Source organism: Geodermatophilus sp. SYSU D00684 (assembly GCF_054050455.1).
On sequence record NZ_JBJGZI010000021.1, the window covers coordinates 1 to 101,769 of the forward strand.

The 101,769-nt window shown below is 75.1% G+C and carries 90 protein-coding genes, 1 tRNA gene and 1 pseudogene; 45 read left to right on the top strand and 47 right to left on the bottom strand.

Going from position 1 to position 101,769, the window contains the following annotated elements:
* Window positions 1-149: 149 nt before the first annotated feature.
* Window positions 150-1,742: an ABC transporter substrate-binding protein gene (locus tag ACI79L_RS15910; RefSeq protein ID WP_456937723.1), complete on the bottom strand. Its 1,593-nt coding sequence runs from the start codon at window positions 1,740-1,742 to the stop codon at window positions 150-152.
* Window positions 1,743-1,928: 186 nt separating this feature from the next.
* Between ACI79L_RS15910 and ACI79L_RS15915 the strand changes: the two genes are divergently transcribed.
* On the top strand, window positions 1,929-2,807 hold the full coding sequence (locus ACI79L_RS15915) for an IclR family transcriptional regulator (RefSeq protein WP_456937724.1): 879 nt from the start codon (window positions 1,929-1,931) through the stop codon (window positions 2,805-2,807).
* Between the two features lie 34 nt (window positions 2,808-2,841).
* Here ACI79L_RS15915 and ACI79L_RS15920 read toward each other — a convergent pair whose 3' ends face one another.
* The gene (locus tag ACI79L_RS15920; RefSeq protein WP_456937725.1) at window positions 2,842-4,017 is read right to left on the bottom strand and encodes a DUF222 domain-containing protein; all 1,176 of its coding nucleotides are present in this window, start codon (window positions 4,015-4,017) and stop codon (window positions 2,842-2,844) included.
* A gap of 192 nt (window positions 4,018-4,209) precedes the next feature.
* On the opposite strand from ACI79L_RS15920, the gene ACI79L_RS15925 reads away from it, so the two are divergent.
* The 7 genes from ACI79L_RS15925 to ACI79L_RS15955 all read left to right on the top strand — a co-directional run bounded on the left by ACI79L_RS15925 (window position 4,210) and on the right by ACI79L_RS15955 (window position 11,891).
* Window positions 4,210-5,181 (top strand): alpha/beta hydrolase, encoded by a 972-nt coding sequence (locus ACI79L_RS15925; protein WP_456937726.1) that lies wholly within the window; start codon window positions 4,210-4,212, stop codon window positions 5,179-5,181.
* 52 nt (window positions 5,182-5,233) lie between these two features.
* Window positions 5,234-5,791 carry a quercetin 2,3-dioxygenase gene (locus ACI79L_RS15930; protein WP_456937727.1) on the top strand — a complete coding sequence of 186 codons (558 nt, stop codon included), beginning with the start codon at window positions 5,234-5,236 and terminating at the stop codon, window positions 5,789-5,791.
* Between the two features lie 71 nt (window positions 5,792-5,862).
* A complete protein-coding gene (locus tag ACI79L_RS15935; RefSeq protein ID WP_456937728.1) occupies window positions 5,863-6,768 on the top strand; it encodes an alpha/beta hydrolase fold domain-containing protein in 906 nt (301 codons plus the stop codon).
* Window positions 6,769-6,955: 187 nt separating this feature from the next.
* Window positions 6,956-8,599, top strand: coding sequence for an FAD-dependent monooxygenase (locus tag ACI79L_RS15940; RefSeq protein ID WP_456937729.1), 1,644 nt, complete (start codon window positions 6,956-6,958; stop codon window positions 8,597-8,599).
* Window positions 8,600-8,624: 25 nt separating this feature from the next.
* The gene (locus ACI79L_RS15945) at window positions 8,625-9,800 is read left to right on the top strand and encodes a glycoside hydrolase family 1 protein (RefSeq protein WP_456937730.1); all 1,176 of its coding nucleotides are present in this window, start codon (window positions 8,625-8,627) and stop codon (window positions 9,798-9,800) included.
* Entirely contained in the window at window positions 9,800-10,651 is an 852-nt protein-coding gene (locus tag ACI79L_RS15950; RefSeq protein ID WP_456937731.1) for a fumarylacetoacetate hydrolase family protein, read from the top strand. The genes ACI79L_RS15945 and ACI79L_RS15950 overlap by 1 nt, the downstream gene beginning before the upstream one ends.
* Window positions 10,641-11,891 (top strand): DUF3500 domain-containing protein, encoded by a 1,251-nt coding sequence (locus ACI79L_RS15955; protein ID WP_456937732.1) that lies wholly within the window; start codon window positions 10,641-10,643, stop codon window positions 11,889-11,891. The genes ACI79L_RS15950 and ACI79L_RS15955 overlap by 11 nt, the downstream gene beginning before the upstream one ends.
* 6 nt (window positions 11,892-11,897) lie before the next feature.
* On the opposite strand, the gene ACI79L_RS15960 is transcribed toward ACI79L_RS15955, so the two are convergent.
* The 10 genes from ACI79L_RS15960 to ACI79L_RS16005 all read right to left on the bottom strand — a co-directional run bounded on the left by ACI79L_RS15960 (window position 11,898) and on the right by ACI79L_RS16005 (window position 23,365).
* Complete coding sequence (locus ACI79L_RS15960) at window positions 11,898-13,067, bottom strand: hypothetical protein (protein ID WP_456937733.1); 1,170 nt, start codon at window positions 13,065-13,067, stop codon at window positions 11,898-11,900.
* A 137-nt stretch (window positions 13,068-13,204) separates the two neighbouring features.
* Window positions 13,205-13,378: a hypothetical protein gene (locus ACI79L_RS15965; RefSeq protein WP_456937734.1), complete on the bottom strand. Its 174-nt coding sequence runs from the start codon at window positions 13,376-13,378 to the stop codon at window positions 13,205-13,207.
* Between the two features lie 80 nt (window positions 13,379-13,458).
* Window positions 13,459-14,928 carry a rhamnulokinase gene (locus ACI79L_RS15970; RefSeq protein WP_456937735.1) on the bottom strand — a complete coding sequence of 490 codons (1,470 nt, stop codon included), beginning with the start codon at window positions 14,926-14,928 and terminating at the stop codon, window positions 13,459-13,461.
* A complete protein-coding gene (locus ACI79L_RS15975) occupies window positions 14,925-16,961 on the bottom strand; it encodes a bifunctional aldolase/short-chain dehydrogenase (protein ID WP_456937736.1) in 2,037 nt (678 codons plus the stop codon). Before ACI79L_RS15975 ends, ACI79L_RS15970 begins: the two co-directional genes overlap by 4 nt.
* A gap of 72 nt (window positions 16,962-17,033) precedes the next feature.
* Window positions 17,034-18,215 carry an L-rhamnose isomerase gene (gene rhaI, locus ACI79L_RS15980; RefSeq protein ID WP_456937737.1) on the bottom strand — a complete coding sequence of 394 codons (1,182 nt, stop codon included), beginning with the start codon at window positions 18,213-18,215 and terminating at the stop codon, window positions 17,034-17,036.
* On the bottom strand, window positions 18,212-18,574 hold the full coding sequence (locus ACI79L_RS15985) for an L-rhamnose mutarotase (protein WP_456937738.1): 363 nt from the start codon (window positions 18,572-18,574) through the stop codon (window positions 18,212-18,214). Before ACI79L_RS15985 ends, rhaI begins: the two co-directional genes overlap by 4 nt.
* Before the next feature lie 67 nt (window positions 18,575-18,641).
* Entirely contained in the window at window positions 18,642-19,730 is a 1,089-nt protein-coding gene (gene rhaS / locus ACI79L_RS15990) for a rhamnose ABC transporter substrate-binding protein (protein WP_456937739.1), read from the bottom strand.
* A 59-nt stretch (window positions 19,731-19,789) separates the two neighbouring features.
* Window positions 19,790-20,794: an ABC transporter permease gene (locus ACI79L_RS15995; protein ID WP_456937740.1), complete on the bottom strand. Its 1,005-nt coding sequence runs from the start codon at window positions 20,792-20,794 to the stop codon at window positions 19,790-19,792.
* Window positions 20,784-21,863, bottom strand: a complete 1,080-nt coding sequence (locus tag ACI79L_RS16000; protein ID WP_456937741.1) for an ABC transporter permease — start codon at window positions 21,861-21,863, stop codon at window positions 20,784-20,786. The genes ACI79L_RS15995 and ACI79L_RS16000 overlap by 11 nt, the downstream gene beginning before the upstream one ends.
* The gene (locus ACI79L_RS16005) at window positions 21,860-23,365 is read right to left on the bottom strand and encodes a sugar ABC transporter ATP-binding protein (protein ID WP_456937742.1); all 1,506 of its coding nucleotides are present in this window, start codon (window positions 23,363-23,365) and stop codon (window positions 21,860-21,862) included. Before ACI79L_RS16005 ends, ACI79L_RS16000 begins: the two co-directional genes overlap by 4 nt.
* A gap of 246 nt (window positions 23,366-23,611) precedes the next feature.
* Here ACI79L_RS16005 and ACI79L_RS16010 point away from each other — a divergent pair, with 246 nt between their 5' ends.
* The 5 genes from ACI79L_RS16010 (at window position 23,612) to ACI79L_RS16030 (ending at window position 28,601) form a co-directional block, all read left to right on the top strand.
* Window positions 23,612-24,643, top strand: a complete 1,032-nt coding sequence (locus tag ACI79L_RS16010) for a LacI family DNA-binding transcriptional regulator (RefSeq protein ID WP_456937743.1) — start codon at window positions 23,612-23,614, stop codon at window positions 24,641-24,643.
* Complete coding sequence (locus ACI79L_RS16015) at window positions 24,640-25,413, top strand: (Fe-S)-binding protein (protein ID WP_456937744.1); 774 nt, start codon at window positions 24,640-24,642, stop codon at window positions 25,411-25,413. The genes ACI79L_RS16010 and ACI79L_RS16015 overlap by 4 nt, the downstream gene beginning before the upstream one ends.
* A gap of 11 nt (window positions 25,414-25,424) precedes the next feature.
* On the top strand, window positions 25,425-26,942 hold the full coding sequence (locus ACI79L_RS16020; RefSeq protein WP_456937745.1) for a LutB/LldF family L-lactate oxidation iron-sulfur protein: 1,518 nt from the start codon (window positions 25,425-25,427) through the stop codon (window positions 26,940-26,942).
* The gene (locus ACI79L_RS16025; RefSeq protein ID WP_456937746.1) at window positions 26,939-27,559 is read left to right on the top strand and encodes a LutC/YkgG family protein; all 621 of its coding nucleotides are present in this window, start codon (window positions 26,939-26,941) and stop codon (window positions 27,557-27,559) included. The genes ACI79L_RS16020 and ACI79L_RS16025 overlap by 4 nt, the downstream gene beginning before the upstream one ends.
* Before the next feature lie 157 nt (window positions 27,560-27,716).
* Window positions 27,717-28,601, top strand: coding sequence for an FkbM family methyltransferase (locus tag ACI79L_RS16030; RefSeq protein ID WP_456937747.1), 885 nt, complete (start codon window positions 27,717-27,719; stop codon window positions 28,599-28,601).
* Between the two features lie 111 nt (window positions 28,602-28,712).
* Here the strand turns inward: ACI79L_RS16030 and ACI79L_RS16035 are convergent, their stop codons facing one another.
* Window positions 28,713-29,075: a thioredoxin family protein gene (locus tag ACI79L_RS16035; protein WP_456937748.1), complete on the bottom strand. Its 363-nt coding sequence runs from the start codon at window positions 29,073-29,075 to the stop codon at window positions 28,713-28,715.
* 138 nt (window positions 29,076-29,213) lie between these two features.
* On the opposite strand from ACI79L_RS16035, the gene ACI79L_RS16040 reads away from it, so the two are divergent.
* Entirely contained in the window at window positions 29,214-30,497 is a 1,284-nt protein-coding gene (locus ACI79L_RS16040; RefSeq protein WP_456937749.1) for a PP2C family protein-serine/threonine phosphatase, read from the top strand.
* A 141-nt stretch (window positions 30,498-30,638) separates the two neighbouring features.
* Here ACI79L_RS16040 and ACI79L_RS16045 read toward each other — a convergent pair whose 3' ends face one another.
* On the bottom strand, window positions 30,639-31,496 hold the full coding sequence (locus tag ACI79L_RS16045) for a patatin-like phospholipase family protein (protein WP_456937750.1): 858 nt from the start codon (window positions 31,494-31,496) through the stop codon (window positions 30,639-30,641).
* A gap of 176 nt (window positions 31,497-31,672) precedes the next feature.
* Here ACI79L_RS16045 and ACI79L_RS16050 point away from each other — a divergent pair, with 176 nt between their 5' ends.
* The gene (locus ACI79L_RS16050) at window positions 31,673-33,646 is read left to right on the top strand and encodes an alpha-amylase family protein (protein ID WP_456937751.1); all 1,974 of its coding nucleotides are present in this window, start codon (window positions 31,673-31,675) and stop codon (window positions 33,644-33,646) included.
* Between the two features lie 15 nt (window positions 33,647-33,661).
* Here the strand turns inward: ACI79L_RS16050 and ACI79L_RS16055 are convergent, their stop codons facing one another.
* Window positions 33,662-34,459, bottom strand: coding sequence for an alpha/beta fold hydrolase (locus tag ACI79L_RS16055; protein ID WP_456937752.1), 798 nt, complete (start codon window positions 34,457-34,459; stop codon window positions 33,662-33,664).
* Between the two features lie 78 nt (window positions 34,460-34,537).
* Between ACI79L_RS16055 and ACI79L_RS16060 the strand changes: the two genes are divergently transcribed.
* The 3 genes from ACI79L_RS16060 (at window position 34,538) to ACI79L_RS16070 (ending at window position 38,677) form a co-directional block, all read left to right on the top strand.
* Window positions 34,538-35,476: an alpha/beta hydrolase gene (locus ACI79L_RS16060; RefSeq protein ID WP_456937812.1), complete on the top strand. Its 939-nt coding sequence runs from the start codon at window positions 34,538-34,540 to the stop codon at window positions 35,474-35,476.
* Window positions 35,477-35,560: 84 nt separating this feature from the next.
* Complete coding sequence (locus ACI79L_RS16065; protein WP_456937753.1) at window positions 35,561-37,063, top strand: diguanylate cyclase domain-containing protein; 1,503 nt, start codon at window positions 35,561-35,563, stop codon at window positions 37,061-37,063.
* Window positions 37,064-37,258: 195 nt separating this feature from the next.
* Window positions 37,259-38,677 carry an NAD(P)/FAD-dependent oxidoreductase gene (locus ACI79L_RS16070; RefSeq protein WP_456937754.1) on the top strand — a complete coding sequence of 473 codons (1,419 nt, stop codon included), beginning with the start codon at window positions 37,259-37,261 and terminating at the stop codon, window positions 38,675-38,677.
* Window positions 38,678-38,735: 58 nt separating this feature from the next.
* On the opposite strand, the gene ACI79L_RS16075 is transcribed toward ACI79L_RS16070, so the two are convergent.
* Both ACI79L_RS16075 and ACI79L_RS16080 read right to left on the bottom strand, forming a co-directional pair.
* On the bottom strand, window positions 38,736-39,200 hold the full coding sequence (locus tag ACI79L_RS16075; protein ID WP_456937755.1) for a hypothetical protein: 465 nt from the start codon (window positions 39,198-39,200) through the stop codon (window positions 38,736-38,738).
* On the bottom strand, window positions 39,193-40,869 hold the full coding sequence (locus ACI79L_RS16080) for a PHP domain-containing protein (protein ID WP_456937756.1): 1,677 nt from the start codon (window positions 40,867-40,869) through the stop codon (window positions 39,193-39,195). The genes ACI79L_RS16075 and ACI79L_RS16080 overlap by 8 nt, the downstream gene beginning before the upstream one ends.
* 173 nt (window positions 40,870-41,042) lie before the next feature.
* Between ACI79L_RS16080 and ACI79L_RS16085 the strand changes: the two genes are divergently transcribed.
* The 4 genes from ACI79L_RS16085 (at window position 41,043) to ACI79L_RS16100 (ending at window position 44,540) form a co-directional block, all read left to right on the top strand.
* Window positions 41,043-41,750, top strand: coding sequence for a class I SAM-dependent methyltransferase (locus ACI79L_RS16085; protein ID WP_456937757.1), 708 nt, complete (start codon window positions 41,043-41,045; stop codon window positions 41,748-41,750).
* A gap of 100 nt (window positions 41,751-41,850) precedes the next feature.
* Window positions 41,851-42,837 (top strand): asparaginase, encoded by a 987-nt coding sequence (locus tag ACI79L_RS16090; protein WP_456937758.1) that lies wholly within the window; start codon window positions 41,851-41,853, stop codon window positions 42,835-42,837.
* A 66-nt stretch (window positions 42,838-42,903) separates the two neighbouring features.
* Window positions 42,904-43,785, top strand: coding sequence for a polysaccharide deacetylase family protein (locus ACI79L_RS16095; RefSeq protein ID WP_456937759.1), 882 nt, complete (start codon window positions 42,904-42,906; stop codon window positions 43,783-43,785).
* 65 nt (window positions 43,786-43,850) lie between these two features.
* Window positions 43,851-44,540 carry a hypothetical protein gene (locus ACI79L_RS16100; protein ID WP_456937760.1) on the top strand — a complete coding sequence of 230 codons (690 nt, stop codon included), beginning with the start codon at window positions 43,851-43,853 and terminating at the stop codon, window positions 44,538-44,540.
* 33 nt (window positions 44,541-44,573) lie between these two features.
* On the opposite strand, the gene amaB is transcribed toward ACI79L_RS16100, so the two are convergent.
* The 3 genes from amaB to ACI79L_RS16115 form a co-directional block, all read right to left on the bottom strand.
* Entirely contained in the window at window positions 44,574-46,103 is a 1,530-nt protein-coding gene (amaB, locus tag ACI79L_RS16105) for an L-piperidine-6-carboxylate dehydrogenase (RefSeq protein WP_456937761.1), read from the bottom strand.
* Between the two features lie 91 nt (window positions 46,104-46,194).
* The gene (locus ACI79L_RS16110; RefSeq protein ID WP_456937762.1) at window positions 46,195-47,352 is read right to left on the bottom strand and encodes an NAD(P)/FAD-dependent oxidoreductase; all 1,158 of its coding nucleotides are present in this window, start codon (window positions 47,350-47,352) and stop codon (window positions 46,195-46,197) included.
* A gap of 86 nt (window positions 47,353-47,438) precedes the next feature.
* Entirely contained in the window at window positions 47,439-48,275 is an 837-nt protein-coding gene (locus tag ACI79L_RS16115) for an HpcH/HpaI aldolase/citrate lyase family protein (protein WP_456937763.1), read from the bottom strand.
* Window positions 48,276-48,408: 133 nt separating this feature from the next.
* On the opposite strand from ACI79L_RS16115, the gene ACI79L_RS16120 reads away from it, so the two are divergent.
* The 3 genes from ACI79L_RS16120 to ACI79L_RS16130 are packed head-to-tail and all read left to right on the top strand — an operon-like array spanning window position 48,409 to window position 52,121.
* A complete protein-coding gene (locus ACI79L_RS16120) occupies window positions 48,409-49,008 on the top strand; it encodes a TetR/AcrR family transcriptional regulator (RefSeq protein ID WP_456937764.1) in 600 nt (199 codons plus the stop codon).
* 6 nt (window positions 49,009-49,014) lie between these two features.
* The gene (locus ACI79L_RS16125) at window positions 49,015-51,198 is read left to right on the top strand and encodes an MMPL family transporter (RefSeq protein ID WP_456937765.1); all 2,184 of its coding nucleotides are present in this window, start codon (window positions 49,015-49,017) and stop codon (window positions 51,196-51,198) included.
* A gap of 44 nt (window positions 51,199-51,242) precedes the next feature.
* Entirely contained in the window at window positions 51,243-52,121 is an 879-nt protein-coding gene (locus ACI79L_RS16130; protein ID WP_456937766.1) for a PhzF family phenazine biosynthesis isomerase, read from the top strand.
* 6 nt (window positions 52,122-52,127) lie between these two features.
* On the opposite strand, the gene ACI79L_RS16135 is transcribed toward ACI79L_RS16130, so the two are convergent.
* From ACI79L_RS16135 to ACI79L_RS16145, 3 genes are all read right to left on the bottom strand, one after another.
* Complete coding sequence (locus tag ACI79L_RS16135) at window positions 52,128-52,523, bottom strand: VOC family protein (protein WP_456937767.1); 396 nt, start codon at window positions 52,521-52,523, stop codon at window positions 52,128-52,130.
* Between the two features lie 111 nt (window positions 52,524-52,634).
* Complete coding sequence (gene gdhA, locus ACI79L_RS16140) at window positions 52,635-53,984, bottom strand: NADP-specific glutamate dehydrogenase (RefSeq protein ID WP_456937768.1); 1,350 nt, start codon at window positions 53,982-53,984, stop codon at window positions 52,635-52,637.
* 49 nt (window positions 53,985-54,033) lie between these two features.
* Entirely contained in the window at window positions 54,034-55,218 is a 1,185-nt protein-coding gene (locus ACI79L_RS16145) for a trans-sulfuration enzyme family protein (protein ID WP_456937769.1), read from the bottom strand.
* 59 nt (window positions 55,219-55,277) lie between these two features.
* Between ACI79L_RS16145 and ACI79L_RS16150 the strand changes: the two genes are divergently transcribed.
* Together ACI79L_RS16150 and ACI79L_RS16155 are read left to right on the top strand one after the other, a co-directional pair.
* Complete coding sequence (locus ACI79L_RS16150; RefSeq protein ID WP_456937770.1) at window positions 55,278-55,868, top strand: helix-turn-helix domain-containing protein; 591 nt, start codon at window positions 55,278-55,280, stop codon at window positions 55,866-55,868.
* Window positions 55,865-56,593, top strand: a complete 729-nt coding sequence (locus ACI79L_RS16155; RefSeq protein ID WP_456937771.1) for a B3/B4 domain-containing protein — start codon at window positions 55,865-55,867, stop codon at window positions 56,591-56,593. Before ACI79L_RS16150 ends, ACI79L_RS16155 begins: the two co-directional genes overlap by 4 nt.
* Here ACI79L_RS16155 and ACI79L_RS16160 read toward each other — a convergent pair.
* On the bottom strand, window positions 56,572-57,765 hold the full coding sequence (locus tag ACI79L_RS16160; RefSeq protein ID WP_456937772.1) for an NAD(P)/FAD-dependent oxidoreductase: 1,194 nt from the start codon (window positions 57,763-57,765) through the stop codon (window positions 56,572-56,574). The genes ACI79L_RS16155 and ACI79L_RS16160 overlap by 22 nt on opposite strands.
* 111 nt (window positions 57,766-57,876) lie before the next feature.
* Between ACI79L_RS16160 and ACI79L_RS16165 the strand changes: the two genes are divergently transcribed.
* Window positions 57,877-58,326: a hypothetical protein gene (locus ACI79L_RS16165; RefSeq protein WP_456937773.1), complete on the top strand. Its 450-nt coding sequence runs from the start codon at window positions 57,877-57,879 to the stop codon at window positions 58,324-58,326.
* A 220-nt stretch (window positions 58,327-58,546) separates the two neighbouring features.
* Complete coding sequence (locus tag ACI79L_RS16170; protein ID WP_456937774.1) at window positions 58,547-60,460, top strand: alpha/beta-hydrolase family protein; 1,914 nt, start codon at window positions 58,547-58,549, stop codon at window positions 60,458-60,460.
* 49 nt (window positions 60,461-60,509) lie between these two features.
* Here the strand turns inward: ACI79L_RS16170 and ctaD are convergent, their stop codons facing one another.
* Window positions 60,510-62,267 (bottom strand): aa3-type cytochrome oxidase subunit I, encoded by a 1,758-nt coding sequence (gene ctaD, locus ACI79L_RS16175; RefSeq protein WP_456937775.1) that lies wholly within the window; start codon window positions 62,265-62,267, stop codon window positions 60,510-60,512.
* Between the two features lie 244 nt (window positions 62,268-62,511).
* On the opposite strand from ctaD, the gene ACI79L_RS16180 reads away from it, so the two are divergent.
* Window positions 62,512-63,525, top strand: a complete 1,014-nt coding sequence (locus tag ACI79L_RS16180) for an SGNH/GDSL hydrolase family protein (RefSeq protein WP_456937776.1) — start codon at window positions 62,512-62,514, stop codon at window positions 63,523-63,525.
* Between the two features lie 72 nt (window positions 63,526-63,597).
* On the opposite strand, the gene ACI79L_RS16185 is transcribed toward ACI79L_RS16180, so the two are convergent.
* The 3 genes from ACI79L_RS16185 to ACI79L_RS16195 all read right to left on the bottom strand — a co-directional run bounded on the left by ACI79L_RS16185 (window position 63,598) and on the right by ACI79L_RS16195 (window position 66,040).
* Window positions 63,598-64,314 carry a cache domain-containing protein gene (locus ACI79L_RS16185; RefSeq protein ID WP_456937777.1) on the bottom strand — a complete coding sequence of 239 codons (717 nt, stop codon included), beginning with the start codon at window positions 64,312-64,314 and terminating at the stop codon, window positions 63,598-63,600.
* The gene (locus ACI79L_RS16190; RefSeq protein ID WP_456937778.1) at window positions 64,314-65,063 is read right to left on the bottom strand and encodes a FadR/GntR family transcriptional regulator; all 750 of its coding nucleotides are present in this window, start codon (window positions 65,061-65,063) and stop codon (window positions 64,314-64,316) included. Before ACI79L_RS16190 ends, ACI79L_RS16185 begins: the two co-directional genes overlap by 1 nt.
* A 77-nt stretch (window positions 65,064-65,140) precedes the next feature.
* On the bottom strand, window positions 65,141-66,040 hold the full coding sequence (locus ACI79L_RS16195; RefSeq protein WP_456937779.1) for an MBL fold metallo-hydrolase: 900 nt from the start codon (window positions 66,038-66,040) through the stop codon (window positions 65,141-65,143).
* 250 nt (window positions 66,041-66,290) lie between these two features.
* Between ACI79L_RS16195 and ACI79L_RS16200 the strand changes: the two genes are divergently transcribed.
* From ACI79L_RS16200 to ACI79L_RS16230, 7 genes are all read left to right on the top strand, one after another.
* Entirely contained in the window at window positions 66,291-67,469 is a 1,179-nt protein-coding gene (locus ACI79L_RS16200) for an NAD(P)/FAD-dependent oxidoreductase (protein ID WP_456937780.1), read from the top strand.
* 38 nt (window positions 67,470-67,507) lie between these two features.
* Entirely contained in the window at window positions 67,508-69,043 is a 1,536-nt protein-coding gene (locus ACI79L_RS16205) for an aldehyde dehydrogenase family protein (RefSeq protein ID WP_456937781.1), read from the top strand.
* A gap of 32 nt (window positions 69,044-69,075) precedes the next feature.
* Window positions 69,076-70,236, top strand: coding sequence for an aminotransferase class III-fold pyridoxal phosphate-dependent enzyme (locus ACI79L_RS16210; protein ID WP_456937782.1), 1,161 nt, complete (start codon window positions 69,076-69,078; stop codon window positions 70,234-70,236).
* Entirely contained in the window at window positions 70,233-70,997 is a 765-nt protein-coding gene (locus tag ACI79L_RS16215; RefSeq protein ID WP_456937783.1) for an amino acid ABC transporter ATP-binding protein, read from the top strand. Before ACI79L_RS16210 ends, ACI79L_RS16215 begins: the two co-directional genes overlap by 4 nt.
* The gene (locus ACI79L_RS16220; RefSeq protein WP_456937784.1) at window positions 70,997-71,635 is read left to right on the top strand and encodes an amino acid ABC transporter permease; all 639 of its coding nucleotides are present in this window, start codon (window positions 70,997-70,999) and stop codon (window positions 71,633-71,635) included. Before ACI79L_RS16215 ends, ACI79L_RS16220 begins: the two co-directional genes overlap by 1 nt.
* Window positions 71,632-72,288: an amino acid ABC transporter permease gene (locus tag ACI79L_RS16225; RefSeq protein WP_456937785.1), complete on the top strand. Its 657-nt coding sequence runs from the start codon at window positions 71,632-71,634 to the stop codon at window positions 72,286-72,288. The genes ACI79L_RS16220 and ACI79L_RS16225 overlap by 4 nt, the downstream gene beginning before the upstream one ends.
* Window positions 72,289-72,368: 80 nt before the next feature.
* Complete coding sequence (locus tag ACI79L_RS16230; RefSeq protein ID WP_456937786.1) at window positions 72,369-73,205, top strand: substrate-binding periplasmic protein; 837 nt, start codon at window positions 72,369-72,371, stop codon at window positions 73,203-73,205.
* A gap of 143 nt (window positions 73,206-73,348) precedes the next feature.
* On the opposite strand, the gene ACI79L_RS16235 is transcribed toward ACI79L_RS16230, so the two are convergent.
* The 5 genes and pseudogenes from ACI79L_RS16235 to ACI79L_RS16255 all read right to left on the bottom strand — a co-directional run bounded on the left by ACI79L_RS16235 (window position 73,349) and on the right by ACI79L_RS16255 (window position 77,942).
* Window positions 73,349-73,786: an ATP-binding protein gene (locus tag ACI79L_RS16235; protein ID WP_456937787.1), complete on the bottom strand. Its 438-nt coding sequence runs from the start codon at window positions 73,784-73,786 to the stop codon at window positions 73,349-73,351.
* Window positions 73,787-74,131: 345 nt separating this feature from the next.
* Window positions 74,132-75,394 (bottom strand): DUF4032 domain-containing protein, encoded by a 1,263-nt coding sequence (locus ACI79L_RS16240; protein ID WP_456937788.1) that lies wholly within the window; start codon window positions 75,392-75,394, stop codon window positions 74,132-74,134.
* Between the two features lie 120 nt (window positions 75,395-75,514).
* Window positions 75,515-76,717 (bottom strand): NAD(P)/FAD-dependent oxidoreductase, encoded by a 1,203-nt coding sequence (locus tag ACI79L_RS16245; protein WP_456937789.1) that lies wholly within the window; start codon window positions 76,715-76,717, stop codon window positions 75,515-75,517.
* 145 nt (window positions 76,718-76,862) lie between these two features.
* Window positions 76,863-77,156 (bottom strand): annotated as a pseudogene (locus tag ACI79L_RS16250) (response regulator); the annotation flags it as partial.
* Window positions 77,157-77,765: 609 nt separating this feature from the next.
* Complete coding sequence (locus ACI79L_RS16255) at window positions 77,766-77,942, bottom strand: hypothetical protein (protein WP_456937790.1); 177 nt, start codon at window positions 77,940-77,942, stop codon at window positions 77,766-77,768.
* An 890-nt stretch (window positions 77,943-78,832) separates the two neighbouring features.
* On the opposite strand from ACI79L_RS16255, the gene ACI79L_RS16260 reads away from it, so the two are divergent.
* The 4 genes from ACI79L_RS16260 (at window position 78,833) to ACI79L_RS16275 (ending at window position 82,373) form a co-directional block, all read left to right on the top strand.
* On the top strand, window positions 78,833-79,417 hold the full coding sequence (locus ACI79L_RS16260; protein WP_456937791.1) for a DUF5994 family protein: 585 nt from the start codon (window positions 78,833-78,835) through the stop codon (window positions 79,415-79,417).
* Window positions 79,418-80,335: 918 nt separating this feature from the next.
* Window positions 80,336-80,689: a hypothetical protein gene (locus tag ACI79L_RS16265; RefSeq protein WP_456937792.1), complete on the top strand. Its 354-nt coding sequence runs from the start codon at window positions 80,336-80,338 to the stop codon at window positions 80,687-80,689.
* A 163-nt stretch (window positions 80,690-80,852) separates the two neighbouring features.
* Window positions 80,853-81,116: a hypothetical protein gene (locus tag ACI79L_RS16270; protein WP_456937793.1), complete on the top strand. Its 264-nt coding sequence runs from the start codon at window positions 80,853-80,855 to the stop codon at window positions 81,114-81,116.
* A gap of 888 nt (window positions 81,117-82,004) precedes the next feature.
* A complete protein-coding gene (locus ACI79L_RS16275; RefSeq protein ID WP_456937794.1) occupies window positions 82,005-82,373 on the top strand; it encodes a hypothetical protein in 369 nt (122 codons plus the stop codon).
* 182 nt (window positions 82,374-82,555) lie between these two features.
* Here ACI79L_RS16275 and ACI79L_RS16280 read toward each other — a convergent pair whose 3' ends face one another.
* A complete protein-coding gene (locus ACI79L_RS16280) occupies window positions 82,556-82,723 on the bottom strand; it encodes a hypothetical protein (protein WP_456937795.1) in 168 nt (55 codons plus the stop codon).
* Window positions 82,724-83,073: 350 nt separating this feature from the next.
* On the opposite strand from ACI79L_RS16280, the gene ACI79L_RS16285 reads away from it, so the two are divergent.
* Together ACI79L_RS16285 and ACI79L_RS16290 are read left to right on the top strand one after the other, a co-directional pair.
* Window positions 83,074-83,439, top strand: a complete 366-nt coding sequence (locus ACI79L_RS16285) for a hypothetical protein (RefSeq protein ID WP_456937796.1) — start codon at window positions 83,074-83,076, stop codon at window positions 83,437-83,439.
* Between the two features lie 1,623 nt (window positions 83,440-85,062).
* Window positions 85,063-85,308, top strand: coding sequence for a helix-turn-helix domain-containing protein (locus ACI79L_RS16290; RefSeq protein WP_456937797.1), 246 nt, complete (start codon window positions 85,063-85,065; stop codon window positions 85,306-85,308).
* Window positions 85,309-85,394: 86 nt separating this feature from the next.
* Here ACI79L_RS16290 and ACI79L_RS16295 read toward each other — a convergent pair.
* A tRNA-Asn gene (locus tag ACI79L_RS16295) sits at window positions 85,395-85,467 on the bottom strand.
* A gap of 141 nt (window positions 85,468-85,608) precedes the next feature.
* Here ACI79L_RS16295 and ACI79L_RS16300 point away from each other — a divergent pair.
* On the top strand, window positions 85,609-85,923 hold the full coding sequence (locus ACI79L_RS16300; protein WP_456937798.1) for a hypothetical protein: 315 nt from the start codon (window positions 85,609-85,611) through the stop codon (window positions 85,921-85,923).
* Between the two features lie 20 nt (window positions 85,924-85,943).
* On the opposite strand, the gene ACI79L_RS16305 is transcribed toward ACI79L_RS16300, so the two are convergent.
* From ACI79L_RS16305 to ACI79L_RS16360, 12 genes are all read right to left on the bottom strand, one after another.
* Window positions 85,944-86,525 (bottom strand): hypothetical protein, encoded by a 582-nt coding sequence (locus ACI79L_RS16305; protein ID WP_456937799.1) that lies wholly within the window; start codon window positions 86,523-86,525, stop codon window positions 85,944-85,946.
* On the bottom strand, window positions 86,522-89,347 hold the full coding sequence (gene dnaG, locus ACI79L_RS16310) for a DNA primase (protein WP_456937800.1): 2,826 nt from the start codon (window positions 89,345-89,347) through the stop codon (window positions 86,522-86,524). The genes ACI79L_RS16305 and dnaG overlap by 4 nt, the downstream gene beginning before the upstream one ends.
* Window positions 89,348-89,449: 102 nt before the next feature.
* Window positions 89,450-89,800: a hypothetical protein gene (locus ACI79L_RS16315; RefSeq protein WP_456937801.1), complete on the bottom strand. Its 351-nt coding sequence runs from the start codon at window positions 89,798-89,800 to the stop codon at window positions 89,450-89,452.
* A gap of 178 nt (window positions 89,801-89,978) precedes the next feature.
* Window positions 89,979-90,605 (bottom strand): YdcF family protein, encoded by a 627-nt coding sequence (locus ACI79L_RS16320; protein ID WP_456937802.1) that lies wholly within the window; start codon window positions 90,603-90,605, stop codon window positions 89,979-89,981.
* Window positions 90,606-90,669: 64 nt separating this feature from the next.
* On the bottom strand, window positions 90,670-93,381 hold the full coding sequence (gene ppdK, locus ACI79L_RS16325; RefSeq protein ID WP_456937803.1) for a pyruvate, phosphate dikinase: 2,712 nt from the start codon (window positions 93,379-93,381) through the stop codon (window positions 90,670-90,672).
* 266 nt (window positions 93,382-93,647) lie between these two features.
* Window positions 93,648-94,028 carry a hypothetical protein gene (locus ACI79L_RS16330; protein ID WP_456937804.1) on the bottom strand — a complete coding sequence of 127 codons (381 nt, stop codon included), beginning with the start codon at window positions 94,026-94,028 and terminating at the stop codon, window positions 93,648-93,650.
* Between the two features lie 104 nt (window positions 94,029-94,132).
* Window positions 94,133-94,573, bottom strand: a complete 441-nt coding sequence (locus ACI79L_RS16335) for a hypothetical protein (protein WP_456937805.1) — start codon at window positions 94,571-94,573, stop codon at window positions 94,133-94,135.
* The gene (dusB, locus tag ACI79L_RS16340) at window positions 94,570-95,724 is read right to left on the bottom strand and encodes a tRNA dihydrouridine synthase DusB (protein WP_456937806.1); all 1,155 of its coding nucleotides are present in this window, start codon (window positions 95,722-95,724) and stop codon (window positions 94,570-94,572) included. The genes ACI79L_RS16335 and dusB overlap by 4 nt, the downstream gene beginning before the upstream one ends.
* Window positions 95,725-95,859: 135 nt before the next feature.
* Window positions 95,860-97,263, bottom strand: coding sequence for a glycine--tRNA ligase (locus tag ACI79L_RS16345; protein WP_456937807.1), 1,404 nt, complete (start codon window positions 97,261-97,263; stop codon window positions 95,860-95,862).
* A gap of 94 nt (window positions 97,264-97,357) precedes the next feature.
* On the bottom strand, window positions 97,358-98,311 hold the full coding sequence (locus ACI79L_RS16350) for a hypothetical protein (protein WP_456937808.1): 954 nt from the start codon (window positions 98,309-98,311) through the stop codon (window positions 97,358-97,360).
* A gap of 39 nt (window positions 98,312-98,350) precedes the next feature.
* Window positions 98,351-98,668 (bottom strand): antibiotic biosynthesis monooxygenase family protein, encoded by a 318-nt coding sequence (locus tag ACI79L_RS16355; RefSeq protein WP_456937809.1) that lies wholly within the window; start codon window positions 98,666-98,668, stop codon window positions 98,351-98,353.
* Between the two features lie 83 nt (window positions 98,669-98,751).
* Window positions 98,752-99,603: a hypothetical protein gene (locus ACI79L_RS16360; RefSeq protein WP_456937810.1), complete on the bottom strand. Its 852-nt coding sequence runs from the start codon at window positions 99,601-99,603 to the stop codon at window positions 98,752-98,754.
* Window positions 99,604-99,882: 279 nt separating this feature from the next.
* Here ACI79L_RS16360 and ACI79L_RS16365 point away from each other — a divergent pair, with 279 nt between their 5' ends.
* Entirely contained in the window at window positions 99,883-101,712 is a 1,830-nt protein-coding gene (locus ACI79L_RS16365; protein ID WP_456937811.1) for a serine/threonine-protein kinase, read from the top strand.
* The last annotated feature ends 57 nt before the right edge of the window (window positions 101,713-101,769 follow it).

Here is a 101,769-nt window from a genome sequence, read left to right on the forward strand (position 1 = left end):
CGTCCCGCTGCTCGCGGGCACCACCTTCCTCGGCGTGGTCACCGCCAGCTGGGCCGACGGCGAGGTCAGCCAGGCCCTCGACGCCGACGTCCTCGCCCGGCTGGGGGGGGGGGGGGGGCCCCCCCCCCCCCCGGGCCGGGCGGGAGCGGTCAGCTCGCCGGCTGGATGTCCGACAGGACCAGGTAGGCGTTGGTCCCGGCGAAGGACGGCTCGGCGACCGACTCCGCGTTGTAGCCGGCGTAGACGAAGTCCTCGTAGACCGGGATGAACCAGCCGTTGGCGGTGATGGCCCGGTTGAGGTCGGTCAGGGCCTGCGCCTGGGCGTCGCCGGTGGCGCCGAGGGCGGCACCGAGCGGGGCCTCGATCTCCGGCTCCGTGGCGCCCTGCATGTTCATGAAGCCGCCGTAGAGGACGCCGGCCACGAAGCCCGCGGGGTTCGCGCCGACCGTGAAGGGCCCGAAGACGACCGGGTCCGTGCGCACCGCGGCGAACACCTGGTCCGTCGAGGTCGCGGCGGTGAAGTTCAGCCGGATGCCGACCTCGGCCCACTGGCTCTGGATGGCCACCGCGTCCTCGTCGGGCTGGCCGAGGTAGGTCAGGTTGACGTCGACGCCGTCGGCGAAGCCGGCCTCGGCCAGCAGCTGCCGGGCACGGTCGGGGTCGTAGGCGAACTCCTCGTCCAGGGCCGGGTCGAAGCCCGGGGCCTCCTCCGGGAAGAGCTGGGAGGTGGGCCGGGAGCCGTCGTGCAGGTCGTCGACCAGCGCCTGGCGGTCGGTGGCGTAGGTCATGGCCAGCCGCACCTGCTCGCTGGCGAAGGCGGGGTTGGTCGCGCCGGTCTTGTCGGTCACCGGGAAGCCGACGATGGTGCCGCCGACGCTGACCGTGCTCTGCCGCTCCTCGACCAGGTCGATCGTCGTCGGGTCCAGGACCGTGGCGACGTCGGCCTGACCCGAGACGACCGCGTTGGCCAGGGCCTGCGGGTCGGTGATGACGTCGAAGACGATGGTGTCGTAGGCCCACTCGTCGGCGGCCCACGCCTCGTCGTTCTTGTCGAGGGTGTACGTGCTCGCCCGCGTGGTCTCGCCGGTGTTCAGCGTGTAGGCGCCCGAGCCGTTCGGCGCCGTCTCCAGGGTGGCCGGGTCGGCGACGCCGTCACGGCCGACGATGACGCCGGCGGTGTCGACCAGGTTGTTCTCCGGCGCGGCCTGGGGCTGCGCCCAGGTGATGACCACCGTCCGCGGGTCCTGCACCGTCACGTCGGTGATCTCGGACGCCTGCCCGGGGGCCAGCGCGCCGTAGGCCTCGAGGTCGGGGTCGGTGCGCCGGTCGAGGTTGGCCTTGACCAGCTCGGCGTCGAGGGTCGAGCCGTCGGTGAAGGTCACGCCCTCGCGCAGGGTCAGCGTGGTCTGCGTGTTCTCCGCGTTGTTCGAGAACTCGGTGACCAGGCTCGGCTCCACCGTGCCGTCCGAGGTGGTGATGAACAGCGTGTCGTACAGCGCGCTGAAGAAGGTGAACTGGCCCTGCGAGTACCGCAGCGGGTCGTACCCGGTGGGGGCGGCGTCGGCGTCGTAGGCGAAGGTCAGCGTGCCCTCCTCGCTGGCGCTGGCGGCCCCGCCACCGCCGCCGTTGCCGCCGCAGGCGGCCAGCGTGGCGGCCGTGGCGAGGGCGAGCGTCGCCGCGCCGAGGCGGACGGTCGTGGGCCGCGTGCCCGCGGCGCGGGACCGGAGGGTGAATCGATTCATGGTGTCCTGGCTCCTCATCCCCGACGGACGCGAGGGGTCTGGACGGCCGACCGGCGGCCGTGCGGGCTGCTCCGCCCGACTGCCCAAGACGATGAGGACGACTGCGGTGTGGCGTCAGGCACAATGCCGGTCAATGGAAAACGAGTGTGGTGCGGGCCTCATCGGCAACGGGCGGACGTCCTCCCGGTGAACGACGACCCGATGGACGACCCGGTGGACGACGACCCGGTGGACGCCCCTGCGGCCGACGGACCCGCGGCCGACGGACCCGGCCCCGAGACGCGGATCCGCGGCAAGCGGCCGCCCCAGGGCGACCCGGTGGTCGACCGCGCCCTCGCCCTGCTCGCCGCCTTCGACGCCACGCGTCCGTCGCTGACGCTGGGCGAGCTGGCCCGCCGCAGCGGCATCCCGACCAGCTCGACGCTCCGGCTGGCCGGCCGGCTGGTCGCGTGGGGCGCGCTCGAGCGCGACGCCGAGGGCCGGTTCACCGTGGGGCTGCGGCTGTGGGAGGTCGCCTCGCTCGCGCCCCGCGCCCGCGGCCTGCGCCAGGTGGCGATGCCCTTCCTCGGCGACCTCGAGGAGGTCACCCGCCAGCACGTGCTGCTCGCCGTCCGGGAGGGCGGGGACGCCGTGCTGCTCGAGCGGCTCTCGGCGCACGCGGCGATCCCGGTGCTGTACCAGGTGGGCGGGCGGCTGCCACTGCACTCCACCGGCGTCGGCCTGGTGCTGCTCGCCTACGCCGACCCCGACGTGCAGGAGGAGTACCTGGCCCGGCCGCTGGTGCACGAGCCCGAGCGCACGCCGGTGTCGGAGGCGGCGCTCCGCCGGACGCTGGCCGAGGTCCGCCGCGAGGGCCTCGCCCACTTCCGCCGCCGCGTCCCCCGGCCGATCGTCTCGGTGGCCGCCCCGGTCTTCGACGCCACCGACCGGCTGGCCGCCGCGGTCTCCGTCGTCGTGCCGCAGGAGGGCGCCGACGCCCGCGTGCTCGGCCCCGCGGTCCGCACCGCCGCGCGCGCCGTCTCCCGGGGCCTCGGCGCCCGCCGTCCCCTCGGCCCCGGCCGCTGAGGCTGCCCCCGCGGGCGTGGGCGTGCAGGAGCGCTCAGGCGGCGGGAGCGAGCAGGGGCGCCGGGGTGGTGATCTCCGATCCGTCCGGTCGGTAGGTGCGCCATCGGCCGGTGGGTTGTCGTTCGACGCGGAAGCCGTGGTGGACCTTCGTGTGGTGGCGTTCGCAGAGCAGGGCGGAGTTGTCGAGGCTGGTGTCGCCGCCGTCGATCCAGTGGATCAGATGGTGGACGTCGCACCACCACGTCGGCGCCCCGCACCCGGCGAACACGCAGCCGCCGTCCCGCAGCTCGGCCGCCTTGCGGATGTGCCGGCTCATCAGCCGCTGCTCCCGGCCCAGGTCCAGCGGGGCGCCGTCGGGGCCGAACACCACCCGGGACACCGCCCCGTCGCAGGCCAGCCAGCGCGCCCGCGCGGCGGAGATGGTCGCGCCGAACCCCATCCGCCCGGCGTCGGGGCTCCCGGCCGGGTCCACCAGATCGTCCAGGTCGACCACCACGGCGATCTGCGGCTTGTGCCCGCGCAGCTGAGGCAGCGTTCCGGCGGCCAGCACGTTGTCGGCCACCTGCACCAGCGCATCCCCCAGCCGCTGGGCGCGGGTGCGGTCGTCGCCGGCCGGGCGGTCGGCCTGCACGTGCGCCTCCAGGGCGGTCTGCAGCCGCTCCCCACCCACGACGTCGAGGTGGCCGCGGATGCTCAGCGACCCGTCGGCGTGCTTGACCAGCGTCAGCGACCGGCCCTCGGTGGGGTCCGGCTCGGGCCCGTCGGGATCGAGGTCGGTGCAGTAGTGCTGCACCAGCTGGACGAGGTCGGCGTGCTCTCGCTCGATCGCCACACCGGTGAGGACCGCGTCGATGACGGCCAGGTCCACGCCTTGCTCGAGAGCCGAGGCCAGCCGCTCGGGGGTCACGGCGCGGGCGGCCACCGCCACCTGCTCGGCCGACACCAGACCGGCGGCGTGTGCCTCGGCCAGTGCCGGCAGGCGCTCCAGCGCCCGGCCGTTGCGCACCAGCCGGGAGGCCTCCGCGGTCGACAGCCGGCAGTGCCCGCGCAGCCAGGAGGCCATCGACCTCTGCCCGTCCCGCTCGGGCGCCTGCTGGTTCTCCGCATCACGGACCGCGCGGGCCAACCGGGCGTCGATCCGGTTGCGCTCGGCGACCAGCGCGGCGACGTCGTCGAGGACGTCGTCGCTTCCCAGCTCACTCGAACACATGATCGAAGTCTAGCGGAGCGGGTACCCACCCCTGACCCGAATCCGCAGGTCAGCGGCTCGTCCACAGGTTCCCGGCAGTCGTTGACAGGGATCCCGCGACGAGTCGGCCTGCCGGCCAATGGCACGGGGATGGCCGGACCGGCACCGCGCTGACGAAGGTGTCGCGGACCACCGTCGAGCCCCGGAGGACCCGTGCCGATCCACCCCGCCATCGCCGCGAACCTGCACCTGCTGGAGGGCATCGAGTCCTTCGAGCGGGGGCTCGCCGACCCGCAGCAGCGCGCCCGCCTCGACGCGTTCATGTCGATCGAGGGCGCGCCCCCGCCGCCCGCCGTCGCCACCCGGCCGGCGGTCGCGCCCGGTCCGCACGGCGACGTCCCGGTCCGGGTGTACGAGCCCGACGGCGGCGGCACCGACCGGCCCTGCCTCGTGTGGCTGCACGGCGGCGCGTTCCGGATGGGTGACCTCGACATGCCCGAGGCCGACTGGACCGCCCGGCAGGTCTGCGAGCGGGCCGGCGCGGTCGTGGTGAGCGTCGACTACCGGCTCTGCGTCGGCGGGGTCACCTACCCCGTGCCGCACGACGACGTCGTCGCCGCCGTCCGCTGGGTGCGCGACTCCGCCGCGGTCCTGGGCGTCGACCCCGTGCGCATCTCCGTCGGCGGCGCGAGCGCCGGCGGCAACCTGGCCACCGGGGCCGTGCTGCGGCTGCGCGACGACGACGGCTGGGTCCCCGCGGCGCTGGTCCTCGCCTACACGACCCTGCACGCGGTCGTCCCCGCGCCGTCGGCCGCGCTCGCGGCGCTCATGGCCGAGGTCCCCCGGCTGCTGCGCTTCCTGCCGGAGGACCGCGCGTCGATCACCCGGAACTACCTCGGCGGGCCGGAGAGCCGGGCCGACGGGTACGCGATGCCGGCGAACGCCGTCCTCGACGGGCTCTGCCCCGTGCTGCTGCTGAACTCCGAGTACGACGACCTGCGCGCCTCCGCCGAGGCGTTCGCGGCCGCCCTGGCCGTGGCCGGCGTCGACGTCCGGCAGGTGCTCGTCCCCGGGATGCTGCACGGCTTCCTGAACGTGCCCGCGGCCGACGTCGAGCCGGTCGACCGGGCACTGGACCTGATGGCCGAGGTGTGCCGCTCAATGGCACGGGCGTTGGTCGGGTGACCCGGGTCACGGATGCTCGGTCGGTCACCGCCGACCCGACCCGGGAGTGCAGATGAGCTTCGAGTACCTGATCGACCCGGAGAAGGGCCCGCACTGGAAGGGGCTGCTTCCCGGCAAGCCGGTCCCCTACGTGCTGCGCCGCGGCGAGGGCGAGCACGCGATGCTCTTCGGCGACCTGTTCAGCGTGCTGCTGTCCGGCGACGAGACCGAGGGCCAGTTCGGGATCATCGTCAGCGACTCCCCCGCCGGCGACGTCATCCCCACGCACTCGCACAACGCCACCCACGAGACGTTCTTCGTGCTCGACGGGAAGGTGCGGCTGTTCTTCGAGGACGCCGAGGGCGGCAAGCAGTCGCAGCTGCTCACCCCCGGCGACTTCGGCTTCGTGCCGGCCGGGTTCGCGCACGCGTACCAGATCGTCGAGGACGCCCGGATGATGGGCACCCTCTCCGGTGGCTTCGAGCGGTTCTTCCAGCACATGGGCACGCCGACCGACCACCCGACCAAGGACCAGCCGCCGTTCGTCCCGGACTTCCCGCGCATGCAGGCGGCCGCGCAGCGGCACGACATGCAGTTCCTGCGCGACGTCGAGTGGCCCGAGCAGGCCTGAGCCCCGCACTCCCCGGCCGGGCGCGGTCCCTGTCCAGGGGTCGCGCCCGGCGTCCGTTCCGAGGAGGCCCCGTGCCCACGCCCGCCCTGCCGCTGCCCCCGCCGGCGCACGCCGCTCCCCTGCCCGCGCCCGCGCCGGGCCCGGACGGCACCCGGGTCCTGTCCGGGGTCGCGTACGCGGCGCTCCCCGGCGTCCGGCCGCTGGAGCTCGACCTGTACCTGCCGCCCGGCGACGGCCCGCACCCGGTCGCTCTGTTCCTGCACGGCGGGGGCTGGCGGCTGGGCAGCCGGCACTCCGGCGGCCCCGCCTTCCCCGGTCGCACGCTGTTCGAGCGGGTCGCGGCCGCCGGGATCGCCGTGGCCAGCGCCGACTACCGGCTCTCCGGCGAGGCGCGCTGGCCGGCGCAGCTGTCCGACGCGAAGGCCGCCGTCCGGTGGCTGCGGGCCCGGGCGGACGAGCTCGGCGTCGACCCGGACCGGGTGGCCGCGTGGGGCGAGTCCGCCGGCGGGCACCTCGCCGAGCTGCTCGGCCTGGTCACCGACCCGGCCCTGGAGGGCGACGTCGGCGTGACCGGCCCGTCGAGCGCCGTCGTCGCGGTCGCCGCCTGGTACGCGCCGGCCGACCTCGCCGGCTTCGCGGGGGACGCCGGCGCCGACCCCGCCGACGCCACCACCCGGGAGGCCCAGCTGCTCGGCGCCCCGCCGGCGAGCGTCCCCGACGCCGCGCGTCAGGCGAGCCCGGTCACCCACGTCCGGGCGGACGCGCCGCCGTTCCTGCTCCTGCACGGCACCGGCGACCGGTTCGTGCCGTGCGTGCAGAGCGAGCGGCTGGCGGAGGGCCTGCGGGACGTCGGGGCCGACGTCGAGCTGCACACCCACGACGGCGCCGATCACATGTGGCTGGGCGCCCCGGACGCGGCCGCGGACGCGCTCGCCCGCACGACCGCCTTCCTGCGCGCCCGGCTGCTCGCCACCTGATCCGGAACCGTCCGGGACCGCTTGCCGGTCAATGGAATCGACCCTCGGCAGAGTGACCGCGGCCACCCATCCTCGACGTGTCCGGGCGCGGCCCCCAAGCCCACCGGCCCCCGATCTCCGCTCCTCCCCCGCCTTTCGCGCGCGAAAGGCGACCGAGAGCGGCACCGCAGTCCGACAGGAGTCCCCCGTGACCGAAGCGCACGTCCCGTCCCGGGTCCCGGTCCTCGTCGCCGGCGGCGGCCCCAGCGGGCTGGCCGCCGCGATCGAGCTGGGCCGGCGCGGCGTCGAGGTGCTCGTCGTCGAGCCGCGCACCGAACTGGACCCGCTGCGCCCGCGCGCCAAGACCACCAGCGTCCGCACGATGGAGCACCTGCGCCGCTGGGGGCTGGCCGGCCGGCTGCGCGCCGCCGCCCCGCTCCCGGTGTCCTGGGCGCAGGACGTCGTCTTCTGCACCGGGCTGTTCGGGCACGAGATCACCCGCTTCCCCGAGGCGTTCGGGTTGTGGACCGAGCCCCGGCAGGTCGCCGCCGAGGCCGGTCAGCAGGCGCCCCAGTCGGCGGTCGAGCTCCTGCTGCGCGAGGCGGCCGCGGCGCTGCCGGCCGTCACCCTGCTGGTCGGCGGGCGGGTCACCGCGATCGCCGACGGGCCGGACGAGGTCCGCGCCACCGTCGAGGGCCCGGACGGGACGCGCACCGACGTCGTCGCCGAGTACCTGCTCGGCTGCGACGGCAGCGGCGGCATCTCGCGCCGCGCGATCGGCGCCCGCTACGAGGGCTCCTCGGGCGCGCTGCCCAACCTCAGCGTCACCTTCCGCTCCCGGACGCTGGAGGAGCGGCCGCTGTGCGCGCTCGGCGTCCACCACTGGGTGATCGGCACCGAGCGCGGCGGCCTCATGGGCCGGCTCGACCTCGACGGCACCTGGTGGGCCATCGTGCAAGGGGTCGACACGCTGGCCGAGGACGCCGACCCGGCCGCGCTGGTCCGCGCACTCGTCGGCCGGACCCCCGACGACGAGGACATCGACGTCGAGGTGCTGGCCACCGACCCGTGGCAGGCCCGGATGCTGCTGGCCGACCGCTACCGCGGCGAGCGGGTGTTCCTCGTCGGCGACGCCGCGCACCTCAACCCGCCGTGGGGCGGGCACGGGTTCAACACCTGCGTCGGCGACGCCGTGAACGTCGGCTGGAAGCTCGCCGCCGTGCTGCAGGGCTGGGCGCCGGCCGCGCTGCTCGACAGCTACGAGCCCGAGCGGCGCCCGGTCGCGCGGCGAACCATAGACGCCGCCGGCAGCCAGGAGGCGTTCCTCGCCCCCGCGTTCAGCGGCCGCGACCTCGACGACGACGGTCCCACCGGCGTCGAGCTCCGCGCGGCGCTGGCCGAGGCGCTGCAGGTGAAGGACCCGGAGTTCCACAGCCTCGGGCTGGTGCTCGGCTACGACTACCCGGACTCCCCGGTCGTCGTCCCGGACGGGAGGGCGGTGCCCGCGCCGGCGCTGGCCGCCTTCACCCCCTCGGCGCACCCCGGCGCCCGGCTGCCGCACGCCTGGCTCGGCGACGGCGACTCGCTGTTCGACCGCCTCGGCGACGGCTTCACCGTGCTGCGGCTGGACCCGGCCGCCGACGCCGGGCCGCTGGCCGTCGCCGCGACCGCCCGCGGGGTGCCGCTGACCGTCGCCTACCTGTCCGGCGTGCCGGGGCTGCGCGACCTGCTCGGCGCCGACCTCGTCCTCGTCCGCCCCGACCAGCACGTGGCCTGGCGCGGGGACGCGGTGCCCGACGCCGACGCCCTGCTCGCCCGCGTCCTCGGCGCGGCCGTCCCCGCCCTCCGCTGACCCCGGATCCGAGGAGATGCACCCGATGACCGCCGCCCCGTTCCCGGAGGGTTTCCTCTGGGGCGCCGCCACCGCCGCCCACCAGGTCGAGGGCGGCAACGTGAACAACGACCACTGGGAGATGGAGCACGCCGAGCACTCCCCGTTCGCCGAGCCCAGCGGCGACGCCTGCGACTCCTTCCACCGCTGGCCCGAGGACCTCGACCTCGTCGCCGGCGCCGGCCTGAACGCCTACCGGTTCAGCCTGGAGTGGAGCCGGATCGAGCCCGAGGAGGGCGAGGTCTCCCGCGCCGCGCTCGACCACTACCGGCGGATCGTCGACGGCTGCCGCGACCGCGGGCTGGCGCCGGTGGTCACGCTCGTGCACTTCACCCAGCCCCGCTGGCTGTCCCACGACGGCGGCTGGACCGGCCCGAAGGCCGGCGACCGGATCGCCCGCTACACGGAGACCGTGCTGCCGGTGCTGGCCGATGCCGAGTACGTGTGCACGGTCAACGAGCCCAACCTGATGGCCGCCCAGCCGGTGATGGGCGCGATGGCGAGGCGCGGCGAGCCGATCAGAGGGCTGCCCCGCCCCGACCAGGAGGTCGCCGAGGCGCTGCTCGGCCTGCACGCCCGCTCGATGGACGTGCTCTGCGGCAACGTCGCCCGCGCGGGCATGACGCTGGTCGGCCGCGAGCACCTCGCCGAGCCCGGCGGGGAGGAGCGGATGCGCGCCGAGCGCGCCGCCTTCGAGGACCAGTTCCTCGAGGCCGCCCGCGGCGACGACTTCGTCGGCCTGCAGGTCTACACCTGCGCCCGCTTCGACGCCGACGGCCTGGTGGCGCCCGCACCGGAGCTGCAGACGCTCGCGCACGGCATGGAGCGCCGGCCGCAGGCCCTCGGCGCCGCCGTCGCGCGGGCCGCCGAGGTGCTGCCCGGCACGCCGCTGGTGGTCACCGAGAACGGCATCGCCACCGCCGACGACGCCGACCGCATCGCCTTCACCCGCGACGCGCTCACGTCCCTCGCGGCAGCGGTCGTCGGCGGTGCGGACGTGCGCGGCTACGTGCATTGGTCGCTGCTGGACAACTTCGAGTGGATGCTCGGCTACCGCCCGACCTTCGGCCTCGTCGCCGTCGACCGGCGGACCTTCGCCCGCACGCCCAAGCCGAGTCTCGCCTGGCTCGGCGAGGTCGCCCGCCGGAACGGGGTCGCGTGATGCGCGTCGTGGGGATCCGCCGGGACGGCGGGCCGGTCGAGGTGGCCGCGCTGGCCGACGACGGCGCGACGGTGACCGTGCTGGCGCCGCTGGAGGAGTTCTGGGCCGACGCGGCCCGGTTCCTGGCCGCCGAGCCGGCCGGGGCCCCGGTCCCGGTCGCCGACGTCGAGGTGGTGCCGCCGGTGCCGCCCGGCGCCCGGGTGGTCTGCATCGGGCTGAACTACCTCAAGCACGTCGCCGAGGGCTCGTTCGCCGGCGAGGGCGTGCCGCCGCACCCGACGCTGTTCGCCCGCTGGACGCAGTCGCTGACCGTCGACGGGGCGGAGATCCCGGTGCCAGCCGACGAGGACGGCCTCGACTGGGAGGGCGAGGTCGTCGCCTACGTCGGGGCGACGCTGGTCGACGCGGGCCCGGACGAGGCGCTGGCCGCCGTCGTCGGCTACTCGACGTTCAACGACGTCACCTCGCGGCGGGCGCAGAAGCTCACCAGCCAGTGGATCCTCGGCAAGAACGGCGACCGCTCCGGGCCGCTGGGGCCGATCGTCCCCGCCGCCGAGGTCGGCGACCTGCGCGACGGGCTGCGCGTGCGGACCCGGGTCAACGGCGAGACCGTCCAGGACGGCCGCACCGACGAGATGGTCTATCCCGTCGGCGACACGCTCGCCCTGATCAGCCGCACGTTCACCCTCCGCCCCGGGGACCTGCTGGCCACCGGCACCCCCTCCGGGGTCGGCTACGCCCGCACGCCCCCGTGGCTCATGCAGCCCGGCGACGTCGTCGAGGTCGAGGTCGAGCGGCTGGGCGTGCTGACCAACCGCATCGTGGCGAGCGAGGCCCGCCGTGGCCGGTGAGTTCCGCCGCTACCTGTTCCCGCACGACCACCCGCGGCTGGCCGGGGTGCGCGGGCTGGACCCGTACGCCTACGGCGAGGTCGCGCGGACGCCCGGCACGTTCACCGGCGGGCTGGTCGAGGGGTGGACGCCGCTGTACCTGGCGCCGTTCCGCGGGGTGACCGAGGACGGCACGCTGCGGCCGGAGGTGCACCACTGGGAGCCCGCGCGTCCCGGCGAGGAGGCGCCGGTCGCGGCGATGGTCGAGGCCGCGGAGGCGCTGCTGGGCCTGCTGTCCGACGACGACCGCGCGCGGGTGTCGTACGCCGTCGACGCGCCGGAGTGGCAGACCTGGGCCAACCCCGAGTTCCTGCAGTTCGACACCGGCCTGCGGCTGGAGTTCCAGCCGCCGGAGGTGCGCGCGGCGGCGCTGGCGCTGGTCCGCGCGTCGCTGTCCCCGGAGGGCGCCAACCTGGTGCACGCGGCGATGCTGGTCAACGGCTTCCTCGGCGACGTCGTCGACCTGCCCGCGCTGCTCGGCGAGTGGAGCTACAACCTCGCCCTCTACGGCACCCCGGACCCGCGCGCGCCGTGGGGCTGGCAGCTCTACGGCCACCACTGCGCGGTGAACGTGCTCGTGGTCGAGGGCCGGATGGTGGTCTCGCCGGTGTTCGTGGGCGCCGAGCCCGACGAGATCGACGACGGCCCGCACGCCGGCGTCTCCGGCCTGTTCGCCGACCGGATCGCCGCCGGGCTCGCCGTCATGGCCGTGCTGACCGGCGAGCAGCGGGCCGCCGCCACCGTCTACGAGCGGATGGTCGACCCGGCGATGCCGCCCGGCCGGGTGCACCCCGGCGACGAGCGGCACCTGGCCGGCGCGTTCCAGGACAACCGGGTCATCCCGGTCGAGGGGGTCCGGGTCGCCGATCTGCCCGGGGACGCCCGGCAGCGGGTGCTCGACGTCGTCGCCACCTTCGTCGCGCTGCTGCCCGCCGGCCCCCGGGCCGCGCGGCTGCGCGAGGTCGAGGCGCACCTGGACGAGACCTGGTTCAGCTGGATCGGCGGGCACGGGCCCGGCGACGTCTTCTACTACCGGGTGCAGTCGCCGGTGGTCGTCGCCGAGCTCGACCACCACTGCGGTGTCTTCCTCGACCACGCCACCCCGCAGCCGTTCCACGTGCACACGGTGCTGCGCACCCCGCACGGCAACGACTACGGCCGCGCCTGGGTGCGGCAGTGGCGGGAGCGCGCCGGCGGCTGAGCCGCCTCAGCCGGCCGCTTCCTCCTCGTCCTCGTCGTCCTCGTCCTGCTGGTCCTCGTCCTCGTCGTCGCCCTGCTGGTCGTCCTGCGCCGGCTCGTCGTCCTGCTGCCCGTCGTCGTCCTCCTCCTCCTCCTCGCCCGTCTCGTGCTCGCCCGCCTCGTCCTCGTACTCGTCCGCCGGGCCGGCCATGACGGCGTAGAGGTCCTCGAGGACGTCGAGCGCGGTGTCGATGTCCTCCGGCGCACGGTCGGCCAGCGCCCCGAGGGACTCCACGCGCTCCTCGGTGAGCAGGTCGGGCAGCCGCTCGAGCAGCGTGGCGACCGCCTGCGGCCCCTGGCCGGTGAGCGCCCGGCCGACGCGCAGCAGCGCCCGGACCGCGGCCGCGCCGCGCCCGTTGCCGAGCAGCTCGCCGGCCTGGTCGAGGTTCTCCTCGGCCAGCACCCGGTCCAGACCGGCCGCCACCCGCTCCACCCGCACGTCGTCGAGGACCTCGCCGGCGCGGTCGACGACGTGCGGCAGGCGGTCGTCGGCGAGCAGCAGGTCGAGCCGGGCGAGCAGCCGGCCGAAGCGCTCGTCGGCGGGGAGGTCCAGCAGCCGGCCGATCCGCTCGTCGGCCGCCAGGTCCAGCAGCCGCCCGATCCGCTCGTCGTTGGCCAGGTCCAGCGCCTTGGCGACCCGGTCGCCGGTGACGAGCTCGAGCAGCGCGTCGAGCCGGTCGACCCGGTCCGGGGCGGCGAGGCGGTCGATCCCGGCGCCCAGCCGCTGCAGCCGGCCGGAGGAGAGCAGCCCGTCGAGCGCATCGAGGGCCCGCGGCACGACGTCGGCCCGCGCCCGGACCGAGTCGGCCACGCGGGACATCCCCGCGATCCGGTCGGGGGTGAGGACGGCGACCAGCCGGTCGGTCAGCGCGGCCACCGCGGCGGTCCGCTCGGGGGTCAGGACGCCGGAGAGCCGCTGCACGACGCCGGTGGCCGTGTCGACCACGTCGGGCGCCGCGGCCGCGGCCCGCGCCACCGCGGGGCCGACGCCGTCGAGCAGGGCCCGGGTGCTCCGGAGCACGTCGTCGGCCATCGGCAGCAGGTTCTCCGCGCGCGGCAGGGCGGCGCCGAGCGTGCGGACCGACTCGACGAGGGTCCGGGGGAGGTCGAACAGGTCCGCGGGGTCGGGCAGGCGCATTGGCCCCCACTACCCGCGCGGGAGCGCGACTCACTCGCGGGACACGCCGGCGTCCGGTGCCACCCGGTCAGGTGACCCGCGGACGCTCGTGCTCTGCCCCGCCGGTGGGGGCAGAGCACGAGCGTCCGCGACGGACCTCAGGAGCTGTGCACCTCGTCGTAGCCGTAGTCGCCGCCGGGGTCGTCGTGCCCGGTCCGGTCGGCCGGCTCCGCGCCCACCGGGGGCGCCGGCGCGCGCGCCGCCCCGGCAGCGGCCTCGTGGGCCATGTCGTAGCCGTAGTCGCCGTCGGAACGCTCAGCCGGCTGGGTCACGGCCCCTCCTCCACGCCGTCGGGCACGTGCGGCCGATGGTCCGCGCCCGGCCGGGACGCGGGCAAGGGCCGCCGCCGCGGTCAGCGGGTGAGGCGCGCCTCGGCGGCCGCCCACCCGGCGTCCGACCCCGACGGCCGGTACTCCACCAACGCCTGCGTGGTGCGCAGCAGCCGGCGCATCTCGCCCAGCCCGCCCTCGAAGGCACCGAGCGCGCGGGCCTGCACCAGCGCGTTGCCCAGCGCCGCGGCCTCCACCGGGCCGGCGAGCACCGGCCGCTGGCAGGCGTCGGCGGTGAGCTGGCACAGCAGCGCGTTGCGCGCTCCCCCGCCGACCAGGTGGACGACGTCGACGTCGCGGCCGGACAGCCCGACCGCCGCCCGGACCGTGCGCCGGTAGGCCAGGGCGAGGCTGTCGACGACGCAGCGCACCGTCTCGGCCTGGCTCTGCGGCGGCGTCTGCCCCGTCTCGGTGCACGCCTGCGCGATGCGCGCCGGCACGTCACCTGGGGGGAGGAACCGCGGGTCGTCGACGTCGACCACCGCCGTGAACGCCGGCACCCGCGCGGCCGCGGCGAGCAGCTCGGGCAGGTCGGCCGGCAGCCCGGCCGCGGCCCAGGTGCGCAGCGACTCCTGCAGCAGCCACAGCCCCATGACGTTGTGCAGGTACCGCACGGTGCCGTCGACGCCGAGCTCGTTGGTGAAGCCCGCCGCCCGGCCGGCCTCGGTGAGCACCGGCTCCTCCAGCTCCACCCCGACCAGCGACCACGTGCCGCAGGAGACGTAGGCGAACCGGTCGCCGCGCGCCGGGACCCCGGCCACCGCGGACGCGGTGTCGTGCGACCCGACGGCGAGCACCGGCACCTCGCCGAGGCCGGTCTCGGCGCGCACGTCGGCGGTGAGCCGGCCGATCTCGTCGCCGGGCTGGACGAGGTCCGCGAGCAGGTCCCGCGGCAGCTCCAGCCGGTCGAGCAGGCCGGTCGCCCACTGCCGCGTCGTCGCGTCGAGCAGCCCGGTCGTGGAGGCGTTGGTGACCTCCGCGACCCGCGCCCCGGTCAGCCAGTACGCGAGCAGGTCCGGGACGAGCAGCGCCTGCCGGGCGGCGGCGAACCGCGCCGTCCCGCGCATCGCGGCGAGCTGGAACACCGTGTTGAACGGCAGGTGCTGCAGGCCGTTGACCCGGTACAGCCCGTCGGGCGGGACGACGGCGTGCACCGCCGGCACCGCGGTCTCGTGCCGGGTGTCCCGGTAGTGCACCGGGTTGCCCAGCAGCGCGCCGTCGGCGTCGAGCAGGCCGACGTCGACCGCCCAGCTGTCGATGCCGATGCCGTCCAGACCGTCGGCCTCGCGGCCGGCCGCGCGCAGCCCGTCGAGCACGCCGGCGTACAGGCCGAGGACGTCCCAGTGCAGCGTGCCCGCCGTGCGCACCGGCCGGTTGGGGAACCGGTGCAGCTCGGTGAGGTCCAGCCGCCCCGGGCCGACCCTCGCGGCCATGACCCGGCCGCTGGAGGCGCCCAGGTCGACGGCCGCGAGGGACAGCTCGCGGGAGGTCATCGCAGGAAGGCGGCGGCGACGCCCGAGTCGACCGGGACGTGCAGGCCGGTGGTGCGGGTGAGCTCCCCGCCGGTGAGGGCGAAGACGGCGTCGGCGACGTGCTCGGGCAGCACCTCGCGCTTGAGCAGCGTGCGCTGGGCGTAGAACTGCCCGAGCTCCTCCTCCGGCACGCCGTAGACCGCGGCGCGCTGGGCGCCCCAGCCGCCGGCGAAGATGCCCGACCCGCGGACGACGCCGTCGGGGTTGATGCCGTTGACCCGGATCTGGTGCTCGCCGAGCTCGGCGGCCAGCAGCCGGACCTGGTGGGCCTGGTCGGCCTTGGTCGAGGAGTAGGCGATGTTGCTCGGGCCGGCGAACACGGCGTTCTTCGAGGAGATGTAGACGACGTCGCCGCCCATCCCCTGCTCGATCATGATCCGGGCCGCCTCGCGGGAGACGAGGAAGCTGCCCTTGGCCATGACGTCGTGCTGCAGGTCCCAGTCGCGCTCGGTGGTCTCCAGCAGCGGCTTGGAGATCGACAGGCCGGCGTTGTTGACCACCAGGTCCACGCCGCCGAAGGCGAGCACCGCCTCGCGGAACGCGGCGGCCACGGCCCCGGCGTCGGACACGTCGGCGGCCACGCCGATCGCGACGTCGGGGCCGCCGATCCCGGCCGCGGCGTCGGTGGCCTTCTGCAGGTCGAGGTCCGCGACGACGACGCAGGCGCCCTCGGCGGCCAGCCGCACGGCGATCGCCCTGCCGATGCCGCTCGCGGCGCCGGTGACCAGCGCGACCCGGGTGGCCAGCGGCTTGGGCTTCGGCATCCGCTGGAGTTTGGCCTCCTCCAGCGCCCAGTACTCGATGCGGAACTTCTCGCTCTCGTCGATCGGCGCGTAGGTGGAGACCGACTCGGCGCCGCGCATGACGTTGATGGCGTTGACGTAGAACTCGCCGGCCACGCGGGCGGTCTGCTTGTCGGCGCCGAAGCTGAACATGCCGACGCCGGGCACCAGCACGATCGCCGGGTCGGCGCCGCGCATCGCCGGCGAGTCCGGCGTCGCGTGCCGCTGGTAGTAGGCCGCGTACTCGGCGCGGTACTCCTCGTGCAGTTCCTCCAGGCGCGCGACGACGTCCTCCACCGGCGCGGTGGCCGGCAGGTCGACGGCCATCGGCCGCACCTTGGTGCGCAGGAAGTGGTCGGGGCAGGAGGTGCCCAGCGCGGCGAGGGGCTGCAGCTTCTCCCGGGACAGGAACTCCAGCACGACGTCGGAGTCGGTGAAGTGGCCGACCTGCGGCCGGTCGGTGCTCGCGAGCCCGCGGATCACCGGCGCCAGCGCGGCCGCCCTCGCCCGGCGCTCGTCCTGCGGCAGCGGCTCGAAGCCGGGGACGACGGCGCCGAAGGGCTCGGCCTTCCCGCGCTCGGCGAGGAACCGCTCGGCGGTCCGGATGACGTCCAGCGAGTTGGCCTCGGCCTCCGCGGCGGTGGCGCCCCACGCGGTGATGCCGTGGCCGCCCAGGATGCAGCCGATCGCCTGCGGGTTCTTCTCCTTGATCGCGGCGATGTCCAGGCCGAGCTGGAAGCCGGGACGGCGCCACGGCACCCAGACGACGCGGTCGCCGAAGCACTCGCGGGTCAGCGCCTCGCCGTCGGCCGCGGTGGCCAGGGCGATGCCGGAGTCGGGGTGCAGGTGGTCGACGTGCGCGGCGTCGACCAGGCCGTGCATGGCGGTGTCGATGGAGGGGGCGGCACCGCCGCGGCCGTGCAGGCAGAAGTCGAACGCGGCGACCATCTCGTCCTCGCGCTCGACGCCCGGGTAGACGTCGACCAGCGAGCGCAGCCGGTCCAGCCGGAGCACGGCCAGGCCCGACTCCTTGAGCGTGCCGAGGTCGCCGCCGGAGCCCTTGACCCACAGCAGCTCGACCGGCTGCCCGGTCACCGGGTCGGTCTCGGTGCCCTTGGCGGAGGTGTTGCCGCCGGCGTAGTTGGTGTTGCGCGGGTCGGCGCCCAGCCGGTTGCTGCGCTCGAGCAGCTCACGGACGACGGGGTTGGTCACGGCGGTGCTTCCTTCCGGGGATGGCAGAAATGGCCATTTCTGCCGGGGAGGTGAGGGGCGGGAGGTCCTGGATCAGGCGCCCCAGGAGGCCTGGGTGCCGCCGATGCGCTCGCGGGCGATGCGCTCCTGGTGGCCGGAGCGGGCGTAGGCGGCGTAGGGGTCGGCGTCGAGGCCCTTCGACTCGCGGAGTTCGGCGAGCAGCGGGCGGACGTCGGTGGAGAAGGCGTCGTTCAGCGCGCCGTGCGCGGCGAGCACGTCACCGGAGGACTGCGCGGCGGCCAGCGCCTCGCGGTCGACCAGCAGCGCCTTCGCCGTGGCCTCCTGCACGTTCATCACCGAGCGGATCTGGCCGGGGATCTTCGGCTCGATGTTGTGGCACTGGTCGAGCATGAAGTTCACGCCGGCGCCCGAGAGCGCGTCGGCGGCCACGATCTCGTTCATGATCCGGAACAGCTGGAACGGGTCGGCGGAGCCGACGATCAGGTCGTCGTCGCCGTAGTAGCGGGAGTTGAAGTCGAAGGCGCCGAGCCGGCCCACCCGCAGCAGCTGCATGACGATGAACTCGATGTTGGTGCCCGGCGCGTGGTGGCCGGTGTCGAGCACGACGGTCGCCCGGTCGCCGAGGGCCAGGCAGTGCAGCAGCGAGGTGCCCCAGTCGGGGACGTCCATCGCGTAGAAGTACGGCTCGTAGAACTTGTACTCGAGCAGCAGCCGGTGACCCGGGTCGAGCAGCGCGTAGATCTGCTGCAGGGAGTCGGCGAGCCGGTCCTGCCGGCCGCGCAGGTCGTCCTGGCCGGCGTAGTTGGTGCCGTCGGGCAGCCACAGCTTCAGGTCGGTCGAGCCGGTGGCGCGCATGACGTCGACGCACTGCGCGTGGTGCGCGATCGCCTTGTCCCGCACCGCCTTGTCCGGGTGGGTGAGCGACCCGAGCCGGTAGTCGTCGTCCTGGAACAGGTTGGAGTTGATCGCGCCGATCGAGACGCCGAGGTCGGCGGCGTGCGCGGCGAGCTTGGAGAAGTCGTCGACGAGGTCCCACGGGACGTGCAGCGACACCCGCGGCGCGGCGCCGGTCCAGCGGTGCACCTGGGCGGCGTCCTCGATCTTCTCGAACGGGTCGCGGGCGACGCCCGGCTGGCCGAAGACCTTGAACCGGGTGCCGGAGTTGCCGAACGCCCAGGAGGGCAGCTCGATGGTCTGCTCGGCCAGCGCGGCGAGGGCGCGGGCTCTGCGATCGGGGGTGCCGGGGTCGGTCACGAGGGGTCTCCGTTCGGGGCGGGAGCGGTCGACGGGAGCTCCGCGAGCTGGGCGTCGAGGTCGAAGACGAGGTCGAGCGAGGCCTTGCCGCGGCCGTCGCCGGTGGCGAAGAAGGGGGCCATCTCGGCCTCCCACCGGGCGCTCACCTCGGTGGCGTCCACGGCGGCCTGCGCGGCGGTGAGGTCGTCGGTCTCCACGATCCCGACGAGCAGGCCGTCCTCGCGCAGGTAGAGCTGGTAGGCGCCCCAGCCGGCGTCGCGCAGGGCGTGCAGCATCTCCGGCCAGACGGCGGCGTGCCGCTCGCGGTACTCGGCGAGCCGGTCCGGGCGGACCTGGAGGGTGAAGCAGGCGCGGGGCACGAGGGTCTCCTTGCGGGGGTCCCGGTCCCGCCGCCGGGGAGCCGGCGGCGGGACCGGGCGCGACGACTCAGAAGTCGAAGTCGTCGATGTTGTCGGCGTTGAACACGGTGGGCTCGCCGAGCACGACGACCCCGTCGGCGCCGACCTCGTACTCGCCGAGGTCACCGGCCTCGAAGGTCTCGCCCTCCTCGCCGGTGATCTGGCCGGCGGCCAGCGCGGCGCCGGCGTAGGCGGCCAGGTAGCCCAGGTCCTCCGGGTTCCACAGCGCGAAGGCGGTCACCGTGCCGTCCTGCACGAACTCGCGCATCTGGTTCGGGGTGCCCAGGCCGGTCAGCGCGACCCGGCCCTTGTACTCCGAGCCCGACAGGTAGCGCGCCGCCGCGGAGATGCCCACGGTGGTCGGCGAGATAATTCCCTTGAGGTCCGGGTAGGTCTGCAGCAGACCCTGGGTCTCCTGGAAGGACTTCTCGTCCTCGTCGTCGCCGTAGACCGTCGTCACGATCTCCATGTCCGGGTACTCCTGCGCGGCGTACTCGGTCATGAGCTCGATCCAGGTGTTCTGGTTCGTGGCGTTCGCCGTCGCCGACAGGATCGCGACCTGGCCGGCGCCGCCGATCTGCTCGGCCATGAGGTCGATCTGCGTCTGCGCGATGCCCTCGGCCGTGGCCTGGTTGATGAACAGGTCGCGGCACTCGGGGTCGGTGTCCGAGTCGAAGGTGACGACGCTGGCGCCGCCGCTGCGGGCCTGGTCCAGGGCGCTGCAGATGGCGTTCGGGTCGTTGGCCGAGGTGAGGATGACGTCGGCGCCCTGCTGGGTCAGCGTGTTGATGTAGCTGACCTGTGAGGAGGCGCTGGCCTCGGACGGGCCGACCTGGCTGAACTCGCCCTCGACCTCGCCGACGGCGCGCTCGGAGCCGGTGGCCGCGACGTCGAAGTAGGGGTTGTTCAGCTGCTTGGGCAGGAAGGCGATCGCGAGGTCGGCGGGGATCTCGGCGTCCGGGTTGGCCGAGGCGCCGGCGGCGTCGTTGCCGCCGCTGCTCCCCTCGTCCTCGCCGCGGGTGGTCCCGCCGCAGGCGGCGGTGGTGAGCACGACGGCGGCCACCGCCACGCCGGTCAGGCCACCGCGCAGGCGGCGGCTGGTCAGGAACAGCGACATCGGGTCCCTCTCTTCGGGTGGGTGGGGTCTGGTGGTGCGGCGGTGCGGATCAGGGGGAGTCAGGTCGCGGCCGGGCGTCGTCGCCGGCCCTTGACCCGGGCGGCGACCTGCGGCGCGACGACGGCGGTGATCAGCAGGACGCCGGTGACGATGTTGAGGACGTCCGAGGGCACGTTGACCAGCTGCAGCGCGTTGCGGACCGAGGCCAGCAGCAGGGCGCCGGCCATGACGCCGAGCAGGCCGCCGCTGCCGCCGAAGATCGACACGCCGCCCAGCAGGATCGCCGCGATGACCTGCAGCTCCAGGCCGGTGGCGTTGTCGGCGCGGGCGCTGCCGTAGCGGAGGGTCCAGTAGACGCCGCCGAGCGCGCTGACCACGCCGGTGGCGACGAACAGCCACAGCTTGGTGCGGGCGACGTCGATGCCGCTGAACCGGGCGGCGTCCTCGCTGTTGCCCATCGCGTACAGCGAGCGGCCGACAGGGGTGGCGTGCAGGACGACCGCGGTGATCGCGACGAGCACCAGCAGCGGGAGGACGACGGTGGGGATGCCGGTCGAGCCGATCGAGCTGATCGCCCACGTCGTCCAGGCGCGCGGGAAGTCGGCCACCGCCTGGTCGCCCAGGACGACGAACGCGAGCCCGCGGTAGAGCGCCAGCGTGCCGATGGTGACCGCCAGCGAGGGCAGCCCCAGCCGGGTCACGAGGAACCCGTTGACCGCGCCGAGCACCGCGCCCAGCACGAGCACCAGCGGGATGATCGCCTCCAGCGGCAGCCCGGCCACCCACAGCTGGCCCATGACCGCGCTGGACAGGCCGACGACGCTGGCCACCGACAGGTCGATCTCGCCGGTGACCACGACCAGCGTCAGCGGCAGCGCGATGAGCGCGATGACGACGACGTCGAGCAGCAGGAAGCCGGCGTTGCGGGTGCTGGCGAAGCCCTCGACCGCCACCGAGGCGATGACCAGGAACAGCACGAGGAACGTGGTGATGACGCTGCCGCTGGGCAGGGTCAGCCCGCGGCGGGCCGGCGCGGCCGGGGCGGGGGCGGTCTCAACGGTCACGGCGGGCGTTCCTCCCCCGGAGGCGGGCGGCCAGGCGCAGCTGCAGCGCCCGGTCCAGAGCGATGGCGGCGAGGATCAGCGCGCCGACGGCGGCGTCCCGCCAGAACGGGTCCAGGCCCAGCTGCGGGAGCGCGGTGCCGATCGTGGTGAGCAGCAGCGCGCCGAGCGCGGCGCCGTAGACCGAGCCGCTGCCGCCGAAGATGGCGACCCCGCCGACGACGCAGGCCGCGACGACGAACAGCTCCTGGCCGCTGCCGGCGGTGGTGTCCAGCGTCTGGAACCGCGCGGCGTAGAGGACGCCGGCGAGCCCGGCGAGCGCCCCGTTGACGACGAACGCGGTGAGGACCCGCCGGCCGACCGGGATGCCCGACAGCCGCGCGGCCTCGGGCGCCGAGCCGATGCCGTACAGCTCGCGGCCGCTGCGGAAGGTCCGCAGGTAGTAGCCGACGACCAGGACGACGGCGACGGCGATGAGGAACAGCACCGGGATGCCGAGCACCCGGGCGCCGCCCAGGGACTTGAACCCGGCGGGCAGGTCGGCGGCGTTGATCTGCAACCGGTCGGCGCTCGACGCCCACAGCGAGTCCAGCCCGCGGAAGGCGTAGAGCGTGCCGAGGGTGACGACCAGGGAGGGCACCCCGGCGGCCGCCACGATCAGGCCGTTGAGCAGGCCGCACACCGCGCCGACGGCCATACCGGCGAGGATCGCGACCACCACCGGCGTGCCGGGGGCGACCACCAGCAGCGTGCCGGTGGCGTAGGCCGACAGGCCCAGCACCGAGCCGACCGACAGGTCGACGTTGCGCGTGATGATCACCATCGTCTGGCCGGCGGCCAGGACGGTGAGGATCGCCGCGGACAGCAGCAGGTCGCGGACGTTCTGCCCCGACAGGAACCGCGGGTTGGCGATGACCGTCACGACGACGAGCAGCACGAGCGCGGCGAGGATGCCGAGCTCGCGGACCACGAACAGCCGGTGGACCAGCGCCGACCCGCGGCGGCCGGTGCGCTCGGGCGCGGCCAGCTCCTCCGGCAGCTCCGCGGGCGTCTTCGTCAGGGGCGCGCTCACCGGGCGGCCCCCGCGGCCGAGGAGCCCTGGCCGGTGGCGGCCAGCATCACGCTGTCCTCGTCGGCGCGGGCGCGGGGGATGTCGTCGACGAGGCGACCCTCGGAGACGACGAGGACGCGGTCGGCCATGCCGAGCACCTCCGGCAGTTCGCTGGACACCATGACCACGGCCAGCCCCTCGGTGGCCAGCTCCGACAGCAGCCGGTGCACCTCGGCCTTGGTGCCGACGTCGATGCCGCGGGTGGGCTCGTCGACGATCAGCACGCGCGGCTCGGTCGACAGCCACTTGGCCAGGACGACCTTCTGCTGGTTGCCGCCCGACAGCGTGGACACCGGGTCGCTGAGCCTCCCGGCCTTGACCTGCAGCTTCCTCGACCACTCGGCGGCCTGCGCGCGCTCGGCGCGGGAGCTGAGCAGGCCGGCCCTCGCCAGCTTCCAGCGGCGGGTGAGGGTGGCGTTCTTCTCCACCGAGAGCTCCATGACCAGGCCCTGCTGGCGGCGGTCCTCGGGGACCAGCGCGATGCCGGCGGCCATCGCCGCGGCCGGGTCGCCCTTCCTCAGCGCCTTGCCGGAGACCCGGACCGAGCCGGCGTCGTAGGTGTCCACGCCGAAGACCGCGCGCACGATCTCGCTCCGGCCGGCGCCGACCAGGCCGGCCAGGGCGACGATCTCCCCGGCCCGCACGTCGAAGGAGACGTCGGAGAACACGCCGCGGGTGGTCAGGCCGCGCACCTCGAGCACGACGTCACCCGGCTCGACGTCGACCTTCGGGAACAGCGAGGAGACCTCGCGGCCGACCATCCGGCGGACCACCTGGTCGACGGTGAGGTCGCGGGCGAGGTCGGTGGAGACCCACTGCCCGTCGCGCATGACGGTGATCCGGTCGCAGAGGTCGAACACCTCGTCGAACCGGTGGGAGATGAACAGCACCGCGGCGCCGGAGTCGCGCAGCGACCGGGCGACGGCGAACAGCCGCTCCACCTCGACGCCGGACAGCGCGGCGGTCGGCTCGTCCATGACCAGCACCCGCGCGTCGAACGACAGCGCCTTGGCGATCTCGACCATCTGCTGGTCGGCGATCGACAGGCCGCGCGCCGGGCGGTCGGGGTCGAGAGCGACGCCGAGGCGGTCGAACAGCGCCCGGCAGCGGCGGCCGAGCTCGCGGCGGTCGATGCGGCGGCCCGGCAGCAGCGGCTGGCGGCCCATGAAGATGTTCTCCGCGACCGACAGGTCGGGGAACAGCGTGGGCTCCTGGTAGATGACCGCGATCCCGGCGGCCCGCGCGGCGGCGGGGTCGGCGAGGGTCACCGGCCGGCCGTCGAGCAGCACGCGGCCGGTGTCCGGGCCGTGCACGCCGGCGAGGATCTTCACCAGCGTCGACTTGCCGGCACCGTTCTCGCCGACGAGCGCGTGGGCCTCCCCCGCGCGCAGCTCCAGCTGTGCGCCGCGCAGCGCGGCGACCGCGCCGAAGCTCTTGCCCACGTCCTCGAGGGCCAGGACCACGGCGCCGTCCTGAGCCCGACCGGCCGCCGGCGGCGCGGGTGGCGCCGAGGCGTGGTCCACGACGACCACCTCCGTTGTGAAACGATTCAGACGTGCTGTGGCGCAGACCATAGGGAGCCGTTTCGAGACGTGTCAACACCGCGCGTCCGGTCCGTGACCGGTGTTTGACACGTTTCAGTCAAGGGGTGACGATCGCTGCTGGACGGTGTCCCCCGTCACCCACCCCGACCCCCGCGAGGAGACGCCGTGCCGGTGAGCATCCGCGACGTCGCCGAGCACGCCGGCGTCTCGGTCGGGACGGTGAGCAACGTCCTCAACCGCCCCGAGGTGGTGAGCGGGCCGACCCGCGAGCGGGTGCTCGACGCGATCGCTGCGCTCGGGTTCGTGCGCAACGAGTCCGCCCGCCAGCTGCGCGCCGGGCACAGCCGCACGATCGGCCTGGTCGTCCTCGACATCGCCAACCCGTTCTTCACCGACCTCGCGCGTGGCGTCGACGACGTCGTCGACCCGGCCGGCCTCGCGGTGATCCTGTGCAACTCCGACGACCGCCCGGAGAAGGAGGCCGCCCACCTCGACGTGCTCGCCGAGCAGCGGGTGCAGGGCGTCCTCATCACCCCGACCGCCGAGCTGTCGCCGCACCTGGACTCGCTGCGCCGCCGCGGGGTGCCGGTCGTGCTGGTCGACCGGCGCGCGCCCGGTCCCGACCAGTGCGCGGTCGCCGTCGACGACGTCCTCGGGGGCCGGCTGGCCGCCGAGCACCTGCTCGAGCGCGGGCACCGGCGGATCGCCTTCATCGGCGGCGCGTCCGGGCTGCCGCAGGTGCAGGAGCGGCACGCCGGCGTCGTGGCCGCCGTCCGGGAGGCCACCGGCGACGACGACGCGCTGCTGGTCCTCTCCCCCGAGCACCTCACCGTCCAGGGCGGCCGCGAGGCCGCGGCGCGGATCGTCGGCCTGCCCGCCGCCCGCCGGCCCACCGCCGCGGTCTGCGCCAACGACCTGCTCGCCCTCGGGGTGCTGCAGGAGATGGTCCGCCAGGGCGTGCGGGTGCCCGACGACTTCGCGATCGTCGGCTACGACGACATCGACTTCGCCGCGGCCGCCGCGGTGCCGCTGACCTCGGTGCGCAAGCCGCGGGCGGCGCTCGGGTCGCGGGCCGCCGAGCTGCTGCTGGACGAGGCGCGCGGCGAGGGGCACGTGCACGTGCAGGAGGTCTTCGAGCCGACGCTCGTGGTCCGCGAGTCGAGCATGGTCTTCCGCGACAGAGAGGGGACCCCGTGAGGGTCGCGCTGTTCGCCACCTGCCTGGTGGACACGGTGGTGCCGCAGGTCGCCCTGGCCACCGCGCGGCTGCTGGAGCGGCTGGGCCACGAGGTGGTCGTGCCGCCGACGCAGGCCTGCTGCGGGCAGATGCACGTCAACACCGGCTACCGGCGCGAGGCGGTGCCGATCGTGGCCAACCACGTGCGGGCGTTCGCCGGCGCGGAGGCGGTCGTGGCGCCGTCGGGGTCGTGCGTGGCCTCGATCCACCACCAGCAGGCGGCCGTCGCCCGCCGCGCCGGCGAGGAGGGGCTGGCCGCCGAGGCCGAGGCGCTGGCCGCGCGCACGTACGAGCTGTCGCAGTTCCTCGTCGACGTGCTCGGCGTGACCGACGTCGGCGCCTACTACCCGCACCGGGTCACCTACCACCCGACCTGCCACTCGCTGCGCCTGCTGCGGGTGGGCGACCGGCCGCTGCGGCTGCTGCGCGCGGTCCGCGGGCTGGAGCTGGTGGAGCTGCCGGGCGCGGAGTCCTGCTGCGGGTTCGGCGGCACGTTCGCGGTGAAGAACGCCGACACCTCGACGGCGATGCTCACCGACAAGATGGCCGCCGTGCTCTCCACGCACGCCGAGGTGTGCACCGCCGGGGACGCGTCCTGCCTGATGCACATCGGCGGCGGGCTGTCCCGGCTGCGCTCGGGCACGCGGACGGTGCACCTGGCCGAGATCCTCGCCTCGACGGAGGAGAGCGTGAACCCGAACCAGTCCACCGCCCCCGCGGTCCCGGCCTGAGGACGGCAGAAATGGCCATTTCTGCCGCTTCCCCGGAGCCGACCCCGCTCGCGCCGGGCGCCCCCCGCTCCGGGACGACGTTCCTCGGCCTGCCGACGGCGCCGCGCGGCGTCGGCCACCTGCGCGGCACGCAGCCCTTCCCCGAGGCCGCCCGCACGGCCCTGCGCGACGGGCAGCTGCGCGCCAACCTCGGCCGCGCCACGACGACGATCCGCGGCAAGCGCGCCGCCGTCGTCTCCGAGGTGCCGCACTGGGAGCAGCTGCGCCAGGCCGGGAAGGCGCTCAAGGCCGCCACCATGGCCCGGCTCGACGAGCACCTCGAGGAGCTCGAGCGGCAGGTCACCGCGCGCGGCGGCACCGTGCACTGGGCCCGGGACGCCGCCGAGGCCAACCGCATCGTCACCGACCTGGTGCGGGCCACCGGCAGCGACGAGGTGGTCAAGGTCAAGTCGATGGCCACCCAGGAGATCGGCCTCAACGAGGCGCTGGGAGGCGCCGGCATCGAGGCGATCGAGACCGACCTGGCCGAGCTGATCGTGCAGCTCGGCGAGGACACTCCGAGCCACATCCTCGTGCCGGCGATCCACAAGAACCGCTCGGAGATCCGCGAGATCTTCAGCCGCACCATCCCCGGCGTCGACCCCGGCCTGACCGACGAGCCGCGGCAGCTGGCCATGGCCGCCCGCGCCCACCTGCGCGAGCGGTTCCTGCGGGCGCGGGTCGCGGTCAGCGGGGCCAACTTCGCCGTCGCGGAGACCGGCACGCTCGCCGTCGTCGAGAGCGAGGGCAACGGCCGGATGTGCCTGACGCTGCCGCGGACGCTGATCACCGTCATGGGCATCGAGAAGGTCGTGCCGCGCTGGGAGGACCTCGGCGTCTTCCTGCAGCTGCTGCCCCGCTCCTCCACCGGCGAGCGGATGAACCCCTACACCTCGCTGTGGGCCGGCGTGACCCCCGGCGACGGGCCGCAGGAGTTCCACCTCGTGCTGCTCGACAACGGCCGGACGGCGGTGCTCGCCGACGAGGTGGGCCGCGAGGCGCTGCACTGCATCCGCTGCTCGGCCTGCCTCAACGTCTGCCCGGTCTACGAGCGCACCGGCGGGCACGCCTACGGCTCGGTCTACCCCGGCCCGATCGGCGCGGTGCTGTCCCCGCAGCTGACCGGCGTCGAGGACAACGCCTCGCTGCCGTACGCGTCCTCGCTGTGCGGCGCCTGCTACGACGTGTGCCCGGTGGCGATCGACATCCCCTCGATCCTCGTGCACCTGCGCGCCGAGCACGTCGAGGCGCAGGAGCGGCCCACCGCCGAGGCGGTCGCCTTCCGCGGGCTGGCGCGGGTGATGAGCAACCCGCGGCTGTGGCACCTCGCCCAGCGCGCGGCCGGGCTCGGGCGGCTGCTCGCCCGGGGGAAGCCGACGCTGCCGGCCGCGCTGCCGCCCCCGGCGAGCGCCTGGACCCGCACCCGCGACCTGCCCACCCCGCCGGGGAGGACGTTCGTGCAGCAGTGGAACGAGGAGCACGGCCGGTGAGCGCGCGCGAGGAGGTGCTCGGCCGGATCCGGACGGCGCTCGGCCCGGAGCGGCCGCCGGTCGCCGTCCCGCCGGTGCCGGCGCCGCGCGAGCTGCCGGTGGCCGAGCTGCTGGACCTGCTCGCCGAGCGGGTGGAGGACTACCGCGCCACGGTGCTCCGGTGCGCGCCGGCCGACGTCCCGGCGACCGTCGTCCGCGGCCTGGACGCAGCGCTCGGCGCCGGCTGGGACCCGGCCGGTGTCGTCGTCGCCCCCGGGGTGCCGGCCGCGTGGCGGCCCGCCGGCGCGGCCGAGGACGACGGCCGGCCGGCGGTGGAGCTCGCCGCGTTCGCCGCGACGCTGACCGGCGTGGCGGCGGCGGTCGCCGAGACCGGCACGCTGGTGCTCGACGGGTCGCCGCTGTCGGGGCGGCGGGCGCTGTCGCTGCTGCCCGACGTCCTGGTCTGCGTGGTCGAGGCCGCGCAGGTGGTGCCCGACGTGCCCGACGCCCTGGCCCGGCTGGACCCGGTCGCCCCGCTGACGATGGTCAGCGGCCCGTCGGCGACCAGCGACATCGAGCTGCAGCGGGTCGAGGGCGTGCACGGACCGCGCACCCTGGTCGTCGTCCTCGCCGGCTGACCCGCCGCCCGGTCCCGTGCCCGTCCCGCGGATCGGAGGCGCCGCGACCGCTGCGGGTCCCTGAGCGGCTCACCCGGGGGCACTCCAGGCCTGGCTGCGCCACGGCGGGATCGCTAGATTGACGGCCCGTCTTCCGGCGGGAAGCGAGGTGGTCGGCGTGTTCACCGCCCGACAGGCGCAAGGCGCCGTCAGGCGGTTCGCGCCGCCGACGATCCACCGGCTCGCCTTCACCTTCATGCACCCGGCGAACCGCGGCCACCGCCTGGCGGCTGTCGGCCGGGTCGCCCGCTACGAGGTGAGGACACGGCTGCTGCGGCGTCCGTCGATCGTGCCGCTCGGTGAGCGGTCGAGGATCATCGCCTACACCGGCGAGACCAACCCGCCGCACGCCGTCCACACCAACCCGCCGAACTGGCGCGAGACGCGCACGTGGCAGCGCGTGCTCGGACCCGGGGACCTGTTCGTCGACGTCGGCGGCAACGTCGGCATCTACACGATCCTCGCGCACGACCTGGGGGCGGAGACGATCACCTTCGAGCCGGACCGGCACAACTGCGAGCGCATCCGCGAGAACCTGTCCCTCAACGACTACACCGGGGAAGTGCTGGACAAGGCTGCCGCCGACGCACCCGGCACGGTCCGCCTGACCGAGGGGCTCGACTCCTACAACCACCTGCTCGGCGACGGGGAGCCGGGTGGGGTCGAGGTGGAGGCGGTCACCGTGGACAGCGTGATCGGCGACCGCCACGTGGCCGGGCTCAAGGTCGACGTCGAGGGCGCGGAGCGCCTCGTCCTCGAAGGCGCCCGCCGCGCGCTGTCCGAGGGCCGGATCAGGCTCATCCAGGTGGAGTGGAGCGGCGACGAGGTGCAGCGCACCCTCGGGGAGTCCCGGCAGCCGCTCGAGGAGCTGCTGCGCAGCTACGGCTACCTGCTCTACCGGCCGGACGAGCTGGGCCGCCTGCACCGGATCGAGGGCGAGGTCCCGCCCGGCCGCGACGTCTTCGCCTCGCTGGTCCCACTGGAGGAAGCGGCTGCGCCGTAGCGCGGTCGCGGGCCCGCCACACGCCGGCCCTGGTCGTGCCGGACGCGCCGACGTGGCCGCGCTCGTCGCCGGCCCCGTCCTCCGACTGCGGGGAGACCCGCAGGACGGGTCCTAGTCGAGCGGCGGCGGGTAGGTCGCCCGCACCGCCTGCATGTCCAGGGCGCGGACGGTGTCCACGAGCAGGTCGACCGAGTCCGCGGGGATCCACCCGGGCTCGGCGAAGACCAGCACGCCGTCGCGGTAGACCCGCAGCGTCGGCGCCGACCGCACGCCCAGCTCGGCCGCCAGCGCGGCCTCGGCCTCGGTGTCGACGGCGGTGAAGCGCAGGTCCGGGTGCCGCGCCGCGGCCTGGTCGAACACCGCGGTGAACGCCCGGCTGGTGCCCGACCGCGACGTCCGGAAGTCGACCAGCACGATGCCCGGCGCGGACACCGTCGTCGCGAAGTCCGCCGCGCCGATGCTCGCCGTCGCCATGTCCGCCTCCCGTCCCCTCCCCCAGTGTGGCCCGGGGTCCACCGCCGCACAGCGGGTGCGACCTGCGGGTCCGCGGGTGACGGCTGCCGTACGCTCCGTACTCGGCACCCTCGCACAGGGAGCCGGGACGGAGCCGGGGTGAGCACTCACGACGGGACCGGGGACGTCGAGCGCTACCGCTACCTCGCCGAGGTCACCGAGTCCCTGACCCAGAGCCTGGACGCCGGCACCGCCGCCGACCGGCTCGCCCGCCTGGTCGTGCCCGTCCTCGCCGACTGGGCCACCGTCACCCTGCTCGCCGGCGACGGCGCCCCCGGCAGCTCCGCCCGCGCGCACCGGGACCGCGAGCGCCTCGACGACGTCGACACCTACCTCGCCGGCCGGGTCACCGCCCCGCGCGACCAGGCCGCGCTCGCCTCGGCCCTCTCGTCCGGCGAGCCCGTACAACTGGAGCGCATCGAGGCGGACCTGGGTCCGGAGTCGATGCCCGAGGGCCCGGTGCGGGCGGCCTGGGAGCGGCTGGACCCCCGGTCGAGCCTGTTCGTGCCGCTGCAGGCGCGCGGGACGGGGTTCGGCGTCCTGTCCCTCGTCCGGTGCGGCGACCGGCCGCCGGCCGGGCCCGCCGACGTCGCGCTCGCCGTCGAGGTCGCCCGCCGCGGGGCGCTCGCGCTGGACAACGCCCGGCTCTACGGCCGCCAGCTGCGGGTGGCCGAGACGCTGCAGCACAGCCTGCTCACCCCGCCGCCGCAGCCGCCCGGCCTCGAGGTCGCCGTCCGCTACCGGCCCGCGGTGTCGCAGCACCTGGTCGGCGGCGACTGGTACGACGCGTTCCCCCGTCCCGACGGGACCACGGTGCTGGTCATCGGCGACGTGGCCGGGCACGGCGTCGAGGCCGCCGCGGCGATGGCGCAGCTGCGCAGCGCGGTGCGGACCCTCGCCTACGACTCCCCCGACGGGCCGGCGCGGACGCTCGACCGCGTCGACCGGGTGCTGGCCGGCCTGCACGTCGGCACGCTGGCCACCGCGCTGGTCGCCCACCTGGCGCCCGCGCCCGGCGGCTCCGGCCGGCTGCTGCGCTGGTCGTCGGCCGGTCACCTGCCGCCGCTGGTGCTCGGTGCCGACGACGCGGTGCGGCAGCTCGACACCCCGCCCGAACGGCTGCTCGGCACCGACGAGCCGGGCCTGCGCCGCGACCACGAGGCGGCGATCGCGCCCGGCGAGACGCTGCTGCTGCTCACCGACGGGCTGGTCGAGGTCGGCCGGCAGGGCATCGACGAGGGGCTCGCCGCCGCCGCCGAGGCGCTGTCCGGGCTGTCCGGGCTGACCGCGGACGCCCTCTGCGACCGGCTGCTCACCCGCGCCCTGCCCGGCCGCTCCGACGACGACGTCGCCGTGCTCGCCGTCCGCGTCCTGCCGGACTGACGCCGCCCGACGTCCCTCGGGTGGTCGGCGGTCGGGGTCACCGGCCCGCGGTGTCCCCGGCAGCCGACCACCCGACGCCGGATGTCGACCTGGTGTCGCCTCGCGCCGCGGGAGACGACACCAGGTCGACGTCGGGCGGCGTCAGCCCCAGAACGCGCGGACCTCGTCGGCGACCCGCGCGGCCTGGGCGCGGCCGGCGCGGGCGCAGGGCTCCCGGGTGGCGGGGTCGAGCGGGTTGGTGCCGAAGGCGCGCACCGCGTCCTCGTCGGCGAGCACCAGGCACGCCTTCCCCTCGCGGCGCAGCGCCGCCAGCTCGTCGTCCAGCGACGGGCCCAGCGGGCTGCCGGCGATCCCCGCCATCGGCGCGACGACGAGCACCGTGGCGCAGCCGGCGGCGAGGTCGGCGTTGGTGGCCGAGCGCATCCCGCCGTCCATGAACCGCCGCTCCCCGATCGTGATCGGCGGGTAGACGCCCGGAACCGCGCAGGACGCGGCGACGGCGTCGAGCAGCGGGAACCCGGTGTCGCGGTCGACGGCGAGGAACTCCCCGTCCGCGGTGTCGACGGCGGTCACCACCAGCCGCTGCGCGGGCCACTCCGGGGACCCGATCCGCGCGCCGATGACCGCGCGCCGCTCGGACTCGGGCATGGTCTGCGCGCGCAGCGCGAGCCCGCCGATCCGGGCGCGCGCGTCCTGCTCGCCGGTCGCACCGGCCAGCGCGGCGGCGAACGAGGCGAGGAAGGCCGCGCCGTCGAACTCCACCGCCCGCTCGGTCGCCGGTACCGGCCCGAGCTGCGCGGCGTAGAGCTCCTCGAGGTCGTGACCGGTGCGCAGCAGCGTGCCGACGATCGAGCCGGCCGAGGTGCCCACCACCAGGTCGGCGTCCCGGACGTCGACCCCGGCGTCGGCCAGCCCGGACAGCAGCCCGATCTCCCAGGCGATCCCGGCGATGCCACCGCCGCCGAGGACCAGTGCCCTGCTGACCGTGGAACCGCCCACCTCAGGACTCCGGGGCGAGGAACGGGAGGACGTCGGCGACGTCCCCGGGCCAGGTGGACTGCACGGACAGCGGGGTGGCGGACATGGGCGCCAGTCTGCGGGACCCGGCGACGCCGTCGGGGTGCGGGCCGCCCCACCGAGGTGCACGCGGGGCCTGGACGCGATACGCAGGGCACATGAGCGCGGGGGCCGAACAGCTGCGGGCGGGGGCCCGGCGGGCGTGGGCGGCGCTGCGGCCGGTCCTCGCGGACGAGGCGGTCGCCGTCCTGGGCGAGGCGGAGGCCGACGCCTTCCTCGCCCGCGCCGACCTGGCGCTGTACGACGTCCACGAGCCGCTGGCGATCCTCTACGGGGACGCCGCCGACGACCTGTTCGCCCGCGGGCTGCGCGCCGCGCTCGCCGCGGCGGCCGAGCGGCCGGAGCCGCTGCGGCGGATCGACCGGCGGCGGGAGATCGACCCGGCGTGGTTCCAGCGGGCCCGGGTGCAGGGCTACGTCTGCTACGTCGACCGGTTCTGCGGCACGCTCGCCGAGCTGCCCGGCCGGCTCGGCCACCTCGCCGAACTGGGCACCACCTACCTGCACCTCATGCCGCTGCTGCGACCGCGCGAGGGCGAGAACGACGGCGGCTACGCGGTGGCCGACTACCGCGCCGTCGACCCGCGGCTGGGCACCATGGCCGACCTCGAGGCGGTGGCCGCGGCGCTGCACGAGCGGGAGATGGCGCTGTGCATCGACCTCGTGCTCAACCACACCGCCCGCGAGCACCCCTGGGCGCAGGGCTGGCTGGCCGGCGACCCCGCGTACGCCGGCTTCTACACCGCCTTCCCCGACCGGGAGGTGCCCGACGCCTACGACGCGACGATCCCGGAGGTCTTCCCCGACCGGGCGCCGGGCTCGTTCAGCTGGGTGCCCGAGGCGCGCGGCGGCGCCGGCGGCTGGGTGTGGACGACGTTCTGGCCGTACCAGTGGGACCTCGACTACACCAACCCCGAGGTGACGCTGGCGATGGCCGGCGAGATCGCCTGGCTGGCCAACCGCGGCGTCGACGTCTTCCGCATGGACGCCGTCCCGTTCATGTGGAAGCGGCTGGGCACCAGCTGCCAGAACCAGCCCGAGGGGCACACCCTCCTGCAGCTGCTGCACGCGCTGACCCGGCTGGCCGCGCCGGGCGTGGTGTTCAAGGCCGAGGCGATCGTCTCCCCCGATGACCTGGTCGCCTACCTCGGCGGCCACGACCGCTACCGGCCCGAGTGCGAGCTGGCCTACCACAACTCCCTCATGGTGCTGCTGTGGAGCAGCCTGGCCACCCAGGACGTCCGGCTGGCCCGGCAGGCCCTGCGCCGGATGCGGCCGATCCCGCCCACCGCCACCTGGTGCACCTACGTCCGCGGCCACGACGACATCGGCTGGGCGGTCACCGACGAGGACGCCGCCGCGGTCGGGCTCGACGGGTTCGCCCACCGCCGGTTCCTCAACGACTTCTACGCCGGCCGCTTCCCCGGCTCGTTCGCCCGCGGCGCGCTGTTCCAGGAGAACGAGGCCACCGGCGACGCACGGATCTCGGGGTCGGCGGCGTCCCTGTGCGGCATCGAGGACGCCCTCGACCGCGACGACCCGGTCGCCCTCGACGCCGGGGTGCGCCGGCTGCTGCTGCTCTACTCGGTCGCCTACGCCTTCGGCGGCGTCCCGCTGCTCTACATGGGCGACGAGCTCGCGCAGCGCAACGACGCCTCCTACCTGGCCGAGCCCGAGCGGGCGCCGGACAACCGCTGGATGCACCGCCCGCCCATGGACTGGGCGGCCGCGGCCCGCCGCGGCGACCCCACCACGGTGGAGGGCCGGGTGTGGGCCGGGATCCGCCGGCTCGGGGAGGTGCGCCGGTCGCTGCTCGCGCTGCGCGGCGGGGTGGAGTCGACGGTGGTCGACGTCGGCAACGACGCGGTGCTGGTCTGGCGGCGCAAGCACCCGCGCAGCGGCGCGTTCGTCGGGGTCGCCAACTTCTCGCCGCACCCGCAGCGGGTCGACGCCGACACCGTCACCGGGTTCGGCGCGTTCGCGCAGGTGCACGGCAGCGACGGTCCCCTGCCGGTCCGGGACGGCCTGCTGCTGGTCCCCGGCCTCGGCCACGCCTGGTTCGCCGAGCCGTGACCGGTGCGGACGACGTCAGCCGCGGAGGAACTCCCCGACCAGCGGCGCCAGGACCTCCGGCGCGACGACGTGGCCGGAGCCGGGGAGCACCCGCAGCGTGCCCGCCGGGAGGAGGTCCGCCACCTGCCGGGCCACCTCCTGCATGAACGGCGGGCTGTCGCCGCCGACCAGCACGAGGCCGGGCCGCGCCGCGCGGCGGGCGACGTCCTCGGGCACCGCGCCGCCGGTCTCGACGGAGCCGAGCACCGCGATCTCGTACGCCAGTGTCGGGGCGAGCGCGACCAGCTCCGCCCACCGCGGCGTCGCCCGCACCGCGTCGACCACCTCCCCGGGCATGCCGGTGCCGCGGCACCACCGGTCCACCGCCTCGTCCCGCTCTCCGTCGGCCAGCAGGTCCAGGATCCCGGCCGCGAAGGCGCGGCTCTCGTCCCGGAAGGCGGGATCGTCGGGGGCGAACGGCGGGTCGTGGAGGACGAACCGGTCCACCGGCAGGCCCGCGGCGACGGCGCGCAGCACCAAGGCGGCGCCGGAGGAGTGCCCGTACAGGGACGCGCGCCCGCCGACCGCGTCGAGCAGCGCGGCGAGGTCCTCGACCTCCCGCTCGACCGCGTACGGCAGGGTGTCCCCGCTGTCGCCGCGGCCGCGCCGGTCGTAGGTCACGGCCGTGGCGTGCTCGCCCAGCGCCCGGGCGGTGGGGCGCATCAGCGCGCGGTCGCAGGTGGCGCCGCACACCGTCACCAGCGGCGGCCCGGAGCCCCACACCTCGTAGGCGACGGGCGTCCCGTCCGCCGAGCGGACCGTCTCGTACGTCATGCCGGGGAGACCGGCCGACGGCGCACCACTCATCGGCACCGCTGACCGGCACGACACGGAGGAGGACACGTGGCACGGATGGACCTGAGGGTGCGGCTGCTCGGCCGGCTGGCCGCGCGGGCGTCGATCACGCGGATGGACGACGAGCGGCTGCGGAAGGCGCAGCAGCGGCGCGTGCCGCACAACCGGGTCACCGACCTGCTGCTCGGCGGCGTCGCCCCGGGGGTGCGGCTCGCCGACGGGACCGCGCGCGGCGAGGTCGGCAAGGTGCCGGTGCGCACGTACCGGCCGGAGTGGGCGACCGGCCCGCTGCCGCTGGTCGTCAACTTCCACGGCGGCGGCTGGGCGCTCGGGAACCTCGACTCCGCGGACTGGCTCTGCAGCTCGGTGTCGGCCACCGTCGGCGCCGTCGTCGTCTCGGTGGAGTACCGGCTCGCCCCGGGGCACCGCTGGCCGGCCGCGGCCGAGGACTGCCACGCCGCCCTGGCCGACGTCGTGGAGCGGGCCGCCGAGTTCGGCGCCGACCCCGAGCGGGTCGCGGTCATGGGCGACAGCGCCGGCGGCAACCTGGCCGCCGTCGTCTGCCTGATGGCCCGCGAGCGCTCCGGCCCGCGGATCGCCCACCAGGGGCTGGTCTACCCCTCGGTCGACCTGACGATGAGCAGCCCGTCGATCGACGAGAACGCGCACGCGCCGATCCTCACCAGGGCCGACTGCCTCGCCTTCCGCGACCACTACCTCGGCGACCGCGACCCGCACCACCCGCACGCCTCGCCGCTGCACGCCACCGACCACGCGGGCCTCCCGCCGGCGCTGGTGCAGGTGGCCGAGCACGACCCCATCCGCGACGACGGCGTGCGCTACGCCGCGGCGCTCCGGGACGCGGGCGTGCCCGTCCGGCTGACCGAGTACGTCGGCATGCCGCACGGGTTCCTCGCCTTCCCGCGGCTGTGCCGGTCGGCGCCGCAGGCGCTGGCGGAGCTGTGCGCGGAGCAGGCGGCGGTGTTCAGCCGCTGACCACCCCCTCCGGGTGATGGACCCGCGGGCCGGACCGGTCGATGCAGTGGAGGAGAACCCCTTCCCGAGCACGAGGGCGGCAGCATGGTCCGGTCGACGGCGCACCCGCGCCTGGCGGCGCTCGTCGTCGTCCTCGCCGCCGCCGGGACGCTGGCCACCACGCTCCTCGGGCCGTCCGGCGCCGCACTCGCCTCCGACCTGACCCAGACGCTGGCCGCCCTCGCCGCCGGCGCCGCGGCCGCGCGGTTCGCCGTCCGCAGCACCGGGTTGCGGCTGCGGCTGGCCTGGGCGCTGCTGGCCCTGGCCTGCACCTCGTGGGGCGCGGGCCAGGCGTACTGGACCGTCCTCGCCGCCCGCGGCGAGTCGCCGTTCCCGTCGCTGGCCGACGTCGGCTTCCTCGGCTTCTGCCTGTTCGCCGTGCCGGCGCTGGTCGTGCACCCGGCCGGCGGCGGGCGGACCGGCCGCCTGCAGCGGCTCCTCGACGCGGTGATGACCACCGGCGCGGTCGGCCTGGTCAGCTGGCAGACGGCACTGGGCGCGGTGCTGCGCGACGACGCCGGCCACCCCGTCGGCGCCCGGCTGCTGCTGGCCGCCTACCCGGTCACCGACGTCGTCCTGGTCGTGCTGGCCGTCCTGCTGGTCACCCGCACCCGCGGCGACCGCCGCCCGCTGAACCTGGTCGCGGCCGGCGTCAGCGCCCTGGCCGTCGCCGACAGCGCCTTCACCTACCTGTCGGCCACCGGCACCTACGACGGCGGGACCGCCGACGTCGGCTGGACGGCCGCGTTCGCCCTGCTCGCCGTGGCCGGGCTGTGCCGCACCGGCGGCGCGGGCGCCGGGCCCGACGGCCGCACCGGCGGCGTCCGCGGCACCGGCACCGCGGCGTCGCTGCTGCCGTACGTCCCGGTCGTGGCCGCGCTGGCCACCGCCCTGCTGCGCAGCCTCGCCGGCACGCCGCTGTCCCCCGGCGAGATGCTGGCCGCCACCGTGGTGATCGCCGCGCTCATGGTCCGGCAGTACGTGACCGTGCGGGAGAACGCGCGGCTCGCGGCCGACCTCGCCGCCCGCGAGGCGCAGCTGCGGCACCTGGCCTTCTCCGACCCGCTGACTGGGCTGGCGAACCGGTCGCTGTTCCTCGACCGGCTCGGGCACGCCCTGGCCCTGCACGCCCGGGACATGCGGCCGGTCGCCGTCGTCTTCCTCGACCTCGACGACTTCAAGGCGGTCAACGACACCCTCGGCCACGCCGCCGGTGACGAGCTGCTGCTGCGGGTCGCCGAGCGGCTCACCGGCGCGCTGCGCGGCGGCGACACGGTGGCCCGGCTCGGCGGCGACGAGTTCGCCGCGCTGCTCGAGGACGGCGGCGACCCGCTGGAGGCCGCCGCCCGCCTCACGGCGGCGATGGCCGTGCCGTTCGCCGTCGCCGGCCGCACCCGCGCCGTCGGCGCCAGCACCGGCGTGGTGGCGCTGGCTGCCGGCGACGCCGCGGTGGGCGCCGACGAGCTCATGGCCCGCGCCGACGCGGCGATGTACGCCGCCAAGCGCGCGGGCAAGGGCCGCGTCGTCCACCACGGCGCCCCGGCCTAGGCCCGCCCTCCCGGCTGCGGCTCCGCCACTGCCGTCAGGGTCCCCCGGCGGCTGCTCGGATCGTCGCGCGCTCCGAGAGCCCATGGCCCCTGTCGGTCCCCGGCCCCCGGGAGGACCGTCGCGTCGGGCGGCACGACCCAGGGGGCGATCGCTGTGCCACGGAGAGACGGACGAGCGGTCGTCATCGGGGCGAGCATGAGCGGGCTCCTGACCGCCAGGGTGCTCACCGAGGCGTTCGACCGGGTGACGGTGGTCGACCGGGACGTGCTGCCCGGCGAGCCTGCCGCACGGCGCGGCGTACCCCAGGGACGGCATCCCCACGGGCTGCTCGCCCGCGGCCGGGAGGTGCTGGAGGAGTTCTTCCCCGGCCTCACCCAGGACCTGGTGCGGCACGGAGCCGAGATCGGCGACATGCAGCGCGACGCCCGCTGGTACAACGACGGGCACCTGCTGTGCCGGTCCCCGATCGGGATGCAGGGCCTCGCCATGAGCCGACCGCTGGTGGAGGACCGGGTCCGGGCCCGCGTCCTGGACCTCCCCGGGGTCGAGGTGCTCGCACCGGCGCAACTCCTCGACCTGACAGCGGTCGACGGGCGGGTGTCCGGGGTGCGGGTGCGTCGCTCCGATCCCGTCGCCAGGAGCACGGAGGAGGAGTCACTCCCCGCTGACCTGGTGGTCGATGCGACCGGGCGCGGATCGCACACCCCGTCCTGGCTCGAGTCGCACGGCTTCGGCCGGCCGCCGGAGTCCCGGATCGACGTGGACGTCCGCTACACGACCTGGGTGGTCCCCCGGTACGACGACGACCTCGACGGCGACCGCGTCTGCCTCATCGGGGCCACCACCGCAGTCCCCCGGTTCGGCGCCGCCCTGGCGGTGGAGGGGGGACGCTGGATCGTCAGCGCGGGTGCCTACCGACCCGACGCCGCGCCGACGGACCTGGCGGGTTTCCGGACCTTCGCGGCCCGCCTGCCCGCACCGGAGGTCGCCCAGCTCATGGCGGACCGGGAACCGATCGAGGGCCCGCACGTGTACCACTTCGTCGGGAGCACGCGACGGCACTACGAGCGGTTGACCCGGTTCCCGGAGGGCCTGCTGGTCACCGGTGACGCCTTGAGCAGCTTCAACCCGGTCTACGGCCAGGGCATGACGGTGGCGGCCATGGAGGCCCTCGCCCTGCGGCAGCTGCTCGCTGCCGGCGTCGACGACCTCGCCCGGCAGTTCTTCCGTCGCGCCGCGCGTCTCGTCGACGTTCCGTGGGACATCGCCGCCGGCAGTGACCTGCGGCAGCCCTCGGTCCTCGGACGGCGTTCGGCGCGAGTGCGCGTGGTCAACGCCTACGTCGCACGGGTCCAGGCCGCTGCTGCGGTCGACGCCGGGGTGGGCTCGGCGTTCCTCCGGGTGGCCAACCTGATCGACCGGCCCGAGTCGTTGCTGCGACCGCGGCTCGCGGCCAGGGTGCTCCTGGCGCAGCGGCGCGCCGTCCAGGGCGCTGCACCCGTCGCCGACCGGCCGAGACCCGTCGTCGAGGTGCCCCGGCCACGTGAGGTGCCGGCGGGCGGGTCCGCCGAGGCCGGGGACGGAACCGCGCGTCCTGTCCGCGGCCAGGCCTGATCCCGGCGGCGAGCTCCCTGTCCCGTCGATCGCGGGCCCGCCCCGGGCCACCCGTCCCTCAGTGGTCGCTGCAGCAGGCCCGCGGGGTCGGCGACTCGAACGGGCAGACCTCGCGGTCGTCCCACGCGTTCACGGTCAGCACGAGGACGCCGTCGCGGTACTCCGGGCGCACGTGCCCGCGGGTGCGCAGCACCAGGCCCGGGGCGTCGGCCACGCCGAGCAGGTCGACCGCCTCGATCGCGCACCGCGCGGTCAGCTCGGCCAGCGGGAACCGGTCGGGCAGGTCCTCCTGGCCGGGGAAGCGGACCAGCCGCCCGGAGGCCCGGTCCCGGTGCGCCCGGGCGACACCGGCCGCGTGGTGACCGCCCTCGGCCGACCGGACGACGTGCGTGGCGACCTCCGTGGCGCCGACCCGCCGGCCGAGGTCGAGCAGCCGGTGCTCCAGCTCGGCCGGCGGGCTCCACGAGCTGCCGGTGTCGCCGCAGAGCGCGACCCAGCAGTCGCCGGAGGAGGACTCAGCCAACGGTGACGAACACCGGGTTCGAGTAGAACCACAGGTCGGTCCACGGGTCGCTGTTGCCGACCGGGTCCTGCCGCGGCTCGATGCTGCCGGGGGCGCTCACGTTGCCGTCGGTCCCCCGCAGCCGCAGGTAGAACGACCGGTCGACGCGGCGGATCACGTGGTTGATGACGACCTGGCCGTTGCCGCGGACCTCGAAGGACTCCGCGACGCGGGTCTCCGGGGCCGCCTGGGTGTCCCGGTCGGCGGCCGGGCCGGTGACCGGCCCGGTGATCAGGTCGACGCGGCGCAGCTGCGGCACGTCGCCGTGGGCGTTGGGCTGCCGCCGCTGGGTGATGCGGATCTGCACGTGCACGTTCTCGCCGCGGCCCACCCGCACCTGCTCGCCGAGGGTCCCCGGCGCGTTGCCGCCGCCGTCGCCCCGGACGGTGACCTCCAGGCCGTCGATCAGGTCGCCGTGGACGACGAACGCCCGCCCGGCCCGCAGGCCGTCCATGACGGCGCCGTAGTCGCGGGCGGTCGAGCCCACCCAGGTGCGCGAGTAGTAGCCGGGGAAGTAGTCGCCGCGGTCGACCTGCGGGGTGCCGCTGTCGACCGGGTCGCCGTACCGGCCGTTGGCGGTGAACCAGGCGCTGCTGTCCTGGCCGGCGGGCCGGACCAGCCGGTCGAGGTGGACGGAGTGCGAGTCGGAGTTGGCGGTGATCCACCACGGCCGGCCCTCGGCCAGCAGCGAGTCCCAGACCCCGCCGACCTTCGCCGTCATCCAGTCGAACCCGCCGAACGTCCGGTAGGACTCGGGCGGGTAGCCCGGCCAGCTGTTGGCGTTCGGGGAGTTGCCGTAGAAGCCGCGCGCGTCACCCGGGCCCTGCGGGGTGGGGATGCCGGCGGCCTGGTGCCCGGGCGCGCCCTCGAAGCCGATCGCCACCCGCGGGTCGGCGTCGCGCCAGGCGCGGATCTCGTGCGGCGAGTCCAGGCCGTTGCGGGCCGGGTGGTTGGCGAGGAACAGCGCGTTCGGGGTGCGGCCGGCGAGCATCTGCTGCCCCAGCCACCGGATGCCGGCGACGGCCTGCGCCTCGTTGGCCGGCGAGCTGGCGGAGGTGCCCCGGACCGCGCCGTCGAACTGGCTCTCGAACTCCTTGAGCACGGTGACCTCGTGGTCGCCCGGGGCGACGAAGACGGTGCCGTGCTCGGCGGCCGGGATGTTCCACTCCAGGCCCTGGAACACCAGCACGTCCCGGTAGGCCGTCCGGGCGGCGCGGACGTCGGGGTTGACCAGGTCGACGCCCAGGCGCGCGTGGGTGGCGGACCCGTGGTCGGTGATGACCAGCCAGTTCACGCCGTTGCGGCGGGCCTGCTCCACCTGGTCCCGCACGGTGTAGAGGCCGTCGGAGCTGTACTGCGTGTGGATGTGGTGGTCGCCGTTGAGCCAGGTGTACCCGCCGGCACTGCCGCTGCCCGCGCGGGGGGCGGCCTGCGCGGTCCGCGGCGCACCGGCCACCGTCGCGCCGACCGCCAGGCCGAGGACCCCGGCCGCCTGCAGGAACCGCCGGCGCGAGAGGTCGCCGGGCGAGAGGTCCTGGTCGGGGACCGAGACGTCGCTGTAGGGCGTCCAGGCGGCGGGCTCGTGCTCGTGGTCGTGGCCGTGGTCGTGGTGGTGGTGCGGACCGGACACGTCTCTCCTCGGGGAGCGGCGACAGGAGGGCCGGCCGCGGGGAGCGGTCCGGCCCCGACCCATACTCAGGACCGAGGTGACCGACGGGTGGCCTGCCGGTGACACACCGTGGTGTCCGGCGTGACGTCTGCGCGCCGTCTGCGGGACGTGCGCGGGGATGCCAGGGTGGACGGGTGACCGACGTCCAGCACCGCGACGGCCGCCGCACGGCCGCCGTCCGCACCTACCAGGGGCACGGCATCCACGCGGCCCCCGGCGTGCACGAGTACGCCGCGGGCCTGGCCCGGACGCTGCTCCCCGACGGCGGGCGGGTGCTCGAGGTCGGCTCCGGCTGCGGCGCGCTGGCGCTGCGGCTGCGCGACGCGGGCGTCGACGTCGTCCCCACCGACCTCGACCCGCCGCACGACTGGATCGCCCGGCTCGACCTCGACGACCCGGACTGGACCGAGGAGACCCGCGGCCCGTTCGACCTGGTCGTGTGCGTGGAGACGCTCGAGCACGTGGAGAACCCGCGGCAGGTGCTGCGCTCGATCCGGGCCCTGCTGCGCCCCGGCGGCCGGCTGCTGGTGAGCACGCCGAACGTCACGCACCCGCACTCCCGGCTGCTCACCCTGCTGCGCGGGGCGCCGTACATCTTCGGCCCGAGCCACTACCACTCCCCCGGCCACATCACCCTGCTGCCGGACTGGATACTCACCGAGCACGTGCGGCTGGCCGGGTTCGACCGGATCGAGGTCACCACCGCCGGCGACACCCTCTACACCGGGCCGATGCGGCTGGCCTACCGCGTGGAGATGGCGGTGCTGCGGCTGCTCGGCATCCGGCAGCGGGCCACCTCCGGCGACGGCGTCTGCACCTTCGTCACCGCCACCGCCGTCTAGCGGCCGGGAGCGTGTGCGCCGACGCCGCGTCCCGGCGCACGGAACACGGCGTCAGCGCACCCTGTCCCGGTCCCCGACACCCGCGCCCCGGAGGTCTCCCGTGTCCCTGGTGACGGTGCTGGCGACCGGCGGCACGATCGCGACCCGGGCCGACGCGAGCGGGGTGTCGACGGCACAGGACAGCGGGGCGGACCTGGTCGCCCGGCTGGCCGGGGACCTCGGCACCCGCCTGCGCGTCCGGGACGTGCTGCGGGTCGGCAGCTACCTCATGACGCTCGAGCGCATGCACGCCGTCGCGTCCGCGGTGGCCGGCGAGCTGGCCGACCCGGAGGTCGACGGGGTCGTCGTCACGCACGGCACGGACACGACCGAGGAGACGGCGTTCTTCCTCGACCTCGTCCACCGCGATCCCCGGCCGGTCGTGCTCACCGGCGCCCAGCGGCCGGCGGACGCTCCTGACAGCGACGGGCCGCGCAACCTCGCCGACGCGGTCACCGTCGCCGCGAGCCCGGCCGCCCGGGACCAGGGCGCCCTGATCGCCTTCGGCGGGCGGGTGTTCCCGGCACGGGGCACGCGCAAGGGCCACACGCTGGCGGCCGACACCTTCACCGCGCCGGACGCGGGTCCGCTGGGATGGGTCCGGGACGGCGCCCTCCTCCTCGAGCGCTCGGCCCGCCGCCCCGCTCCCCTCGACCTCGCCCGCGTCGACCCGGCGGGTGTCCGCGTCGACGTCGTCGCCTGCCACCCGGACGCCGACGCCACGGCGCTGCACGCGTTCGCGGCGGCCGGCGCCCGGGGGATCGTCCTGGAGGCCACCGGCGCCGGCAACGCCAACCCCGTCGTCTGCCGGGCCGTCCGCGAGCTCACCGACGCCGGCGTCGTCGTGGTCACCTCGACCCGGGTGGCGGCCGGCCCGGTCGCCGCCCTCTACGGCGACGGCGGCGGCACCGACCTGCTCGCCGCCGGGGCGCTCCCCGCAGGCCTGCTGCGCCCCTCCCAGGCGAGGGTGCTGCTGGCCGTCCTGCTGGGGCTGGACCGGGACCCGGACGCCGTCCGCGCCGGCTGGCGGGCCCGGACCGGCGGCTGACCGGCACCGGCCGGCAGGAACGACCCGGCCGCAGGTGGCGGCCCGGGGGACCCGAGAGGAGAGGTCATGCCCAAGGAGATCCTCTGCGCGTTCGGCGTCGACGTCGACGCGGTGGGCGGCTGGCTGGGTTCCTACGGCGGCGAGGACTCGCCGGACGACATCTCGCGCGGCGTCTTCGCCGGCGAGGTCGGCGTCCCGCGCATGCTCGAGCTGTTCCGCCGCAACGGGATGCCGAGCACGTGGTTCTGGCCGGGGCACTCCATCGAGACGTTCCCCGAGCAGTTCGACGCCTGCGTGGCCGCCGGGCACGAGATCGGCGTCCACGGCTACAGCCACGAGAACCCCATCGCCATGAGCCGCGAGCAGGAGTCCGCGGTGCTCGACCGCTGCATCGAGCTGATCGAGGAACGGGCCGGCCGCCGTCCCACCGGCTACGTCGCCCCGTGGTGGGAGTTCTCCCCCGTCACCAACGAGCTGCTGCTCGAGCGCGGCATCAAGTACGACCACTCGCTGATGCACCGGGACTTCGAGCCCTACTACGTCCGGGTCGGCGACAGCTGGACGAAGATCGACTACTCGCAGCCGGCCGACACCTGGATGAAGCCGCTCGTCCGGGGCCGGGAGACCGACCTCGTCGAGATCCCGGCGAACTGGTACCTCGACGACCTCCCGCCGATGATGTTCGTCAAGGCCAGCCCGAACAGCCACGGGTTCGTCAGCCCCCGCCACCTCGGGGAGATGTGGCAGGACCAGTTCGACTGGGTCCACCGGGAGATGGACTACGCGGTGGTCACCTTCACCGTGCACCCCGACGTGTCCGGCCGGCCGCAGGTGCTCCTCATGCTCGAGCGCCTCATCGAGCACGTCAACGGCCACGAGGGCGTCCGCTGGACGACCTTCGACCAGATCGCCGACGACTTCGTGGCGCGCCGACCCCGCCCGGCCTGACGGCCGGCTCCCCCACCCGCCGCCGGCGGGCGCCGAGCGCCCGCCGGCCGACCGGAGGTCCCCAGGTGTGCGGTGCGTGCGGTGCCGGCCCGGCCGAGGACTGGGCCTCCCCCGTCCTCGGCTCCTCCGCGGCGCGGTCGGCGGTGGCCGCGGTGGTCGGGGCCGCCGCTCCCCGCGGCGTCCGCGTGCGGCCGGTCCCCGGTGGGTGGACGGTCGCCCGTCCCACCGGCGGGACCACCGTGGCCGGCACGGTCACCCGGCTGGTCGAGGCCGTCGCGGCCGATCCCGGCGCGGAGGTCGACCTGCCGCCCGCGCCCGGCGACCACCTGCCGACGCACGGGCGCCGTCCGGTGACTCTGGTGCACGGCGACACCGTCCCCGGCGCGGTCGACACCGCGGACGCGGACTGGCCGCACCGGGTGACCGGAGCCGGGACCGCGGTCGTGCTGACCGCCCGCGAGCGACCGGAGGAGGTGCTGGACCTGCTCCTGGCCGACCCCCTCCGCCGCTCCGTCCGGGTCACCCGCCTGGTGAGCGCCACGCTCCCGGGGTGGCGCGGCCCGGCCGCCCGGCTCCCCGGGATCCCCGCGGCGGTCCCCCGCGACCGGGTGCCCGCGCTCACCGCCCTGGTCGCCGTGCGGCTGGCCGGCCGCGGGCCGCACGAGCGGACCCGCACCCGGGTGGCGGTCGACGGGACACGACTGACCCTCGACGCCCTCGGCCCGCGGGTGCTCGCCCTCCACGGCGAGGGGTGACCGGGGCGGCCGGCCCGGGTCACCCCGCCGCCGTCAGATGGGGAACTCGACCCCCTGGGCGAGCGGCAGCTCACCGGAGAAGTTGATCGTGTTGGTGGCGCGGCGCATGTAGCCCTTCCACGCGTCCGAGCCGGACTCGCGGCCGCCGCCGGTGTGCTTCTCCCCGCCGAACGCGCCGCCGATCTCCGCACCGGAGGTGCCGATGTTGACGTTGGCGATGCCGCAGTCGGAGCCGTCGGCGGCGAGGAAGCGCTCGGCCTCGGCCTGGTCGGAGGTGAAGATGCTCGACGACAGCCCCTGCGGGACGTCGTTGTTGAGCGCCACCGCCTCCTCCAGCGTGCGGTAGGGCAGCACGTAGAGGATCGGCGCGAACGTCTCCTGCCGGACGATGTCGGTCTGCCCGGGCATCCGGACCAGCGCGGGCTCGGCGTAGTACGCGTCCGGTGCCTCGTCGGCCAGCCGCCGTCCCCCGCCGGCCAGCACCTCCCCGCCCTGCTGCCGGGCGGCCTCGAGCGCGTCCTGCATCGCCTTGAACGCGGCGTCGTGGATCAGCGGCCCGACCAGCGTGCCCGGCTCCAGCGGCGACCCGATCGGCAGCCGGCGGTAGGCGGCCGCGACCCGCTCGGTGAGGGCGTCGACCACGTCGACGTGCGCGATCAGCCGGCGCATCGTGGTGCAGCGCTGCCCGGCGGTGCCGGCGGCGGAGAAGACGATCCCGCGGGTGGCGAGGTCGAGGTCGGCCGACGGCGTGACGATCGCGGCGTTGTTGCCGCCGAGCTCCAGCAGCGACCGGCCGAAGCGGTCGGCCACCCGCGGCCCGACCAGCCGGCCCATCCGCGTCGACCCGGTCGCCGACAGCAGCGCCACCCCCGGCGACTCGACGAGCGCCTCGCCGACGTCGGCACCGCCGAGCACGACCTGGCTCAGGCCCTCCGGCGCGCCGGTCTCCGCGATCGCCCGGTCCAGCAGCGCCGCGGAGGCCAGCGCGGACAGCGGCGCGAGCTCCGAGGGCTTCCAGACGACGGGGTCGCCGCAGACCAGCGCGAGCGCGGTGTTCCACGACCAGACGGCGACCGGGAAGTTGAACGCGCTGATGACGCCGACGACGCCGAGCGGGTGCCAGGTCTCCATCAGCCGGTGGCCGGGGCGCTCGGAGCTGATCGTGCGGCCGTACAGCTGCCGGGAGAGGCCGACGGCGAACTCGCAGATGTCGATCATCTCCTGGACCTCGCCGGCCGCCTCGGAGGTGATCTTCCCGACCTCGACGCCGACCAGCGTGGCGAGGTCGGCCTTGTGCTCGCGCAGCAGCTCGCCGAACCGGCGGACCAGCGCGCCGCGCACCGGCGCCGGGACCGTCCGCCAGGTGCGGAACGCCTCGCTCGCGCGCTCGACGGCGGCCGCGACGTCGGCCGCGGTGTCCCGGCGCAGCGCGGCGACCCGCTGCCCGTTCACCGGGGAGGTCACCGGGAAGTCGCCCGCGATCGCGTCGAGGTCGACGCCGCAGCGGCCGGCGGCGTCGGCCGCCAGGCGCGCGAGGTCCTCGGCGGTGGGCAGGGTGGTCACAGGGGGCACTCCTCGGGTCGAAGGACGGTGTTCGAGTTGGTCCGGCCCCTCTGCAGGGTCCCGCCGCGAGCGGTGGGGGGCAGAGGGGCCCTTACACGATGTTCAGTTCGGGGCGGACGCCGGCGCCGGCGAACCGGCGGACGTCGAACCCGGAGACGTCGACGAACGGCTGCGCGCCGACGTACAGGTCACGCACCACCTCCCCGACCGCCGGCCCCATGAGGAAGCCGTGGCCGGAGAAGCCGGTGGCGTACAGGAACCCCTCGATGTCGGCGGCGCGGCCGATGAGGGCGTTGTGGTCCGGCGTCATCTCGTACAGGCCCGCCCAGCCGCTGGCGACGCCGACGCCGGCCAGCGCGGGCGCCCGCCGCTCGATCGCCGCGCCCAGCCGCGGCAGCCAGGCGTCGGAGCGGGTGAGCCGGAAACCGGGGGTCTCGTCGGGGTCGGACATGCCCAGGAGCAGGCCCTCGCCCTCCCGGTGGAAGTAGAACGAGGTGCCGAAGTCGATGGTGAACGGCGTGTGCGGGTCCAGACCGGGCACCGGCTCGGTGACCAGGATCTGCCGGCGCAGCGGGCTCACCGGCAGGTCGACGCCGGCCCACGCGCCGACCTGCGCCGACCACGGGCCGGCCGCGCAGACCACGGCCTTGGTCTCGATCGTGCCCGCCGCCGTGGCGACCGCGGCGACCCGCCCGTCGCGGACGTCGATCCCGGTCGCCGGGCAGTGCGGCAGCACGGTGACCCCGGCCCGCCGCGCGGCGGAGGCGTAGCCGAGCACGACCGACTCGGGCGTGCAGTGCCCGTCGGTGGGCGACCACGCGGCGGCCAGCAGCCCGTCCGGGTCGACCATCGGGGACAGCCGCACCGCCTCGGCGACGTCGACCATCCGGCTGGGCACGCCGAGGTCGTTCTGCAGCGCGACCGCCGCCTCGAAGTCCGCGACGGCCGCGGCGTCGTCCAGGAGGAACAGGTAGCCGACGGGGGCGAAGTCGATCTCCTGGCCGAAGCGGGCCGGGAAGTCGCGGAAGGTCTCCAGGCTCCGGGCGCCGAGGGCGACGTTCACCGGGTCGGAGAACATCGCCCGCACGCCCCCGGCGGCCCGGCAGGTGGAGCCCGACCCGAGGGCGTCCCGCTCGAGCAGGACGACGTCGGGCACCCCGGCCAGGGCGAGCTCGTAGGCCGTGGCCAGCCCGACGACCCCGCCGCCGACGACGACGACCGAGGCCGAGCGGGGCAGCTGCCGGGTCATGGGACCTCCTGCTCAGGACGGGACGGGATCCCCATCCTGGGCCCTGGACGCCCCCGGCACCACGACCCGGCCGCCGCGTGGCCCGATCAGGCGGGCCGCACCCCGAACGTCTCGGCCAGCCGCTGGATCTTGCGGGCCCGGCCCAGCCGGGGCAGGTCGCTGCCGTCGCGGATGACCTGGCCGCGGGCCTCGAAGTCGGCGAGGAAGTCCAGCGCCCACGCGACGTCGGACGGCGCGGGGCTGATCACCTCGTTGATGACCGGTGCCTGCTCGGGGTCCAGGCACAGCTTGCCGGTGAGGCCGAGGGTCACGGTGACCGCCGACTGCTCGCGCAGCACCGGGTGGCTGGTGCTCACCGTGGGGCCGTCGATCGGGCCGGGCAGGCCGCCGATCCGGCTGGCCACGACCAGCCGGGAGCGCGGGTAGGCCATCGCCAGGTCGTCGGCGCTGGTGCCGGTGTCGCGGCGGTAGTCGCCGCTGCCGAAGGCGAGCCGGAAGGCGCCGCGGGCGCGGGCGATGCCCACCGCCTCCTCGATGCCCAGTGCCGACTCCACCAGCGCGAGCACCGGCGTCGAGCCGCCGAGCCGGTCGAAGGTCTCGGTGACGTGCTCGCCGGCCTCGGTCTTGGCCAGCATGACCCCGGCCAGCCCGGGTAGCCCGGCCAGGGCGGCGACGTCGTCCTCCCAGAACGGCGTCGAGTGGTCGTTGATCCGCACCCAGGCCGACCGCTCGCCGTCCTGCAGCCAGTCGACGACGCCGGCGCGGGCCTCGGCCTTGCGGGCCGGGTCGACGGCGTCCTCGATGTCGAGCACCACCTGGTCCGCGCGCGAGGCGTACCGCTCCGCGAACAGTTCCGGGCGGGCGCCGTTGACGAGGAGCCACGAGCGCGCGTCCGCCGGGCCGACCCTCCTGCGTGTCGTCATGACGTCATCCTCGCCCGCCACGGGCGGGGACCCGGGAGCGACTCCCGGCCAGCGGGACGCTGTGAGCGACCCCACGCCGACCAGATCGGGCGGTCGGCCGACCGGATCGGTCGGTCCGCCGTAGCCTGGCAGCGTGGCCCGCCCGTTCCGGCAGCAGATCGACGAGGGGATCCTCGACCGCGCCGCCGCCCTCTTCGCCCGGCGCGGCTACGCCAAGACGTCGGTGCAGGACGTGGCCGACGCCGTGGGCCTGTCCAAGGCCGGGCTGCTGCACCACTACCCCAGCAAGGACGCGTTGCACGAGGCCGTGCTCGCCCAGGCCGAGACGCTCGGCGAGCGGGTGCTCGACCAGGTGGCGCACCTGCCGCTGGGCCCGGCGCGCGACCTCCGCGCCGTCGAGGTGCTCGTCGACGTCGCCCTGGCCCACCCCGGCGTCGTCGCCATGCTCCTGGCGCCGGCCACGCAGGGCGAGCCCGGCGCCGAGGGCGCCCTCACCGAGGGGGCCGGCGCGATGGCACTGGCCGCCTTCGGCGTCGACCCGGAGACCGCCGAGCCGGAGCGGTGCGTCCGGGTCGTCGGCGCCCTCGGCGCGCTCGCCGTCCTCACCCTCGCCGCCCGCCAGGCGGACCTGGTCCTGGCGTGGCGGCCGTACGTCGTCGCGACCTGCTTCGACGCGCTCGGCCACCGCCGCCCGGGCGCGCCCCCTTCCCACCCCACCCAGGCGGAGGCCTGATCGTCCATGGCAGTCCTGTTGTCCCGTCTCGGGACCTCCTCCGCGCGGCACCGGTTCGCCGTCCTCGCCGTGTGGCTGCTGGTCCTCGTGGCCGGCGGCGTCGGCGCGGTCACCCTCTCCGGGCCGACGTCGACCAGCTTCTCCATCCCCGGCCAGGAGTCCACGACCGCGCTGGAGCGGATCGGCGAGGAGTTCGGCGCGGGGGCCGGCGGCGTGTCCGCGCGGGTCGTCGTCGCCGCGCCCGAGGGCGCCACGCTGACCACGCCGGAGAACGCCGCCGCGGTCACCGGACTGGCCGGCACGCTCGGGCAGCTGCCCGGCGTCGTCTCCGCGACCGACCCGCTGGACCCGGCCGCGCCGTCGGTGAACCCGCAGCAGACGGTCGGCTACAGCACCGTCACCTACGACGCCGAGGCCGGCGGGGTCACCCCCGAGGAGCAGGACGCGCTGCGCGACGCCGTCGCCGACGCCCGCGACACCGGGCTGACCGTCGAGGTCACCGGGCAGGCGCTGGAGGAGGTGCCGGCCGTCGGCGGCCCGGCCGAGGTCCTCGGCGTCGTCGTCGCGCTGGTCGTCCTGGCCGTCACCTACGGCGCGCTCGCCGTGGCCGGCATGAACCTGCTGACGGCGCTCGTCGGCGTGGGCGTCGGCGTCCTGGGCATCACCATCGCCACCGGCTTCGTCGACCTGTCCTCGACCACGCCGATCCTCGCCGCGATGCTCGGCCTGGCCGTCGGCATCGACTACACGCTGTTCATCGTCACCCGCCACCGCCAGGAGCTGCTGCGCGGCACCGACGTCCACCGGTCCATCGGGCTGGCCGTCGGCACGGCCGGCTCCGCGGTGGTCACCGCCGGCCTCACCGTCGTCATCGCGCTGGCCGGGCTGTTCGTCGCCGGCATCCCGTTCCTCACCCAGATGGGTCTGGCCGCGGCCGCGACGATCGTCGTCGCCGTGCTGGTGGCGCTCACGCTGGTCCCCGCGGTGCTCGCCCTGCTCGGCCACCGCGTGCTGCCCCGCAGGCGCCGCGCCGCGGCGACCGCCGGGACCGCCGTGCCGGCCCGCGGGCGGGGCTTCCTCGGCGGCTGGGTCGGCACCGTCACCCGGTTCCGCACCGCCTCCTTGCTGCTGGCCATCGTGGGCCTCGGCGTGATCGCCATCCCGGTCGCCTCCATGCAGACCACGCTGATCCAGACGCCGGCCGAGGGCACCTCCGCCGCCCGCGCCGACGCGCTGCTGGCCGAGGGCTTCGGCGAGGGCTTCAACGGCCCGATCACCGTGCTGTTCGAGGGCGACCGCGCCGCGGAGGCGGCCGGGCAGGCCGCGGGCGCGGTCGGCGGCCTCGACGACGTCGCGCTGGTCGCGCCGCCGGTCCCCAACGCCGACGACACCGCCGCGCTGCTCACCGTCGTCCCCCAGTCGGGCCCGACCACGCGGGCCACCGAGCAGCTCGTCGCCGACCTGCGCGCGCAGCTGGCCGACCTCGACGGCGTCGACGCCTACGTCACCGGCGCGACGGCGGTCAGCGTCGACGTCGCGCAGAGCCTGGACGAGGCGCTGCCGAAGTACCTGCTGCTCGTCGTCGGGCTGGCGCTGGTGCTGCTCGTGCTGGTCTTCCGGTCGCTGCTGGTGCCGCTGGTCGGCGTCCTGGGCTTCCTGCTGACCATCGGCGCCTCGCTCGGCGCGACCGTGGCGGTGTTCCAGTGGGGCTGGCTGGCCGACGTGGTCAACCTGGACACCACCGGCCCGCTGCTGAGCCTCACGCCGATCCTGGTCATCGGCATCCTGTTCGGCCTGGCGATGGACTACCAGGTGTTCCTGGTGTCGCGGATGCACGAGGCGCACAGCCACGGCACCCCGCCGCTGGAGGCCATCCGCACCGGGTTCCGGCAGGCCGCACCGGTCGTCGTCGCCGCCGCGCTGATCATGTTCAGCGTGTTCGCCGGGTTCGTCCCGGCCGGCGAGGCGACGATCAAGTCGATCGCCTTCGCGCTGGCCATCGGCATCCTGGTCGACGCGTTCGTCGTCCGGATGGTGCTGGTCCCCGCCGCGCTGGCGCTGCTCGGGAAGGCCGCCTGGTGGCTGCCGCGCTGGCTGCGCTGGCTGCCGGTGCTCGACGTCGAGGGCGCCGCGCTGGAGCGGCACCCCGGGCCCGCGCGCGAGCCGGCGCCGGCCGGCGACCCGCGCTGACCCTGGACGCCCACGGCCCGTCTCCCCTCCCGGGGAGGCGGGCCGTGCTGTCTCACGTCGGCGTGCTCACGGCTCCGGTCCCCCGTCCCGAGGTCCTGCGGTACGTCGCGTTCAGCGCCGACCCGTCCGGCGGCAACCCCGCCGGGGCCGTGCTCGACGCGACCGGCCGGACTGACGACGAGATGCTCGCGATCGCGGCCGGCGTCGGGTTCTCCGAGACCGCGTTCCTGCTGCCCGGCCCCGACGGCCCGGACGCCCGGTACTTCAGCCCGCTGGCCGAGGTGAGCTTCTGCGGCCACGCGACGATCGCCACCGCCGTCGCGCACGCCGAGCGCGCGGGTGCGGGGACGCTGCACCTGCGCACCGCGGCCGGCGAGGTGCCGGTCCGCACCGAGCGCGGCGCCGACGGCGCCTGGACGGCGACCCTCACCAGCGTCCCGCCGCGGACGGCGCCCCTCGCCGACGCCGACCTGCGCGACCTGCTGGCGCTGCTCCGGCTGACCCCGGGCGACCTCGACCCCGCACTGCCGCCGCGGGTGGCCTACGCCGGCGCGTGGCACCCGGTGCTGGCCCTCGCCTCCCGCGAGCGGCCGGCCGTCCTCGACCACGACGTGCCCGGGCTCGGCGCGCTGATGGCCGACCGCGGCTGGACGACGGTCGCGCTGGTGTGGCGCCAGGACGCGACCACGTTCGCCGCGCGCAACCCGTTCCCGCCCGGCGGCGTCGTCGAGGACCCGGCCACCGGCGCGGCCGCGGCGGCGCTGGGCGGCTACCTGCGGGAGGGCGGGCACGTGCCGGTGCCCGCCCGGCTCACCGTGCCGCAGGGCGCGGACACGGGCCGGCCGAGCACGCTGTCGGTGCACGTGCCGGCCGGGAGCGGCGGCATCGAGGTGAGCGGCACCGCCGTCCCGCTCCCGGGGTGACCCGCGTCAGGCGCGGCTGTCCTCCTGGTCGATGCACAGGACGTTGCCCTCGCTGTCCGTGAACCAGGCCGCCTTGCCCATGCCGGGGACCGAGGCGATCTCCCCGCTCCACTCGACGCCGGGCATGTCCCCGTACACCTCGAAGGCGACCCCGCGGGACTTGAGCTCCTTCACCTGGGCCTCCACGTCGTCGACGTGGAACTGGGCGATGGTGTGCCCGGCCTGCCCGGCGTAGTCGGTCCGGTAGACCGAGAAGCGGGTGCCCCCGGTGGTCTCGTACTCCAGGACCTCGCCCATGAGCTCGCGCACCGGGGTGAGGCCCAGCTTGTCGGTGTAGAAGGTGCGCGCCCGGTCGATGTCGCTCGCCGGGATGTTCGCCGCGACGCGGCTGTCGTCCAGCATGGCCGGCTCCCGAGGGGTGGGACGGGTCCCCCGTGCTGACGTCCGCGGACGCTAGCCCCGGCCCGGGGGCAGGGGCAACGGAGACCGGGCCGGTCTCCTTCGGCCCCCGCCTCAGACCAGGCCGTGCGCGTGGACGGCCTCGGCCACCTGGAGGAAGCCGGCCACGTTCGCGCCGAGGACCAGGTCGCCCGGGGAGCCGTACTCCTCGGCGGTGGCGTGGCACCGCTCGTGGATGCCCCGCATGATCTCCTCCAGCCGGGCCTCGGTGTGCTCGAAGGTCCAGCGGTCGCGCGAGGCGTTCTGCTGCATCTCCAGGGCGGAGGTGGCCACTCCCCCGGCGTTGGCGGCCTTGCCGGGCGCGAACGCGACCCCGGCCTCGCGGAACACCCGGACCGCGTCGGGCGTGGCCGGCATGTTGGCCCCCTCGACGACGTAGCGGCAGCCGCTGCGGGCGAGGACGGCGGCGGCGTCGCCGTCGAGCTCGTTCTGCGTCGCGCTCGGGATCGCGACGTCGCAGGGCACGTCCCAGATGCTGCCGTCGGCCACGAACGACGCCGAGCCGACCCGCTCGGCGTACTCGCCGATCCGGGCCCGCTCGACCTCCTTGACCTGCTTGAGGACCTCGAGGTCGATGCCCTTCTCGTCGACGACGTAGCCGCTGGAGTCCGAGCAGGCGACCACGGTGCCCCCGAGCTGGTGCACCTTCTCGACCGCGTAGACGGCGACGTTGCCCGACCCGCTGACGGTGACGCGCCGGCCGTCGAACGACTCCCCGGCCGCCTCCATCATCGCCTCGGCGAAGAAGGCCGCCCCGTAGCCGGTGGCCTCGGTGCGGACCAGCGCGCCGCCCCAGCCCAGGCCCTTGCCGGTGATGACCCCCGACTCGTAGCGGTTGGTGATCCGCTTGTACTGGCCGAACAGGTAGCCGATCTCCCGGGAGCCCACGCCGATGTCCCCGGCGGGCACGTCGGTGTACTCGCCGAGGTGCCTGTAGAGCTCCGTCATGAACGACTGGCAGAAGCGCATGACCTCGGCGTCCGACCGGCCCTTGGGGTCGAAGTCCGAGCCGCCCTTGCCGCCGCCGATGGGCATGCCGGTGAGCGCGTTCTTGAACACCTGCTCGAAGCCCAGGAACTTGACGATCCCGAGGTTGACCGACGGGTGGAAGCGCAGCCCGCCCTTGTAGGGACCCAGGGCCGAGTTGAACTCGACGCGGAACCCCCGGTTGATCTGCACCTCGCCCGAGTCGTCCTGCCAGGGCACCCGGAAGATGACCTGCCGCTCGGGCTCGCAGATGCGCTCGACGGTCTTCATCTCGGTGTACTCGCTGTGCCGGCTGAGCACCACGGCGAGCGACTCGAGCACCTCGCGGACCGCCTGGTGGAACTCCGGCTCCGCGGGGTTGCGGCGCAGCACCTCCTCGTGGATGCGCTCGACCACCGGCGGGAGGCTGTCGGCCACGGGGATCCCTCCGCTCCTCGGCCGGACCCGTTCCGGATCCGTGGTGCGGTCATGATGCCGGGCCCCGGTCTCGGCCCTCCCCGCCGGTACCCGGCCTCGCCGGGCGGAACCCGGGGACCTGCCCCGCGGCCTCCAGCGCGGCCGCGAGGTCGGCCCACAGGTCCTCGACGTGCTCGATCCCCACGCTGAGGCGCACCAGCCCGGCCGGCACGTGCTCCTGACCGGGCAGCTTCGCCCGCCGCTCGACCGTCGACTCCACGCCCCCGAGGCTGGTGGCCGAGGCGACGACCCGGACGCGGGCGCAGACCGCGTCGGCCACGCCGGCGCCGGCGACCTCGAAGGCCAGCACCGTCCCGGAGCCGCGCATCTGCCGCGCGGCGAGGTCGTGGTGCGGGTCGCCGGGCAGGCCCGGGTAGCGCACCCGCAGCACCGCGGGGTGCGCGGCCAGCCGGCGGGCGAGCTCGCCCGCGGACTCCTGCGCCTGGCGCAGCCGGACGGCGAGGGTGCGGGCGCCGCGCAGCGCGAGGAAGGCCTCGAGCGCGCCCGGCGTGGCCCCGGCGACCTCGCGCCGGCGGGCCAGCCGCGCCCGGTCCTCCGGGCGGCGGCACACCACCGCGCCGAGCAGCAGGTCCGAGTGCCCACCGATCGCCTTGGTCGCGCTGTGGACGGCGAAGTCGGCACCGAGCCGCAGCGGGTTCTGCAGCAGCGGGGTGGCGAAGGTGTTGTCCACGGCGACGAGCGCGCCGCTCGCCGCGGCCACCGCGGCGACGTCGACGACCTGGAGCAGCGGGTTGCTCGGCGTCTCCAGCCAGACCAGGTCGGCGTCGCCGGCCGCGGCGGCGAGCGCGCCGGCGTCGGCCACGTCCACCGTGCGCACCGCCCAGCGCCCGCCGGCCGCCGCGCCGTCCGCGAGCAGGGCGCGCAGGCCGGTGTAGCTGTCCTGCGGCACCACCACCCGCGCCCCCACCGGCAGCAGATCGAGCACCGCGGCGATCGCCGCCATCCCCGAGGAGAAGGCCACCGCGGTGCCGCCCTCGAGGTCACCGAGCAGCTCCTCGAACGCCTCCCAGCCGGGCGTGCCGTCGTCGCGGGAGTACTCCCGCCCCGCCGTCCCGGCCGGGGCGGCGCGGAAGTTCGACGCCGGCACGATCGGGACGTTCAGCGGCTGCCCGGGCGCTCCGCTCCCCCGGCCGAGGGCCGCCAGCCGGGTCTCCATCCGCAGCTCCACGGACACCGCCTCCTCCGATGCAGTATGTTGCACTTCGAGAGGCAGCGTACGAGGAGGGAGCAGGGATGGCGCAAGCGCCCGGGGTCAACGAGCTGATCGGGCAGCGTGTCCGGCAGCACCGCACCGCCCGCGGCTGGACCCTCGACGAGCTGGCCGACCGCTCCGGCGTCAGCCGCCGGATGGTCATCACCATCGAGCACGGCGAGGGCAACCCGAGCATCGCCACCCTGCTGCGCATCAGCGACGCCCTCGGCGTCGGCCTGCCCGTGCTGGTCGACGTCGAGCGCCCCCGCGCGCTGGCCGTCACCGCGGCCGGACGGGCACCGGTCCTGTGGCGCGGCCCGCACGGCGGGCGGGCGCTGCTGGTCGCCGGCACGGAGCCACCCGACGTCGTCGAGCTGTGGGACTGGACCCTCCACCCGGGCGAGGAGCACGCGAGCGAGCCGCACAGCCCCGGCACCCGGGAGCTGCTGCTGGTCCTCGAGGGCACGGTCGACCTCCGCGTCGGGGACCGCACCGACCGGCTGGCCGCCGGGGACTCCGCGGCCTTCGCCGGCGACGTCCCCCACGGCTACGCCGCCCCCGCCGACGCGCCCGCCCCCGCCCGCTTCGCCCTGACCGTGTTCCAGCCCGCCGTTACCGGAGGACGCAGATGACCGACCCGCAGGAGTGGCTGGCCGCGGCCGCCGTCGACGACGCCGTGCTCGCCCTGCGCCCGGACTACCGGGCGCTGCTGCTCACCGCCGACGGGCTGCAGGGCGGCCCCAGCGACGCGGCCAGCGAGCGCGTCCTCGCCGCCGCCGAGGCCACCGCGCGGGAGCGGCTGAACGGGCGGCGGCCCGAGGAGCTGCCGCACCCGGCCGCCTGGCGGGAGGCCTACCGGGCCTTCGGCGCCAAGCCGCAGCGCACCCGGCCCAGCGTCGAGGCGCTGCTGCGCCGGCTGGACGCGGACGGGCTGCCGCGCATCGACCGGATCACCGACGTCTACAACGCCGTCTCCATCGCCCACCTGCTGCCGCTCGGCGGGGAGGACCGCGCCGCCTACGCCGGGCCGCCGCGGCTGGTGCGCGCCGACGGCAGCGAGCCCTTCGACACCACCGCCGGCGGCGAGCCCGCCGTCGAGCACCCGGAGCCCGGCGAGGTCGTGTGGCGCGACGACGCCGGCGTGACCTGCCGCCGCTGGAACTGGCGCCAGGGCGTGCGCACCCGGATCACCACCGGCACCACCAGCGCCTTCTTCGTCCTCGACGTCCTGGACCCCGTGACCGACGACGACGCGCACGCCGCCGCCGACGCGCTCACCGACGCCCTGCTCGCCCTCGGCCCCGGCGCCGTCGTCCACCGGCGGCTGCTCGGCGGTCAGGCGTCGACGGGCGCGTAGAGCCCGGCGGAGGAGCTGGCGCCGCTCACGACCAGGTCCGCCACCACGCGGGAGGCGACCCACGCCTGCACGTGGCCGGTGCCGTTGTAGCCGCCCAGCGCGAGCACCCGACCGTCGGTGCCGGGCACCGGCCCGCACCGGGGCAGGGGGTCCGCGGCGAAGCCCACGACGCCGGCCCACCGGTGCGTGACCGGCGCGTCGACCCGCAGCTCCTCGCGCAGCCACCGGTCCAGCCGCGCCTGCACCGGCGCGGAGACCTCGGCGCGGTCGGTCCAGCCGGCGTCCCCGTCGAGGTCGGAGAAGCCGCCCAGCGCGATCCGGCCGTCCGCGGTCTGGTGCACGTACTCGTGGCCGTACCGGGCGTAGACGGGGAACGGGAGGACCGCCCGCCCGAGCGGCGCCGTGGCGAGCATGTTCAGCCGCCGCGGGCGCACGGCCGCCGCCGTCGGCACCAGCGCCGCGAGGTCGCCGTCCACGGCCACGACCGCCCGGTCGCAGCGCACCGTCCCGGCCGCCGTCCGCACGACGACGCCGTCCCCGTCGGCGGCCGGCGGCGCGACCACCGCGGAGCGCTCGAAGACCCGTGCGCCGCGCGCCTCCAGCGCGGTGGCCAGCGCCCGCAGCCAGCGGAGCGGGTGCACCGAGCCGTCGTGCGGGAAGAGCAGCCCGGCGCGTTCCGGCCGGGCGAGCGGCCCGGGGAGGTCGTCCCCGGCGACCGGCGTCCCCGGGAAGCCGTCCTCGGCGAGCGCCGCGGCGTTGGCCCGGACGTCGTCGGCCTCGGCCGCGTCGACGGCGAGCCGGAGCAGCCCGTCGACGCGGAAGTGCGCGCGGGCGCCGACAGCCTCGGCCACCTCGAGCATCTCCCGCTGGGCGGCGAGCGTCGCGGCGTGGACGGCGACCGCCCGCTCGCGCCCCCAGAGCGCGCGGGTCTCGTGGTACATCGGCGCGGCGCCGGCGATGAAGAAGCCGCCGTTGCGGCCGCTGGCGCCCGACGCCACCTCGTGCCGGTCGAGCACGATCACCGAGAGGCCGGCGTCGAGCAGCCGCCGGGCGGTCGCCAGCCCGCCGACGCCGGCGCCGACCACGCAGACGTCCGCCCGCGCCTCCCCCTCCAGCGGGCCCCGGGGGTGGTACGGCTCGTCCTGCCACAGGGGTACCGGGCTCGCGTCCACGGGATGATCGTCGTGCACCGCCACCGGCGTGGCCGTCAGGGGTGGTGGTCCCGCGGGTCTCATCCGCCGCGGAGGACGCGGCGCCCGCCGTCGACGGGCACGGTCGGCGGCATGTCGAGGTGGGTGTCCCCGCTGGCGGTCGTGGCGCTGGGGGCGGGGCTGGTCTCCTGCTCGTCGTCGGACGCGGAGGACCCGGCGGCGACCAACTCGGCGACCTCCTCGGCGACGTCCGCGAGCGCGGGGGTGTGCGGCCCCGCGGAGGACCTGCGCGCCTCCCTGGCCGCGCTGCGGGAGGTCCCGGTGGTCGAGCAGGGCACCTCCGCGCTGGAGGAGGCGTGGGCCACGGTGGAGGAGGACTGGACGCAGTTCGCCGACGCGGCCCGGACCGAGTACGGCGACGAGGTCGACGACGTGCAGGCCGAGGCCGACGCCGTCCGGGAGGCCGTCGACGCGGCGCAGGCCGATCCGTCCGCCGGCACGCTGGGCACGGCGGCGACCGCCGTCGGGGCGTTCGTCCAGGAAGCCGACGCCCTCCTGGAGGAGACGACCTCGCGCTGCTGACCGCGCCGCCCGCGGGACGGACGGGGCGCCCGGGAACGGCGTGCGCGGACGGCGTCGGACCCGGGTGGCGACCCTGCAGGCTCGCACCGGGAGGGTGAGCCGCGATCCACCCCACCCGGCCCACCATGCGCCCATGGGACGTGCACGAGCCCGGACGGGACGGACACGAGCGGGACGGCAGGGCCGCGGGGCGACCCCGGCCGCGAGCACCGCACCCGACGTGGGGCTGGTCGTGGCCGCGGCGATGGCCCCCGGGACGTTCGCTCCCTCCCTCTCCTCCCGCAGCGCGGCGGACCAGGGACTGGTGACCGGGCTGGCCACGGGACTGCACTACGTGCTCTCGGCCGGGACGCAGGACGCGCTGGAGGCCACGGCACGCCTGCTCCCCAGGGGGGCGCCGTCCGGGTCGGCGCGGAGCGCCGGGGCGATCGCGGTCGACTGCGCGGCCGTGCCGCTCGGCCTGGCGGCGCTCCGGGCGTTCCCGCCGCGGGCCGACGACCCGCTCCGCGGCGCCGTGCGCCAGGCGGCCTGGCGGCTGGGTGTCACGGGGTTCGGGAGCGCGCTGCTGGGCGGGGCCCGGCTCGGCGCGCAGGCGCTGGACGACCGCCTGCGGCTGCACGGGCGCCTCGCCTCCGTCCCGCTGGCGGTCCCCCTGGGTCTGGCGGTCGCCTACGTGCTGGACCGGTTGCGGGCGGGTGAACACGCGGGGAGCACGGCCGGCGCAGAGGCCCCGTCACCGCTGTCGTCCCTCGGGGTCGCGACGGGGGTCGTCGGCTCCTTCGCCGGGGTCGCCTACGGCGAGCACGCCCTCGTCGACCTCCTCGCCCGCCGGCTGGGGACGGTCCTGCCCGGGCCTCCCGAGATCTGGCGCCCGGTGGGCCACGCGGGCCTCCTCGCCGGCCTGGGGCTGGGGGCCTCCACCGTCTGGCACCGGGCGATGCGGCGGATCGAGGCGAGGACGTCGGTCGACGTCCCGGTGCTCGAGGCGGGCGAGAGCGACCGGTGGGTGCCGGCGACCGTCAGCGGCGGCCCGGGCAGCCTCGTCTCCTGGGGAGGCCTCGGGCGCGACGGCCGGCTGCACGCGCTCGCCTCGGTCCGCCCGCGCCCGGTCGCGGATCTCCCGGACGGCGTGCCGGACCTGTCCATCGAGACCGTCATGGGCACGCCCGCGCGCGCCGCCCCCGTCCAGGTGTACGTCGGGCTGGACAACGCGCCGACCCCTCGCGCGCGGGTGGACCTCGCGATGGCCGAGCTGGAGCGGACCGGCGCGTTCGACCGGTCGCTGCTGGTCCTGATCTCGCCGACCGGCACCGGCTACGTGAACTACGTCGCCACGGCCGCGCTGCAGTACCTCGCGCTCGGTGACGTCGCCACCGTGGCCCTGCAGTACTCCCGCCGCCCGTCACCGCTGTCCCTCGGCATGGTCCCCCGAGCCCGGGAGCAGAACCGGTTGCTGTGGCTGCGGGTCCTCCAGCGCCTGCGCGACCGTCCCGGCCGCCGTCCGCGCGTCGTGGTCTTCGGCGAGAGCCTGGGCGCGCACACCAGCCAGGACGTGTTCCTGCACTGGGGCACGCTCGGGCTCGACGCGATGGGGATCGACCGGGCGCTGTGGATCGGCACGCCGTACGGGAGTGGGTGGATGCGCCAGGTCACCCGCGGCGACCGCCTCGACGTCGACCCCGACGCCGTCGCCGTCGTCAACGACCACGCGCAGTACGCCGCCCTGGCCGGGCGACGCGGCCGCCCGCCCCGCTTCGTCCTGCTCAGCCACGACAACGACGGCGTGACGAGGTTCGGCCCGGATCTGCTCTGGTACCCCCCGGACTGGCTGGGCGCCGCGCGGCCGCGCTCCGAGCCGGTCGCCGCCGGCAGTCCCCGCGGCATCCCCCCGGCGATGCGGTGGCGTCCGCTGACGACGTTCTTCCAGAGCCTCGTGGACATGAAGAACGCGCAGACGTCCGGACCCTTCGGGGCGACGCAGCACGACTACCGCGCGGACCTCCCCCGCTTCCTCTCCGACGTGTTCGGGCTGCCCGCGTCCGAGGAGCAGCTCCTGCGGATCGAGCAGACGCTGCAGGTGCGCGAGACGGTGCGCGAGCGGATGTTCGCCGTCGTCCCCGGAGCCGTCGACTGACCGGCCCGGACGGCGGGCCCTGGACCGGCGCGCCGTCCGGGCCGGCGGGTCAGGTGAAGTCGGGGTCGTTGGGACCCTGACGCGGGCCGGTGCCCTCGACCAGCTCGCTGACCCCGCCGTAGGGCTCGCGCCGCTTGCCGACGTGCGCCTCGGCGTGCAGCCGCTCCACCAGGTGCGGGTAGTGCGCCTCGAACGCCGGGCGCTCGGAGCGGATCTTCGGGATCGCGGTGAAGTTGTGCCGTGGCGGCGGCGAGGACGTGGCCCACTCCAGCGAGTTGCCGTACCCCCAGGGGTCGTCGCGCAGCGCGGGCCGGCCGTACCGCCACGACTTCGTCACGTTGTAGAGGAACGGGATGATGGAGGCGCCGAGGACGAAGGAGAAGATCGTCGAGACGGTGTTCAGCGCGGTGAACCCGTCGGTGGGCAGGTAGTCGACGTACCGCCGCGGCATGCCCTCCTCGCCCAGCCAGTGCTGGACCAGGAACGTGCCGTGGAAGCCGATGAAGGTCATCCAAAACTGCAGCTTGCCCAGCCGCTCGTCCATCATCCGGCCGCACAGCTTGGGGAACCAGAACGCGATGCCGGCGTTGGCCGCGAACACCACCGTGCCGAAGACCACGTAGTGGAAGTGCGCGACGACGAAGTAGCTGTCGTTGACGTGCCAGTCCAGCGGCGGGCTGGCCAGCAGCACGCCGGTCAGGCCGCCCAGGAGGAACGTCACCAGGAAGCCGATCGACCAGAGCATGGGTGTCTCGAACGTCAGCTGGCCGCGCCACATGGTGCCGATCCAGTTGAAGAACTTGATGCCGGTCGGCACGGCGATGAGGTAGGTCAGGAACGCGAAGAACGGCAGCAGGACCGCGCCCGTCGTGTACATGTGGTGCGCCCACACCGTCACCGACAGACCGCCGATGAGCAGCGTCGCGCCGACCATCCCCTTGTAGCCGAACAGCGGCTTGCGCGAGAACACCGGGATGACCTCGGTGATGATGCCGAAGAACGGCAGCGCGATGATGTAGACCTCGGGGTGGCCGAAGAACCAGAACAGGTGCTGCCACACCATCGGGCCGCCGTTCTCGTCCGAGTAGACGAGCGCGCCGAGGTGGCGGTCGGCCAGCAGCGCGAACAGCGCGGCGGTGAGGATCGGGAACGCCAGCAGCACCAGCACGCTGGTGACCAGCGTGTTCCAGGTGAAGATCGGCATCCGGAACAGGGTCATCCCCGGGGCCCGCAGGCAGACGATCGTCGTGGCGAAGTTGACCGCGCCGAGGATGGTCCCCAGGCCGCCGACCGCCAGGCCCGCGATCCACAGGTTCCCTCCCATCCCCGGGGAGTGCGTGCCGTCGGACAGCGGGGTGTAGGCGTACCAGCCGAAGTCGGCCGCGCCGCTGGGCGTGAAGAAGCCCGCCGCGGCGATGATGCCGCCGAAGAAGAACAGCCAGAACGAGAAGGCGTTCAGCCGCGGGAACGCCACGTCGGGGCTGCCGATCTGCAGCGGCATGATCAAGTTGCCGAACGCGAAGAACAGCGGCGTCGCGAACAGCAGCAACATGATCGTGCCGTGCATCGTGAACAGCTGGTTGTACTGCTCCGGGGACAGGAACTGCAGTCCCGGGCGGCCCAGCTCCCCCCGCATCAGCATCGCCATGAAGCCGCCCACGATGAACCACGCGAACGACGCGACCAGGTACATCAGGCCGATGGTCTTGTGGTCCGTGGTCCGCAGCAGGTTGCTGAGCCGGGACCCCCGGGCGGGCGGGGGCTGCGCATACGGGCGACTGACGATGGGCGCCGGGGCGATGGTCATGGTCCGCCTCCGTCATCACCGTGGCTGGCGCTGACTGCGGATCACGGTAGGAGGCCCGGACGACCGGGGCAATGCACCTCGAGCTGCGGGCGGCCACCGCTGCGGGCCCCGCCGGCCGACGTCGCCACCGATGCTCCCTCGGCGCGATGGACACACGTCGGCCACACGAGGGCAACACGTTGACCGTAAAAACGACAGCGCTATAGGTTCACCGCCCCACCCCAGCGCTCGCCCGGAGGTCCCCATGCCCACCGCCCGCCGTTCCGCCCGCGCGGCCGTGCTCGCCGCCGTCCTGGTCCCGACCGTCTGCGCCTCCTCCGCCGCGGCGGCGGCCCCGGAGAACAGGGCCGGCAACCAGTCGACCGGTCCGGTCCGCGAGGTCGTGTCCTTCGGGGACAGCTGGTCGGACGCCGGCACCTTCGGCTTCGTCTTCGGGACGACGCCGGGCGAGGCGTGGCCGCAACTGCTCGCCGCCGAGTACGGCGCCGACCAGGAGGTCAACCGCGTCGTGACGCAGGGCGAGGACGGCGCCGTCGTGTCCGAGGAGACCGTCGGCGGCCTGAACTACGCCGAGGGCGGGGCCTTCGTCGCGCCGATCACCGACGACCCGGACGGCACCCCCCGCCCCATGACCGCCCAGCTGGAGACGTTCCTGGACGAGCACGGCGCCTTCGACAGCCACCAGCTGGTCACCGTCTGGGCGGGCGGCAACGACATCCTCACGCACCTGGCCGGGGACGAGGAGCAGGCCGCACGGTTCGTCGTCGGGGACCTCACGGGCGAGGAGATCGAGCAGGCGACCGACGAGATCGTGGCGGTGGCCCGGCGCGAGGCGGACCTGGTCGCCGACGTCCTGGCCGCCGGGGCCAAGCGGGTGGCGGTGCTGAACATGATCGACCTCGGGATCACCGCCGAGGGGCCCGGGATCCAGGCCGGGGGCAACGCGCTGGCCGGGGCGCTCACCACCACCTTCAACCTGGCGCTGGCCGACGCGCTGCCCGAGGACCGCCGGGTCCGGCTGGTGGACGTGGCCGGCCTGTTCGCCGACGTCGAGGCCTCCCCGGCCGACCACGGCTTCGAGGTCGTCGACGGCGACGCGTGCACCGACGGCGGGTTCGCCTGCGGGCCCGAGGCCTGGGTGACCCCCGACGCGGACCGGACGTACGCCTTCGCCGGCTACGGCCACTTCACCGCCGCCACCCGGGAGCTCATCGCCGACTTCGTGCACGACGAGGCGGCCGCCGCCTGGCACGTCTGACCGACCGTCCGGGAGGCCTCCGCTGCCCTGCGGCGGCGGGGGCCTCCCGGACCGCGGCCCCCGCGGCGGTGGTCAGAGACGGACGACGGCCCAGCCGAACTCGGTGATCCCGGCGCGCGCCGTCACCGGGCCCACCTCCGTGGCGGCCAGCCTCGTCCCGGTCTCCAGGTGCGGGTGGATCGCGGTGATGACCCGGTCCTCCTCGTCGAGCAGGGCGGTGGCCCCCGCCTCCACGAGCAGTCGTTCGACGGCGTCGAGGAAGGCGCGGACGTCGAGGTCGGCGGCCACCACCCCCAGGGTCTCGCCGCCCACGGCGAGCGGCACGGCCGCGGTCATCGTGACGTCGTCGGTCCCCCAGCTGTCGACGTACGGGGAGAGCAGCGTGGGCGCCCCGCTGGCGTAGGGCACCCGGAACCAGCGGGCGCGGGGGACGTCGTAGAAGGAGTCGGACCGGGGGTTGAGGACGTGCTGCTTGACGCGGACCTCGCCGTCCCGGATGACCCACCACGCCATCGAGGGCACCCCCGCCCCCGACTCCGTCGGCGGGCGGACCGCCAGGCCGGCGCCGGTGACCAGCGCCCGGTTCCGGAGCATCGCGCTCACGTCGGGCTCGAGGGCGTCCCAGGCCCGCTGCTCACCGAAGACCGGGTGCCGGGTGAGGTCCAGCCGGCGGGCGGCCGTCCCCCCGAGCCCCGCCAGGTCGTGGAAGACCGGGGCGGTGAGCTCGACGACACCGGCGGCGACGTCCCGCAGCGCACCGTCGGCGGACGCCGGCGCCGTGCCGGCCATCAGACGGCCCACCCGCGGGTGCGCAGCTCCGCGACCCGGCCGGCCACGTGGTCGACCGCCCGGACCACGCACCCGCGGGCGACGTCGGGCTCCGCGTCGCGGACGGCGCGGACGGTGGCCTCGAACAACTGCGACACGGTCGACCTCACACCTGTGTCCACGTACGCGAGGGTCAGCAACGGCGCGTACTCCACCTGCAGACCGATCATGCTCGTGCTCAGCCGCACCGACTGCGCCGCCGCCGCCAGCTCGATGAGGAACCGGCTGTCGGCCCGGCGGGCCTCCACCTCGTCGCCGGCGGTGGACAGCCGGTCGCTGCCCCGCTCGAGCAGGGCGACGTTCTCGGCGGAGGCCCGGCGGGCGGCGAGCGCCGCGGACTCCGCCGCGACGGCGCGCCGCCAGTCGGCCAGGTCGCGCAGGTCGAGACCGGACAGCGGGCGGGCCTGCTCCGCCGCCGCACGGAGCTGGTCCGGCCGCCCGGCGGTGACGACGGTGCCGCCCCCGCGACCACGCCTGGTGGTGACGAGGCCCTGGTCCCGCAGCTGGGTGAGGGCCTCCCGGAGGGTCACCGGGGAGATGTTGAACTGCGCCGCGAGGTCGGCCTCGGCGGGCAGCTGCTCACCCTCGGCGAGCACCCCGAGGGTGATGGCGGTGCGCAGCCGGACCGCCACGACGTCCGCCCGGCCCTGGTCGGCCAGCGGCGCGAACAGCACCCGCCGCGTCAGCGTCGACAGCAGATCGGTGCGCACGTCACCTCCGGTCCCGTGGCGTCGCGGACGCCGATCCCGCCGGCCACCCTAGTGCGCCCGGCCGGCGCGGACCCGGGCTAGAGGGCCTGGAAGACACCGTCGTCCTCACGCACCCGCCCCGCCCGCCGCAGGCGCTCCAGGTGCAGCTCGGCCGTCCGGCGCTCGACGGCGGCCACGAAGGGCAGCCGGACGTGGGGGCGGTACACCAGCCGCCGGGCGGCGACCTCGGCCACCGTCAGCGGCTCGGCCAGCATCGCGAGGAGCGCCTCGTCGCGGCGGTCGATCACCGCGGCGAACTCGTCGAGCCGGGCGAGGAACTCCGTCCGGCCCTCGACCACCCCGCGCTGGTGCGCGGTGCCGTACCAGCGGGCCTCGACGTCCCGGAGCCGCGCCAGGGAGGCCTCGTAGGCGTCCAGGTCGCTGCCGACGTCGCCGTAGTACGGGCCGAAGGACGTCAGGTCGATGTCCCCGGTGAAGAGGAAGCCGTCGGGCTCGACGAGGAAGCCGCAGTGGCCCGCGGTGTGCCCGGGGAGGTGGACGACGGTCAGCGACCGGCCGCCGAGGTCGATCACCTCACCGTCCGCGACCGGCCGGACGTCCTCGTGACCGGCGAGGGAGAACGTGTCGCGCAGGGTCGCACGGAACTCCGCCGCCTCGGAGCCGGCCATCCCGAACCCTGCCAGGAGGACCTCCGGGTCCCGGACCGCCGGGGCGTCGGCCGGGTGCACCAGGGCCGGCACCTCGGGGAAGACGTGCAGCCCGGAGACGTGGTCCTCGTGGCCGTGGCTCACCGCCACCAGGTCGACCGCCCCCGTGGCCCGCCCGCGGCGCGAGACCTCGAGGGACGGGTCGACGAGGACGGTGGCCTCGGACCCGGAGACCAGCAGCGAGTTGCCGCAGGGATAGCGGCCGGCCTCCGGGGAGGCGAGGACGGTCACGCCCCCGTACCGGACGTCGTGGTCAGCACCCGGACCCATGCGCTCAGTGCACCCCCTCGCGGTGTCGGGCACCGGCCGGACCCGCTCAGAACACGATCCGGTAACCGCCCGGCAGCCGACCGTTGACTCAAACCGACAGACCTATATGTTTACCCGCACGCCGAGGTGGACCGGCGGCCGACGACCCGGCCCCGACGTCCATCCGGAGCCACAGCAGGCCGGACACCCGCGCGGCCGCTGGACGAGGTCCCCCCCGCTGAGGCCCCCTGCCGACCCCGAGGAGTTCGACGTGAGTGATGTCCGTGTCGCGGTGATCGGCGCCGGAGTCTGCGGGCTGTCCACCGCCACGGAGCTCCAGGACCTCGGCGTCGGGGACGTCGTCGTCCTCGACGCCGGCCACCCCGGCGACGGGTCGTCCGGGCTGTCCGTCGGCATGGTCGAGACCCAGTACGTCGAGACCGCCGACATCGCGGTCCGGGCACACGGCCGTCGCCACTACGACCGCCTGGCACGCGACCACGGCCTGACCTTCGTCCGCGGCGGCTACCTGCGGACCGCCCGGAGCACGGCGGACCTCGACGCCTACGGGCGCAGCATCGAGCGGCAGCGCGCCGCGGGTGTGCCCGATGCCGAGGTCCTGACCCCGGCCGAGATCGCCCGGCGGTGGCCGCAGCTGGTGGTCGACGACCTCGTCGGCGGGCTCTTCGGTCCCTCGGACGGGCACATCGACGGCTACGAGTACTGCACGCTGGCCGCCCGGCTCGTCCGGGAACGGGGCGGACGGGTCCTGACGAACGAGCCGCTGGTCGGCGCCGAGGCCTCGTCCGGCGGGTGGACGCTGCGGACCCCCCGGCGGACGGTCGAGGCCGACGTCGTGGTCAACGCCGCGGGCCCGTGGGCCGGCGCGGTCGGCGACCTGCTCGGGGCGCCGGTGCCGCTGGTCCCGCAGCTGCACGGCGCGGTGACCATCGAGCTGGCCGAGCCGCTCACCCCGCTGCTGCCCTTCGTCATGGACTACGTGCCCGGGTCCGGACGGGCCGGCGTCTACTTCCGCTCCGAGCGCGCCGACCAGCTCATCGCGGGGCTGCACGTGGAGGAGGCGGTCGCCGAGGCCGTCTCGCCCGACGTGCCCCTGGGCCGGGTCGACGACGCCTTCCTCGAGGAGCTCGTCGAGCGGCTGACCGAGCGGCTCGCCGACACCGACGGCGCGGCGATCGGGCGCAGCTGGACCGGCCTCTACCCGATGACGCCCGACCACCGGCCGATCGTCGGGCGCCACCCCTCCCGCGCCGACGTCGTCTGCGCCGTCGGCGGCGGCGGCAACGGCATCCAGCTCGCCCCCGCCATCGGCCGGGTCGCCGCCGAGTCGCTCGTCGGGGTCCCCGAGCCGACGTTCGCCGCCACCGACCCGGGCTGGGACCCGGCCCGCCTGGCGCCGACGACGCCGGCCGCCACCCAGGCCCCCTGACCGCCCCGTCCGATCCCCCGCACGCAAGGAGAGTCCCCGTGACCACCAGGCTCGACTACGGATCGACCGACCTCGGCGACGCCGCCCTCGACGCCCGCTTCGAGGCCGCCCTCGCCGAGGCCCGCAAGGGCAGCGAGGTGCTCGCCCACGTCATCGCCGGCCGGCCCGACGAGCGTGGCGCGACGTTCACCCGCGAGGACCCCTGCGCCCCCGGGACCGTGGTCTCCACCGCGCGCACCGCCGACGCCGCCGTGGTCGCCGACGCCGCGGCCGCCGCCCGCGCCGCGACCCGGGGCTGGCGGACGACGCCCCCCGCCGACCGCATCGCGGCCCTGCGGCAGGCGAAGGCCGGCTTCGCCGACCGCGCCGCCGAGATCGCCGGCGTCGTCTCGGCCGAGACCGGCAAGACCCGGCTCGAGGCGCTGGCCGAGGCCCAGGAGGCCGTCGACCTCGTCGAGCACTACTGCGCCGAGATGGAGCGCAACGACGGCTTCGTCACCCCCCTGCGGTCGGCACCGGGCGAGCGCAACACCGACGTCCTGCGCCCCTTCGGCGTCTTCGCCGTCATCGCGCCCTTCAACTTCCCCGTCGCCCTGGCCGTCAACATGGCCGCTGCCGCGCTGGTCACCGGCAACACCGTCGTCGCCAAGCCGTCGGACAAGACGCCGCGCTCCACGGCGCTGGCCTGGGAGATCCTGGGCGCGGCGCTGCCCGCGGGCGTGCTGAACGTCGTGCACGGCGGCGCGGACACCGGTCGCGAGCTGGCCGGGGCCGCCGTCGACGGGATCGCCTTCACCGGCTCGGCCGCCGTCGGCTGGCAGCTGGTCCGCGAGCTCGGCCAGGGCGCGTACGCCCGGCCGGTGCTCGCCGAGATGGGCGGCAGCAACCCCGCGATCGTCACCGCCACCGCCGACCTCGACGCCGCCGCCCACGGCATCGCCCGCTCCGCCTTCGGCCTCTCGGGCCAGAAGTGCAGCGCCTGCCGCCGCGTGGTCGTCGACCGCCGCGTCGCCGACGAGCTCGTCGCCAGGCTGGCCGCCGCGGCCGAGGCGGTCGTCGTCGGTGACCCGGCCGACCCGCGCACCGGCATGGGCCCGGTCGCCGACGACGCCGTCAGCCGGCGCATCGACGACGCCCTCGCCGCGGCGGCGCGCGACGGCCGGGTGGTCACCGGCGGGCGCGCCGAGGAGCTGGACGGCAACTTCTACCGCCCGGTCGTCGTCGCCGACTTGCCGCCCGGCCACCCGCTGACGCGCGAGGAGCTGTTCGCGCCGTTCGTCACCGTCACCGCGGTGGACGGGTTCGACGAGGCGATCGCCGAGGCCAACGCCGTCGACTACGGCCTGTCGGCCGGCGTCTTCACCGGCGACCCGGACGAGGTCGACCGCTTCCTCGACGAGATCGAGGCCGGTGTCGTCTACGTCAACCGGCGGGCGGGCGCGACCACCGGCGCCTGGCCCGGCATCCAGTCCTTCTGCGGCTGGAAGGCCAGCGGCTCGTCCGGCAAGGGCGGCCTGGGCCCCTGGTACCTGCCCGGCTTCATGCGCGAGCAGTCGCGCACCGTCGCCGGCTGACCGACCCCCACCCCACCGACCGAGGAGGCACCGTGACGGTCGCCGAGCTCCGGGACCGCGCCCGCCGCGTCATGCCGGGCGGCAACACCCGCAGCACGCTCTTCGTGCCGCCGCACCCGCCGTACGCGGTGTCCGGCAGCGGCTGCGTCGTCACCGACGCCACCGGGCACCAGGTCGTCGACTGCAACAACAACTACACGGCGCTGATCCACGGCCACGCCCACCCCGAGCTGGTCGCGGTGGCCACCGAGGCGGTCGCCGCCGGGTCGGCCTTCGGGCTCCCGACGGAGTCCGAGGTGGTCTGCGCCGAGCTGCTGCGGGAACGGGTCGGCCTGCCGAGCTGGCGGTTCTGCAACTCCGGCACCGAGGCCGTGATGATGGCGCTGCGCGGCGCCCGCGCGGCCACCGGTCGCGAGCTCGTCGTCCGCTTCGCCGGCAGCTACCACGGCACCTACGACGCCGTCGTCGACCCCACCGCACCAGGCGTCCCGGGCAGCGTGGCCGAGGCCGTGGTGACCCTCCCGCAGGGCGACGCCGGGGCCTTCGCCGACCTGATGCGGGCCCGGGGCGGCGAGGTGGCCGCCGTCCTCGTCGACCTCATGCCCAACCGGGCGGGGCTGCGGCCGGCCGACCCGTCGTTCGTCGAGCTGGTGGCCGGGCTGACCCGCCGGGCCGGCGCGCTGCTGGTCGTCGACGAGGTGATCACCCTGCGCCTGGAGGTCGGCGGCCTGCACAGCCGCTACGGGGTCGAGCCGGACCTGGTCACCGTCGGCAAGGTGATCGGCGGCGGCTTCCCGGTGGGCGGCGTCGGCGGGCGCAGCGAGGTCCTCGACGCCTTCAGCCCGCTCGCCGACGGCGCGGTCAGCTGGGGCGGCACCTTCAGCGCCAACCCGGTGACCATGCGCACCGGCACCGCGGCCCTGCGGCTGTTCGGCGCCGCCGAGGTGGCCGCCCTCAACGCGCGCGGCGACCGGCTCCGGGAGGAGCTCGCCGGCCGCGGCGTCCCGGTCAGCGGCTCGGGCTCGCTGGTCCGGCTCCTGCTGCCCGACCCCGGCGCCACCTGGTGGCGGCTCTACGAGCGGGGGGTGCTGGCCGGCACCAACGGCCTGCTCGCCCTCTCGACCCCGATGACCGACGACGACGTGGACGCCGTCCTCGCCGCCGTCCTCGCCGCTGTGGAGGTGGCCGCGTGAGCGCCGTCGCGCAGGAACCCGTCGTCGTCCTCGACCGGATCCACAAGCAGTTCGGCGACCTCGTGGTCGTCGAGGACGTCTCGCTGTCGGTGGCCCGCGGCGAGGTCGTGGCGATCATCGGCCCCAGCGGGTCGGGCAAGAGCACGCTGCTGCGCTGCATCAACCTGCTCGAGCGGGCCGACTCCGGCCGGGTCGAGGTGGTCGGCCGGGCGGTCGAGCCCGGCGCCGGCGTGGCCCACCGCGACCTCGCCGCCCTGCGCCGCAGCGTCGGCATGGTCTTCCAGTCGTTCAACCTGTTCCCGCACATGACCGTGCTGCGCAACGTCTCCCTGCCGCAGGAGCGGGTGCTCGGCCGCAGCCGCGCCGAGGCGGACGAGCGGTCCCGGCAGCTGCTCGAGCGGGTGGGCCTCGGCGCCAAGGCCGACACCTACCCCTCGCGCTGCTCGGGCGGTCAGCAGCAGCGGGTGGCCATCGCCCGCGCCCTGGCCCTCGACCCGGAGGTCATGCTCTTCGACGAGCCGACCTCCGCGCTGGACCCGGAGCTGGGCCTGGAGGTCCTCGCCGTGATGCGCGAGCTGGCCGCCGAGGGCATGACCATGGTCGTCGTCACCCACGAGATCCACTTCGCGGCCGACGTCGCCGACCGCGTCGTCGTCATGGCCGACGGCGCGATCCTCGAGGAGGGCAGCCCGGAGCAGGTGCTGCGCACGCCGGCCACCGACCGTGCCCGGCGCTTCCTCAGCGCGGTGGTCGACCGCTGATGGACGTCCTCGAGGCGGTGCTGCTGGGGGTGCCGGTCACCCTGCTGGTCACGGTCCTGGCCTTCGCGCTGGGTGCCGTGCTGGCGGTGCCCCTGGCCGCGGCCCGGCGGTCGCGGGTGGTGCCGGTCCGCTGGCTGGGGCGCGTCGTCGTCGACGTCGTCCGCGGGATCCCGCCGGTGGTCTGGCTGTTCCTCATCTTCTTCGGCCTCGGCCGGGACCTGATCCGGCTCGAGCCGATCGAGGCCGGGGTGATCGGGCTCGGGATCATCTCCGCCGGCTACCTGGCCGAGATCTACCGGGGCGGGCTGTCCGCGGTGCACCGCGGGCAGTGGGAGGCCGCCTCGGCACTGGGGATGGGCGGCAGCGACACGCTGGTCCGCATCGTGGCGCCGCAGGCGTTCCGGGTCTCCCTGCCCGCCGCGACCACCTACGCGATCAGCCTGCTCAAGGACTCCACGATCGTCTCGGCGATCGGCGTCACCGAGATCCTGTTCCGGGCCACGCAGAGCGCCCGGTCGATGGGGGCGGGGCTGACCCCGTTCTTCGTCGCCGCGGCGGTCTACATCCTGCTCAGCGCGCCGCTGGCCTGGCTGTCCCGCGGCCTCGACGCACGGCTCCGGGCGCGGGTGGCGCGATGACCGGCCTGCTGTCCTCGTGGGGCGACTGGCTGCCCCGGCTGCTGGAGGGCCTGCTCACCAGCCTGCAGCTCACCGTGGTGAGCCTGCTGATCGGTGTGCCGCTCGGCCTGGTGCTCGCCCTGCTCAGCTCGGCGCGCAGCCGGGCGGTGCGGTGGACGGCCATCGGCCTGGTGGAGATCGGCCGCGGCACGCCGGCGCTGGTCATGCTGCAGTTCGTCTACTACGGGCTGCCGTCGGCCGGGCTGTCCCTGACCGCCTTCGTCTCCGCCATCGCGGCGCTGTCGCTCACCACGGCCGGCTACACCAGCGAGATCCTCCGCGGCGGCCTGCAGGCGGTGCCGGCCGGGGAGACCGAGGCGGCCGGTGCCCTGGGCATGTCGCGCCGGGACACGCTCCGCTACGTCCTCGTCCCCCAGGGGGTCCGGATCGCCCTGCCCTCGCTCATGGGCTTCGCGATCCTGATCTTCCAGGCCACCTCGCTGACCTTCACCATCTCGGTCGTCGAGCTGCTCAGCCAGGCCTACTCCATCGGCGCGGCGACCTTCCGCTACCTCGACGTCCTCGTGCTGGCCGGGCTGCTCTACCTGGCCGTGACGATCCCGGCCGGCTGGCTGACCAACGGCACCGAACGGCGGCTGTCCCGCCACCTCTGACCGCACCACCCGCTCCACCCACCGCACCGCAGCGCGACGGCGATCCCGCCGTCGGGCCCGTTCGTCCTGAGGAGACAACCGTGAAGACGCACCGCCTGGGCGCCGCCGTCCTCGCCCTCGGTTCCGCCGTGGCCCTCGTGGGCTGTGGATCGGACCCGGCCGGCGAGGTGGCGGCCGACTGCGAGCCCGCCCACCGGTTCGAGACGGTCGAGGACGGCGTGCTCACCGTCGCCCTGACCAACACCCCGCCCTACTCCTTCGAGGAGAGCGGCCAGGCCGAGGGCATCGACAGCGACATCCTCGAGGAGATCGCCGCCGACGAGTGCCTGACCATCGAGTACGAGGCCTACACCTACGCCACCGCGGTCCCGGCCGTGGAGACCGGCCGGGTCGACGTCGCGGTCGGCGGCTTCTACCGCACCGCGGCGCGCGGCGACGTCGTCACGCTGAGCGCCCCCGTCTACCTCGACGAGCTCACCGTGATGTCGGCCGACGGGGTCTCGACCGTCGACGACCTGATCGGCAAGCAGGTCGGCACCGTGGAGGGCTACCTCTGGGTCGACGCGCTGCGCGAGCTGCTCGGCGACAGCCTGCGGACCTACCCCGACTCGCTCAGCCTCGCCCAGGACCTGACCGCCGGGCGCCTCGACATCGGCCTGGACGGCTACGGCGCCGCGGCGCAGTCGACCGAGGGCACCGACTTCCGGATCGAGGTCCTCGAGACCGACCCGCGGGTCCCCGCCACCGAGGAGCCCTCGCAGACGAGCCTGCTGCTCGACCCGAGCAACGACGCCCTGGCCACGGCGATCGACGAGCACGTCACGCAGATGCGCGCGGACGGCTCACTGGTCGAGATCCTCGAGGCCAACGGGCTGCCGGCGTCGGCCGCCGAGGTGGGCGACCCCCGGCTGATCTGACCGACCACCGGCGGGTCCGGGGCCCGTGGTCACGCTCGTGCCGTGGCCACGGGCCTCCCGCATCTCCGGATGGGGCCGGCCGCCCGGGGCCGCTCGGGCGACCCGACCACCCCGCCGCGGCCGGGCACCGTCCCCGCTCGGGCTCACGCCGCGGCGACGCACGCCCACACGTGCTTGCGGCCGTCGTCGACCATCCAGCCGTGCGTGCGGCACAGCTGGGCCACGAGGTGCAGGCCCAGACCCCCGTCGACCGGGTCACGGTCGACGGTCGGCACCGGAGGACTCTCGACCGCGGCATCGGTGACGTCGACGAGCCAACCGCCGCCGGCGGCCACGACGCAGACGGTCACCGGCGGCCGCCCGTGGCGCAGGCCGTTGGAGGTCAGCTCCTCGAAGACCAGGAGCAGCTCGTCGGCGTCCACCGGCGCGCGGTCTCGCAGCCCCGCCGTGCGCACCGTCGCCTGGAGATCGTTCCGGCTCACCGTGAGGTCCATGGGCGTGCACAGCTCCCGCCGCCAGACCGCGAGGGCGACGTCGGGCACGGTCGGGAGCGGTCGCTGGGTCCAAGGCACCTGGTCCATCGGTCACCCTCTGCTCGGGGAGGAGCCGAGCCCCGCACCAGGTGGAACGCGTCCACTCGAGGCCTCGGCGGTCGTGCGGGGCGCAGGGGCCGTACGCCTTGCGTCCGTTGCCGTTCTGGAATCCCAGCGTAGGTCTGCGGTGGTCGCGGTCGCCTGCCGGTCTCGCGTTCCCCCGGCGAGGCGTGACCGGCGGTCACGGGGTGTACCAGGAGAGGGCATCCGCGGTGCGACGGGAGCCCCGGACGGCGCGGGACGGGAACGGGGATCCCGCCGACGGCTGACACCGGCCTCCGGCCGCTCGGTCCGCGCCGTCGACCGCGGGCCTGGAGGACGGTGGGACCGGCCCTACGAGGAGTCGCTCAGCGGGGCTCGGGGTCCCGGGTCGGCGCTCGGGGGTGGCGGCGTCACCAGGTCGCCGGGCACTGCCGGCAGCACCCGGTCGACGTAGTCCCGCACCGCGGCCTGCATCCCGACGTCCCGGCCGGCCGCCTCGGACAGGAACCACCGGTGCTCGAGGACCTCGTGGAAGACCTCGGCGGTGTCCAGCCGGCTCCGCAGGTGCGCGGGGATGGCGGCGATCGTCGGCTGGTAGCTCTCGGTCAGCCAGCGGATGGCGGCCGCGGTCTCGGAGACCGGGCCTCCTCCCGCCTGCTCGAGCGCGGCCCGGTAGCTCACGATGTCGGCGAGGAGGCGGCGTGCCTGCTTCTCCTGGACGTCCAGCCCGGTCCGGCTGAACAGCGCCCGCCGGCAGTCGCCGGGTTCGGCGACGCGGGTGGTGAGGCGCAGGCGGCTCCCGCCGGCCGGGTCCTCGACGAGCTCCACCTCGCCGACGTCGAAACCCAGGTCCTGGAGCCTGCGGATGCGCCCGGCGACGCGGAGCTGCTGCTCCTCGCGCGACACCACCTCCTCGCTGGTCAGCTGGGTCCACAGCTGCTCGTACCGCGCGACCAGGTCGGCCGCCGCCAGTGCCGGGTCGAGGTCCCCGGCCAGGGAGCCGCTCTCCCGCAGGTCCGTCAGTTCGCTGACGACCCGGGCATAGGCGACGTCGGTGTCGTGGTCCCGCTGGCTCTGGGTGAGCCGCTCGTGCACCTCCCCCGTCTCGGCGTCCACGAGGTAGGCGGCCAGCGTCCCGGCGTCGAACCGGAACAGGGTGTTGGCGAGGGAGCAGTCGCCCCACACGATGCCGGCCAGGTGCAGCCGGACCAGCAGCTCGACCTGCGCGTTCATCACCCGGTCGATCAGGTGCGCACCCCGGGGGTTGGCGAACAGCGCGAGGAAGGACGACGAGTAGTCCAGGAAGCGGGTGACGAGCACCGCCTGCTGGTCCCCGGGCCGGTCGACGACGGCGCCGACGACCTCGACCGCCGGGATGCCGAGCTCGTGCAGCCGGCGCAGCACCTCGTACTCGCGGCGAGCGGGTCGCTCGGGCAGCTCCTTGAGCGCGAACACGCCTCCGGCCTCGGCCACGAACCGGACGACGTGACGGGAGCGCCCGTGCTGCGGGATCTCGACGATCCGGTCGTCGGTCCACTGCGAGAGCGGGACGTCCCAGGGCAGGGTCAGCAGATCGGCCGCCGCCTCGGCGGGAGGACTGAACACGAAGCGCATCCCGGACCTCCGGTTCCCGGACCCGGTCCTCCCCGAGGTTAGCGCGCGGCTCCCCGGCTGCCGCACGAACGCACGGGCCTCCGAGAGGGCGACGGCAGGCCCGACCCTGGGTGAGGGCCCTCACCCGCGGCCGAGGTGGTCGTGGACCATGCGGATGGCGATCGCGCCCTCACCGACGGCGGAGGCCACCCGCTTGACCGATCCGTGCCGGACGTCGCCGACGGCGAACACGCCGGGCACGCTGGTCTCGAACGCGTGGCTCCCACCGCCGGCGGGGCTGCCACGCCGGTCGGCGCCGGTGAGGACGTAGCCCGCGTCGTCCCGGTGGATCGCGTCGGGCAGCCACTGCGTGTGCGGCTCGGCGCCGATCAGCACGAACAGGCCCGCGGCCGGCACCGTCTCGGTGTCCCCGCCACCGCGATCGCGCACCACCAGGTGGGTCAGACGCCCCTCCCCGCCACCGCCGACCGCCTCGGCGCCGTGGCGGACGGTGACGTTGGCCGCCGCGTCGATCTCGCGGATCAGGTAGTCGGACATGGTGGCGGCCAGCGAGGCGCCGCGCACGAGGAGGGTCACCCGCCGGGCGTAGCGGGCCAGGTGCAGTGCGGCCTGACCCGCCGAGTTGGCCCCGCCGACGACGTACACCTCCTCCCCCGCCATCGCCTGCGCCTCGGGAGCCGCGGCGCCGTAGAAGACCCCCGCCCCGACGAGCGCGTCGAGGGACGGGACCCCGAGCCGCCGGTAGGTCACCCCGGTCGCGAGGACGACGGCGCGGCTGGTGACGGTGCTGCCGTCGCTCAGCGAGACGACGGGTCCGGCGCCCGAGGCCTCCAGGCCGACCGCGCGCGGTCCGTAGACGAACTCCGCGCCCAGCAGCCAGGCCTGCTCGTAGGCCCGCTGTGCCAGGTCGGCGCCGGGGATGCCGCGGGGGAAGCCCAGGTAGTTGCGGATCAGCGAGCTGGTGCCGGCCTGACCCCCCACCGCCTCCGTCTCCAGCACGACCGTGCGCAGTCCCTCGGAGGCGCCGTAGACCGCCGCGGCCAGCCCCGCGGGGCCCGCACCGACGACCGTGACGTCGTAGGGCCGCGCATCCGGCCGGGTCCGGACGCCGAGCGCGTCGGCGATCTGCAGACCGGACGGGTCCTCGAGGACCCGTCCGTCGAAGAGGACGACCACCGGCAGCCGACCGGCCGGCCGGCCCACCTCCCGCAGCAGCGCCCGGCCCTCCTCCGAGGTCACGTCGAGGAAGCCGTAGGCCACGCTGTTGCGGCTGAGCAGGTCCCGGATCTCGTGCGACCGCGCTGCCCAGCGCTCCCCGACCACCCCGGGCCGCCAGGAACCGCGGACGGTTCGGCAGCGCCCACTGGTACAGGAACTGGCCGATCGCCTGGTGGAAGTGCTCGTCCCCGGGCTGCCAGGGCTTGGTGACCCAGTCGATCTGCCGCAGCACCGACACCGGCAGCACGGGCGCGATCGACCGGTCGTTCCAGGTGATCAGGACCGACCGCTTCGCCGCCGGGTGCAGCGCCCGCACCCGGTCGAGGAACTCGATGCCGGTCATCCCGGGCATCCACTGGTCGGCGAGGACCAGCGCCACCTCCCCACCCGCCGCCCGCACCCGCGCCAGGTCGCCGAGCGCCTCCTCCGCCGAGGTGAGGCAACGGACGTCGTAGTCGGTGCCGTACCGCTTGGTCAGCTCCTCCTGCACCGGACGCAGCGTGGCCGGATCGTCGTCCACCGCCATCAGCACGGGCCTGTCCATCGCGCCCCCTCCGCCGGTGCCCGAGCAGTGTGCCGGAGGGCGGTTCCCCCGTGGGGTGGGCGCTCAGCCGCCGCGTCAGGAGAGCTGCGTCTCCGCCCGGGGCTCACCGCCCTGCGCGGCGCCGTCGTCCGGACCGGACGTCGGTCAGGGGCCGGCCCGGCCCGTGGTCGTGTCCCCAAGGCGCGGCCCTGCCGCGCTCCGGAGCCTGCGCCGACCCCGTCCGACGTGGACCGACCACGGCCGTCGACCGGGCCCTGCTGAGGATCCGCGCGCCGTCTCCGGCTCGCTGCGCCCCTCGCCTCAGACCGGGCGGGGCGCTGATCTGCGGTTGTTCTCCCCCCGCTCGGGTTCCAACCGACGACTCCGGGATCGGCCGGTGGTGATTGATCCTCGAGGCCTGGTCCGTTCCGGATCAGCCCCTGAGCCGCGCCTCTGCGGAGGGCCGTCGGCCGCCACCGCCCGTTCCACACCCTTGTCGACCGCCGATTCCTGGGGGTGAGACGGGGCCGAGGATCCGGTGCGCAGGGGGCAGCGTGGTCGACCGACCGGTACGGCGCCCAGTAGCCCGGCTGTGCCGCCCACCTGCCGGTCGACCGGCCCGGGAACCGCTCAGTCGGTCGGATTCCCCGCCGGGCCCTGCTGCGGGGCGAGCGACCCCAGCGGCGAGCGGCCGGCCGCAGCGGACCGACCGGGCCCCTCGCCCAGGAGGTCGCGCAGCTGCGTGGCGAGGATCGCGACCTGGGTGCGCCGCTGCAGCGCCGAGAGACCGGTACGCCCCCGCTCCACACGGGGACGGAGCCGCGCCACGAGGTCTGCCGTGCGGCTGTCTCGACCACGACCCGCCGGGCCCGGGCGCCGGTCACCTCATCACCATCGGCCGGCTCGGGGCGCCGACCACGTGGATGCCCTCGGCCCGGTGCAGGAACGGGACAGCGAGCCGCTCCGGGGCACGCCCGGCTCGTCGGTCAGAACGCTCCCGACCGGCGCGCGCTGCCACTCCACCGCGCCGGAGCGGCCCTCCGGTGCGGGCCGGGCTGCCCTGCGTCGCGTGGCACGAGCCCTCGGTGGACGACGTCGTCCGCGGAGGCCCGAGGCCGCCCGTGCCGAGGTCCGGTCTCGCGTCGGGCCGCCAGGACCGGTCGACCCGGTGCGGCCGCCTGTCGGACCACCCCACCCACGCGGTGGATCGCACGGACACCCGAGGCCCCGCGGCTGCCCGCGCCCCCCGTGTCGTCTCCCTCCGCTCGCCGCAGGGCCGCGTCGAGAGTCCTCGACCACCGGCAGCGAGGCGGCCCGGCTCAGCGTTCTAACGAGGGAGCCGGCCCTCCTCGCACCGGCTCGGGCGTGGCCGTGGAGCTGCGAGGCTGCGCTCGCACCCTCTGGACAACGGCACGAACGGGGTGAACGGTGCCCCGTACGCGATGCCGCCCCTGACGGCCTCGATCCGGCCGCGCCCCCGACCGGGCAGGCAGGCAGGGAAGGCGCTCCGGCTGACCGGCCCGCTCCCCCCAGCGGGCGCGGCTCGGATCGCCGGAGCGGTGTAGCTTCCTGGGTGGCGCCACTCCGGCGCCCAGTCCCTCCGCTGGCGGGGGGAGATCGGCGGTCCCTGATATGGGACTCACCACGCTCCAGACGTCCTCCCGACCGACCGCGGGCCGGTCGTGACGACCATCCGGGTGACCCGGCGTCCCCGGACTCCGGCTGTCGACACCGCGGAGGCGGCGTCCCGGTTCCCGTCAGCACCACCCCGACGCGCCGGTGCCGACGCCGTCCGCCTGGCCCTGATCGACCCGGTGGCTCCGCGCACCACGCTGGACGGGGCGTGGTGGCCGCGCACGTCGGACCTGACCGCCGAGCTGCCCCCGCTCCTCGAGGAACTCCATCGCCGGGGCATCCGGATCACGCGCGTGACCTTCCACCCCGACTCCTGGCCGCCGACGACACGGCGGCTGCAGACCGGTGGCAGGACCGTCCGCCTGGGCTGGTTCCGCCGGATCGACCGGCACCTGCTGAACCTCACCGGCGACCTGGGCCGCGCCCGGTTGGACCTCCTCGTGGTGCCCCCGTCGACGACGGCGGGAGTCGCGCAACGCGCCTTCGACGCGGCCACCGACCGGGCCAACCGGGACGAACCCACCGCGCTGCTCGACGGCCTCGGCACGGGTGACCTGCCGGTGCCGCCCCCGCGAGCGGCCGCTGCCACTCCCGACGACGGGGCGGCCGCGGCCTGGGACACCGACGGCGGCCACCCGGCTCGCTGACGCCCGCCGTCCGCTGTCCGGGGCGCCGGCGCACGCCTCATCCGCAGCCCCACGTCGTCCCCCCGGGGCCGCTGAACAGGAGAAGGTCATGACCGACAAGTCGCCGCGGCAGTCCATGTCGAAGAAGTCCGGCAAGTCGATCAAGGAGAAGCGCTCGGAGCGCAAGGCCAAGGTCGACAGCAGGTCCCAGATGGAGCAACTGACCACCGACAAGAAGCACTGACCTCGCGGCACCGGGCGGACCCCGACCCGGGGCCCGGTGGTCCCGGGGTCCGACCACGCAGGTCGGGTGGAGGGCGGCCTCCTCCGCCGGAGCCACCACCGGTGCACCGCCCGTGCCGGGCGGCCCCCACCGCCGGCCACGGGCGCAGCCGTGGAGTCCGCACGGCGCGGCCGGCGGACAGCCCTGGGCCGCCTTCGGCGCGGCGTGGGTGCCCTTCGCGCTGATCGGTGCGACCTGGTGGCAGCTGCCCACCGCGGCAGCCCTCGGCGTCCTGTCCACCCAGGTCGCCTTCCTCGGCCACGACGCCGGCCATCGACAGGTGGACACCGTCGGCGAGCTCTCCCCGGGAGTGCTCGCCGACGCGCTGTCGTTCGCCGCCGCCACCCAGCTGCTGCTGGACCTGCAGGCCCGGGACACCGCCCGGGGGATCTCGCCACCGCCCACCCTGGCCGTCCCCGGACGACCGAGCGGCGGTGCACCAGGTGACCGGGATGGTCTCCGTCCGCGCCGGAGTGAGCCCGGCCCGGGCGCTGGCGCTGCTGCGCGCCCGGCCTACGCCCAGCACCGCCCGATCGGGGACCTGGCACGCGAGGCTCTCGACGGGGTGGTCCGGCTCGAGAGGACGACGACCCTGACTGACCGACGCCGCACCGCGGCACGGCGGCACGGGCGCCGGCCCGCGGCCGGAGGAGTGCATGGTGCAGGAGCAGCGCCTGGCCGAGGTCTTCGTCGAGCTGGCCGACACCCTGGCCGAGGAGTTCGACGTGGTGGACCTGCTGCAGATCCTCCCCGAGCGCTTCCTCACCGAGCGCTGCGTGGAGCTCGTCGACACCGACACCGCGGGGCTGCTGCTCGCTGACCAGCCCGGCAACCTGCGACTGGTGGCACACGCTCACGAGTCCTGGAGGCGGCCTTCCCCTCATGCGCACCCGCGCCCGCCGCACCGGACGCCGCTGCCCACCGTCGCCGGCGCTGTCGTCGCGGGGCGCGTTACGGGCAGAGCCCTGCAGCAGGCGGCGGCGACTCCCGAGGGGCGCCGCGTCACCTGACGACACGCGCGGGGACCGCGACCGCCGGCGGGACGCCGCGCATCGTCGCCGTCGATCCGGGTCTCTGTCCGACGCGGCCGCGTCACGAACTCCCCACGGACCAGGGCGCCGCGCGGGCCGCCTGCACCGCCCGGGCGGGGGCCGACGGTTCTACGGTGCGGGGGTGCGAAGCGCGGACGACCTCGCGGAGCTGACGCGGCAGACGCGGGCAGCACGGGCCGAGCTGCGGCGCCGCATCGCCGACAGCCATGCCCGCGTCGCCGCCGCACAGCGCGCGACCGCAGAACTGATGCACCTCGCCGCCGACAGGCTGCCCGACCCCCCACATGTGCACGAGCGGGCAGACCAGCTCGCGCAGGACGCCGACCGGCACCTGCGCCGGGCCGCGCAGGACTGTTCCCCAGCCGAGGCCGAGGACGGCGGCTGAGGCTCTCCGCCCCGACTCGCGACGCAGCTCCCCCGTACCCGGAGGAGGAAGGTGCGGTACCTGCGCTCGGCCGGTCAGCGACCGCTGCCGGCGTCCGTGCCGAGCCGCTCGGGCGACCGGCGGCCCGACCGGGTCGGTGGCGACATCGTCGGCGGTCCGGCCGGCCACGCAGGCGTGGCCGCGCAGCACCGTGACCGCCGACGGCGTCAGCCCGCAGAGCCCCGAGGAGGCGGGTGGCGACGGCCATCGCAGGGCTGCGGACCCCCGGGTCTGCGGTGCCGGGCGTCGGTCCCCGGCTGGGACGAGCCGGGAGCACTCAGCCCGAGCGCCGCGTCGCGCCTGCCCCGCACTCCCCCGCGGCCGAGCCACCAGCCGGTTGCTGGAACCGCGTCAGGACCTGAACACCCGGTGTGCACCCGGCCGTGCAGTCGAACTCGACGGGTACCCCGTCCAGCCACCCGACGGCCGCGGTGAGACGGCAGCACGGACAGGTCTCCCACGTGATGCGCTCGCTGGTCATGTCTCTCCCGGCCGGTTCGTGCAGACCGGCGGAGGGGTGGCCATCGACCCTGGTCTCGAGTCAGCCCTGGTGAGCGGAGCCGCCCTACCCGCGCCCGGAACAGCTCAACCCCGCCCCCGAGGCCCCAGGGAGAGGACGCGAAGTCGAGCGCAACCCCACGGGCGGCCCGCTGCCGGGGCCCCCGGGATCGAGCGCCGTCGGGCTCCGGCGTCCGAACGCGTGCCGACGGGCGCTGCAGCGGCCTCACGGCACGCACCTGCGCCGCCCCTGCACCGCCCGGGTCGCACCGCTGCGATCGAACCCGGGCCAGGGGGCCGATCGACCAGTCGAACTGGACACCGTCCTGCGACGGCGCCAGGCTGAGCGCCGTGACCGGAGGTCGCGCGCCGTTCGCCCACGACGCCGTCCTCGCGATGGAGTCCGACGGCGACGAGCGCGCTCCCGGTGGAGCCATCACCGTCGCGCTGTGCGGCGGCTGGTCGCACGACGGCCCCTGTCCCCTCGCCTCACACCACACCTCGGCCGAGCGGCAGGGGGACCGCGTGCGGTTGCGCGTCCTCTTCGCCGCACCTCCTGCCGAGGAGGCCCGGGTGCGGACGCTGATCCGCGCCGCGCTGCTCGCCGGCGAAGCGCACGGGCCGGACGGCGCCACCGCATCCTGGCGGTTGGTCGGCGAGGAGCCGGGCGTGGTCCGGGACGAGGAGCGGGCGCACCTCGTCCGGCTGCTCGCCGGCTGACCGTCCCCTGCCCGACGGGTCAGACGGCTGCGACCCGGTACACGTGGCCCGCTGGGCAGCCAGCAGCACCGCCTCGATGCCGTCGAGGGTGGTCCCGAACACGCCCTGGCGGTCCCGGGTGAGGGCGAGCGGGTCTGCACATCGGGCAGCTCGGCGGTGGTGACCGAGCCGGTGGCGAAGTCTTACGTCACCCGCAGCGTGGTCGTTCCCTCGAGGCGTCCCCAGCCGCGGCCGTCGTCGTCGACGGCGGTCCACCACAGAGAGTCCTGTCCGCAGATGGTGGCGCCGGACTGGAGGTCGATGAGGTTGTTGCCGACCACGACGTAGCGCCCGCTGGGTGACTCCGGCACGCCGCGATGCCTGTCGCCGAGGCGAAAGGTGAGGGTGCCGGCTGCGAAGCCTTCAGATTCCTTGCGAGGACGTGCCATGGGCCGACAACTTAGAGGGTCGTCTTATAAAACTGGTGCACCCTCAATGTGTCATGTGCATGACTAGCCATATACATAGATCCCGACCTCGACGAGGAGGAACTCGTGTCACGTCGAGCCCTCCGGCGCGGCATATGGAGACACACCGACTGGGTCCAAAGACCCTTTGCTAAGGGTAGGGTCCTCAGTACGGTCAGTTTCCCTCGTGTAACGCCACCGAGGGAATGTTCCGCGCACGACCATCTGATCTCGTCCACATGCTGGGGGATGCCATGTCCGACCGTATCGCGGAGTTGATGCGCGCAAGGGCGATTGAGGATGCGGCGCTATTGTCCAGCCTGTCGAGACAGCCTCAATTCGAGACAGTCTTGGCAGAGATTGACTCGGCTCCATCGTCGGAGCGCATCAACCGCGCCTTCGAACTTCTCAACGTTCACACCCTCAGGGAGCGAGGAATTCAACTGCCCGAGGGGACGAAAAGCAGCCTCAACGTCCAACCCTCCGCCCTGGACCCAAATGACATCGCTGCCGAAGTCCCAGTCGTTCTTGAATTTTGCCTTGAGAGCCCATGGCCAGGGCTGAAATGGGAGGAATGCTTCGAGCTTGTGATAGACAATGTCGATCTTGAATGGTGGTGAGGGGGCGTCATGAGCGAGTTGGACCTCGAAATCCGACGCCAGCGCTTGTCTCTCCTCGCGGCGATCAGACAACCGGAGTTTCGTCGCGCGGTTATAGATGCAGCGACTGCTCCAACGGATACACGACTACAGCGGCTACTCGCACTGACGGATGTCGAGGCCCTGAGAGAACTAGGAGTCCGCTTGCCGGAAGGGGTCCAAGTTACTGCGGAAGTATCTGTCACACAAAGGATCACTCTGGGAGGGCCTTCCGGCTCTGCACAAAGTGGCGCTGGAGTACGGATCTGCTACAGCCCCTTTTACCCTGTTCCAATAATTCCTGTTCCTCAGGGCTGGCCGGGACCGAAAATATGCTTCGATATCACGATTGAGTCGGAGGATTAGGCTTCGTCAAAGAACGGTAGTGCGCAGGCCGAGTGACCATGCAGCGGCGATGGGGCGTCACCTGCGGGCTGACCATTGAGCGATTGGGGTCCGGTAGACCAGATGGCGCTCATAGGTTCGCTGGGCGCGCTCGTGCTCGACCATTAATTCGTCGGGTGCAGCTGGTCGATCCGTCGGGGTCCAACGTTCGTGGCAAGGCCGCGGGGTGCGCCGCAGCAGTCTTGAGCCATACGTGCATAACTGACCCTATGCACGCTTGAGCCTCGGCCTGCCTCCACAACTGCCAGCACCTCTGGCGATACGTTGCGGCCGTGCCTACCCCATCGCGCGAGGACAACCTGTCCGCCGTCGAGAATGCGGCGATTGCGCTGCTCGCGGAGCCTCCTATCGTACATCCCGCCATCGCCTACGAGATCCGGAAGCGCGTCGTTGGCATGCCGGCCGGACCTGACCGCGAGCAGTGGACTGTCTGCCTAGTGCTCGACATCTGGGACGAGGCCACGGCCGCGACTGTCATGCGACCCGGTGTAGTCGAGGTTGGGAGCATGACCGAGCGAGCTGCCCGAGGGCAGCGATTCCTGACTCCCGGCTTCGACACCGGCTTGGAGGGCGCGCAACTCATCAAGGCTCTAGGCGGGACGAAGCAGGCAGAAGGGCGCTGGCAGGGTCGGTAACGAAGCTTCTTCGTCACCGACTGACATCAACTGCTCCTGCGCATACCGAGCCTCGGCCGGGTCGCCACAGCGGCCCGGCCGAGGCTCGGTCATCCACATGCTCACCCAGGAGGTTCTGGCCGAGCATTGAAACCACAGAGCCCTGTGAGAGTTCGACGGAGCATCCATCGGCGAGGGCCCGGGAGGTCGGACGCTTGCACCTTGGCGCCATGTAACACTCTTGTTAATTCCTCCTGTGAAAAAGCGAGACCCGACGCGGCTTGTCGCTACAGCCCGTTGGAGCGCCTCACGCGGAGGCACCACAGAGGACGCGCTGCGTCTAGTACTTGTGCCGGCAAGCCTCGTTTGACATTGGCCGTCTCCTGACCTCACAAGGCACCAGAGGGGGTGCCCTGGGCCGAAGGAGGACCTCGCAGCGTCATTCAGGCACAGCGGGCTCTCACCCACCGAGGCCGCTCGTCCTCCCACAGCAACCGCCGACTCGATGAAGGTGACCCCAATGACCGCGACGCGGCCCCCGTCCTCGCCTCCGTCCTTCCCCAGCAGGCCACCACGCCGGCCGCTGATGAGCCGCACGCAGGCTGCCGAGTACCTCGGCGTGGGACTCAAGTTCATGACGCGCTACCGGGACCACAAGATCCCGCATCGCCACATCGGCAGGCGCTTGATGTTCCTGCCGGAGGAGCTCGAGGAGTGGGTGGACGTAGGCGAGGACAGCTACGTGGGCCACTCATGCCCGACCTGCGACGCCCGAGGTGCCCACCGGGGCCAGCGCCGGCCTGGACCTGGCGACGAGCCGACGGCGGCCTGAAACCATGGGTGTGGGTTTTGTGTGGGCGTCCCGGCCGGTGACGCTGGCCGGGACGCCCGACCCCACGCCTGAACTGCGGGTTTGTGCTCCCCCGATTGGACTCGAACCAATAACCCTGCGATTAACAGTCGCATGCTCTGCCAATTGAGCTACGGGGGATGGGCGGGTGCGACCCGCGCGCCTCACGAATGTACCTCACGCCCTCCGGCGCCCTGCGCAGGCCCTCCGGATCGCGGACGTCCGCGTCCCGCCGTAGCGTGATCACGAAGCCAGTCCGCCCCTGAGACCTCGGAGGTCCCCGTGGCCAAGTTCTCCTTCCTCCTCGGCTTCGGCGCCGGATACGTGCTCGGCGCCCGGGCCGGCCGCGAGCGCTACGAGCAGATCCGCGGACTGTGGTCCGACGCCAAGGACAACCCGCAGCTGCAGGGCCTGGCCGGGATGGCGCAGGCCCGCGCCGACGACGTCGTCAGCTCGGTGAAGGCCAAGATGGGCCGGGACACCGGCTCCAACGGCGCGGCGCCGCGCAGCACCGGCACGACGACGACGCCGCCGTCGACGACCACCGAGTCGCCGGACCTCACCTCGCTGCCGGTCGACCCGCCGTCGATGGCCTGAGCGGGCCGCCCCGACCGCACTCAGCCCGGCCGCTCCGCGGCCAGCGCCTCCTCGAGCTTGCGGCGGGCCACCTCGCGCGCCCCCGGGTCGCTGCGGTCGGCGTCGTCGTCGAACACGACGGTCCACTCGCGCGCTGCCTGGCCGGGCACCCGGCGCGCCACGAGCACCACGCCGCCGCCGTTCGGCAGCGGCGAGCGGCGGCTGGCGACCACCGTCTGGTCCACCCGGCGGCGCACCACCGCGGGCAGGTCGCCGGCGTCGCTCAGCGCGTGCCGTTGCGCGGGCTCGCGCGCCTGCACGCCGGGCTCCACCTCGGCCAGCGCGCTGACGGTGAAGCTGCCGCCGCCGTCGTTGGTGGCCGCCCAGCGGGCCGAGCCGACCTCGTGCCAGCGCAGCACGCCGACGTCGCCGGCGGTGTCCAGCGGCAGGTCCGCGGGGACGACCCGCAGCCCGCGGCTGGTGGCCACCAGCCAGCCCTGCCCGCGGACCAGCGTGCCCCAGGCCAGCACCCGCTCGTCGGCGTCGGCCGAGGCCTGCACGACCGCGCGCACCGGCTCCGGCGGGCGGGTGAGCCGGCGCCGCAGGGCGGACGCGAGGCTCACGTGAGCCCGCCGATCGCCCGCTGCCGCAGCGAGATGGCCTCCTGCTCCAGCGCCATGAGCTTGGAGAAGGCGCGCATGTACGCGTCGCCCTCCTCGACCGGGTTCATGCGCTGCAGCCTGGCCTTGAGCGCGGTGACCTGCCGGACGATGGCCATCTCCTGCAGCCGGGCCAGCACCGCCGAGACGTAGCCGGCGTCGCCCTCCCCCACCGACCGCAGCGGCTCTACCGCCAGCGCGGTGAGCTGGGCGCGGGCGGTCTCGCGCTCGCAGTGCGCGGCCACCAGGTCCAGCCACTCCGGCCCGGTGACCCGCGCGGCCGCCGCCCCCCCGGCCTGCGCCACGGCCGCGGCGACGGCGGCGTAGTCCGGGTCGGTGTAGGCCTCGGGCGGGACGGCGTCGAAGGAGGGCCCGGCGATCTCGGGCACCTGCAGCGCCGCCTTGACCGCCTCCCGCTCGACCGCCAGGGCGGCGTCGTCCGGGGTGCGCTTGGGCACCCGCGGGCGCGACCGCGAGGACGCCACCTCCCCGCCGGTGATACGGCGCACCCGCTCGAGCACCTCCCCCTCGTCGGTGTCGCCGATCAGCCCGGCCAGCCGGCGGGCGTAGGCGGGGCGCAGCGCGTGGTCCTTGACCTGGGCGATCAGCGGCGCCGTCCGGTCCAGCGCGGCGACCCGCCCCTCGACGGTGTCCAGGTCGTACTCGGCCAGCGTGGTGCGCAGGACGAACTCGATCAGCGGGGTCCGCCGGGCCACGAGGTCCCGGACGGCGGCGTCGCCGTGCGCCTGGCGCAGCTCGCAGGGGTCGCGCCCGTCGGGCTCCACGGCCACGAACGTCTGCGCGACGAAGCGCTGGTCCTCCTTGAACGTCTTGAGCGCGGCGGCCTGGCCCGCGGCGTCGCCGTCGAAGGTGTAGACGACCTCCCCGCGGAACTCGTCCTGGTCCATGAGCAGCCGGCGCAGCACGCCGATGTGCTCGGCGCCGAAGGCGGTGCCGCAGGACGCGACCGCCGTCGTCACCCCGGCCAGGTGGCAGGCCATGACGTCGGTGTAGCCCTCGACGACGACGGCCTGGTGCTTCCTGGCGATGTCCCGCTTCGCGCGCTCGATGCCGTAGAGGACGCTGCTCTTCTTGTACAGCGGTGTCTCGGGGGTGTTGAGGTACTTCGGGCCCGGGTCGTCGTCCATGAGCTTGCGCGCGCCGAAGCCGATGACGTCGCCGGTGATGTCGCGGATCGGCCAGACCAGCCGGCGGTGGAACCGGTCGATGAGGGTGCCGCGCGAGGACTCCTTGGCCAGCCCCGCGGTCACCAGCTCCTGCTGGCTGTAGCCCCTCGCGCGCAGGTGCCGGGTGAGCGCGTCCCACCCGCCGGGCGCGTACCCGCAGCCGAAGTCGACGGCGACCTGCCGGTCGAAGGCGCGGTCGGCGAGGAACTGCCGGGCGGGCGCGGCCTCGGGGGTGCGCAGCTGCGCGGCGTAGAAGGCCGCCGCCTCGGTGTTCGCGGCGACCAGCCGCGCGCGCTGCCCGGCCTGCGCCCGGTCCGGCGCGCCGGTGGGCCGGCCGCCGTCGTCCTCGTACTTCAGGTCGATGTTGGCGCGGGCGGCCAGCCGCTCGACCGCCTCGGTGAAGCTCAGGTGGTCGATCTGCTGGACGAAGCTGATGACGTCGCCACCGGCTCCGCAGCCGAAGCAGTTGCCCGTGAGGATGTTGTCCTCGAGCGTGAACGCGTGGGTGCCGGGCACCTCGGCGCAGTAGACCTCCTCGACCCGGTCGCTCCACTCCACCGACCGGACCACCCAGCGCTTGCGCTCGTACGTCTTGCGGTTGGCGAGGATGCGCTCGCGGTGCTGCTGCAGCAGGAAGAAGGAGTCGGGCAACCCCTTGGTCATGAAGCGGACGTTGTAGACGTCGCTCATCACGCCGTCGATGCCGAGGCGGGTCTGCTTGGCGACGCCGTAGGTCCCGATGCCCAGCCGGGTGCACAGCGTCCGCACGTACTCCAGGTCGTCGACGCGGGCCGAGTTGAGGACGGCGTCCCCGTCGTCGGCCACGCACCCGTCGGCGGCGACGTACCCGGCGAGCCAGCCGAGGAGGTACGCCGCGTCCTCGTCGAGCGCCGGGCGCTCGTCCTTGAAGTAGGCCGGCAGGCCGTGGTACTTGGTGACCCCCTCGCCCTCCCAGCTCCGGCAGCCGTCGAAGTACCGCGAGAGCTGCGCGTCCTTCTCGCCGAAGAGGTTGGCGATCGAGCGGGCGCCCGCTCGCGTCCCGTCGCCGTAGACCAGTCCGCGGGCGATGCCGAACGGGGACGGTCGCGTGGCCGGGTGCATCACCCGGCTCATCGGGAACGACGGGGAGAGCTGGTCGCCCGGCCGCAGGTCCCTGGTCAGCTTCTCCCGGCGGTCCTGCCGCAGCTTCCCCGCCGGGACGAACCAGCGGTGCTCGTCGGTGGCGTGGAGCTCCTTCTCCCGGCCGTTGCGGGACACGACGACGCGCATGAGCCGCTGCACGCCGTACGAGCGGAACGGCGCCTCGACCCAGCCGCCGTCCCCGTTCAGCACCCGCACCGTCCGCCCGGCGAGCTCCGCGATGGGCACGACGCCGTCCTCGGTGAGGACGCCGGTCTCACCCGCCAGGCAGTGGTAGAGGTTCCTCGAGGGCGTGACGTGGAACGACGGCGACTTCTCGTCGTGGAACGGGCACAGGCCCTTGAGGCTGCCGCCCCCGGCGCGCTTGAGCTGCAGGTGCTCGCCGACCACCTCGTCGATCCGGCTGCGCTCGCGCACCAGCGCGATGTCCGCCGCTCGGATGCGTCCCCGGCCGGCCATGGGCCTCCTCCGTCGTGCTGCTGCCGGGACGCCCGTGCGCGTCCCGCACCGATCATCCCCCGTCGCGACGACGGCGAGTGGCGGCCCTCGCCCACTGTGGGCTCAGCTGCTGCCCGCGGCCGCGGCGCCGCCGGCGGCGACGGCGACCGCCGCGCCGTAGGTGCGCCGCTGCAGCACCAGGACCAGCCACAGCAGGAGGACCTGGACGTCCAGCGGCAGGTCGTCGTCCGCGGTCAGCGTGGGCCGGGGTGACCAGCCGCCGGTGGAGCCGCTCCCGGCGACCGCCCGCTCCCCCGCCGTGAACCGGTGGGTGCCCTTCCACCAGGACGCCGGGACGACGTCGACCGCGGTGCCGTCGGCCTCCACCCGCCAGGTGCCCCGCCACGCCGACACCTGCCGCGCGGTGAACCGGGCGGCGTCCGCGGGCTCGGTCGCCCACCGGCCGGCCGGCACCCCGCCCCTCCGCCGTTCGAGCACCCACTCGCGGTCCCCGACGACGGCGACCGACGCCTCCCGCCAGGAGTCGGTGGAGCGCAGCCGGCCGACGACCTCGCCGTCCCGCAGGGCGGGTGGCCCTCCTGCAGGGGCCCGCCGCGAGCGTGCGAGCGGTGGGGGGCAGGAGGGTCCTTCATCAGCCGATGCCCGGCGCACCCGCGACGCTCTCCCCGGTCACGCGGTAGAGCAGGTAGGCGGCGGTCTCCCGGAGGATGTACCGGAACTGGGTGTTGCGGGTCTGGACGGCGGGGCCCTGCCGGGTCGGCGAGCTCTCGGCGCTGATGCCGGCGTCCTCGGCCATCCGCACGGCGCGCATGGCGTGCCAGGGGTCGGTGACCACGACGGCGCTGGTCCACCCGCGCTCGCCGAACGCGGCGCCGACCGCCCGCATGCTCTCCAGCGTGTCCACGCCCTCGGGCACCGCGAGCAGCGACTCCTCGGGGAGGCCCTGGCCGATGAGGTAGTCGCGCCCGGCCTCGGCCTCGGTGAACTGGTCGCCGGCCGCCTTGCCGCCGACGGTCACGACCACCGGGGCGACGCCGTCCTCCCACAGCGACACCGCGTGCTCGAGCCGGGCCTCGAAGATCGACGACGGGACGCCGTTGTACTGCGCCGAGCCCAGCACGACGATCGCGTCGGAGGCCGGCCGGGCGTCCTGCCGCGCGGTCCACCAGATGGCGGCGGCGGTCGAGGCGACCAGCAGCAGGGCGGCGAGCACGACGGCGCCGAACACCCGCGTCACCAGTGCCCCGACCCGCGTCACCGCTCATGGATAACACGGGTCGTGCGCCGGGTGGGGGTGGTGCGACGGGCGTGCCGCGCGGCCGTCAGGACCCGGCGCGCTCCCCGCCGAGCGCCGCCCGGCCGGCCTCCAGGCGGGCCACCGGGACCCGGAACGGCGAGCAGGACACGTAGTCCAGGCCCACCTCGTGGAAGAAGTGCACCGAGTCGGGGTCGCCGCCGTGCTCGCCGCAGACGCCGAGCTTGAGGTCCGGCCGCGCGGCCCGGCCGCCCTGCACGCCGACCTCCACCAGCCGGCCCACGCCCGGGCGGTCCAGCGACTCGAACGGCGAGACGCCGAAGATGCCCTTGTCCAGGTAGGCGTGGAAGAACGCCGCCTCGACGTCGTCGCGGGAGAAGCCCCAGGTCATCTGGGTGAGGTCGTTGGTGCCGAAGGAGAAGAACTCCGCCGACCGGGCGATCTCCTCCGCGGTCAGCGCCGCCCGGGGCACCTCGATCATCGTGCCGATGAGGACGTCGAGCTCGACGCCGCACTCCTCGAACACCGCCGCGAGCACCTGCTCGGACTCCTCGCGGATCGCCTCCAGCTCCTGCACCGCGCCGACCAGCGGGATCATCACCTCCGGCCGCGGGTCGCCGCCGGCCCTCTTGCGCTCGCACGCCGCCTCGGCGATCGCCCGCACCTGCATGGCGAACAGTCCCGGTACGACCAGGCCCAGCCGGACGCCGCGCAGCCCGAGCATCGGGTTCTGCTCGTGCAGCCGGCGGACGGCGGCCAGCAGCCGCAGGTTGGCCTCGTCGGGGTGGCCCTGCGCCTCGGCGACGGCGACGCGCACCGACAGGTCGGTGAGGTCGGGCAGGAACTCGTGCAGCGGCGGGTCGAGCAGCCGCACGGTGACCGGCAGCCCGTCCATCGCCTCGAAGATCTCGACGAAGTCCTGCTTCTGCAGGGGGGCCAGCGCGTCGAGGGCCGCCTGCTTGTCCTCGTCGGTCTCGGCGAGGATCAGCTTCTCCACCAGCTGCCGGCGGTCGCCGAGGAACATGTGCTCGGTCCGGCACAGGCCGATGCCGCGGGCGCCGAAGCGGCGGGCGCGGGCGGAGTCCTCGGGGGTGTCGGCGTTGGTGCGCACGTCCAGCCGCCGCACCTCGTCGGCGTGGGTGAGGATCCGGTGCACGCTGCGCACGAGGTCGTCGGCCTCGGGCGAGTCCGGGCCGATCTCGCCCTCGAAGTACCGGACGACGGCGGAGTCCTCCACCGGCACCTCCCCGAGCCACACCCGGCCGGTGGAGCCGTCGATGGAGACGACGTCACCCTCCTCGACGGTGACGCCGCCGGGCGCGGTGAACCGCCGGTTCGTCGTGTCGACCTGCAGCTCCTCGGCGCCGCACACGCACGTCTTGCCCATCCCGCGGGCGACGACGGCGGCGTGCGAGGTCTTGCCGCCGCGGCTGGTGAGCACGCCCTCGGCGGCGATCATCCCGGCGAGGTCGTCGGGGTTGGTCTCGCGCCGGACCAGGACCACCTTCTCGCCCCGGTCGGCCCACTGGACGGCGGTCTCGGAGGAGAACACCGCCCTCCCGACGGCGGCGCCGGGCGAGGCGTTCATGCCCTGGGTGAGCTGCCGGGCGTCCCCGCCCGAGACGAACCGCGGGAACATCAGCTGGGCGAGCTGGTCGCCGGTGACCCGGCGGACCGCCTCGTCCATGTCGATGAGGCCCTCGTCGACCAGCTGGGTGGCGATGCGGAAGGCCGCGGCCGCCGTCCGCTTGCCCACGCGGGTCTGCAGCATCCACAGCTTGCCGCGCTCGACGGTGAACTCGATGTCGCACAGGTCGCGGTAGTGCGACTCGAGGGTGCTCATGATCCGCAGCAGCTCGTCGTAGGCGCCGCGGTCGATCCGCTCGAGCTCGGTGAGCGGCACGGTGTTCCGGATGCCGGCGACGACGTCCTCGCCCTGCGCGTTCTGCAGGTAGTCGCCGTACACGCCCTGCTCGCCGCTGCCCGGGTCGCGGGTGAACGCGACGCCGGTGCCGGAGTCGGCGCCGAGGTTGCCGAACACCATCGAGCAGACGTTGACCGCCGTCCCCGCGTCGCCGGGGATGCGCTCGCGGCGGCGGTAGAGGATCGCGCGCGGGCTGTTCCACGAGTCGAAGACGGCGTTGATCGCCAGGTCCATCTGCTCGCGCGGGTCCTGCGGGAAGTCCCGGCCGGTGTGCTCGCGGACGATGGCCTTGAACCGGCCGACGACGTCGCGCAGGTGTTCGGCGTCGAGGTCCAGGTCCAGGTCGGTGCCCTGCTCGCGCTTGGCCTCGTCGAGGGCGTGCTCGAACGCCTCGCCGTCGATGTCGAGCACCGTCTTGCCGAACATCTGGATCAGCCGGCGGTAGGAGTCCCAGGCGAAGCGCTCGCTGCCGGACTGCGCGGCCAGTCCCTGCACCGACTCGTCGTTGAGGCCGACGTTGAGGACGGTCTCCATCATCCCGGGCATCGAGGCCGCCGCCCCGGACCGGACCGAGACCAGCAGCGGGTCCGCGGGGTCGCCGAGGGTCTTGCCCATCGCCTTCTCCAGCGCCGTCAGGTGCTCGGTCACCTGGTCGGCGAGGTCGGGCGGGGTGCTGCCGTGCTCGAGGTAGTGGCGGCAGGCGTCGGTGGTGATGGTGAACCCGGGCGGCACGGGCAGCCCGAGGTTGGTCATCTCGGCGAGGTTCGCGCCCTTGCCGCCGAGCAGGTCCTTCTGGTCCTTGCTGCCCTCACTGAAGTCGTAGACCCAGGTGGTCGTGCTCGTGACGCTGCCCACCGTGCACCTCCGCGCTCGTCTCGCCGGCCGCCCGTCCGCTGCCGGTGCGGCGTCGCGGGGTCCCCGTCGGCCGCTCCGGCGAGCGCGGCCCCGGGTCCCCGGTCGGGGGTAGACGTCTCATACGTCCACCCGGAGCCAGGCAGCGATCGTGACCCACCGGACGGGGACACGCCAGCCCGTGTCTCGTCCCGGTACACGGAGGTGAGCGGCCTCACGCAGCGGACGGCCGGCCCGGCTCGGGGCGCGAGCCGGGCCGGGCGGAGGGGTCAGGCGACGAGGGCGAAGCCGAGGACGGCGAACAGCAGCGTCAGCACGACGACGAGGATGCCGACGTACAGGCCGGTGCGGTTGACCGGCGACGGCGGCGGCGGGACGTAGCGGGGGAAGCCGCTGGCCGGCGCGCCGCGCTGCACCTGCGCGGCCTGCTGCGGGGTGGGCGCGAACTGCGGCTGCGGCGGCAGCTGGACCTGCCCGGGGAAGGCCACCTGCGTGGGCGCGGCCGGCGCCGGGACGGAGGCGGGGGCGAGGCCGGCGGGCGCGACCCCGGCGGGCGCGAAGGGCGCAGCGGGCGCGTAGGACCCGGCGTGGGCCCCGGGCGGGGCGTACGGCGCGGCGGGGGCGACGGGCGGGTGGGGCGGCTGCGTCAACGCGGTTCCTCTCGGGCTGGCCCGGTGGACCTCCAGCCGGGCGGCGCACATGGTGACAGCCCAGTGGCGCTCCGAGAAGGGATCCGCTCGCGGCGCCCGCGCGCTCAGCCGGAGGTGCCGCAGACGCGCGGGCCGTCCTCCAGCACCACGGCGAGCGTGGCCTCCGCGCCGTCGTCCCAGCGGACCCGGACCTCCTGGCTGTCCTGGTCCCCGAGCCGGCCCTCCGCGACGCCGACCACCCGGGCGTCGCCGGGGTGCTCGTACCCGTCGAGGACGTCCCCGACGGCGCCGTGGTCGCGCTCGGCCTGGCACAGCAGGTCGCCGGCGGTCTCGGTGTCGCCGGCCCGGAGCGCGGCCAGGAAGACGCCGACCGCCTCCCGGGCCTGCTCGTCCCCCGAGCCCTTCACCAGCGGCAGGGCCACGACCATGGCGACGGCGAGCGCCACCGTGCCGCCGAAGATCCCCAGCAGCAGCCCGTTGCGGCGCCGCGGGGTGCCGGTGTGCAGCGCCTCGGGACCCTCGTCGTACAGGTACGGGCCGCTCATCCGCCGCTCGTCTCCAGCTCCGCGCCGGCCGGCGGGCGCGGGTCGTCGCGGTCGTCGAGCCAGCCCTCGGGCAGCGCCACCGGCCGGGGGCTGCTCGTCCGGCCCCGCGGGCCGCCCAGGACGGCCGTCGGGTAGGGCTGGTCGGGGATGCGGTCGAGCAGGCCGGCCAGCTCGTCCAGCGAGCTGACCATCGCCAGCGCGCGGCGGACGTCGGAGCCCACCGAGAAGCCCTTGAGGTACCAGGCCACGTGCTTGCGGAAGTCGGTGCAGCCGTGCAGCTCGCCCTGCCCCTCCGACAGCAGCTGCGCGTGCCGGACCATGACCGCGGCCACCTCGCGCAGCGTCGGCAGCGCCCGCCGGGACTCCCCGGCGAAGGCGGCGGCGAGGTCCCCGAACAGCCAGGGCCGGCCCAGGCAGCCGCGGCCGATGACGACGCCGGCGCACCCGGTCTCGGCGACCAGGCGCAGCGCGTCGTCGGCCTCCCAGACGTCGCCGTTGCCGAGCACCGGGATGTCGACGGTCTCCACCAGCCGGGCGATCGGTCCCCAGTCGGCGGTGCCGCTGTAGAGCTGGTCGGCGGTGCGCCCGTGCAGGGTGATCGCGGCGGCGCCCTCGTCCTGCGCGATCCGGCCGGCGTCGAGGTAGGTGACGTGGTCGGCGTCGATGCCGATGCGGGTCTTGACCGTCACCGGCACGTCGCGGGCGGCGCGGACGGCGGCCCGCACGATGTCGCGGAACAGCACCCGCCGCCACGGCAGCGCCGACCCGCCGCCCTTGCGGGTCACCTTGGGCACGGGGCAGCCGAAGTTCAGGTCGACGTGCGTCGGGCGGGTGCCGGCGACCTCCTCGTCGACGAGCATCTCCACCGCCCGCCCGACGGTGGCCGGGTCCACGCCGTAGAGCTGCACGGAGAAGCCGGCGGCAGCCTCCTCGGGCGTGGCCCGGATCATCCGCAGCGTCTTCTCGTTGCGCTCCACCAGCGCCCGCGTGGTGATCATCTCGCAGACGTAGAGCCCCGCCCCGAACTCGCGGCACAGCGTGCGGAACGCGGGGTTGGTGATGCCGGCCATCGGCGCGAGCACCACGGCGGGGTCCACGGTGAGCGGCCCCAGCCGCAGCGGGGCGACCGCCGGCGCCAGGGTGCTCGTCACGCCGTCCAGGGTAGGTGGCCGCACCCGGTGGCCGGGGTCACCCGCGGCGAGGCGGCCCCGCACGGACCGGCGCGGCGGGCTCGTGTGCACTGCCGCGGACCTGCCCGGACCAGGGCCGCGTAAGTGCACACGCCGTCAGCAGACGGGGAGCTTGGCCTTGAGGTAGTCCTCCACCCGGTCCAGGCCGATGCGCTCCTGGCTCATCGAGTCGCGCTCCCGCACGGTCACCGCGTCGTCGGTGAGGGTGTCGAAGTCGACGGTGAGGCAGAACGGCGTCCCGACCTCGTCCTGCCGGCGGTAGCGGCGGCCGATGGCGCCGGCGTCGTCGAAGTCGACGTTCCAGTTCCGGCGCAGCGCGGCCGCGAGGTCACGCGCCTTGGGCGAGAGGTCGGCGTTGCGCGACAGCGGCAGGACGGCGGCCTTGACCGGCGCCAGCCGCGGGTCCAGCCGCAGCACCGTGCGGGTGTCGACGCCGCCCTTGGCGTTGGGCGCCTCGTCCTCGGTGTAGGCCTCGATGAGGAAGGCCATCAGCGAGCGGGTCAGCCCGGCCGCCGGCTCGATGACGTACGGCGTCCAGCGGGTGTTGGTCGCCTGGTCGAAGTAGGACAGGTCCACGCCCGAGTGCTCGGTGTGCGTGGACAGGTCGAAGTCGGTGCGGTTGGCGATGCCCTCGAGCTCGCCCCACTCCGAGCCCTGGAAGCCGAAGCGGTACTCGATGTCGACGGTGCGCTTCGAGTAGTGGGAGAGCTTCTCCTTCGGGTGCTCGAAGTGCCGCAGGTTGTCCGGGGAGATGCCCAGGTCGGTGTACCAGCGGGTGCGCTCGTCGATCCAGTACTGGTGCCACTCCTCGTCGCTGCCGGGCTCGACGAAGAACTCCATCTCCATCTGCTCGAACTCGCGGGTGCGGAAGATGAAGTTGCCCGGGGTGATCTCGTTGCGGAAGGACTTGCCGATCTGGCCGATGCCGAACGGCGGCTTCTTCCGCGCCGCGCCCATGACGTTGGCGAAGTTGACGAAGATGCCCTGCGCGGTCTCCGGGCGCAGGTAGTGCAGCCCCGACTCGTCCTCGACCGGGCCGAGGAAGGTCTTGAGCATCATGTTGAAGTCGCGCGGCTCGGTCCACCGGCCGGTCACGCCGCAGTTGGGGCAGGTGATCTCGGACAGGCCGTTCTCCGGGAGCCGGCCCTTCTTGGCCTCGAAGGCCTCCTCGAGGTGGTCGGCCCGGAAGCGCTTGTGGCAGTTCTGGCACTCGGTCAGCGGGTCGGTGAAGACGCCGACGTGACCGGAGGCGACCCAGGTCTGCCGCGGCAGGATCACCGAGGAGTCCAGGCCGACGATGTCGTCGCGGCTCTGGACGACGGTGCGCCACCACTGCCGCTTGATGTTCTCCTTGAGCTCGACGCCCAGCGGCCCGTAGTCCCAGGCGGAGCGGGTGCCGCCGTAGATCTCACCCGACGGGAAGACGAACCCCCGGCGCTTGCAGAGGTTGACCACCTTGTCGAGGCGGGCGGGGTCGTGCGTGGTGTTGCTGGCGCTCACGAGCTCGGTGCTCCATCCGGCTGGCGGTCGGCGGTTGACCTGCCCACGGTAGACGCCCCGCCTGCGCGGCCCCCCGCCGCCGCGGCCACCCTCCCTACGACGAGGTGTAGCCGCAGACGGCCGGGCCGTCCTCGTCCACCACGGTGACGACGAACGTGGCCGGCTGCCCGCTGTCCAGCGTCACCTCGAAGGTGACCTCGTCGACGTCGCCGGCCGCGGCCGCGTCGGTGGCCGAGCCGTCGGTGATCCGCCCGCCGAGGAAGGTGTCGAAGTCGGCGAGCACCGCCTCCCCGTCGGGGAACTGGCCCTGCCCGTCGGCGCACAGGGCGTCGTAGGCCGCGGCCGCGTCGCGCTCGACCACCGACTGCACCCACGAGGTGGCGAACTCCGGACTGCCGGGGACGTTGAGGTCCCCGCCCGCTCCCCCGCCGCCCCCCGTGGGGGTGCCGGCGCCGCCACCGAAGCCGCCCTCCCCGGACGACGACCCGGGCGAGGATGACGAGGGCGAGGACGAGGTGGACCCCGACGTGCTCGCCGACGTCGCCGTCGCGGCCGGGCCGCCGCCGTCGTCGTCCCGGGAGAGCAGGACCGCGGCGAGCACGCCGCCGCCGACCACGAGGACGGCGAGCGTGACGAGCAGGGCGACCAGCGGACCACGGTTCCTGCGCGGCGGCTGCGGCGGGGCGCCGTACCCGGGCGGCCCGTAGCCCGGCGGCCCGTACCCCGGCGCACCGGCGGGCGGCGGCCCGTACGGGGGCTGCCGGCCATAGCCGGGCCGGGGCGGCGGGGCGTAGCCCGGCTGCGCCTGCCCGTAGGAGGGCGGCCCGTACCCGGGCGGGCCGTACTGGGGCTGCTGCGGTCCGGGTTGCTGGGCTCCCGGCTGCTGCCCGGGGGCGCCCATCCGCAGGGTGGGGTCGCGCGGCACGGGGCCACCGGACAGCCGGTCGGTGGGCTCGTCCGGCCGCGCCGGCGGGGGCGGCGGCGGGAGGCGCACCTCGCGGGTGCGGTCGGGGGGCGGCGTCCCGTCGTCCTGCGGCGGCTGGCTCATCGCGCCCCTCCCGGGCCGGTGCGGACTGTCCCGGGCAGGCTACGCACCCGGGGCCCGTGCGGCGGGGCGCTCGCCGGGCTCGTCGACGGGCAGGTAGGCGCCGGGCTCGTCGAAGGCGTGCACCCACACCGGCGCGCCGGCGACCTTGACCTCCGCGGCCGACAGGGCGCGGCGGTAGGCGCCCACGCCGTCCCAGCGGGTGACCAGCGCCCACAGCGTCGGGTCGTCGGCGCAGCGGCCGGCCTCCCCGCCGCGGCAGCCGGGCCGGGCGGTCAGCGCCGCGAGCAGCCCGTCGACGGCGGCGGCCAGGGAGGCCGCCTCGGGCTCGGGCACGCGCAGCCGGGTCACCGCGAACACCGGCCCATCGTGCCGCACGGCCGGCGGCGCAGACGCCGACGGCCGGCCCCCGCGCTGCGGGGACCGGCCGTCGGAGGGGTGCGTCAGCCGAAGTTGCAGACCGTGAGGTCCTGGCCGACCCAGACCTGCACGCTCTGGGTGGTGCCGTCGTCGAGGGTCAGCTCGAAGGTCGCGACGTCGACGGCGTTGGCCGGGTCGTACTCGATGCTGACCAGGCCGCCGTCGGCGATCGTCTGGCCGCCCAGGACCTGGCTGTAGAAGTACAGCGTCAGGTACTCCTCGGGGCCGTACTCGGTGCCGGCCGAGCCCTGCTGGGCCGCGGCCTGCAGCTCGGCGCAGGACAGGCCGTAGGCGGTCGCGAAGTCGAAGTCGTAGACCGCCTGCACCCACGCGAGCGCGAGGTCGGAGGAGCCGGGGATCTGGCCGGCGTCGGCGCCGCCGGTGTCGTTCCCCATGGGGGTGCCGGTGCCGCCGCCCCCGCCGTTGCCCGGGGTGCCGGCGCCCGGCGGCACGCCGACCGGGCCGCCCATGTCCATGCCCATCCCCGAGCCGGTGCCGGACCCGGTGTCGGAGCCGGTGTCCGCGCCCTCGTCGCCGCCGCCCTCGCCACCGTCCTCGTCGCCGTCGTCGGAGGCGTCGGCCGACGTCGAGGACTCCTGGGCCGCCGGGGCCGGGGTGTCGTCGCCGCGGAGGAGGAAGAACAGGAGCACGCCGACGCCGGCCAGCACCACGACCAGCCCGGTGATCACCCAGGGCAGGACGCTCTTCTTCTGCGGCGGCCGGCCGTAGCCGCCCGGACCGAAGCCGGGGCCGCCGCCCGGGCCGAAGCCGGGCGCGCCGTAGCCGCCGGGGGCGCCGTACTGACCGGGCGCGCCGTACTGACCGGGCTGCGCGTACTGACTCGGCGCGCCGTACTGGCCGGGGGGCTGACTCATCTGCTTCTTCCGTTCGTGGGGACGGGCGCTGGGGGCCCGAGAGCGAGAGGAAGATAGGGAGACCCCGCCGTCCCGACCACAGGTTCGCGCGCGGCAGTTCTGCCGCCGGGTCACGGGCCGGTCACGGTCCGCCGCCCGTGTCCACCGCGTCCCGCCGGCCGACGAGCCGCGGCCGAGACGCTGGTCGGGCCCGGGACGCGTCCCTAGACTCCGCCGTCGACCCGCACCCGGCGCCGGCTCCGACGAGCGCCCGGAGCTGCGGCACACGGAGGATCACCGGTGGAGTTGCAACAGTTCGGCCCCTATCGCATCGAGGCACTGCTCGGCCGCGGCGGGATGGGAGAGGTGTACCGCGCGTTCGACACCGAGCACGACCGCACGGTCGCGCTCAAGGTGCTCTCCGAGCACCTGGCCGCGGACCGGGGCTACCGCGAGCGCTTCCGCCGCGAGGCGCACCTGGCCGCGCGACTCAACGAGCCGCACATCGTCCCGATCCACCGCTACGGCGAGATCGAGGGCCGGCTGTTCCTCGACATGCGCCTGGTGCCCGGCCGCGACGTCGCCGCGGTGCTGGCCGAGGAGGGGCCGATGAGCCCCGAGCGGGCGGTCGACGTCGTCAGCCAGACCGCCCGGGCCCTCGACGCCGCGCACGCCGACGGCCTGGTGCACCGCGACGTCAAGCCCTCCAACGTGCTGCTGACCGGCAGCGGCGACGACGAGTTCGTCTACCTCGTCGACTTCGGCATCGCCCGGTCCACGTCGGACGCGCAGGGCCCGGCGCTGACCCAGACCGGCGCCGCGCTCGGCTCCTTCGACTACATGGCGCCCGAGCGGTTCCTCGAGAAGCCGATCGACAAGCGGGTCGACGTCTACGCGCTGGCGTGCGTGCTCTTCGAGTGCCTCACCGGCCGGCGGCCGTTCACCGGCGACGGCCTGGCCACGCTCATGTACGCGCACCTCAACACGACCCCGCAGCCGCCGTCCGCGCTGCGGCCGGGCCTGCCCCGCGGGCTCGACGACGTCGTCCTCAAAGGCCTGGCCAAGGAGCCCGACGAGCGGTACGCGAGCTGCGGCGAGTTCGCCGCGGCCGCGCGGGCGGCGCTGAGCTCGGCCGGCGTGACGGTGCGGCCCGAGGCCGCGCCGCCGACGTCGGTCGCCCCGCTGGTCGCCCACCCGCAGACCGTGGGCTTCTCGAACCCCGGCCCCGCCGGCACCTACGGGGCGCCGTCGCACCCGGGCGCGCCCGCGGCGCTGTACGGCCCGCCGTCCGACCCGGGCCCGCCCACCGGGTACAGGCCGCCGTCGAACCCCGGCCCGCCCACCGGCTACGGGCCGCCGTCGAACCCCGGCCCGCCCACCGGCTTCCCGCCGCCGGCCGGGCCCGGGTTCCCCCCGCCGGCCGGCTCCTCGTCCTCGGGCGGCGGGAAGGGCTCGAGCAAGCTGCCGCTGCTCATCGTGGGGGCCGCGGTGGCGCTGATCGCGGTCGTGGTCGGGGTCATCGCGCTGGCCGGCGGCTTCAGCGGCGGCGACGACGTCCGGGCCGACGACACCGACACCCCGACCCAGAACACCTCCGACGCGAACACGTCGACGGGGAACTCGTCCGACGGGAACACCTCCGGCGGCAGCACCGGCGGCGGGGCCTCCACCGACGCCCGGGACCAGCTGCTGGGGATCATCCCCGGCGACTTCGACCCGGCGACCTGCGAGACCGCGGACCCGGCCGGCGACGGCGACGTCGCCGCGGTCAACTGCGGCGCCGCCGCGACCCAGCCCGGCCCCGAGGCGTCGTCGTTCTACCTCTACGAGGACGCCGCGACCGTCGACGCCGTGTTCCTCGCGGACATGACCCGCGAGGGCGTCAGCGCCTTCACCGGCCAGCCGGACTGCGCCACCGGACAGGGCTACGACGAGTACACGATCGGCGGGGTGGACGCCGGCCGCCTCGGCTGCTTCGTCGACGGCAACAACAACGCGATCCTGTACTGGACGCAGGACGACCTCGCCGCCGAGGGCATCGTGGCCATCCAGAACGGCGGCCAGGCCGGGCTGGGGACCCTGTACGCCTGGTGGACCGACAGCGCGCACAGCGACTTCACGCAGCGCTGAGCGGCCCCGGTCCCGCACGCGACGAGGGCCCCGTCCCCACCGGCCGGTGGGGACGGG

What these genes read in the sequence shown, in the direction of transcription:
- dnaG (WP_456937800.1), bottom strand. Translation starts at nt 89,347, where the DNA reads ATGGCCGGCCGGGGACGCATCCGAGCGGCGGACATCGCGCTGGTGCGC.
- ACI79L_RS16110 (WP_456937762.1), bottom strand. Translation starts at nt 47,352, where the DNA reads ATGACCCGGCAGCTGCCCCGCTCGGCCTCGGTCGTCGTCGTCGGCGGC.
- ACI79L_RS16220 (WP_456937784.1), top strand. Translation starts at nt 70,997, where the DNA reads ATGGACGTCCTCGAGGCGGTGCTGCTGGGGGTGCCGGTCACCCTGCTG.
- ACI79L_RS16290 (WP_456937797.1), top strand. Translation starts at nt 85,063, where the DNA reads ATGAGCCGCACGCAGGCTGCCGAGTACCTCGGCGTGGGACTCAAGTTC.
- ACI79L_RS15950 (WP_456937731.1), top strand. Translation starts at nt 9,800, where the DNA reads ATGCGCGTCGTGGGGATCCGCCGGGACGGCGGGCCGGTCGAGGTGGCC.
- ACI79L_RS16265 (WP_456937792.1), top strand. Translation starts at nt 80,336, where the DNA reads ATGGTGCAGGAGCAGCGCCTGGCCGAGGTCTTCGTCGAGCTGGCCGAC.
- ACI79L_RS16225 (WP_456937785.1), top strand. Translation starts at nt 71,632, where the DNA reads ATGACCGGCCTGCTGTCCTCGTGGGGCGACTGGCTGCCCCGGCTGCTG.
- ACI79L_RS16195 (WP_456937779.1), bottom strand. Translation starts at nt 66,040, where the DNA reads ATGGGTCCGGGTGCTGACCACGACGTCCGGTACGGGGGCGTGACCGTC.
- ACI79L_RS16055 (WP_456937752.1), bottom strand. Translation starts at nt 34,459, where the DNA reads ATGACGTACGAGACGGTCCGCTCGGCGGACGGGACGCCCGTCGCCTAC.
- ACI79L_RS16235 (WP_456937787.1), bottom strand. Translation starts at nt 73,786, where the DNA reads ATGGACCAGGTGCCTTGGACCCAGCGACCGCTCCCGACCGTGCCCGAC.
- ACI79L_RS16360 (WP_456937810.1), bottom strand. Translation starts at nt 99,603, where the DNA reads ATGAGTCAGCCCCCCGGCCAGTACGGCGCGCCGAGTCAGTACGCGCAG.
- ACI79L_RS15930 (WP_456937727.1), top strand. Translation starts at nt 5,234, where the DNA reads ATGAGCTTCGAGTACCTGATCGACCCGGAGAAGGGCCCGCACTGGAAG.
- ACI79L_RS16240 (WP_456937788.1), bottom strand. Translation starts at nt 75,394, where the DNA reads ATGCGCTTCGTGTTCAGTCCTCCCGCCGAGGCGGCGGCCGATCTGCTG.
- ACI79L_RS15970 (WP_456937735.1), bottom strand. Translation starts at nt 14,928, where the DNA reads ATGACCTCCCGCGAGCTGTCCCTCGCGGCCGTCGACCTGGGCGCCTCC.
- ACI79L_RS16350 (WP_456937808.1), bottom strand. Translation starts at nt 98,311, where the DNA reads ATGAGCCAGCCGCCGCAGGACGACGGGACGCCGCCCCCCGACCGCACC.
- ACI79L_RS16155 (WP_456937771.1), top strand. Translation starts at nt 55,865, where the DNA reads ATGACCGACCCGCAGGAGTGGCTGGCCGCGGCCGCCGTCGACGACGCC.
- ACI79L_RS16065 (WP_456937753.1), top strand. Translation starts at nt 35,561, where the DNA reads ATGGTCCGGTCGACGGCGCACCCGCGCCTGGCGGCGCTCGTCGTCGTC.
- rhaS (WP_456937739.1), bottom strand. Translation starts at nt 19,730, where the DNA reads ATGTCGCTGTTCCTGACCAGCCGCCGCCTGCGCGGTGGCCTGACCGGC.
- ACI79L_RS16180 (WP_456937776.1), top strand. Translation starts at nt 62,512, where the DNA reads ATGCCCACCGCCCGCCGTTCCGCCCGCGCGGCCGTGCTCGCCGCCGTC.
- ACI79L_RS16165 (WP_456937773.1), top strand. Translation starts at nt 57,877, where the DNA reads ATGTCGAGGTGGGTGTCCCCGCTGGCGGTCGTGGCGCTGGGGGCGGGG.
- ACI79L_RS15920 (WP_456937725.1), bottom strand. Translation starts at nt 4,017, where the DNA reads ATGTGTTCGAGTGAGCTGGGAAGCGACGACGTCCTCGACGACGTCGCC.
- ctaD (WP_456937775.1), bottom strand. Translation starts at nt 62,267, where the DNA reads ATGACCATCGCCCCGGCGCCCATCGTCAGTCGCCCGTATGCGCAGCCC.
- ACI79L_RS16115 (WP_456937763.1), bottom strand. Translation starts at nt 48,275, where the DNA reads ATGACGACACGCAGGAGGGTCGGCCCGGCGGACGCGCGCTCGTGGCTC.
- ACI79L_RS16185 (WP_456937777.1), bottom strand. Translation starts at nt 64,314, where the DNA reads ATGGCCGGCACGGCGCCGGCGTCCGCCGACGGTGCGCTGCGGGACGTC.
- ACI79L_RS16285 (WP_456937796.1), top strand. Translation starts at nt 83,074, where the DNA reads ATGTCCGACCGTATCGCGGAGTTGATGCGCGCAAGGGCGATTGAGGAT.
- ACI79L_RS15960 (WP_456937733.1), bottom strand. Translation starts at nt 13,067, where the DNA reads ATGCGCCTGCCCGACCCCGCGGACCTGTTCGACCTCCCCCGGACCCTC.
- ACI79L_RS16060 (WP_456937812.1), top strand. Translation starts at nt 34,538, where the DNA reads ATGGACCTGAGGGTGCGGCTGCTCGGCCGGCTGGCCGCGCGGGCGTCG.
- ACI79L_RS16070 (WP_456937754.1), top strand. Translation starts at nt 37,259, where the DNA reads ATGAGCGGGCTCCTGACCGCCAGGGTGCTCACCGAGGCGTTCGACCGG.
- ACI79L_RS16095 (WP_456937759.1), top strand. Translation starts at nt 42,904, where the DNA reads ATGCCCAAGGAGATCCTCTGCGCGTTCGGCGTCGACGTCGACGCGGTG.
- ACI79L_RS16020 (WP_456937745.1), top strand. Translation starts at nt 25,425, where the DNA reads ATGGCCATTTCTGCCGCTTCCCCGGAGCCGACCCCGCTCGCGCCGGGC.
- ACI79L_RS15910 (WP_456937723.1), bottom strand. Translation starts at nt 1,742, where the DNA reads ATGAATCGATTCACCCTCCGGTCCCGCGCCGCGGGCACGCGGCCCACG.
- ACI79L_RS16335 (WP_456937805.1), bottom strand. Translation starts at nt 94,573, where the DNA reads ATGAGCGGCCCGTACCTGTACGACGAGGGTCCCGAGGCGCTGCACACC.
- ACI79L_RS16150 (WP_456937770.1), top strand. Translation starts at nt 55,278, where the DNA reads ATGGCGCAAGCGCCCGGGGTCAACGAGCTGATCGGGCAGCGTGTCCGG.
- ACI79L_RS16135 (WP_456937767.1), bottom strand. Translation starts at nt 52,523, where the DNA reads ATGCTGGACGACAGCCGCGTCGCGGCGAACATCCCGGCGAGCGACATC.
- ACI79L_RS16125 (WP_456937765.1), top strand. Translation starts at nt 49,015, where the DNA reads ATGGCAGTCCTGTTGTCCCGTCTCGGGACCTCCTCCGCGCGGCACCGG.
- ACI79L_RS16035 (WP_456937748.1), bottom strand. Translation starts at nt 29,075, where the DNA reads ATGGCGACGGCGAGCATCGGCGCGGCGGACTTCGCGACGACGGTGTCC.
- ACI79L_RS16050 (WP_456937751.1), top strand. Translation starts at nt 31,673, where the DNA reads ATGAGCGCGGGGGCCGAACAGCTGCGGGCGGGGGCCCGGCGGGCGTGG.
- ACI79L_RS15945 (WP_456937730.1), top strand. Translation starts at nt 8,625, where the DNA reads ATGACCGCCGCCCCGTTCCCGGAGGGTTTCCTCTGGGGCGCCGCCACC.